This window comes from Halomonas sp. A3H3 (assembly GCF_000982975.1).
Classification (GTDB): domain Bacteria; phylum Pseudomonadota; class Gammaproteobacteria; order Pseudomonadales; family Halomonadaceae; genus Vreelandella; species Vreelandella titanicae.
Map to the genome: position 1 here is coordinate 1,530,006 of NZ_HG423343.1, position 115,343 is coordinate 1,645,348.

At 54.9% G+C, this 115,343-nt stretch carries 104 protein-coding genes, 4 tRNA genes, 1 pseudogene and 1 riboswitch (1 of these 110 only partly in view); of the genes and pseudogenes, 38 read left to right on the forward strand and 71 right to left on the reverse strand.

The annotated features are described in order from the left end of the window. Together HALA3H3_RS06685 and HALA3H3_RS06690 are read left to right on the forward strand one after the other, a co-directional pair. Positions 1–361 (forward strand): hypothetical protein (locus HALA3H3_RS06685; RefSeq protein ID WP_238326070.1); only part of this gene is annotated, 361 nt, incomplete at its 5' end. 184 nt (positions 362–545) lie between these two features. After that, complete coding sequence (locus tag HALA3H3_RS06690) at positions 546–1,136, forward strand: polyamine aminopropyltransferase (RefSeq protein ID WP_022520831.1); 591 nt, start codon at positions 546–548, stop codon at positions 1,134–1,136. On the opposite strand, the pseudogene HALA3H3_RS27835 reads toward HALA3H3_RS06690, so the two are convergent. Further along, positions 1,133–1,225 (reverse strand): annotated as a pseudogene (locus HALA3H3_RS27835) (SipW-dependent-type signal peptide-containing protein); the annotation flags it as partial. The gene HALA3H3_RS06690 and the pseudogene HALA3H3_RS27835 overlap by 4 nt on opposite strands. Positions 1,226–1,472: 247 nt before the next feature. On the opposite strand from HALA3H3_RS27835, the gene HALA3H3_RS06695 reads away from it, so the two are divergent. Then, entirely contained in the window at positions 1,473–3,299 is a 1,827-nt protein-coding gene (locus HALA3H3_RS06695; RefSeq protein WP_022520832.1) for an ATP-dependent nuclease, read from the forward strand. A gap of 89 nt (positions 3,300–3,388) precedes the next feature. Here HALA3H3_RS06695 and HALA3H3_RS06700 read toward each other — a convergent pair whose 3' ends face one another. After that, positions 3,389–3,610: a helix-turn-helix domain-containing protein gene (locus HALA3H3_RS06700; RefSeq protein WP_022520833.1), complete on the reverse strand. Its 222-nt coding sequence runs from the start codon at positions 3,608–3,610 to the stop codon at positions 3,389–3,391. 102 nt (positions 3,611–3,712) lie between these two features. Between HALA3H3_RS06700 and HALA3H3_RS06705 the strand changes: the two genes are divergently transcribed. The 3 genes from HALA3H3_RS06705 (at position 3,713) to HALA3H3_RS06715 (ending at position 6,419) form a co-directional block, all read left to right on the forward strand. Further along, positions 3,713–4,324: a hypothetical protein gene (locus HALA3H3_RS06705; RefSeq protein ID WP_022520834.1), complete on the forward strand. Its 612-nt coding sequence runs from the start codon at positions 3,713–3,715 to the stop codon at positions 4,322–4,324. Further along, entirely contained in the window at positions 4,321–5,703 is a 1,383-nt protein-coding gene (locus HALA3H3_RS06710) for a DEAD/DEAH box helicase (protein WP_022520835.1), read from the forward strand. Before HALA3H3_RS06705 ends, HALA3H3_RS06710 begins: the two co-directional genes overlap by 4 nt. 155 nt (positions 5,704–5,858) lie before the next feature. Next, entirely contained in the window at positions 5,859–6,419 is a 561-nt protein-coding gene (locus HALA3H3_RS06715) for a recombinase family protein (protein WP_022520836.1), read from the forward strand. 511 nt (positions 6,420–6,930) lie between these two features. Here the strand turns inward: HALA3H3_RS06715 and HALA3H3_RS06720 are convergent. From HALA3H3_RS06720 to cas1f, 7 genes are all read right to left on the reverse strand, one after another. After that, on the reverse strand, positions 6,931–7,992 hold the full coding sequence (locus HALA3H3_RS06720; protein ID WP_022520837.1) for a hypothetical protein: 1,062 nt from the start codon (positions 7,990–7,992) through the stop codon (positions 6,931–6,933). Positions 7,993–9,196: 1,204 nt separating this feature from the next. Next, complete coding sequence (cas6f, locus tag HALA3H3_RS06725) at positions 9,197–9,766, reverse strand: type I-F CRISPR-associated endoribonuclease Cas6/Csy4 (RefSeq protein ID WP_022520839.1); 570 nt, start codon at positions 9,764–9,766, stop codon at positions 9,197–9,199. A 3-nt stretch (positions 9,767–9,769) separates the two neighbouring features. After that, on the reverse strand, positions 9,770–10,795 hold the full coding sequence (gene csy3 / locus HALA3H3_RS06730; RefSeq protein ID WP_022520840.1) for a type I-F CRISPR-associated protein Csy3: 1,026 nt from the start codon (positions 10,793–10,795) through the stop codon (positions 9,770–9,772). A gap of 15 nt (positions 10,796–10,810) precedes the next feature. Further along, on the reverse strand, positions 10,811–11,779 hold the full coding sequence (csy2, locus tag HALA3H3_RS06735; RefSeq protein WP_022520841.1) for a type I-F CRISPR-associated protein Csy2: 969 nt from the start codon (positions 11,777–11,779) through the stop codon (positions 10,811–10,813). Continuing rightward, positions 11,772–13,154: a type I-F CRISPR-associated protein Csy1 gene (gene csy1, locus HALA3H3_RS06740; RefSeq protein WP_022520842.1), complete on the reverse strand. Its 1,383-nt coding sequence runs from the start codon at positions 13,152–13,154 to the stop codon at positions 11,772–11,774. Before csy1 ends, csy2 begins: the two co-directional genes overlap by 8 nt. Positions 13,155–13,581: 427 nt before the next feature. Further along, the gene (gene cas3f / locus HALA3H3_RS06745) at positions 13,582–16,926 is read right to left on the reverse strand and encodes a type I-F CRISPR-associated helicase Cas3f (protein ID WP_022520843.1); all 3,345 of its coding nucleotides are present in this window, start codon (positions 16,924–16,926) and stop codon (positions 13,582–13,584) included. Continuing rightward, positions 16,923–17,927 carry a type I-F CRISPR-associated endonuclease Cas1f gene (cas1f, locus tag HALA3H3_RS06750; RefSeq protein ID WP_022520844.1) on the reverse strand — a complete coding sequence of 335 codons (1,005 nt, stop codon included), beginning with the start codon at positions 17,925–17,927 and terminating at the stop codon, positions 16,923–16,925. Before cas1f ends, cas3f begins: the two co-directional genes overlap by 4 nt. Before the next feature lie 128 nt (positions 17,928–18,055). On the opposite strand from cas1f, the gene HALA3H3_RS06755 reads away from it, so the two are divergent. The 5 genes from HALA3H3_RS06755 to HALA3H3_RS06770 all read left to right on the forward strand — a co-directional run bounded on the left by HALA3H3_RS06755 (position 18,056) and on the right by HALA3H3_RS06770 (position 21,716). Further along, positions 18,056–18,727, forward strand: coding sequence for a hypothetical protein (locus HALA3H3_RS06755; protein ID WP_022520845.1), 672 nt, complete (start codon positions 18,056–18,058; stop codon positions 18,725–18,727). A gap of 155 nt (positions 18,728–18,882) precedes the next feature. Beyond that, positions 18,883–19,032 carry a hypothetical protein gene (locus tag HALA3H3_RS27095; RefSeq protein ID WP_022520846.1) on the forward strand — a complete coding sequence of 50 codons (150 nt, stop codon included), beginning with the start codon at positions 18,883–18,885 and terminating at the stop codon, positions 19,030–19,032. Continuing rightward, positions 19,029–19,754 carry a metal ABC transporter ATP-binding protein gene (locus HALA3H3_RS06760; protein ID WP_022520847.1) on the forward strand — a complete coding sequence of 242 codons (726 nt, stop codon included), beginning with the start codon at positions 19,029–19,031 and terminating at the stop codon, positions 19,752–19,754. The genes HALA3H3_RS27095 and HALA3H3_RS06760 overlap by 4 nt, the downstream gene beginning before the upstream one ends. Continuing rightward, positions 19,738–20,628 (forward strand): metal ABC transporter permease, encoded by an 891-nt coding sequence (locus HALA3H3_RS06765; protein WP_022520848.1) that lies wholly within the window; start codon positions 19,738–19,740, stop codon positions 20,626–20,628. The genes HALA3H3_RS06760 and HALA3H3_RS06765 overlap by 17 nt, the downstream gene beginning before the upstream one ends. A gap of 35 nt (positions 20,629–20,663) precedes the next feature. Further along, a complete protein-coding gene (locus HALA3H3_RS06770; protein WP_022520849.1) occupies positions 20,664–21,716 on the forward strand; it encodes a metal ABC transporter solute-binding protein, Zn/Mn family in 1,053 nt (350 codons plus the stop codon). A 23-nt stretch (positions 21,717–21,739) separates the two neighbouring features. Here the strand turns inward: HALA3H3_RS06770 and HALA3H3_RS06775 are convergent, their stop codons facing one another. Beyond that, positions 21,740–22,612 carry a LysR family transcriptional regulator gene (locus tag HALA3H3_RS06775; protein ID WP_269318634.1) on the reverse strand — a complete coding sequence of 291 codons (873 nt, stop codon included), beginning with the start codon at positions 22,610–22,612 and terminating at the stop codon, positions 21,740–21,742. A 152-nt stretch (positions 22,613–22,764) separates the two neighbouring features. Here HALA3H3_RS06775 and ampC point away from each other — a divergent pair, with 152 nt between their 5' ends. Both ampC and HALA3H3_RS06785 read left to right on the forward strand, forming a co-directional pair. Beyond that, positions 22,765–23,937, forward strand: a complete 1,173-nt coding sequence (ampC, locus tag HALA3H3_RS06780) for a class C beta-lactamase (protein ID WP_022520851.1) — start codon at positions 22,765–22,767, stop codon at positions 23,935–23,937. Between the two features lie 191 nt (positions 23,938–24,128). Beyond that, complete coding sequence (locus HALA3H3_RS06785) at positions 24,129–24,794, forward strand: cupin domain-containing protein (RefSeq protein ID WP_022520852.1); 666 nt, start codon at positions 24,129–24,131, stop codon at positions 24,792–24,794. Here the strand turns inward: HALA3H3_RS06785 and HALA3H3_RS06790 are convergent. Both HALA3H3_RS06790 and gloA read right to left on the reverse strand, forming a co-directional pair. Further along, positions 24,791–25,159, reverse strand: coding sequence for a DUF6164 family protein (locus HALA3H3_RS06790; RefSeq protein ID WP_022520853.1), 369 nt, complete (start codon positions 25,157–25,159; stop codon positions 24,791–24,793). The two genes, HALA3H3_RS06785 and HALA3H3_RS06790, sit on opposite strands and share 4 nt — an antisense overlap. Before the next feature lie 9 nt (positions 25,160–25,168). After that, positions 25,169–25,705: a lactoylglutathione lyase gene (gloA, locus tag HALA3H3_RS06795; RefSeq protein ID WP_009288132.1), complete on the reverse strand. Its 537-nt coding sequence runs from the start codon at positions 25,703–25,705 to the stop codon at positions 25,169–25,171. Positions 25,706–25,949: 244 nt separating this feature from the next. Between gloA and HALA3H3_RS06800 the strand changes: the two genes are divergently transcribed. From HALA3H3_RS06800 to HALA3H3_RS06825, 6 genes are all read left to right on the forward strand, one after another. Continuing rightward, positions 25,950–26,294 (forward strand): hypothetical protein, encoded by a 345-nt coding sequence (locus HALA3H3_RS06800; protein ID WP_022520854.1) that lies wholly within the window; start codon positions 25,950–25,952, stop codon positions 26,292–26,294. Between the two features lie 54 nt (positions 26,295–26,348). Further along, a riboswitch (TPP riboswitch) is annotated at positions 26,349–26,447 on the forward strand. A 23-nt stretch (positions 26,448–26,470) separates the two neighbouring features. Beyond that, positions 26,471–27,280: a hydroxyethylthiazole kinase gene (gene thiM / locus HALA3H3_RS06805; protein ID WP_022520855.1), complete on the forward strand. Its 810-nt coding sequence runs from the start codon at positions 26,471–26,473 to the stop codon at positions 27,278–27,280. After that, positions 27,270–27,902, forward strand: coding sequence for a thiamine phosphate synthase (gene thiE, locus HALA3H3_RS06810; RefSeq protein WP_022520856.1), 633 nt, complete (start codon positions 27,270–27,272; stop codon positions 27,900–27,902). Before thiM ends, thiE begins: the two co-directional genes overlap by 11 nt. Then, on the forward strand, positions 27,899–28,819 hold the full coding sequence (locus tag HALA3H3_RS06815) for a LysR family transcriptional regulator (RefSeq protein ID WP_022520857.1): 921 nt from the start codon (positions 27,899–27,901) through the stop codon (positions 28,817–28,819). The genes thiE and HALA3H3_RS06815 overlap by 4 nt, the downstream gene beginning before the upstream one ends. 78 nt (positions 28,820–28,897) lie before the next feature. Next, the gene (locus HALA3H3_RS06820) at positions 28,898–29,335 is read left to right on the forward strand and encodes a DoxX family protein (protein WP_022520858.1); all 438 of its coding nucleotides are present in this window, start codon (positions 28,898–28,900) and stop codon (positions 29,333–29,335) included. Between the two features lie 79 nt (positions 29,336–29,414). Further along, the gene (locus HALA3H3_RS06825) at positions 29,415–30,152 is read left to right on the forward strand and encodes a DODA-type extradiol aromatic ring-opening family dioxygenase (RefSeq protein ID WP_022520859.1); all 738 of its coding nucleotides are present in this window, start codon (positions 29,415–29,417) and stop codon (positions 30,150–30,152) included. Here HALA3H3_RS06825 and trhP read toward each other — a convergent pair. From trhP to HALA3H3_RS07065, 49 genes are all read right to left on the reverse strand, one after another. Further along, positions 30,145–31,536: a prephenate-dependent tRNA uridine(34) hydroxylase TrhP gene (gene trhP, locus HALA3H3_RS06830; RefSeq protein ID WP_022520860.1), complete on the reverse strand. Its 1,392-nt coding sequence runs from the start codon at positions 31,534–31,536 to the stop codon at positions 30,145–30,147. The two genes, HALA3H3_RS06825 and trhP, sit on opposite strands and share 8 nt — an antisense overlap. A 140-nt stretch (positions 31,537–31,676) precedes the next feature. Continuing rightward, positions 31,677–32,552, reverse strand: coding sequence for a DMT family transporter (locus tag HALA3H3_RS06835; protein ID WP_022520861.1), 876 nt, complete (start codon positions 32,550–32,552; stop codon positions 31,677–31,679). 91 nt (positions 32,553–32,643) lie between these two features. Then, complete coding sequence (locus HALA3H3_RS06840) at positions 32,644–33,975, reverse strand: D-alanyl-D-alanine carboxypeptidase family protein (RefSeq protein WP_053856922.1); 1,332 nt, start codon at positions 33,973–33,975, stop codon at positions 32,644–32,646. A 330-nt stretch (positions 33,976–34,305) separates the two neighbouring features. Then, positions 34,306–34,692 (reverse strand): 50S ribosomal protein L17, encoded by a 387-nt coding sequence (rplQ, locus tag HALA3H3_RS06845; protein WP_008959150.1) that lies wholly within the window; start codon positions 34,690–34,692, stop codon positions 34,306–34,308. A gap of 39 nt (positions 34,693–34,731) precedes the next feature. Further along, complete coding sequence (locus tag HALA3H3_RS06850) at positions 34,732–35,727, reverse strand: DNA-directed RNA polymerase subunit alpha (RefSeq protein WP_009288137.1); 996 nt, start codon at positions 35,725–35,727, stop codon at positions 34,732–34,734. A gap of 98 nt (positions 35,728–35,825) precedes the next feature. After that, entirely contained in the window at positions 35,826–36,446 is a 621-nt protein-coding gene (rpsD, locus tag HALA3H3_RS06855; protein WP_008959152.1) for a 30S ribosomal protein S4, read from the reverse strand. Positions 36,447–36,458: 12 nt separating this feature from the next. Further along, a complete protein-coding gene (gene rpsK / locus HALA3H3_RS06860) occupies positions 36,459–36,845 on the reverse strand; it encodes a 30S ribosomal protein S11 (RefSeq protein ID WP_007111985.1) in 387 nt (128 codons plus the stop codon). Positions 36,846–36,884: 39 nt separating this feature from the next. After that, positions 36,885–37,241, reverse strand: a complete 357-nt coding sequence (gene rpsM / locus HALA3H3_RS06865) for a 30S ribosomal protein S13 (protein ID WP_022520863.1) — start codon at positions 37,239–37,241, stop codon at positions 36,885–36,887. A 123-nt stretch (positions 37,242–37,364) separates the two neighbouring features. After that, on the reverse strand, positions 37,365–37,478 hold the full coding sequence (gene rpmJ, locus HALA3H3_RS26040) for a 50S ribosomal protein L36 (protein WP_008959154.1): 114 nt from the start codon (positions 37,476–37,478) through the stop codon (positions 37,365–37,367). 64 nt (positions 37,479–37,542) lie between these two features. Further along, positions 37,543–38,874: a preprotein translocase subunit SecY gene (secY, locus tag HALA3H3_RS06870; protein ID WP_008959155.1), complete on the reverse strand. Its 1,332-nt coding sequence runs from the start codon at positions 38,872–38,874 to the stop codon at positions 37,543–37,545. Beyond that, positions 38,875–39,309, reverse strand: coding sequence for a 50S ribosomal protein L15 (gene rplO, locus HALA3H3_RS06875; RefSeq protein ID WP_009288138.1), 435 nt, complete (start codon positions 39,307–39,309; stop codon positions 38,875–38,877). Positions 39,310–39,312: 3 nt separating this feature from the next. Next, a complete protein-coding gene (rpmD, locus tag HALA3H3_RS06880) occupies positions 39,313–39,495 on the reverse strand; it encodes a 50S ribosomal protein L30 (RefSeq protein WP_022520864.1) in 183 nt (60 codons plus the stop codon). Positions 39,496–39,501: 6 nt separating this feature from the next. After that, entirely contained in the window at positions 39,502–40,002 is a 501-nt protein-coding gene (gene rpsE, locus HALA3H3_RS06885; RefSeq protein WP_007111990.1) for a 30S ribosomal protein S5, read from the reverse strand. 11 nt (positions 40,003–40,013) lie between these two features. Beyond that, positions 40,014–40,364 (reverse strand): 50S ribosomal protein L18, encoded by a 351-nt coding sequence (gene rplR / locus HALA3H3_RS06890; protein ID WP_022520865.1) that lies wholly within the window; start codon positions 40,362–40,364, stop codon positions 40,014–40,016. A 9-nt stretch (positions 40,365–40,373) separates the two neighbouring features. After that, complete coding sequence (gene rplF / locus HALA3H3_RS06895; protein WP_009288139.1) at positions 40,374–40,904, reverse strand: 50S ribosomal protein L6; 531 nt, start codon at positions 40,902–40,904, stop codon at positions 40,374–40,376. A gap of 9 nt (positions 40,905–40,913) precedes the next feature. Then, positions 40,914–41,306 (reverse strand): 30S ribosomal protein S8, encoded by a 393-nt coding sequence (gene rpsH, locus HALA3H3_RS06900; RefSeq protein WP_007111993.1) that lies wholly within the window; start codon positions 41,304–41,306, stop codon positions 40,914–40,916. Positions 41,307–41,338: 32 nt separating this feature from the next. Further along, a complete protein-coding gene (gene rpsN / locus HALA3H3_RS06905) occupies positions 41,339–41,644 on the reverse strand; it encodes a 30S ribosomal protein S14 (RefSeq protein WP_022520866.1) in 306 nt (101 codons plus the stop codon). Positions 41,645–41,654: 10 nt separating this feature from the next. Then, positions 41,655–42,194, reverse strand: a complete 540-nt coding sequence (gene rplE / locus HALA3H3_RS06910; protein ID WP_007111995.1) for a 50S ribosomal protein L5 — start codon at positions 42,192–42,194, stop codon at positions 41,655–41,657. 18 nt (positions 42,195–42,212) lie between these two features. Then, positions 42,213–42,527, reverse strand: a complete 315-nt coding sequence (gene rplX, locus HALA3H3_RS06915) for a 50S ribosomal protein L24 (RefSeq protein WP_007111996.1) — start codon at positions 42,525–42,527, stop codon at positions 42,213–42,215. Positions 42,528–42,541: 14 nt separating this feature from the next. Next, a complete protein-coding gene (rplN, locus tag HALA3H3_RS06920) occupies positions 42,542–42,913 on the reverse strand; it encodes a 50S ribosomal protein L14 (RefSeq protein ID WP_008959163.1) in 372 nt (123 codons plus the stop codon). Positions 42,914–42,961: 48 nt separating this feature from the next. After that, complete coding sequence (rpsQ, locus tag HALA3H3_RS06925; protein ID WP_007111998.1) at positions 42,962–43,222, reverse strand: 30S ribosomal protein S17; 261 nt, start codon at positions 43,220–43,222, stop codon at positions 42,962–42,964. A 1-nt stretch (position 43,223) separates the two neighbouring features. Continuing rightward, entirely contained in the window at positions 43,224–43,415 is a 192-nt protein-coding gene (rpmC, locus tag HALA3H3_RS06930; protein WP_022520867.1) for a 50S ribosomal protein L29, read from the reverse strand. Further along, a complete protein-coding gene (gene rplP / locus HALA3H3_RS06935) occupies positions 43,415–43,828 on the reverse strand; it encodes a 50S ribosomal protein L16 (RefSeq protein ID WP_007112000.1) in 414 nt (137 codons plus the stop codon). The genes rpmC and rplP overlap by 1 nt, the downstream gene beginning before the upstream one ends. A gap of 15 nt (positions 43,829–43,843) precedes the next feature. Beyond that, positions 43,844–44,545 carry a 30S ribosomal protein S3 gene (gene rpsC / locus HALA3H3_RS06940; RefSeq protein WP_009288141.1) on the reverse strand — a complete coding sequence of 234 codons (702 nt, stop codon included), beginning with the start codon at positions 44,543–44,545 and terminating at the stop codon, positions 43,844–43,846. A gap of 10 nt (positions 44,546–44,555) precedes the next feature. After that, on the reverse strand, positions 44,556–44,888 hold the full coding sequence (gene rplV / locus HALA3H3_RS06945; protein ID WP_007112002.1) for a 50S ribosomal protein L22: 333 nt from the start codon (positions 44,886–44,888) through the stop codon (positions 44,556–44,558). An 18-nt stretch (positions 44,889–44,906) separates the two neighbouring features. Then, the gene (gene rpsS, locus HALA3H3_RS06950) at positions 44,907–45,182 is read right to left on the reverse strand and encodes a 30S ribosomal protein S19 (RefSeq protein WP_013330996.1); all 276 of its coding nucleotides are present in this window, start codon (positions 45,180–45,182) and stop codon (positions 44,907–44,909) included. Between the two features lie 33 nt (positions 45,183–45,215). After that, positions 45,216–46,046: a 50S ribosomal protein L2 gene (rplB, locus tag HALA3H3_RS06955; protein WP_008959166.1), complete on the reverse strand. Its 831-nt coding sequence runs from the start codon at positions 46,044–46,046 to the stop codon at positions 45,216–45,218. 17 nt (positions 46,047–46,063) lie between these two features. Further along, positions 46,064–46,360, reverse strand: a complete 297-nt coding sequence (gene rplW, locus HALA3H3_RS06960) for a 50S ribosomal protein L23 (RefSeq protein WP_008959167.1) — start codon at positions 46,358–46,360, stop codon at positions 46,064–46,066. Next, positions 46,357–46,962, reverse strand: a complete 606-nt coding sequence (rplD, locus tag HALA3H3_RS06965) for a 50S ribosomal protein L4 (RefSeq protein WP_007112005.1) — start codon at positions 46,960–46,962, stop codon at positions 46,357–46,359. Before rplD ends, rplW begins: the two co-directional genes overlap by 4 nt. Before the next feature lie 15 nt (positions 46,963–46,977). Next, on the reverse strand, positions 46,978–47,616 hold the full coding sequence (gene rplC / locus HALA3H3_RS06970) for a 50S ribosomal protein L3 (protein ID WP_009288142.1): 639 nt from the start codon (positions 47,614–47,616) through the stop codon (positions 46,978–46,980). Positions 47,617–47,776: 160 nt separating this feature from the next. Continuing rightward, the gene (rpsJ, locus tag HALA3H3_RS06975; RefSeq protein WP_007112007.1) at positions 47,777–48,088 is read right to left on the reverse strand and encodes a 30S ribosomal protein S10; all 312 of its coding nucleotides are present in this window, start codon (positions 48,086–48,088) and stop codon (positions 47,777–47,779) included. 159 nt (positions 48,089–48,247) lie between these two features. Next, positions 48,248–49,441 (reverse strand): elongation factor Tu, encoded by a 1,194-nt coding sequence (tuf, locus tag HALA3H3_RS06980; protein ID WP_009288143.1) that lies wholly within the window; start codon positions 49,439–49,441, stop codon positions 48,248–48,250. Between the two features lie 29 nt (positions 49,442–49,470). Continuing rightward, positions 49,471–51,594 carry an elongation factor G gene (gene fusA, locus HALA3H3_RS06985; RefSeq protein ID WP_022520868.1) on the reverse strand — a complete coding sequence of 708 codons (2,124 nt, stop codon included), beginning with the start codon at positions 51,592–51,594 and terminating at the stop codon, positions 49,471–49,473. 202 nt (positions 51,595–51,796) lie between these two features. Continuing rightward, on the reverse strand, positions 51,797–52,267 hold the full coding sequence (rpsG, locus tag HALA3H3_RS06990; protein WP_009288145.1) for a 30S ribosomal protein S7: 471 nt from the start codon (positions 52,265–52,267) through the stop codon (positions 51,797–51,799). A 182-nt stretch (positions 52,268–52,449) separates the two neighbouring features. Beyond that, entirely contained in the window at positions 52,450–52,824 is a 375-nt protein-coding gene (rpsL, locus tag HALA3H3_RS06995; protein WP_008959173.1) for a 30S ribosomal protein S12, read from the reverse strand. Positions 52,825–53,037: 213 nt separating this feature from the next. After that, on the reverse strand, positions 53,038–57,252 hold the full coding sequence (gene rpoC / locus HALA3H3_RS07000; protein WP_009288147.1) for a DNA-directed RNA polymerase subunit beta': 4,215 nt from the start codon (positions 57,250–57,252) through the stop codon (positions 53,038–53,040). A 10-nt stretch (positions 57,253–57,262) separates the two neighbouring features. Beyond that, on the reverse strand, positions 57,263–61,339 hold the full coding sequence (gene rpoB / locus HALA3H3_RS07005; RefSeq protein ID WP_022520869.1) for a DNA-directed RNA polymerase subunit beta: 4,077 nt from the start codon (positions 61,337–61,339) through the stop codon (positions 57,263–57,265). 345 nt (positions 61,340–61,684) lie between these two features. Beyond that, the gene (rplL, locus tag HALA3H3_RS07010) at positions 61,685–62,053 is read right to left on the reverse strand and encodes a 50S ribosomal protein L7/L12 (protein ID WP_022520870.1); all 369 of its coding nucleotides are present in this window, start codon (positions 62,051–62,053) and stop codon (positions 61,685–61,687) included. 112 nt (positions 62,054–62,165) lie between these two features. Continuing rightward, positions 62,166–62,666: a 50S ribosomal protein L10 gene (gene rplJ / locus HALA3H3_RS07015; RefSeq protein ID WP_022520871.1), complete on the reverse strand. Its 501-nt coding sequence runs from the start codon at positions 62,664–62,666 to the stop codon at positions 62,166–62,168. Between the two features lie 319 nt (positions 62,667–62,985). Continuing rightward, entirely contained in the window at positions 62,986–63,678 is a 693-nt protein-coding gene (gene rplA / locus HALA3H3_RS07020) for a 50S ribosomal protein L1 (protein WP_022520872.1), read from the reverse strand. A gap of 2 nt (positions 63,679–63,680) precedes the next feature. Next, the gene (gene rplK / locus HALA3H3_RS07025) at positions 63,681–64,112 is read right to left on the reverse strand and encodes a 50S ribosomal protein L11 (RefSeq protein WP_007112017.1); all 432 of its coding nucleotides are present in this window, start codon (positions 64,110–64,112) and stop codon (positions 63,681–63,683) included. Between the two features lie 146 nt (positions 64,113–64,258). Beyond that, positions 64,259–64,792: a transcription termination/antitermination protein NusG gene (gene nusG / locus HALA3H3_RS07030; protein WP_022520873.1), complete on the reverse strand. Its 534-nt coding sequence runs from the start codon at positions 64,790–64,792 to the stop codon at positions 64,259–64,261. An 8-nt stretch (positions 64,793–64,800) separates the two neighbouring features. Then, positions 64,801–65,184 (reverse strand): preprotein translocase subunit SecE, encoded by a 384-nt coding sequence (gene secE, locus HALA3H3_RS07035; RefSeq protein WP_022520874.1) that lies wholly within the window; start codon positions 65,182–65,184, stop codon positions 64,801–64,803. A 73-nt stretch (positions 65,185–65,257) separates the two neighbouring features. Beyond that, positions 65,258–65,333: transfer RNA gene (locus HALA3H3_RS07040), tRNA-Trp, on the reverse strand. A 232-nt stretch (positions 65,334–65,565) separates the two neighbouring features. Further along, a tRNA-Thr gene (locus HALA3H3_RS07045) sits at positions 65,566–65,640 on the reverse strand. Between the two features lie 13 nt (positions 65,641–65,653). Next, positions 65,654–65,727 (reverse strand) — tRNA-Gly (locus HALA3H3_RS07050). A 106-nt stretch (positions 65,728–65,833) separates the two neighbouring features. Then, positions 65,834–65,917: transfer RNA gene (locus HALA3H3_RS07055), tRNA-Tyr, on the reverse strand. Between the two features lie 119 nt (positions 65,918–66,036). Beyond that, a complete protein-coding gene (locus HALA3H3_RS07060) occupies positions 66,037–66,876 on the reverse strand; it encodes a type III pantothenate kinase (protein ID WP_022520875.1) in 840 nt (279 codons plus the stop codon). Further along, the gene (locus tag HALA3H3_RS07065) at positions 66,873–67,868 is read right to left on the reverse strand and encodes a biotin--[acetyl-CoA-carboxylase] ligase (RefSeq protein ID WP_009288153.1); all 996 of its coding nucleotides are present in this window, start codon (positions 67,866–67,868) and stop codon (positions 66,873–66,875) included. Before HALA3H3_RS07065 ends, HALA3H3_RS07060 begins: the two co-directional genes overlap by 4 nt. Positions 67,869–68,098: 230 nt before the next feature. Here HALA3H3_RS07065 and typA point away from each other — a divergent pair, with 230 nt between their 5' ends. The 6 genes from typA to HALA3H3_RS07095 all read left to right on the forward strand — a co-directional run bounded on the left by typA (position 68,099) and on the right by HALA3H3_RS07095 (position 75,617). Continuing rightward, the gene (typA, locus tag HALA3H3_RS07070; RefSeq protein ID WP_053856923.1) at positions 68,099–69,949 is read left to right on the forward strand and encodes a translational GTPase TypA; all 1,851 of its coding nucleotides are present in this window, start codon (positions 68,099–68,101) and stop codon (positions 69,947–69,949) included. 260 nt (positions 69,950–70,209) lie between these two features. Next, positions 70,210–71,655 (forward strand): sodium-dependent transporter, encoded by a 1,446-nt coding sequence (locus HALA3H3_RS07075; protein WP_022520877.1) that lies wholly within the window; start codon positions 70,210–70,212, stop codon positions 71,653–71,655. A gap of 50 nt (positions 71,656–71,705) precedes the next feature. Beyond that, entirely contained in the window at positions 71,706–72,476 is a 771-nt protein-coding gene (locus HALA3H3_RS07080; protein WP_022520878.1) for an ABC transporter ATP-binding protein, read from the forward strand. Between the two features lie 75 nt (positions 72,477–72,551). After that, positions 72,552–73,271: an ABC transporter ATP-binding protein gene (locus HALA3H3_RS07085; protein WP_022520879.1), complete on the forward strand. Its 720-nt coding sequence runs from the start codon at positions 72,552–72,554 to the stop codon at positions 73,269–73,271. 16 nt (positions 73,272–73,287) lie between these two features. Then, the gene (locus tag HALA3H3_RS07090) at positions 73,288–74,292 is read left to right on the forward strand and encodes a branched-chain amino acid ABC transporter permease (RefSeq protein WP_022520880.1); all 1,005 of its coding nucleotides are present in this window, start codon (positions 73,288–73,290) and stop codon (positions 74,290–74,292) included. Beyond that, entirely contained in the window at positions 74,292–75,617 is a 1,326-nt protein-coding gene (locus HALA3H3_RS07095) for a branched-chain amino acid ABC transporter permease (RefSeq protein ID WP_022520881.1), read from the forward strand. The genes HALA3H3_RS07090 and HALA3H3_RS07095 overlap by 1 nt, the downstream gene beginning before the upstream one ends. Before the next feature lie 144 nt (positions 75,618–75,761). Here HALA3H3_RS07095 and HALA3H3_RS07100 read toward each other — a convergent pair whose 3' ends face one another. From HALA3H3_RS07100 to HALA3H3_RS07110, 3 genes are all read right to left on the reverse strand, one after another. Further along, positions 75,762–76,742, reverse strand: coding sequence for a Fic family protein (locus HALA3H3_RS07100; RefSeq protein ID WP_022520882.1), 981 nt, complete (start codon positions 76,740–76,742; stop codon positions 75,762–75,764). Between the two features lie 151 nt (positions 76,743–76,893). Next, positions 76,894–78,102 (reverse strand): ABC transporter substrate-binding protein, encoded by a 1,209-nt coding sequence (locus tag HALA3H3_RS07105; protein WP_022520883.1) that lies wholly within the window; start codon positions 78,100–78,102, stop codon positions 76,894–76,896. A 119-nt stretch (positions 78,103–78,221) separates the two neighbouring features. Beyond that, a complete protein-coding gene (locus HALA3H3_RS07110) occupies positions 78,222–78,467 on the reverse strand; it encodes a hypothetical protein (protein ID WP_022520884.1) in 246 nt (81 codons plus the stop codon). Positions 78,468–78,583: 116 nt separating this feature from the next. Here HALA3H3_RS07110 and HALA3H3_RS07115 point away from each other — a divergent pair, with 116 nt between their 5' ends. Both HALA3H3_RS07115 and rapA read left to right on the forward strand, forming a co-directional pair. Continuing rightward, positions 78,584–79,387, forward strand: a complete 804-nt coding sequence (locus HALA3H3_RS07115) for a TlpA disulfide reductase family protein (protein WP_022520885.1) — start codon at positions 78,584–78,586, stop codon at positions 79,385–79,387. 113 nt (positions 79,388–79,500) lie between these two features. Continuing rightward, the gene (rapA, locus tag HALA3H3_RS07120; RefSeq protein WP_022520886.1) at positions 79,501–82,446 is read left to right on the forward strand and encodes an RNA polymerase-associated protein RapA; all 2,946 of its coding nucleotides are present in this window, start codon (positions 79,501–79,503) and stop codon (positions 82,444–82,446) included. Here rapA and HALA3H3_RS07125 read toward each other — a convergent pair. After that, complete coding sequence (locus HALA3H3_RS07125) at positions 82,443–83,345, reverse strand: TIGR01777 family oxidoreductase (RefSeq protein WP_022520887.1); 903 nt, start codon at positions 83,343–83,345, stop codon at positions 82,443–82,445. The two genes, rapA and HALA3H3_RS07125, sit on opposite strands and share 4 nt — an antisense overlap. A 492-nt stretch (positions 83,346–83,837) precedes the next feature. On the opposite strand from HALA3H3_RS07125, the gene HALA3H3_RS07135 reads away from it, so the two are divergent. From HALA3H3_RS07135 to HALA3H3_RS07170, 8 genes are all read left to right on the forward strand, one after another. Then, positions 83,838–84,758 carry a MerR family transcriptional regulator gene (locus tag HALA3H3_RS07135; protein WP_009288159.1) on the forward strand — a complete coding sequence of 307 codons (921 nt, stop codon included), beginning with the start codon at positions 83,838–83,840 and terminating at the stop codon, positions 84,756–84,758. A gap of 86 nt (positions 84,759–84,844) precedes the next feature. Then, positions 84,845–86,257 (forward strand): deoxyribodipyrimidine photo-lyase, encoded by a 1,413-nt coding sequence (gene phrB / locus HALA3H3_RS07140; protein WP_089691162.1) that lies wholly within the window; start codon positions 84,845–84,847, stop codon positions 86,255–86,257. Positions 86,258–86,288: 31 nt separating this feature from the next. After that, positions 86,289–86,720, forward strand: coding sequence for a nuclear transport factor 2 family protein (locus HALA3H3_RS07145; RefSeq protein ID WP_022520889.1), 432 nt, complete (start codon positions 86,289–86,291; stop codon positions 86,718–86,720). 36 nt (positions 86,721–86,756) lie between these two features. After that, positions 86,757–87,542: an SDR family NAD(P)-dependent oxidoreductase gene (locus HALA3H3_RS07150; protein ID WP_022520890.1), complete on the forward strand. Its 786-nt coding sequence runs from the start codon at positions 86,757–86,759 to the stop codon at positions 87,540–87,542. Beyond that, positions 87,539–88,906: an NAD(P)/FAD-dependent oxidoreductase gene (locus tag HALA3H3_RS07155; protein ID WP_022520891.1), complete on the forward strand. Its 1,368-nt coding sequence runs from the start codon at positions 87,539–87,541 to the stop codon at positions 88,904–88,906. The genes HALA3H3_RS07150 and HALA3H3_RS07155 overlap by 4 nt, the downstream gene beginning before the upstream one ends. Next, positions 88,906–89,703, forward strand: a complete 798-nt coding sequence (locus tag HALA3H3_RS07160; protein ID WP_241254316.1) for a DUF1365 domain-containing protein — start codon at positions 88,906–88,908, stop codon at positions 89,701–89,703. The genes HALA3H3_RS07155 and HALA3H3_RS07160 overlap by 1 nt, the downstream gene beginning before the upstream one ends. Continuing rightward, the gene (locus HALA3H3_RS07165; protein WP_022520892.1) at positions 89,700–90,968 is read left to right on the forward strand and encodes an SAM-dependent methyltransferase; all 1,269 of its coding nucleotides are present in this window, start codon (positions 89,700–89,702) and stop codon (positions 90,966–90,968) included. Before HALA3H3_RS07160 ends, HALA3H3_RS07165 begins: the two co-directional genes overlap by 4 nt. Further along, complete coding sequence (locus HALA3H3_RS07170; RefSeq protein ID WP_022520893.1) at positions 90,969–91,478, forward strand: DUF2878 domain-containing protein; 510 nt, start codon at positions 90,969–90,971, stop codon at positions 91,476–91,478. On the opposite strand, the gene HALA3H3_RS07175 is transcribed toward HALA3H3_RS07170, so the two are convergent. Further along, positions 91,456–93,297 carry a putative bifunctional diguanylate cyclase/phosphodiesterase gene (locus HALA3H3_RS07175; protein WP_022520894.1) on the reverse strand — a complete coding sequence of 614 codons (1,842 nt, stop codon included), beginning with the start codon at positions 93,295–93,297 and terminating at the stop codon, positions 91,456–91,458. The genes HALA3H3_RS07170 and HALA3H3_RS07175 overlap by 23 nt on opposite strands. Before the next feature lie 281 nt (positions 93,298–93,578). Between HALA3H3_RS07175 and fabA the strand changes: the two genes are divergently transcribed. Then, positions 93,579–94,094 (forward strand): 3-hydroxyacyl-[acyl-carrier-protein] dehydratase FabA, encoded by a 516-nt coding sequence (fabA, locus tag HALA3H3_RS07180; protein ID WP_022520895.1) that lies wholly within the window; start codon positions 93,579–93,581, stop codon positions 94,092–94,094. 13 nt (positions 94,095–94,107) lie between these two features. Then, on the forward strand, positions 94,108–95,325 hold the full coding sequence (gene fabB, locus HALA3H3_RS07185) for a beta-ketoacyl-ACP synthase I (protein ID WP_022520896.1): 1,218 nt from the start codon (positions 94,108–94,110) through the stop codon (positions 95,323–95,325). Between the two features lie 102 nt (positions 95,326–95,427). Here the strand turns inward: fabB and HALA3H3_RS07190 are convergent, their stop codons facing one another. Then, positions 95,428–96,162: a lysophospholipid acyltransferase family protein gene (locus tag HALA3H3_RS07190; protein ID WP_022520897.1), complete on the reverse strand. Its 735-nt coding sequence runs from the start codon at positions 96,160–96,162 to the stop codon at positions 95,428–95,430. Next, positions 96,159–97,049 carry a sugar nucleotide-binding protein gene (locus HALA3H3_RS07195; protein WP_022520898.1) on the reverse strand — a complete coding sequence of 297 codons (891 nt, stop codon included), beginning with the start codon at positions 97,047–97,049 and terminating at the stop codon, positions 96,159–96,161. Before HALA3H3_RS07195 ends, HALA3H3_RS07190 begins: the two co-directional genes overlap by 4 nt. Positions 97,050–97,745: 696 nt before the next feature. On the opposite strand from HALA3H3_RS07195, the gene HALA3H3_RS07200 reads away from it, so the two are divergent. Next, positions 97,746–110,072 (forward strand): carbohydrate-binding protein, encoded by a 12,327-nt coding sequence (locus tag HALA3H3_RS07200; RefSeq protein WP_022520899.1) that lies wholly within the window; start codon positions 97,746–97,748, stop codon positions 110,070–110,072. Positions 110,073–111,132: 1,060 nt separating this feature from the next. Here the strand turns inward: HALA3H3_RS07200 and HALA3H3_RS07210 are convergent. From HALA3H3_RS07210 to HALA3H3_RS07220, 3 genes are all read right to left on the reverse strand, one after another. Further along, on the reverse strand, positions 111,133–111,366 hold the full coding sequence (locus HALA3H3_RS07210; protein WP_022520900.1) for a recombinase family protein: 234 nt from the start codon (positions 111,364–111,366) through the stop codon (positions 111,133–111,135). 186 nt (positions 111,367–111,552) lie between these two features. Further along, entirely contained in the window at positions 111,553–113,100 is a 1,548-nt protein-coding gene (locus HALA3H3_RS07215) for a hypothetical protein (protein WP_022520901.1), read from the reverse strand. Next, positions 113,093–115,343 carry the final stretch of an AAA domain-containing protein gene (locus HALA3H3_RS07220; protein ID WP_022520902.1) on the reverse strand. The gene runs 2,735 nt beyond the window's last position, so only the last 2,251 of its 4,986 coding nucleotides appear in the window; its start codon lies off the right edge, out of view — the gene reads right to left on this strand; it ends in the stop codon at positions 113,093–113,095. Before HALA3H3_RS07220 ends, HALA3H3_RS07215 begins: the two co-directional genes overlap by 8 nt.

Genomic DNA, 115,343 nt, shown 5'->3' on the forward strand with positions numbered 1-115,343 from the left:
GGGGGGGCCAAGAGGAGAGGCGTGGATCGTGATGGCGGAAGGTAAGCGGGCAGGTACCGCCTACATCAACGTCATCGAGGATTCGATCAGAGGGCCGCACGCTTCATTTCACGTGTTCCTGAATCGACCGAGCCAGGGAAGGCAGATCGGTCGTAGGGCTTACCAGCTCGGTTGCGCTAATAGTCAGCACGAGATCATCTATGCGCACATGCGCAAGTCAAACATCGCATCACTTAACGCGGCCTTTCATGCAGGCTTCATCAACGCAACGGCCCCAGAAGACTCTCAACTCGTCTTGGTATGGTACCGTCAGCCACCAAGCTCCAGGGATGAAGCAGCCCTAGAGAGCAACGATTTATGACGACTAGCGGATACCAAGTTAGATAAGGCGCTCATGATTTGTATCTCATAGGCTGATTGATTGAATCGCAGCATCTGACCTCGGCACCTTTGGGCACGGGATGGTATCTCAATCCGCAGATCTCACAAGATTTCGTTTCTGGATACATAACATGAAACGTCGTACGTAATGAAGGAAAAAGCGTTTGAACACCATCAAACTGCAATTCGACGAAAAAAACTCTGATGTCTTGATTTGGAACGGCCAAGTCGTCATGTCTCGGACAGAGGAAGAGTACTTTGAGGCACTATTCGCCCGCCTTCGCTATCTCAGTCCATCGAAAGTGTTGGAAATCGGCTTTGGATTAGGCATATCTGCTGCTCTGATCCAAAAACACTTAATGCCAGCTCAGCACGACATCTTTGAAATTGAGCAGGGAATTTATATGGATCTACAGAAGTTTGCCAATAGACACGCCAGCGTGCGCCCCTTTTTTAGTGCCTGGCAAACAGTGCAGAATGAGGAAAAGTACGACTTTATATTCTATGACCCTTTTGACTATGTCCCTCACGGTCAATTTCCGTCCTATAGCAAATCCGAGACGGCAACCCGACTAAAGCGGCTTCTCACTCCCTCAGGTTTACTATGCCATCCGCATTTTGGCGATGGAGACGTTCCTGATGTGGAAGGGTTTGACACTGTAATCGTAGAGCGGCTACAGGTTAAGCCAATTAGGATGGCCGACGAGACTACCTGTGAGGATGTGGCGATTGTCTACCACGAGCCTAAAGCTTAGCTGATAGCCGCTTTGTATCGAAACAGGCCGTCAGTAAACCATGCCAGTGTGCCTGCAGTTATAACAATTACATGCACACCGGCAGCACAAGCGCCGCTCTTCTCTCGTTTCGCTTTTGCTGCTGGTGATGTGGGGCGTTACATCAAAATAACCTAAAATACCGTTCTTAGCTGAGTGCAGTACTTCAAGCTATCGCTGATATCATAGCGGCAGTTTACGACCCCAAAATGCCGAATACTTCAAGAAGTTCGAATGGTGATTTTCATAGGTTGCCGACTCGCGCATCAACCTTGTTGAATATATATTTAAGCAAGTATTTGAGATTGGGAAGGATTTATGAGATTAGAACAATTTTGTTTCTCGAATTATCGGAACATCATTGATTCCGGATGGATAAAGGCAACAAACGTCACAGCGATCGTGGGACAGAACGAAGCTGGTAAAAGTAACCTATTTGAGGCTCTGTATTGTCTGCATTCCTTCGTTGAGACTCGGTACAACCCAGACGAGGACTGGCCGGTTGACGACTGGAAGGGGAAGAAGAATGCGGATGGTAAGCCGGTATCCCAAGCCTACTTTGAGTTTGATGACGGTGAAGCCGAAGCCTTGTTTGAGTTTGCGGCGGAAGAAAAAACCGATGAAGATGACAGGGAGTTAGAGGCCAAGATCGCCACGCCACCAATTGGTACTCGTCTATTTGCTCGTCGTTGCTATGGTTACCTTACTAGCTTCTATTTGCACGATAGAGAGGGAAACACGATTGTTGCTGAAGATTTGGGCCTTTCCAAAGACAAAGTATCAGAATGGGCTAGTGAGCACGTTCCACGTTTTGTGCTCATTCAGGACTACGAATTCTCCGGCGCGCAGGTTGAGCTGAACGAGCTTAAGAGCCGTTTAGACAAGGCGGGCGGTAAGCGCCATGAACTCTCAACCGACGACCAGACGATCCTGATTGTACTCGACCTTGCTGAGATCGATCTCGATGACTTCGTCGAGAAAGGTAGCAGCGCTGAGGGTCGGACACTGCGCCAGTTTGATAAGCGTGCGGCGTCTGCCTACCTGACTCAACAGTTTCAGAAATTGTGGAAGCAGAAGAAAGTCAAATTCGATATCGATGTAGATGGCCCAACACTCAACATATTCGCTGAGGATGAGGCGATCGGCTTTCCGGTTCGCCTGTATCGGCGCTCAACAGGGTTCCGATGGTACGTCTCTTTCGCGTGGAAGTTCACCCATGCCTCCGAGGGTGATTTTGAGAATTGCACACTCTTATTGGAAGAGCCAGGCATCCACCTTCACTATAGCGGGCAACGCGACCTATTGGGTGTGTTTGAAGACCTATCAGAAACCAACACGGTGATGTATACCACTCACCTGTCATCAATGGTCGACCAAGCGAATCCAGAGCGGGTGCGCATCATCGAAACCGACAGCGACCACCACCTGCGGGTTACGCATGGCGTAGTGAGCAGTCAGTCGGCTCCAATGGCGGTTATCGAAAGTGCTCTCGGTCTAACCCCCGACCTTTCAGGAATGCTTGGTAACCGTAAGGTGCTGATTGTCGAAGGAGGAACTGATGCATTGATCTTGAGCAAACTTTCGGGTTTGCTGACTAAAAGCGACAAAGTTGGCATGTCAGATCATATATATATATGGCCCGCGCAGACCTCAACTAAAGCGCCAATGTATGCAGCGTTCGCGATAGGTCAACTGTGGGATGCCGGAGTGTTACTCGACACCGATGAAGCTGGCCACCAAGCACACAAAAAGATTAAAGATATGAATCTGAAAGACTACTCTGATGAGACAGGCCACGAGTTTAGAGTGTTAATGCTTGACAAAGCAGCCGGTGTGAAGAAAACCGACGTCGCAATCGAAGACCTGTTTCCGGACGAATGGTTTCTCGGGTGCGTGAACCGCGCTTACGGCCTAGCGCTAAGGCTAGAAGACCTTCCCGAAGATGGCTCAACCCTAATTGCCAAGCGCGTCGAGATCGCCATGAAGCAGCGCCAGGGGAAAGAGCTCAAGAAGAAGAATGTGCTCGTGGAGATGCTGAAGGAATTCGACAGCTGGACGACAATCAGTGACCTACCATCAGGCACCGCTGAAAATGCCGAACGCTTGTTCAAGAATATCAATGCTGCATTTGGGTTGAAGAGCTAGACTGTTTTTCGAGTGGCGATGTAAGCACAAAGCAGCCATTGATTTATGCCTCATGAACGGCGGCTCTTGGACGATTTGTGCCCTTTCCTTCACAGAGTGGTGTGAGCAGGCAGAAGAGATGCTGGCTCGCATTGGAGCACGGAAGCGATCTCATATAATTTCTCCACGGTAATATTAACTTCACCACGTTCGACTCTTCCTATATAGCTGCGGTCAATGCCAGCAGCTAAGGCAAAGGCGTCTTGCGAAAACCCATTTTTCTTTCGTTTCTCCCTAATATTTCTTCCCAGCGCCTTCGCTAGCTCACTCATACCCGCCTCATTTCCTTTTGGGCGGGACTATCCTTCGTTGCGGCCTATCTAGCCACGGACTATAATCCGCATTTCGTTTTTACCTCTCCTACGGTGATGGTCATGTCGGGTACCCCTCCTTCGATTGAGGAGCGCATTTTCGAGCTCCTTTTAGAAACTGATAACGCTCAATTCACTATTCGCAGCCTCCGTGACCAGTACGCACACCAACATTGCATAGCCGCAGAGCATCGCGCTGCTCTGCGCCGTTTTATTTATGAAAGGATTAAAAAGCTAATCACCGCTGGTTTGGTGGAGAAAGACCATGAAAAACGCAAACGCGACCAGCTCTATTTTGTGTTGCCTTCAATAAGAGATTCGAGCTTATGTCTGGACGGGGAAAGCTTTGAAACATGGCACCAGCGGCTCGTGTCGCAAACAAATGAAACAACAAAGACAACCGTTATTCCAAAAGACGAAAGCAGTAGTGAACAAAACCCCAGCGCTAGGAAGACGTCGAGCCAATGTGCCTTGGAGAAAGTGTTGAAGGAAACGCAAAGTGAATTCCTTTCTACACTGGGTGAAGTTGAGGCGTTCCGTGAGCTTATGGATGAATACCCCGATCTCAAGCCGAGTATCGTGGTTGATCATCGTGATGCTTATGACCGGAGCGCACGCTTAATGGGCCGGGTACGTGCGCTAGAAAAGTCACTGCATCGGCTGAGAGCTTCATGAGCACGAGGCTGCGTAAATGGCAATCAGAGTGCTTGGAACTAGCGAAGTCCCACTACTTACTTAGTAGCGACTTGTTCGTGCAAGCAACCCCTGCCAGCGGCAAAACCCGTCTGGCAGCTGAAATTACGCGATGGCTCCTTGAAGAAGGACATATTGATTTTGTTATCTGCTTTGCACCTACCAGAGAAGTGGTAGCTGGCATACAGCGCACCTTTACCGTCGTATTGAATCAGCGATTTGGCGATACGCTTGCGTCAGTTGGGGCTGCCTATACCTACCAATCTATGGAATATCACCCCGAGGATTTTTGGACGTTATTCACAGAATATCGCACCTTGACCATTTTCGATGAGATACATCACTGCGCAGGCCATGATCCGCTTCTCAGCAACACTTGGGGTCAGCAAATAATTCAGCGTATCCAAAATGCGGCTACTTTCACGCTAGCACTGTCAGGAACGCCCTGGCGTTCGGATGACTTGCCTATCGCATTAGCTCGCTACAGCGATCCAGAAGGCAAGCTAATCTGCGATTACCGTTATGACCTTAAAACCGCCATTCAAGATGGAGTATGTCGCTCGCCACGAATTACACTCATCGATAACCCATTGATCAGCTTGACCGAAGAGAACGAGAACACAGCATCGGTAAGAGCGTTTTCATCATTTCAACAGTTGCTTAGTGAATCGCCAGTCAGCTACGAAGACCTGTTGCGACACGACGATATCCTGAATGTGGTGCTAGCCCTTGGCATTGACCGACTTAATAAAGAGCGGAGCAGTGTGCCGAATGCAGGCGGTCTAGTCGTTGCTACTGATATTGAACATGCGCATCAAATCGCTGAGCTTTTGCATCACAAGGGTGAAAGCTATGTAGTGGTGACTAGCCAAACACCTAAGGCGCACCAGTTGATTGACCAATACAGATATAACAGTACGCGCTGGATTGTCGCGGTAAGCATGATATCCGAAGGGACTGATATTCAACGATTATGCGTATGTGCGTACCTAAGTAGGATTCGCACGGAATTGCATTATCGGCAGGTCTTAGGCCGTATTTTACGCAAAATGAGCGACTCAGATGATAAAGCATGGCTCTATGTGATTGCCGAGCCATTACTGCGGAAATACTCACAGCGAATTGCTGACGATCTTCCCGAAGACCAGGCAACGCTTCAAACCCAAAAGCTGAGCCTACGATTGGAGCAAGCGCGTTCCCATCAAATGAACGGCACTCAGAAGGGTGAGTCAGCTGTAGATAATGGCCAACCGTTATCTACAGAAAACATTAATGAGCGTGAGTTGCTGTCTATTGAGCCTCCCCTGCTAACGCTAAGCTTCTCGGAATATTACCGACAACATCTTTTATCTCTAATATAGACTCTGCTTCTGCAAAATTTATGGGTCAAAAAGTGTACCTTTTGACCCGCTTCTATTATCTTTGAATCTTAATGGGTCATAAGTGTCGTTTTGGGTTATGGCCTAGGTTCAAAAGAAAACCCCACCTTATGATCCAAAAATGAGGATACAGCTCAATGGCAATGATCGGCTATCTCCGAGTCAGCTCCAGTGATCAAAGTACTCACTCTCAGCGTAGCGAGATTGCGAATCGCCATAATATAGAACGCTGGTGGAGTGACGAGGCAACTTCTGGGGTGTTACCTGCTCTGCAGCGTGTGGGCTTCTCGGCCTTGGCAGAATATGTACGTGAAGGCGACGTGCTAGTAGTCTATGCGATTGATCGTCTTGGGCGAGATACAGTCGATGTGCTGAATACAGTGCAATTCATGCAAAGCAAAGGAGTGTCGATCATCAGTCTTCGTGAAGGATTTGATCTCAACACACCTATTGGCAAGGCAATGCTTACAATGCTAGCCGCAATGGCAGAGATCGAACGCTCTAACATCCACGAAAGACAAATGGCTGGAATACGCCGTGCAAAAGCAGAAGGCCGACACCTGGGCCGTCCCAAGAAGTCTGACGATGCTGAGATAAAGCGATGGAGGAAGGAGAACGAGGCAAGCATCAGCAAAACTGCAAAACATTTCCAAGTATCGGAATCGACTGTGAAGCGAGCTACAAAATCTAACATTTAGTATTATCGCTGTAACTTGATATACTATATAGAAATATTTTATCTTTCAAAAAAACCACATTGTTAGCAATACAGTGCTTAAGGCCTGAGCTTCTTCAGTGTCTTCTCAAATTTATATTATATTCCCCTGCTGTCTCCCTGTTCTGAAACCCAACATAATGTAGCAATGAATTCAGATTGCCATAACCATCTGATCACTCGAAAAATGAGTGAAAAGAAAATTTTTCTCAGCTTTTACCTTATCTATATGTGCATCAACTCTGTGGTTATAAAACATGTTCAAAAAAATTAGATTAATTCTATTATGGCCCTACGGTGCTACCTGCACTGGAACATTAAGAGGAACTTGCTGACCGATAAATTATTTTTGTGACATATTACAATTAGACTTTTTTAACAAAACATATACTTTTCGATCTAGAAAATTATTATCCTTTATTACGCGGATGATAATAAGCACCTAGCCAGGCTAGCACAACATATTATTCATTTTTTCAACCCTCTAAAACATGTCATTTTCTATAAGCTCTTACGACTCTTACAGAATCAGGAAGAGCCATATTTAACAGTCTTAGAGTTTGAACCTGATGAATGGAAACATTCTCCCCCACCTTAATTTCTACAAAATTAAAGCCATTGTCATTATAAACAAAAAGATCTGGCCACCCTTTCCTCATAATACACGGATTAGAAACATATGTGGTTAGAAGCCTTCTACATCCTTCATAACCAATTAAATTATATATATTGTATGCTTGGATACTAGAGCAGGTTCCCCCAGAATACCAAAGATTATTTTCATTCAGAAGAGAATCAACTCTATGCCTGAAAAAATCATATGTTAGCTCGTTATTTGCATAATCAACAAAGACATTAGAAATGACAGATGCCTTTTTATAACTATGGGCTTCACCATCAATAACCTTGCGATCTATATTTTTTATGTCCTCTTTATTTTCAACAACTCTACGAAAAAATCGCGAAATTTCTTGATAAGAAAAAGTAAGGTATTCTAAAAAAATCCTTGGGAAATCATTTTCTATGAACAAAAAATTACCGCCATCCTTGGTTAAAAAATTTCCAGCTGAAATCTCATTTCCATTAATAAATTTATCATAGTAAATAGTTTCCAAAGTAATTTCTGCAGCGCTGCACCTTTTGAAAATATCTTCTTGATTGGCAGCAAGCACAGTCTTGCCTAAAAAACTGACACTTAAGTCGTCATTTAATAAATCATAGTCGACCAGCTGAGCTATTTTGCGACCTATCTTTCTACCATTACAGTAATGGAAAAAAGCATTTTTGAGCTCTTCAGGTATTAACTGAATCGAAATCCCTACGCTGTTTAATATTGGCAAGGAAGAGAAATCCTCATCAAACTGCATATTAAAAAAATATTGCTTCTTCGTAAGCGGATGATGAATTTTAGGTAGCTCACTCCTCCATCTATTAATTTTTCTCGCACTAAGAACTTCATAATCTTTTATATTTGTATACCTTATTGCAGTTTTTTTATCACCTACTTTATCGGCCAATCTGACAACTTTATATTTAAACCAAATTGATTTGGGCATGCCATTAACATCCTTCAAATTATATTTTCAAGGGTTCATCACTCTAGATTGCGCAGCTACTGGACGCTCATAATTAATTACTAAATACCACATTGGCTCATAACTTCCAACTCACCACAACCTAACGTCAGATATTTATTTTTTCATAGTTAAAAGACTTTTATTAACATAAATATATCATACAATAATTAACAGGTTATAGCAGTATTTTTACCCCCCTCTAATTAGCCAATTAATTTTAAACACCACCTTTTCAATTATCACAAGACATTCTTGCAAGAATGTTTTATAAAAGTATAGTTTATTATAAGCAATTAGCCATACAAATTAAACATAATAGAAAACTGAAACCACTCGCTAAAATTCAGTGACGCAATCCAACAAGACAAATTTTCTTAAGGTATCTAAAACAGCTCTCTACTGCATTATATTTATATAACTTTAGCTTATAAAATGCGACTCCTAAGATACATCTCACTTTGCGAAACATCATATATTAAACCATAACCATCATGTTAATAAAGTGGCTTTTCGTTGTCATATCATTTATCAACTACCAATGTTGATAAGATCAAACGCAGAAGGGTAGATATGATGAAGTATCAAGGCTCAGCCTTCTATCTTAGAAGACAGACTAAATACCTTTGGCCAATTCTGAGAATAAAATACCAAACGGATTTTCTCGTTAATCCTTTGCAATTTTATCCTATCGCATGAATTATCGGATCTCTAATCCCCCTTTTACCAACACTTACGACAGCGCGGGATGGTAGACATCGAATCAATCATTTAGATAGTTCACTCCATTTTCACGTCGCCTGGGTTATAAGAAATAAAGAATGACTCGATCAAATTCTCACTATTTCTGTAAGCACTCATGCGGTATTGAGGCCACCCTGCAGGGGCCTACCCAACGCCTGAATTGGCGAATAGCTCTTTTCAAGCCTAAAACTATGTACCCATGCGCATAAATACATAGTTCTATGCATAGAAAAAAATCATTTAAAACAAATAATTATGATTTAATTGTTGCTACTATGCATTTTAAGGGGGCAAGTACTGAGCGGCAGCGAACTAGAGCATATCAAAATTAACATGCTGATTGTTAAAGAGCTTTAGCCAAAAAAAGCGGTATCACCCTTTTTCGAGCGACACCGCTAAGTGATTGATTATTGGTCGCCTATTTTCATGTTAGAAAAAAGGGTCAAAACCACGGCACTGTGGCGTCAGGGCTTAAGCCATAGTGATTAAACGAACCCGCCACCGGTTTTTCCTGAGGCTTGCCGTGTTCAATAAACAGGCTAAAGCGCTGCTGGGTGGAGCGGCTGTTTATTTGCACGAAGGGTAGCTCAATGCGCCGCGCCGCTAGCTTGGCATAAATCTGCTGCGCTTCATCTTCCGAAATGTCATGCCGCTTGGCATAGCGTTTGGCACGGCTTGGGCTGCCCGTATTGAACTGCTTGCGCGCCACGTTGAAGTGCTGAGAATTGGCGGGCACGGCAAGCACCTCGCTGACTTGGGTGTGATCACGCATGCCGGTTAGCCAGTCAGCGCCCATCAATTGCCCCAGCCGTGCCTGAGTGCCATGCAAACGCAGGTGATCACCTAATGTACGAGCACGGACTCCACGCTTATGGCCTGGAAAGCTAACGCCTAAATCCGTTGCCTGTAGGTCGAATAGCGCCCGGTGCAACTTGTTGTAAAGCGCACCCATCAGCATCGCCGGGGCAAAGTCAGGGTCAGGCCTAAGCCGAATATCAATATAGTGATCCATGGCTTACCCCGCTTCGCCGAAGACACCGCCACGGATCAGTGTTGCCATCACAAAGTGCTGATCTTCCTTCGTAGGCACTTGATCCTTGATCATCCAGTTATCCAGCAGTGAGTAGAAATCGGCCTTCTGCTTGGGCTGGCGGTACGCTTTGCCCTGGGTGGTCACTGAGCCATAAGGCTCGACAGCAATAGGCCCGAGGTCATCATCGTTTTCATTGGGGTACCAAGTGTCGATGGTGCGAATGGCATTACCCAGCTTTTGCGAGTGAATACCGGCAATATCGCTGACGTGATAAAGCGTTTTGCTCTTATCGCCACGACCCCGATCAAGAATCAGCTCTTGGGACGGAAACACCTCTTGGCCGCTACCCATACGCACATAGGCAACCACCTCAAGCAGTAAGTGCTGTTCACCCGCCAGCGCTGCTGCGATAACACTGGCAAGCTCTTTAAGCTCAGCAGTGTCCTCGAAAGCCCGCAACGAGAGCGACAGTGCATCAAAGTTCCACTCTTTAGTGGCTTTGCCCTGTGCCAGTTGGCGAATACTTACCTCTACTTGCTCTGCCCCCATACGGTTGCGCCACAAAAAACGCCCATTGGCGAGATTATTGGCGTACCGCTGGGCCAGCTCGCCGAAGCCTTGCGCTTGCTTATATGCGGCGACGGCTTGTTCCAGCTTGGCTTGGTATTCGGCGTTATTGCAGGCGGAGGGCGTCCCGGCACCGGCTAGCACTCGAAGGGTGAAACGAGCTACTAGGGTGTCAGCATCGTGGGGAAGTGTGGCGACATCCACCGTTTGCAGGTTGGGGTTTTCAATCTGTGCATCCAGCTTGGCGGGATCTTGGTCTTTCGCTTTTAAGCGGTTGGAAATAGTGCCGCGAACCGATTTTTCACGCACCACGACCGGCTGCCATTGCTGTTCATCTTGCCGCTTATCCCAGTTGCTGGCGTATAGCAGCGCATCGGAAGGGTCGAGCTTGCGCTCAAAAGCGAGGACGGAAGCGGTTTTAAGGGTATCGTTTTTAGCCATGATAAAGCTCCTTGTTTACTGTGCTGAGGCGCGAAGGTGGTAATCGTTATTGAGACGGTAAAGCCCCGCTTCTTCGTCGTTATCAACGTACCAAAGCAGGTCTTCAGGTTGCTTCATGCGGTGCGGGCTGACCCATTCACCAATGGAGTAGAGGCTTTCGACAAAGCGAAACTGGGTCATGGTATCGCGGGCGTTAGCCACTTCTCCGGGCTGGAAAAGGTCGGAAATAGCGCCATAACCAACTGGAATCGGCACAAGCCAGCCGCGATAGGGCCGCTGCGCCTGCCAAACGGGCTTCTCGTTGGGTTCACCTTCATTCTCTAACGTGCAAACATGGTTAAGACGAGAGAGGTCTAACCACGCATCCAGCAAACTGGCCTCAGGGTTGTGTTTTTGCAGCGTTGTGAGGTGTTCGGTGAGGTAGTCATCGCGCAGGGTCAGCGCAAAGCCCGGCAGCCAGCGGCGCTTCAGTCGAGCGAACTGCTTGTAGCGTTCATCTTCGTTGTCATCAAGCATGACCCATTGCGGGCGCTGCTTATGGCTCGGCACGTTGCGATTGGGCACCACACTGCCACCGGCAATACGCATGCCCGATACAGTCTCACTGATTTGGTGGGCGATATCCTCATGCTCGCTTTCTGCAGTGCCGGTATCAATCGCGAAGATCAGCGTGATATCCAGATGGATACGCCCTTCTTCTACAATCGCTGCCGTACCACCGGTTTTGTCCACCGGGTTGCGCGTCAGGTGAAAGCCACGAATGTAACCACCTTCAGTGGCCTGGGCTTCAAAGTCGTGGCAAATAACCCCAACGCGACCTAACGAAACGGGAAGACTCGCCTCTGCTAACTTCCGCTCCAGAGCATGCATCAAACCTACAAAAGCACTCATGGCAGGAAAGCCCCAGGTCATTGGGCTGGAAATCGCGTTGGCGTTTTGTACCCGCAAGCGCGGTAGAACCAGGAGGTTTTTCACTTCACTCATCGTCATCACCTCCTGGCAGGTTGTGTAAGTCTTCCATTAGGCTTTCCATCCATCGACGGTCACGATCCTGCAGGCGTTGATGGGTAGCATCTTTCGCCAATGTTTTCTGCCAGTGGCGAAATTCCACATCGCCTAATGGAAGCTTTTCACCCAACGCCGCATTGAGCCAGTTAGCAAAACGGTGGCGAATCTCTTCTGCCCACTCCACGCTGTTTCGAGCTTCACGAAAAGGAACATCCTCTTCAGCGCGGCCAGGATCTAGCCAGAAGGCTTCTTCGGCTACCAATTCACATTTTTCATCGTCGCTCCAACCCGCAGGTAGGCTATGCATCTGCATGGCAAACAGCGCTAGCTCGTCCATCAGCATGGCCGTGTAGTCATCGCGCAGGTCTCGGGTGTGCATATCTGTGGAGGGATCGGTCTCCAGAAAGCGCTTGAAGTCTTTAACAAGGGAGCGCACTTCTGACCGGCTGCCAAATACACCAGGGTGAGAAAACACAGAGGCTACTTTTAGCGGCGGGCGAATATCACTCACATTCCAGCTAGGCGGAAGCGATGCCAATAAATAATTGTTACCACCCCGCTCACTATTAAGTTGCGAGATATTTTGCGGCTTGGTGCCGCCCATTTTTTGTACGGCTAGGTTGGGGTAGCTGTGCACAGGTTGCTCAGCGTATTTACCTTCCCGCTTGGCTTTGCGTGAGTCTTTGGCCTCTTCGCTAAAGCGGTCATGGTTAATGGTTTGAAATACACGATGGGCCAACGAGGTGGCATAGAGCGGGGCTAGCAAACGGAAGTTATCGGCGTCATTTTCTAGCTCTGCGGCATCATCACCCACCAGCCAGTAGAGCTGTTTGCCGCGGGTATGTGAGGCGTGCTCGCCACGCGGTTCGGTAATCGCGGCAAAGGCATTGATCCACGCCTGGGCTTGTTCGGGATTATCGCTTAAAGCTTTGGCAAACTCGCTATCGTTTTCTAGTGCACGCTCAAGCAGCGATTTTCCTTCGAACTGCAGCTTCAAGAACTTATATACATCCAAGGCTGCGGCGTTCCCCACGACATCGCCCGCAAAATCAGCGGGTAGCACATGACTACCCACTAGGTTGTGGGCATGTAGCGATTCGGGTGGGGCGTAAAGATTGGAGCCTTTGGCATCGGGGTGGATAGGTTTTAGCGAGTGGGTGACGACTTGCAGTTGACCAACGCGCCTTGCCGCATCGTTGACCCAGGTATCGAATTGAAATTGCTCAACCAATGCCTGGTATTTTGGATCGTCGGGAGCTAGCTTTTCCGCTTTTGTATCGAAGCGCTCTTTTAAAAAGACTTCGATCAATGCTCGGAGTTGCTGCCAACTTCCGCTAGGAATGGTAGGCATTATTTATCCTTACGAATTTGGGAATCACTGAAATTCGTGCCAAAATAAGCCCCGAGGCAATACGCCTCGGGGCATCTGGCAGGCCAATCTAAAAGTCGGCCTCAAAATATTATGTTTACATGATAGCCAATCATGCTCAGAACCCTCCTATCTGCTCTGACCCTACAGATTTGGGTAACAGCGACGCATAAATATGTTTCAAGCCAGCCAAGGTGGTGTGCTACCACCCCTTGGCTAATTTGATACTAGGTCATCATTTTAAAATCATCAACCAGTTTATTCATTATAGTAATTATAAGATAAAATGACTTTGACTGTCTGTATCGCTACCCTATCTACGTTGCCGCCCAGGCAGCTTAGAAAAGTTTCTTCATTAGAGTAATGTGCGCTGCCGCCCAGGCAGCGGGCCGGTGTCTATCACCGGCCTTCATTTGCTCCGCCAAAATCCCAACACCGGGTGATACCCCCACCGCTGGTTTCTAGCCGAGGCGGTTACCGTGCCGAAGGTACGCGCGGCGCGATCAAGGGAGATATCCAGGTCTTCCGCTAAGTCAGCCAGCGCCGTTAGGTAATCACTTGCACCCCAGGGTTGAATCCGCTCACCCTGCTCTTTTGCTAGGTTTACCCGCACCAGCAGGCTTTCTTCCACCGGAACGTAGAGCTTTTCGCCTCGCCTTGCGCCATCGTCTACGCGATGTAGCGTCCAGGTTTCGCCGCCCTCGTCCGGCAACAGCGCTAGCGTTATCTCGGGTTCGAGCTGCTTGCGAAATGGGTCACGCTGAATCAATACACCGGTTAAATGCAGTTGCGGCATCCCATGCCAGCTATAGGCTCCCAAGGGCGGTGGCTTGGGGGTTTTACCGATTCGTAGCTCTTTTTTGGTTAACGGCTCGGCGGGCTGCTCAATCATCAATTGGTGCAGCCGCTCGTGCTCCAGGTCTACCAGGCTATCTTTGGCGTGGAGCGTTTCTCGCGCCAGCACGCGGGGGCGTGCATCGATCACCTGATACTCATCTGGCGTAAGAAGTGTGTTAAGTGAGTGGCTATTAAGACGCCAGGCCATCTTCGTTTCGAAGCCTGGCTTATGAAAAGCGGGTTCATCCCCGCGCTCCAGGTGCTTTAGGTTGGTCTCAAGGAGCAGAATATTCGCCACCTCGCAGGCCTGCTCACGGTGACGGCGCACCCGGCCCGCTAACTGAATAATCGAACGCATGGAGGACGGTTCAACAATCGCCCAATCATAATCGTGGTCGCGACCCACTTCCGTTACCGGCGAGCCAAGCACAATAAACAGGTGGTCGTTCTCTTCGCTGCTATCCATCAGGCGGCGGATATCCGGCTGCTGGAATACGCGATCTGGCTCAGCCCGTTGCAGTGTTTTATCTAACCGGCGTTCAATTTCTGAGCGCATGACCAAGGGGTGGCGGGAGTGGTAGACGCACAGATGTAGCCGTACACCTTCAGAGGCGCCCTGCTGAAAAAGTGCTCTGGCTACGTCCACCAAGGGGTCGATATTGGCCATACGAATAAGGCCAAAGCTGACGCGTTTGCCTGTACACGGATCAAGCGTGTGGTGCTGCTCATGGAGTGTTTGCGCATGAGTGCGCAGCAGGGTCGCTATCGCGGGCCTGATCTCTTCGGGGCGTTTTCCCAGCGATGGTAACGTTAAAATATCCGCCCGGCGGCGTACTGGACTTTTGGCTAGGCGCTCTAACCGACGCTTGGCAAAGGCGTTGTGAGCCGCCTGAAAAGTTTCACTACTGGCGCAGTTGTGATGCTGCCGGTCGTGCTCGTCGAACCAAGCGCAGCAAATATCGGTCGCTAATCCCGGCTCGCCGCGGTGGCGTTGGAAGGCTTCACGACCGCTACGATAGGCTTCATACAACCCCTCCACCAGCGCAGGAGGCAAGGTGGCCGATGAAAGCAGTACCCGTGAACCTAGCAGCCCAGCCCAATTGACGAGCCGGGTAAGCGCAGGCAGGTCGTTGATATCGAAATCGTCGACCTCATCCAGCACTAGGTCACTGCTCATTAGGCGCAGCATGGGCACGATTTGACGCCCGCCCCGGGTGCTCTCCGTGGCAGGCACAAGATGATCAACGGTACATACCAAAATGGGGGCGGCAATCAGCGCGCGGGTGCCCGGCTCATCGCTCAAACGACGCAGCACGGGGTGGCTATCAAAATTGCCGTCAAACACCACGTGGGCATCTTCTTCTATCAGCGCCTGATTGGATGCCGAGCCGCTAGCTTCGGCTTCCTGCTCGTAGTGCTCAAACAGGGCTTGATTCGCACTGCCACCTACCCGCACGGCGAGTTCATCTTCGCCTAGATGCAGACGGTCACGTAATGCTTGGCCAGTTTGCAGAGTTAGGGTGCGCAGCCCTAGGGCTATGCTAAAGCGCGCGCCCTGCTGGGGGTCGGCCAGCGCGTACATAATGCGGCCATTCGCTAAGGTTTTACCACAGCCGGTGGATGCCATATTGATGCCAAAAAAGCCCTGCCGTTGGCTACGTTCCCTAAGCGATTGGGCCAGATCAAAGGCTTTATCCTGCCAGCGAAACCGTGGGTGACTGCTGCGTTTACGGAAGCCTTTATGGCGCGCTAGACGTGGTAAGTGGCTGTCAACGCTGGGTAGCGCACGGGCGACCGCGGCGGCATGTTTTTCAACTCCCAGGATATGCTCATCCAATAGCTGATTGGGCTTGCCGGTTTTGCGCACGGTATTGGCAATCAGCGGGTAGTTGGGCTCGCCGCGCACGCGATGCTGGAGGTCTTCCAGGCTAGAGTAGTGGTGGTCAGCCAGCATTAAGCTAAGCCGGGCTAAGTGCATAACGTAGCGGCTTTCCAACCAGTGCTCGCCATTTTGCAGTCGCGCCTGTAACCGCGTGGCAAGCTTTTTAGCACGATCACGCCAACGTGGGGTGCTAACGGGCAATCCGGCCTTGAACTGCCAGTAGGGCGCGATGCGTTTAGAGTCTTGCGTTTCAGGAATCTCGTTCCACTCGGCATGAATGGAAGCAAACAATCCGCCCAGTTGTTCTGCCTGAAGTGGTGCGTTTCCTCTGCCCCAGCGCCTTTCATTTTCGCCAACTTTTTCCGGCGGTTTTAAAGGTAGCCGGTGGTGGCTAAGCACCAGCCAACCCAGCGCAGCCGCCAGCGGCGGTAATCGGCTGAACACTGCCGAGGTAGGAGCGTCTATTCCATCGCGCTCCAATCCACCTAACCAGTCCTGCGTTTGATAGTCGCCTTCCGCGAGGCGCGCCAACCAAGTAGCGTCATCGTCACTGCCTATAAACGCTTGGAACAAGCGCAGCGATATCCACTCATGACGGTATAAGTTGCGCCCTTCTACTTTGCCTTTTAGCCGCTGCTGAAAGGCGTCGCAGGCTTTGCCCAGGTCATGCAGTAGCGCAGCCAGCGCGGTGAGCAAAAGGATATCTTCACCATTGTGCCAATCGTTTTCATCACGACTGCGCAGAATATCGCGGGCAGTGATGTTGGTCGGCACTGCGCCCTGGATATTAAACCGCGAGGCATCCCCCACCACCCACACCAATTCGCTGTGGTCATGGCCACGAATCCAGTGGCAGGCAACGGCGGTGTTCTTACGCGCTTTCTTACGCAGCAATTTGCGCAGCGTATCCAACCCGGCCTGGGTGATCGGTGTTTGCCAAGTGCGATCGCCCCGGCGTTCGGCAAACTGGTCGAGTATGCGGCGCGTCTCTTTCAGGGCGTTCTTGTTGCACTGGGAAATCAACAGCACGTTCATGCTTCTCCACTCCCCAGCGCTTGGGCGACGTCTTTGAGGGTATCAATCATAAAATCGAGGGATTCGGTGCGGGTTAAGCGCTCGATGCAGGCTTGGCGAAACTCCTGCTCTTCATCACCACGCATGGCGGAAATAAACGCCTGAGGCAGAATCACCGCGTCTTTCACTAAGTCCGCCACATCAAAGACTAGGCCGCCCCGGCGGGTTTTACCGTGGAGCACCGCAAGCCCATGGGGTATTCCCAACACCCAAGTGGCGGTCGCCGCCAGACCATAGGCAAGATAGTTGCCGTGATCGAGAAAGCGGTTGGCAGGATCGGTGCCGGTACCGCGTTTGGCACGGGTGAAGTCGCCGTAGTCGACCGCATTAACCGCCAGCTTAAACAGCGTTTTGGTTAAACGCGCTTCCAGGGTCAGTAGGTCAACGGTGCTGGGGGCTTTGTTGATTGCTTCACGGTGGTGGTTCAGCGCGCTATGCAGGTGATCGGTGGAAATACTAAAACCAGCGTCTTTCATCACGCGGCTTGTCCACAGCGATTCAATACGCGCCAAACGCGCCTGCTGAAATGCACGGGCGGCATCCAGGCGTTTTACATCATCAAACCAGAAACGCACCCAATATTGCAGGTACTCTGTGGGCCGGTATTCGCTTTGCGGGGTCAGCCAGGCGACATCCACATCAACCTCATTGGCGGCAAATAACGGCGTACCGCCCCCACCACAAAACCCCACCAGCACCCCAGCTTTCGCCAATTCGCGCATAGCCGCTTGGGTAATCGAGGTGCCAGTACCCAACAGTATCGAGGTGGTGTTGGCAATGGGAATATTCCAGTATCGGGATTTACTGCCCTCATCGGTGACATACTCCACTCGGCCACCGTTCACCAACACCCGGCAATGCTGCAGGTAATAGAGGTTGGCACGCTTGGAATGAAGAATGGTTTTTAGGTCACTGGGCGAAAAGTCATCCATGCGGTGCTCCTGATTATCGTCTTCCCCCATCTAACCATCCTTCACCCCGCAGCACCATTGACCTTAATCATACTTCGCCACCCCTGAATCCCCCCACGTCTCATTTGTTTTGCGTGCTACGCTTAGCGCGACTGCTCCCCCTATATAGGCACTTCACCATGCATGCTTTTCGTCTTTTTGCCGCGCTGGTTACCACCTTGGTGATCACTCTGCCTGTCTCTTTACACGTCCAGGCTCAAACCGAGGGACAGTGGAGTGAGTACGATGATGTGTTTGAGGACGGCGCACGCCACGCTAATATTTGGCAGTGGGGTTGGACGGGCATTTACGCCACCAGCCTGGCGGTAAACGCTTACCAATCCAGCGAGGCGAGCGATCCGGATGACCGCTTTGATGCACGGGTGGGTGTGGTGAAATCAGCGCTGGCCTTGGGTGGTATGCTGACCGACCGCCAGCCGCACCCCGAGACACTGGCCGAATATGAGCGTTTGAAAGCCAGTGGCGATTTAAGCGGCGTACAGGCGCTAGGCTTGCAGCTCGCCCAGGCAGAGCGTGAGCGGCGCGGCTGGGGTGCCCGGGTGAGCTCACTCGTGGTGAATGGCGTGGCGGGTGCAGTGATTGCCGCCGATGGCAGAGAAAGTGATGGTGCTATCAACTTTGTTACCGGCATGCTGGTGAATGAGCTACAAATTTGGACACAGCCGAATCAGGCGTCTTCTGCGATTAATCGCTTCCAACCCGCCAATCTCTCGCTGGGGCCGATCACTATCCCCGGTGAATACGCGCTGCATGTAGCGCCGCAGCAGTTGGGTGCTACCTGGCGCTATTGATACACCCTACGGTTATTCCTTTAAAGCGCTGGCGACGGTTTTCCGCTAGCGCTTTATCGTTGCTAGCGCGGCGTGAACGAGTAAAATACTCAGCAATTTTTTGGCTTTGCCAAACGTTATGTTATAACCTATTTGAAATTATACGAGGCCGCTTGATGAGTGAGCATACGCACCGCCATAACAAGGAGGGCCCCTGTCACTTCTCCTTGATGTCGCTATCGGCTGTTAAACGGCTGCTGTTTGTTGCCGTGCCGCTATTGGCGTTGTGGGGCTTGGTGGTTTGGGCTAGCGGGTGGTTAGAATGAGTCAGCGCTCTTTATCACGCTTACAGCTGCACAACCTGCACTTGGCCCAGGCGCGCCGCACGGTGCTGGAACATATCGAGGGCGACTTTAAGCCGGGTGCGATTACCGCGCTGATCGGCGCTAACGGCGCCGGTAAAAGCACGCTGATTCAGGCCATTATGGGTGAACTTCGGCCTATTAGCGGCGAAGTGGTCTGCACCGTCGCGAAAGAGCGCCGGGCGTGGCTGCCACAGCAGTTGGCGCTGGATCTCACCTTCCCGATGAGTGTGGAAGAGTTAGTCATGACCGGCAGCTGGCCCAGCCACGGCGCGTTAACCGGCTATTGTGCAGGGCACTACCGTAAAGGCCGCGAGATTATGGCGCGGCTGGGTATTTCGCACTTGGCCCACCGCCCGCTGGGCGAACTTTCCGGTGGCCAGCGCCAGCGTGCACTGATCGGCCGTACGCTAATGCAGGAAGCCGAGCTACTGCTGCTTGATGAGCCGTTTGCCAACGTGGATAGCGAAACCGTGGATATTTTGATCCGCATCCTGCGTCAAATGGCGGACGACGGCGCGACGATCATTGTCGTGCTGCACGATATGGATCACCTGCGCCGCCTGGCCGATGAAGTGCTGATGCTAAACGGCGGCCATGGCCGTTGGGTGGCGCCCAGTGCGCTGACCCATCAACACGCACCCGCTCCGTTTACCATGGGAGGACGCCATGCTGGATCTGCTTAATGCGTGGTTTGTCAGCCCGTTCGATTACGGCTTTATGCGCCGCGCGGTAGTGGGTGGTTTGGCGCTTTCGTTGGCTGCACCGCCGCTGGGAGTGTTTTTGGTGCTGCGCGGCATGAGCCTGATTGGCGATGCCATGGCCCACGCGATTCTGCCCGGCGTCGCGCTGGGGTTCCTGCTGGCAGGTTTTTCGCTGCCGATTATGAGTATTGGCGGGGTGTTGTTTGGGTTAATGGTGGCGCTGCTGGCGGGGGCGGTCTCGAAAATGGGCGGCCAGCGCGAAGATGCCGCCATGGCGAGCTTTTTTATTATCTCGCTGGCCGCAGGCGTGATGCTGATTTCGCTGGGCGGTAGCAGCGTTGACCTTACCCATGTGCTGTTCGGCTCGATTCTGGCGATCAACTCCACCGCGCTGTTGCTAATCGCGGGCATCAGTACGCTGATTGTGCTGACCCTGGCAGTGGTGTTTCGCGCCCTGGTAGTGGAGTGTTTGGACCCGCTGTTTTTACGTGGCCAAAGCCGCCGCAGCGGTTGGGTACACAGCGTTTTCCTGGGCCTGCTGGTGCTGAACCTAACCGCCGGCTTTCAAACCCTGGGTACGCTAATGGCGGTGGGACTGATGATGCTGCCCGCCACCTCGGCGTGCTTTTGGAGCAAACGCCTGGAGGGCTTGATCGGCATCGCGATTGTGCTGGCCATGGTGGCGAGCACCGGCGGCCTGCTGCTCTCTTTTCATCTGGATATCCCCTCTGGCCCGAGCATTATTCTGCTGGCGGGGTTCGGTTATCTCTTTTCGGCCCTGTTTGGTCGCTACCACAGCTTGGCAGCCAAGCTGCGGCGTAAAACAACGCCGCTTGAAGTGGAGCAAGGGGCTTAATTATCAGTCTTCATGCTTATCGTAAGGAGTGTTGTATGTCGCTTGCCTATTTATCATCTCGGCCTTCGCGCTGGTTAGTCGGTGTTTCCGCGCTGCTGGCGCTGCCTGCTGCCATGGCTAATGAGCGCGTGCAGGTGGTGACCAGTTTCTCTATCCTGGCGGATATGGTGGAAAACGTAGGCGGCGAGCATGTCGAGGTGACCCCGCTGGTGGCTGCCGATGGCGATGCCCACGTTTACTCCCCCAGCCCCGGCGATGCACGCTCCCTGGCCAATGCCGATTTAGTCGTTTTCAACGGCCTGCTGTTTGAGGGCTGGATGGAGCGCCTGATTAGCGCCAGCGACTACAACGGGCCGATGGTCACCGCGACCGATGGTATTGAACCGCTCTCTTTCGCTGCACATGAAGAGCACGGCCATGATGATCATGACGAGCACGACCATGGGCACGACGACCATGACCACGAAGAGCATGCCGATGAGCACGCGGGGCATGACCATGGCAATCAAGATCCTCACGCCTGGCAGGATATGCACCAAGCCGAGGTGTATATCGCCAATATCCGCGATGGCTTAATCGCCGCCGACGCCGATAACGCCGATGCCTACCGCGCCAATGCGGAGCAGTATTTACAGGAAATGGCCGAGGTAGACGACGAGATTCGTGCGCTGATTGACGAGATCCCGGCCTCCACCAGCGTGATTACCGGCCACGACTCCTTTGGCTACTTCTCAAGCGCCTACGGGGTGACCTTCCTCTCTCCGGTAGGGCTTTCCACGGAAGCCGACCCCAGTGGCGCCAGCATGGCGGCGCTAGTGGATGTGATTGAGCAGGAGAACGTGAAGGCGCTGTTCCACGAGAACATGACCAACCAATCGATCATCACCCAGCTCGCCGAAGAGACCGGCCTGCCCATTGCGGGCACGCTCTACGCCGATGCGCTGGCAGCAGAGGGTGAAGCTAGCACTTATCTGGGTATGATGCGCCACAATGCCCATGTGCTGCACGACGCGTTGGCCCAGCCGGGTCATAACGACCACGACCACGACCACGACCACGACCACGATGATCATGGTCACAGCCACTAAGCAGTTAACGTCAATAGTGCTGCTCAGGCATTAATGGCCGTGAGCAGCCATTCCCGGAAGGACGCCATAGCGTGGGTTTCGGGGCGTGTCTGCAGGCGAGTCAGCCAGTAACCGCCTAGGCTAACAGCGGTGTCGAAAGGCTGTATCAGTGCGCCGCTGTTTAGTTGGCGGGGAAACATCAGCGGTGGCGCCAGCGCCACGCCTGCCCCTTGTAGGGCTGCTTCCACCATGGCGATGGAAGAATCAAACACAATGCTGTTGGTCATCGGAAAGCTGCGTGGTAGCCCTGCCGCCAATAGCCACTCTGTCCACTCATCAGCGCGATAAGAGCGCAGCCAGGTTTCCCCCAGCACATCGGCTGGGGTGTTAAGCCGCGCTGCGATATCAGGTATGCACATTACCGAGAGTGACGCCGGTAGTAGCGGCTGCGCCGCGGTGCCATGCCAGGCCCCTGTGCCAAAGCGGATCGCAAAATCCAGCCCCTCGCCGGCAATATCCGCGCGGTTGTTATGGGTGGAGAGCCGTAAATCGACGTAAGGGTACTGGCGCTGAAAGTCTCCCAGTCTCGGCAGCAACCAGCCGACGGCAAAAGTCCCCACCACGCCGACGTTTAATACCTCCCGATAGCTGCTCTCGCCCACCCGCTCCAGCGTGTGGGCTATCTGGTCGAATGAACTCTTCAATACCGGCAGCAGCAGCTCGCCCTCCTGGGTAAGCATTAGCCCCCTGGGCAAACGCTTGAACAGCGGCACCTTCAACAGCGTTTCGAGCAGCTTTACCTGGTGGCTTACCGCCGCCTGGGTCACATGAAGCTCTTCTGCCGCGCGAGTAAAGCTTAAATGCCTGGCCGACGCCTCAAACGCGCGCAGCGCCTTCAACGGCAAGTAGGGACGCACCAACTTGACCCCCAAATTTTTCTAATGGCTTATGCAAAATATCGCTGTTTGTGAATTGCCGCAGCGCGCCGTAAGTTAACCCCTGTCACAGGCTTTGCATCTGGAAATAACTCTCCGCCCTCTCTTGGTATTAATCACAACAGGATTTTGGTATGCGTAAGATGTTAGCAGCAAACTGCGGCCTTATCATGACAGGTTCGCTTCTACTCAACGGCTCTGCATGGGCTTCCGGCACGCCTGAAAGCGCCGATATTGAGGCCCTGGTGAACGATACTATCGCGCCTTTGATGGCCGAGCACCGTATTCCAGGCATGGCGATTGCGCTGAGCATTAACGGCCAGCAGCACTACTTTAATTATGGCCTCGCTAATCAAGAAGCGGGGATTCCGGTCACCGATGAGACGCTGTTCGAACTCGGCTCTGTCAGCAAGATTTTCACGGCTTCACTCGCTGGCTATGCCCAGGCTAGCGGCGCCCTCTCGCTTTCCGACCCGGCCAGCCGCTACCTGCCTGAACTGGAAGGCAGCGCCTTCGATGAGGTCACACTGCTGGAACTGGGCACTTACACCGCGGGCGAGCTGCCGCTGCAGTTCCCTGAGTCGGTTCAAAGCGAAGAGGCAATGATCGACTACTATCGCCAGTGGCAACCTGAATCCGCCCCTGGCAGCCATCGGCTCTACTCCAACCCGAGCCTGGGCCTGTTCGGTTATCTCGCCGCACAAAGCCTTGGTCAGCCCTTCGAGATGGCGATGGAGGAGGCGCTGTTTGCCCCGTTAGGGCTTGAGCATAGCTACTTTCAGGTGCCTGAAGCGCAGCAGGCGAACTATGCCTACGGTTACTCTAAAGAGGATGAACCCATTCGGGTGAACCCAGGCATGCTGGATGCCCAGGCCTACGGATTGAAATCGACTGCCGCAGACGTACTAACGCTGGTGGAAGCCAATATGAGTGGTGCTGAGCTTAATGAGCCACTAAGCCAAGCCTTGGCCGCTACGCGCACGGGGTACTTTGAGGTCGGCAATATGACCCAAGGACTGGGGTGGGAAAGCTATGCCTACCCGGTGGCACTCGATCAGTTACTGGCAGGCAACTCGCTTGAGATGATTTTGCAGCCCAACCCTGCCAACCGCTTAACCCCACCGCTAGCCCCCAGGCAGGAAGCGCTCTATAACAAAACCGGCGCTACCAACGGCTTTGGCGGCTATGTGGCTTTTGTACCCAGCGAGCAAATCGGCATTGTGCTGCTGGCTAACCGCAACTACCCCAATCAGGCGCGCATCGAAGCTGCACACCATATTCTTACCAAGCTGACTGAAGCGCCCTAAGCAAGCAGCCAGACAACCTGATGCCGCCTTCATGAACTGCACCCCAATCGTTGGATATTCATCCAATGGTTGGGGTGTTTTTTATGGCGATATAACGAAGATCAAACAACCGAAAGTTGCATTTTTTGCTGTCGATAAGGAGACTAGCACCCTCCCCCGTCACTTACCTTCACTGCGAAGAGCCCTTTCCCATGCGTCTAAACGCCGATTTTAGCCACTTTGCCTGTGTTACCCCGGAAGAGTATCAGTGGGTCGATTCCCCCAGCGCGGGGGTAGAGCGCATGATGTTTGACCGGATTGGTGATGAAGTTGCTCGCGCTACCAGCCTTGTGCGCTACGCCCCCAATACAAAGTTTGAGCGGCATACCCACGGCGGCGGCGAAGAGATTCTGGTATTGGAAGGCGTGTTCGCCGATGAGCATGGGCGCTACGCGGCGGGCAGCTACTTAAGAAACCCCATTGGCACCGGCCATACCCCGCAAATTGGCGAGGAAGGCGCGCTGATATTTGTCAAACTGCACCAGTTTGACCCCAACGACACGCTACAGTTGGCAGTGCCAGCGCATCGGCTGCCCTGGCAGCCTGATCGACGCCCGCGCATTGCCTATAAAATGCTGCACACCTACAAGCAGGAGCGCACCAGCCTGGAGCGCTGGTCGGCGGGCACCTCCATTACCTACCCCACGCTGCTGGGCGGGCTGGAGTTTTTGATTCTGGAAGGCACACTGAGCGATAGCGAGCAGAGTTACACGGCAGGCACCTGGTGCCGCTACCCCAGCGGTTCTGCTCCGGCACTTACCGCCGGTGATGATGGCGTCATGATGTACCTCAAACGCGGCCATCTGCCAGCCGCTTAGCTTCGCGACATACCCAGGAACGGCAGCAGCGTAAGGGCGGCAATAAGCCCCACTGCTAGCAGTACTAACACGACCTGCACCGGGTGAGCGGCCAAACGACGCCACAGCGTCTCCGCGTCACCCCGCTCAACCGCCGCCTGGTGCTCGCGTTGGGCGCGCTCAAGGCGCTCCGCCTGGTAGGCCTCTAACGCCGCGATGGCAGCGTCGTGCTGATGTGGATTGCGCAGCCAAATCGCGTCAACGCCCAGGCGGAAAAAGCCCGCCTGGGTTTCATAGGTATCAAAGCCATGGGCAGCGAGCAGGTCACGCACCTCCATGGCCTCTTCGTCGGTCACATGGCGCAGCCGGAACAGTAGTTCAGCCATTGGCGTGCCTCAAGAGTCGCTCTTCCCCACCATCAGGTCTGCCTGAATCACTTCGATCCAGTAGCCGTCCGGGTCTTTAACGAAGATAACATCTTTCATCTTGCCCTGATCGGAGCGTTTGACGAAGGTGACGTCATGCTCGTCGAACCACGCCTGGGCCGCTGCCAAATCCGGTACGTTGAAGCAGATATGCCCAAAGCCCTGGGGTTCGGCATTGCCATCGTGATAGGCGAAATCTTCCTGGTCTTCAGTCCCCCAGTTGTGGGTCAGCTCCAGCAGCCCTTTCTGGCTAAACGTCCAGGCGGTACGCGCTTGTGCATCGTCCGGAACGCTGTCGCTGGGTTCCAGGTTGGCCAGGAAGTAGAGCGAGAACTGCATCTCTTCGAAATCCAGCCGCCGCATCACCTGCATACCAAACACTTTTGAGTAGAACGCCAATGCCTGCTCAGGGTCTTTCACCCGCAGCATGGTGTGGTTTAAACGAAACCCTTGAGTTTGGGGCGGCGTAGCCACGACGCCGGGATGCTGCTCGCCTTGAAAACTCATTTTGCTCTCCTATCGCTGATGTTGATCATTGAATCCATTGAGCTTCACGTACCGCTTACCATGGGGGCTTTATGGCCATAATAACAGCCCTTACAAGCACGTAGGCAGTGTCGTATCGAGGTACCGATAAGCGCACTGGCAATACTAAACAAAAACCCTACACTTATTCTTCATAAGCTTTACAAAAAGCAGTTCCCGCAACATGAGTGATGCCCCACCTTTGAGGCGTCCACAGGAGTTTTCCATGAGTGCGATCGATATGACGCTGGGTGACCACCTGACGCTAAAACAGCTTTCCAATGCGCTTCACAACGGTTTTTCGCCGATTGTTGAAGTCGAGTCGATGGATGGAATCTACAAAGTGCGTTTTCACCATGCTAACGGCGTGTCTGAGCTGAGCGATAACAAGGGCCACGTCAGTACTTTTCTGGGCACGGGCGAAATCCGCGATACCCTGGGCCAACTGGGCTTGACCCACGGCGTGCTAACCTTCGCCGACCAGTGTGGTGACGAGATGATTGGGGTCGAGGGTAAAGCGATGACACCTGATGAAATGCTTACCTACGGTACGCGTATTTCGTTTCGTTAGATTGCTATCGTCCGCATCCGGGGCTTTACAGGGCTACTTCAGGCAAGGATAGTAATCCCTCGACAGGGGCGCCCTCCGTTACGGTTGGGCTGAGAAGCACCCTTTGAACCTGAACCGGATAACACCGGCGTAGGGAGTCGTGGTAACGCTTACCACCTCCCTGCCGGGAGGATGCTATGACCCTACGCCCGCTTGGCGATTACCTTGAGATGCTACGCTCAGTGACACCGCTGGTTCACTGTATGACCAACTATGTGGCCATGAACAGCACTGCCAACCTGCTGTTAGCCACCGGCGCGTCGCCCGCCATGCTGCATGCGCCTGAAGAAGTGGCTGAATTCACGGCTATCTCCGCGGGGCTGTCGATTAATATCGGTACGATCTCTGCCCACTGGGCTGACGCTATGCTCACCGCCACAGCGACTGCCGATCAGCATGCCATTCCCTGGGTATTAGATCCCGTCGCCGTTGGCGCCACGCGCTATCGCCAAACGCTGTGCGCGAAGCTGCTGGCCGCTAAACCCAGCGTGATTCGTGGCAATGCGTCTGAAATTCTTGCCCTTAACGGTTTAGCTAGCCAAGGCCGCGGCGTGGACGCCACAGCCGCCACCGACCAAGCCGTGGACGCTGCAATAGCATTAGCGCAAAAACACGGCTGTATTGTCGCGATGACCGGTGAAAGCGACTGGGTGACGGACGGCACACAGCACTACCGCATTAACGGTGGCCATCCTTTGATGCCCCGCGTAACAACGCTTGGCTGTGGGCTGAGCGCGCTAGTGGCGGGATTTGTGGCTGCCAACCGCGACGCCCCACTGGGTGCAACGGCAGCCGCGCTGGCCTGCTTTGCGGTCACAGGAGAGCGTGCGGGCAGCCACGCCAACGGGCCTGGTAGCTTTCAAGTGGCACTGCTGGATGCGCTGTATCAACTCACCCCTGACGACCTCACTACTTATGCCCAACTGGAGGCAATCCATGCCGCTTGATCTATCGCTCTACTTGGTCACCGATGCCACGCTCTGCCGAGAGCATGGTTTGGAACAAACGGTTGAGGCAGCGGTAAAAGGCGGAGTCACCACCGTGCAGTTGCGTGACAAGCATGCCAGCGATGAACAGATGATTGCCCAAGCCAAACGGTTAAAAGCGCTTCTGGCAGGCACCGGAGTCCCGCTGATCATTAACGATCGTTTGCAGGTGGCACTAGAAAGCCAGGCAGATGGCCTGCATGTCGGTCAGAGCGACGCTGCCGTTCAGCAAGCGCGCCGGGTACTAGGTGAGCAAGCGATTATCGGCCTGTCGATCAATACTATCGCCCAGCTGCAAGTCTCTCCGTTTGAGCTACTCGATTATGTCGGGATTGGCCCCGTGTTTGCCACCGAGAGCAAACAAGATCACGCCCAGCCCATCGGCTTTGGCGGTTTAGCGGCGCTGGTCAAGGCGTGCCCACTGCCCAGCGTGGCCATTGGTGGGCTGAAAGCGAATCATGCGATTAGCGTACAGCGCGCGGGAGCGAACGGTTTAGCGGTGATATCGGCCATTTGTGGCCAGCCCGACCCTTACCAGGCAGCGCGCGCTTTTCAGATTTTCCAAGCCGATTCGGCGTCATGAATCAGTTAGAGCATATCGTCGCTTTTGTGCGGGTAGCCGAGTTGGGTAGCTATACCCGCGCTGCTGAAGCGCTGGATATTTCCCGCACTCGCGTATCCCGCCAAGTCATGGCACTGGAAGAGACATTGGGCGCGCGACTGATACAACGCACCACGCGACGACTACATCTCACTGAGGCCGGAGAACGCTATCTAGTCCGCGCCCAAGGGATACTGCAAGCGCTCGATGAGGCCGCCGCCGAGGTGGGCCAAGGTACCAGCGATGTGCGTGGGCGGCTGCGCGTTAATGGGCCGATGAGTTTTGGCACCCGCTACCTGGCGCCACTCGTCGCCCAGTTTATGCATACCCACCCGGCGCTGGAAGTGCGCCTGGATTTGAACGACCGCCGTGTCGACCTGCTTGAAGAGGGTTACGACGTAGCGATCCGTATCGGCAGCCTGCCCGACTCCAGCCTGGTGGCGCGCCGCCTGACCCGTTGCCGCCTACTGTTTTGCGCATCGCCTGAATATCTTGCCAACCACGGTGAACCCGACAGCGTTCAAGCCCTTGCCAAGCACCACTGCCTACGCTACCGCAGCGGCCAACAGAGCGCTGACTGGAAGATTGCCACGCAGTCATTGACGGTCAATGGCCCACTGGAAAGCAATAACGGCGATGTACTCACCCACGCCGCGGAAGCTGGCCTGGGCATCGCTCAGCAGCCCAGCTTTCTGGTCACAGAGAGTATCGCCAGCGGGCGTTTAGTGCCCATCTTGACCAATGAGCCAGCGGTACGGCTCGATGTTCATGCCCTCTACCCCGCCCGGCGCTACCTGCCCGCCAAGGTGGAGCGCTTCATCGACCTGCTCACCGAGGCGTGGGGCGATCCGCCAGTTTGGGAACAGAGCATTGGATTGTCGCCCATTACGCAACAGTGATGTGCAAAATACGCTGATTATCTCGATCTTATCCGGCTGTAAAGTAGCGTCATCAACCACTCGATGGAAGCTACTACGATGACAACGCATACTCACTCTGCCCCCTCTCTACAGCCCTCTGTACAGCACTCTTTACAACCCCAGGCCATCTCGCTACTGCGCGTCGCACTGGGTGTGATGGCCCTTGCTCACGGTTTGCTCAAGGTGTTTGTATTTACCCTACCGGGCACCGTCGGCTATTTTGAATCACTGGGTTTACCAGGGTTTCTGGCCTACCTGACCATTGCCGCGGAAGTGGGCGGTGGAGCCGCCCTGATTCTGGGTGTTTACACCCGCTGGGTGAGCCTGGCACTGGTGCCGGTACTGCTCGGCGCTGCTTGGGTGCATCTTGGCAACGGCTGGATGTTCTCAAATACCGGCGGCGGTTGGGAATTCCCGGTGTTCTGGACGCTGGCGTTAATCGTGCAAGCGGGCCTGGGCAGCGGCCGCTGGGTGTTAAGCAACCGATTCGCCTAACACCTAAAACTATCGCCTAACCCTATTGCCAGCGCTTGCTTACCGCCAGCGTTGGCCATGCTGCTGAGGAGACTCACTCATGTTACCTAGCCTGTTTATTTCCCATGGTTCGCCCATGCTGGCCCTCAATAAAACCCCGGCTCATGCCTTTCTACGCGAACTGGGTAGGCAGCTTGCGCCCAAGGCGGTGGTAGTGGTCTCAGCGCACTGGGAGAGCCTGGCGCTCAAGGTCAGCATCAGCGCCAAGCCAGAAACCATTCACGACTTTGGCGGCTTCCCACAGGCGCTTTTCGAGTGCCAGTATCCTGCCCCGGGTGAGCCGGAACTGGCTGAACGGCTGGCCGTGTTACTGGGCGCCGAGCGGGTAGAGCGCGGCCTGGATCACGGCGCCTGGGTGCCCCTTTCACTGATGTTTCCTGACGCCAATGTGCCGGTTGTCTCGCTGTCGCTTCCGGTGCGCTGGAGCAATGCGGAGCTGGCCACGCTGGGCGAGCGCCTGTCGGCTCTGCGGGAAGAGGGGATTTTGGTGATCGGCTCGGGCAGCCTGACCCATAACCTGTATGAAATCATGCCCCAGGAGAGCCCTGTGCCCGCCTGGGTAGATGAATTTGCCACTTGGGTAAGCGAGCGCCTTATCGCCAATGATCGTGAAGCGCTGCTTAGCTGGGAGCGCGCACCCTATGCGCAGGAGAACCACCCGACCCCTGAACACTTTCAGCCATTGCTGGTGGCCATGGGGGCAGGAGGCGACGCAAAACAGCTGCACCACAGCGTAGAGCACGGTGTGCTTGCGATGGACGTTTATGCGTTTAGCTGATCGCTACCCCTAACGATTCAGGTTGTGCTGCTCTGGAAGGCTTGAGATCACGCATTAACAGCGCAAACTCAAGCTGTTCAGGGGTAATGCTGACCTTGGGAACGGGGATTCGCACGCGATGCCCAGAACCAGGTGCTGCGCTCTGCGCTTCACCTCGCAAGTTCTCGATATGCTCAAGCACGAAGCGGTGATTACCACCTGGCAGCATCAGCTCCATGCCATCCCCCACTTCAAAGCGATTTTTAACCTCGACTTCCAACCTGCCACGAGCCGGATCGAAACCCAACACTTCACCGACGAACTGTTGGTGAACGCCGATCGAGTTCCCCTGCTCATAGCTTTGGAACTCACCGTGCACATGGCGTTGATAGAAACCTTCGGTGTACCCTCTATTCGCCAGGTTCTCAAGTTCATCCATTAGCCGTTTGTTAAAGGGGCGCCCAGCGACGGCGTCATCAATGGCTTGGCGATAAACTTGCGCTGTACGCGCGACGTAGTAATGGGACTTGGTGCGTCCTTCAATCTTTAGTGACGCCACACCCATTTGCGTCAGTCGAGCCACGTGCTGCACCGCGCGCAGATCCTTGGAGTTCATGATGTAGGTGCCGTGTTCATCTTCATGCACAGGCATCAGCTTGCCAGGGCGGGAAACGTCTTCAATCAGCGCCGAAAGCTCGTCTGGGCTGCCGGCCGCAGCGCTACCACTTCCTTGGGCGGCTATTAAGTCGCCCGTGTCATCGTGGGTTGCCGCTATGGTGTTGTATTTCCAGCGACACGCGTTGGTGCAGGTGCCTTGATTAGGGTCGCGATGATTGAAATAACCCGACAGCAGGCAACGCCCTGAATAGGCGATACACAGTGCGCCGTGAACAAAGGTTTCGATCTCTAAGCCTGGGCACTGTTCGCGTATTTCGCCGATCTCTTCCAGTGATAGCTCCCTAGACAAAATGATGCGGCTGATACCCTGCCGCTGCCAGAATTGGGCGGCAGCCCAGTTGACGACGTTCGATTGCACTGAGAGGTGGATAGGTTGATCCGGCCAGCGGTCACGAACCATCATAATCAAACCGGGATCCGACATAATCAGCGCATCGGGCCCTGCCTCGATCACCGGCGCCATATCCTGAAGGTAGGTTTTCAGTTTGCTGTTGTGAGGGGCAATGTTGGAGGCAACGTAAAACTGCTTGCCTCGGGCATGGGTATACTCGATACCACGATGTAAGTTATCAATTTTAAAATCGTTGTTGCGCACCCTGAGAGAATAGCGTGGCTGCCCTGCGTAGACCGCATCGGCCCCATAGGCAAAGGCGTAACGCATGTTCTTGAAGGTGCCCGCAGGGGAAAGGAGCTCGGGAGCTTGCTTCAGTCGTTCGGGGGCTTGCATAGACAGTCACCGTGATCAGGACGATGGCTCGCAGCGGACTGCGATGAAAGGCCAGGATTATAACCAGCCCAAATCCGCCGTTTTGGCAAGCTCACCGCTTCCGTGACCTAGATCAAAAAGTGGCGGTAGAGTGACGTCAGTTAAGCGGTAGGACGACGTTTAAGGGTTGTCCTACGGTCGTGATACGCCACCGCTAACCCGCTGCCCATTATCAAGGCGCTGCCTACCCAGACCCAGAGATCCGGCATTTCACCCCAGAACCACCAGCCCAGCAGTACCGCCCAGAGCATAGCGGTGTAATCAAACGGCGCGGCGATGGCCGCAGGAGCAAACCGAAAGGCCAAGGTGATGAAAGCGGTGGCCGCAACGCCCAATATTCCGGAGGCGAAAAAGCCTACCCAGTGCCACGGCTGGGGTGTCTGCCACACCCATGGCAGCGTTAGCGCGGTCACCACCAGCGGCACACAGGTCATGTAAAACAGCATTGCCCAGAGGTGTTCGCGGGCGCCGTAGCGCCGGGCGGTAATCATCATCAGCGCATAGAATAGCGCCGCCCCCACCAATACCAGCGCGCCCATCTGAAACGCATCGCCGTTGGGCCGCACCACGATCAGCACCCCCGCAAACCCCACCAAGGATGCGATCAGCACCGGTGGATCAATGCGCTCACCCAACAATGGCACCGAAAGCAGGGTCACAAACAGCGGCGCCACAAAGGCAATCGCCGTGGCCTCCGCCAGGGGGAGCAGCGTTAGCCCCCATACGAAACAGACCATGGTGGCGGTATAAATCAATCCGCGCAGCAAATGGACGCCCGGCCGTTTCGTACGCAGCTTGCGTAACCCACCGGCAAAATGGGCAAGCAGCGCAATCAGCGGTAGCGATATCAAGGCACGGAAGAAAATAATCTGCAGTGGCGAGTGCACTTCACCTAACCACTTGGAAACAGCGTCGCCTAGGGCGAGGAAAAGAACGCCCAAACACATGCAGAGTATGCCTTTCAGCGAGGTTGTCACCGCGATCTCCCTGTTCACTGGTCAATACAAAGTGCCAAAAAAGAAAAACCCCGCCAATTAACCATTGGCGGGGTGATGACGGCCCACCCCCTTACAAGCTGGCGTTAACGACCATACAGTCCATACCTTGGGAGTGCAGCTCACGGCACGCTTGGCGAGCGCGCTGCTCGTCCAATGCCATTAGCCGGGCGCGATAAACCGGGTTTTGGCCCTCTACCGTGTCTACAGCAATGCGTCCGCCTAAAGTCTGTGCAATCCGCTGAGCCGCCTGCTGCGCCAATTGCCGTGCCTGGGCTTCACGACTGAAAGCACCCACTTGCACCCCCCAGCCGCCGCCCGTTTCATTGACAGAGGCCATCTTGCGTTCACGCTCAATGAACGCTTGAAGTGGGTCGGGCTGTGGATCTTCGCTTGCCGGCGTTGGGCGCTGAATGGTGACGATATCGGCTAGCTGTTCTTCAAGATCGACAACCGGCGTTGAGGGGGTAGAGTTACTCGATGGTGACAATGTTGACGTTTCGACCACCGCCAGCAGGGGTTGGCGTGGCGCTGGCTGCTGTGGTGCCACCGGCTGAGCAGGGGGTGCAAAGGCCATAAATTCCCGCGAGAAGCTGGTGTCACCCATCCAGCTTTGCTGGTCGCGTAGCGACGCACGCAAGAAGCTACGATCCAGCAGATTGGCCATATGGGTATCCCGGGACTGGGATGAAAAACCACCCATGACGACGCCCACCAGCCGCCGATCACCGCGCACTGCGGTAGTGGCCACGTTAAAGCCAGAGGCGCGAATGAACCCCGTTTTTAGGCCATCGGCACCTGGGTAGTCACGCACCAATCGATTGTGGCTGGTGTGCCGGGTGCCGCGGTAGGTAAACTCTTGCAGGCCGAAGTAGTGGTAGTACTGGGGGAAGTCCTGCATCACGCGTACCGAAAGCGTGAGCATATCCCGCGCGGTGGTGATTTGGCCGTCATCCGGCAAGCCAGAGGCATTGCGAAAGGTGGTGGCATGCATGCCCAGCTCGCGTGCCTTGGTGGTCATCATTTGGGCAAAGTGGGCTTCGCTGCCGCCCAGGGCTTCGGCAACCACTGCGGCAACATCATTGGCAGAGCGAACCGCGAGTGCGCGAATAGCGGTATCCACCGGAATTGAGCTGCCCGCCGCCAGCCACAGTTTGACAGCAGGCTTGGCGGCAGCGTAATGGGAAACCGGCAAGGGTTGGTCCAAGCGCAGCGTACCCTCTTCTAACGCTTCAAAGGTTAGATAGAGCGTCATCATTTTGGTAAGCGACGCAGGATAGCGCTGATCGTCAATATTCTCGGCGTAAAGCACTTCGCCATTGTCCAGATCAACGACAATACCCGCATAGCGCGGGTTGTCGGCATGCGCAGTAGTGACCATCGCAAGTATGAGCAGCATTAGCATACTCAAAAACCCTATCGCCGACGCTCCCCCGGCAGCGCTTTTTATCCTCGCATACATACCTGCCCCTTGCTTGTTATCAATGCGCTAGTTCGAATCGCTGTTTAACCAACCTGCCGCTGCTTAACTACCATGCCACACTCAAGCTACAACACAAGGCTTGCCCAAGCGGCACGCGACGCTTACTCAATTTAATAATAGGCCGAGTATAGGGTATTAGTACGAAGAATAGACGCCGTTAAGTGTAGAAAACAGAAGATAAATGCGCCCATAAAAAAACCGACCACTGAGGGTCGGTTTTCATTCGCTACCAAAGAGGCCTGGCGCAGAGGATTACTCTTCTGCAGCGGCTTCTTCAACAACCGGACGGTCAACTAGTTCAACGAACGCCATAGGCGCGTTGTCGCCGGTGCGGAAACCGCACTTGAGAATACGGACGTAACCGCCCGGACGCTCGGCATAACGCGGACCCAATTCGTTGAACAGTTTGCCGACGGCTTCTTTAGAGCGCGTGCGGGCAAACGCCAAACGACGGTTTGCAACGCTATCCTGCTTAGACAAGGTGATCAGCGGCTCGATTACGCGACGCAGCTCCTTGGCTTTCGGCAGGGTTGTCTTAATGACTTCATGTTCGACCAGCGAGACAGACATGTTCTTGAACATGGCCTGACGATGCGAGCTGGTGCGATTCAGATGACGACCACTCTTACGATGACGCATGGTTGTAATTCCTTACCAAACTGGGACTCAAGTCGACGCTCACGCGGAGGCTTTGTCGTCCTTCAGGCTTGCCGGTGGCCAATTTTCCAACCGCATGCCAAGGGACAAGCCGCGAGCCGCCAATACATCTTTGATTTCATTCAAAGACTTTTTACCGAGGTTCGGTGTCTTCAACAGCTCAACTTCTGTGCGCTGGATAAGATCACCGATGTAGTAAATATTCTCGGCTTTTAGGCAGTTCGCGCTACGAACGGTCAACTCAAGATCGTCTACGGGGCGCAATAGAATTGGATCGACATGATCCTCTTCCTCTTCGACTTCCTGTTCTTTATCAGCTTCCAGGTCGACGAAGGCGGCCAGCTGCTCTTGCAGGATGGTCGCACTGCGACGGATAGCCTCTTCCGGATCCAGGGTACCGTCGGTTTCCAGATCGATAATTAGCTTATCGAGGTCGGTGCGCTGCTCGACACGAGCGGCCTCAACCGAGTAGGAAACACGGCGGACAGGGCTGAAGGTGGCATCCAGCTGCAGGCGGCCAATGGCACGTGACTCTTCATCAGAGCCGCGCGCGTCAGCCGGTTCGTAGCCACGACCCAGCGCTACCTTAAGCTGAATTTTCAGCTCGGCACCTTCATTGACATGAGCAATGACGTGGTCCGGGTTGACGATTTCGACGCTATGATCAAGCGCAATGTCGCCAGCGGTGACGACGGCTGGGCCCTGCTTGTTCAGCGTGAGCACCGCCTCATCGCGGCTGTGCATCTTGATCGCAACATCTTTCAAGTTCAGGAGGATTTCAATGACATCTTCCTGCACCCCTTCAAGCGCACTGTATTCATGCTCGACGCCGGCGATTTCAGCCTCTACCACGGCACAGCCGGGCATGGACGAAAGCAGAATGCGACGTAGTGCATTCCCCAGGGTGTGACCAAAACCACGCTCGAACGGTTCGAGCACGATTTTGGCGTGATGTGCGCTGATTTCTTCGACCTTGATGTCGCGAGGACGGAGAAACTCTGTCACTGAACGCTGCATATGAACACCTTTCAGGCTGCCAAACGGATACTTGGTACTCGGTAAGATCTGGCGCGGGCGTTAAACCGGCACCAGATTGACAAGAAACAGAAAACTGCTTACTTGGAGTACAGCTCGACGATCAGGTTTTCGTTGATGTCGGCAGACAGGTCACCGCGTTCAGGCAGAGCCTTGAAAGTGCCTTCCATCTTCTTGGCGTCGATTTCGATCCAAGCGATATCGCCACGGTTGGCCGCAATGGACAACGCGCTTTGAATACGTGCTTGGTTTTTCGCCTTTTCGCGAATGGAAACAACGTCACCCGGCTTCACTTGATAGGAAGCAACGTTAACGGTGCGGCCGTTCACGGAAATCGCTTTGTGGCTGACCAGCTGACGCGCTTCAGAGCGAGTCGAGCCGAAGCCCATGCGGTAGACGACATTATCCAGTCGGGATTCGAGCAACTGCAACAATACTTCACCGGTCGCACCTTTCAGGCGAGCGGCTTCTTTGTAGTAGTTACGGAACTGTTTTTCGAGTACGCCATACATGCGACGTACTTTTTGCTTCTCGCGAAGCTGCAAGCCGTAGTCTGAAAGACGCTGACGACGCTGGCCGTGTACACCCGGGATCTGCTCGGATTTACACTTTTTCTCGAAGGGAGTAACACCACTCTTCAAAAAGAGGTCGGTGCCTTCACGACGAGACAGTTTGCACTTCGGTCCAATATAACGAGCCATGAATCTGTCTCCTTAAACGCGGCGTTTCTTAGGCGGACGGCAGCCATTATGGGGAATGGGCGTCGCGTCTACGATGCTTTGCACGCGGAAGCCGGCGGCATTCAGTGCGCGCACGGCGGATTCACGACCGGGACCTGGGCCTTTAACCAGTACATCTACGTTTTTCACACCATACTCGGCTGCAGCAGTTGCTGCACGTTCGCTTGCCACTTGAGCAGCGAACGGGGTGCTCTTGCGAGAACCACGAAAACCCGAACCACCGGCAGTCGCCCAAGAAAGAGCGTTGCCCTGGCGGTCTGTGATCGTCACGATCGTGTTGTTAAAAGAGGCATGGATATGCGCAATCGCATCCACTACCTGCTTTTTAACCTTTTTACGGTTACTACGCGGGTTAGCCATGTTGATGTCTATTCCTGTCTTTACGCCAGAACGTGCGTGTTATTTGCGGATCGGCTTACGCGGGCCCTTACGGGTGCGCGCGTTAGTCTTAGTCCGCTGACCACGCAGCGGAAGACTACGACGATGACGCAGACCACGGTAGCAACCTAAGTCCATGAGACGCTTAATGTTAAGCGTGACATCACGACGAAGGTCGCCTTCTACGGTGTACTTACCAACTTCAGAACGCAGGGTGTCGACTTCTTCAGAAGACAGATCCTGGATCTTGGCAGTAGGCGCGATACCGGCTGCAGCACAGATGTGCTCAGCACGGGTACGGCCAATCCCGAAGATATAGGTCAGCGAGATCGCCGCATGCTTGTTGTCCGGGATATTGACGCCTGCAATACGGGCCATCAGCTTACTCCGAAATTTGAGCGGCTTGCTCGTTTATTCATCTACAAAAGGCGCAACAGCATACCCCATCATTTGCCCTAAGGCAAGGGGTATGCTGGCACCCGCTTAATACAACCCAGGCTATTAACCCTGGCGTTGTTTGTGCCGTGGCTCGCTGCAGATGACGCGGACAGCGCCATTGCGACGAATGATCTTGCAGTTACGGCACATTTTCTTTACGGAAGCTCGAACTTTCATCGATCTTTCTCCAAAAACCGGCTCGCGGCGCGCCCTCTCTAACTAAATAGGGGTGGACGGCGCCTCAGCGCATGATACCGCCGCTACCGTAGCCTTTCAGGTTGGACTTCTTCATCACTGAGTCATACTGATGCGACATGAGATGCGACTGCACCTGGGCCATGAAGTCCATGATGACCACGACTACGATTAACAACGAGGTACCGCCGAAGAAAAACGGCACGTTCCACGCCACAATCAAGAACTGGGGCATCAAGGAAACCGCAGTGATATACAAGGCACCGAACAGGGTCAAACGTGTCATGACCTTGTCGATATAGCGAGCGGTCTGCTCGCCGGGGCGAATGCCCGGCAGGAAAGCGCCTGACTTTTTAAGATTGTCAGCCACATCCTTGGGGTTGAAGACCAGCGCTGTGTAAAAGAAGCAGAAGAATACCACTGCCGCCGCGAAAAGCAAGATGTAAAGCGGTTGACCTGGGCCTAATGCCTGAGATGCACGCTGCAACCACTCCATACCTTCACCGGCACCTACCCACTGACCAATAGAGGCCGGGAAAAGCAGGATACTGGAGGCAAAAATCGCCGGAATAACACCGGCCATGTTGACCTTCAAAGGCAGGTAGCTACTTTGCCCTGCATACATCTTATTGCCCACTTGTCGCCGAGGGTAATTAACTTTAAGACGGCGTTGGCCGCGCTCAATGAAAACCACAAAGGCGACAGTCGCAATACCTAACACTGACAGCGCTAACAGCGGCAGAACATTCCAGGCCCCTTCATTACGGGCAAGCTCGAAGGCTTGGCCCACGGCACTGGGCAGTCCAGCGACAATACCGGCGAAGATCAGCAGCGAAATACCGTTGCCGATGCCCTTCTCGGTAATCTGCTCACCTAGCCACATCATAAACACCGCCCCCGATACAAACGTAATCACGGCGGTGAAATAGAAGCTGAAGTCAGCACTGTACGCGATGCCTTGGCTAGCCAGACCGACGGACATGCCGGTAGCCTGGACAAACGCCAGTATCACCGTGCCGTAGCGGGTGTACTGGCTAATCTTGCGGCGGCCAGCCTCACCCTCTTTCTTGAGCTGCTCAAGATGAGGGGAGACCGCAGTCATGAGCTGCATGATAATCGACGCCGATATATAGGGCATGATACCCAGGGCGAGAACACTCATGCGCTCCAGGGCGCCACCCGAGAACATGTTAAACATGCCCAGAATGGTGCCCTGTTGCTCCCTAAACAAGGCAGCAAGCTGGTCAGGATTGATACCGGGAACGGGAATGTGGGCACCAATACGGTACACCACGATGGCGAGGAGCACGAAGCGCAAACGCGCCCACAGTTCACTCAGACCGCTGCCCATCGCCGGCATTTTTCCTGACTTGGCCATTTAGTCCTCTACCTTGCCGCCAGCGGCTTCGATCGCTTCACGGGCACCTTTGGTGACCTTGATTCCGCGAACGGTAACCGCCGTTTTCAGTTCGCCAGAAAGGATGATCTTCGCGTGTAGCGTAGAGTCCTTTAGCACGTTGGCTTCTTTCAAAGATGCCAGGGTGACTTCGCCACCGGCAACTTTAGCAAGCTCAGCCAGGCGTACTTCTTCAGAGACCAGAGATTTTGCAGACGTAAAGCCGAATTTCGGCAAACGACGCTGCAAAGGCATCTGACCGCCTTCGAAACCGGGCTTAACACTGCCGCCACTACGTGACTTCTGACCTTTGTGACCACGGCCACCGGTCTTACCAAGACCGGAACCGATGCCACGACCAACGCGCTTTGCAGCGTGTTTGGAGCCCGGAGCCGGGCTTAGGTTATTGAGTTTCATGGATTACTCTCCCTCAACGCGCACAAGGTAGTTCACCTTGTGGATCATGCCGCGTACGGCAGGGGTGTCTTCCAGTTCAACCGTATGACCGATGCGACGCAGGCCCAAGCCTTTCATAGTAGCCTTGTGCTTGGGCATAATGCCGATGGTGCTGCGGATCTGGGTAACCTTGATCGTTGCTGCCATGGTGCCTTACCCCGTGATCGCTTCGACAGACAGACCGCGCTTGGCGGCCACGTCTTCCGGTGCTTGCATGGAGGAGAGACCTTTAACAGTCGCTCGTACCACGTTAACCGGGTTGGTGGAACCGTAGCACTTGGCCAGTACGTCGTGGACACCGGCGAGCTCTAATACAGAGCGCATGGCGCCACCGGCGATGATACCGGTACCTTCGGAAGCCGGCTGCATGTACACCTTGGAAGCACCGTGACGGGCTTTGACCGGGTACTGCAGCGTATGGCCAGCAAGGTTCACCTTGACCATGTTGCGACGAGCTTGATCCATCGCTTTCTGGATTGCGACAGGCACTTCACGCGCCTTGCCACGACCGAAACCGACACGACCTTTACCATCACCAACGACGGTCAGTGCGGTGAAGCCGAAAATACGACCACCCTTGACCACCTTGGCGACGCGGTTGACCTGCACTAACTTCTCTTGCAGATCACCGCTTTGCTGTTCGTTCTTCGCCATCGTAAAACCCTTTAGAATTCCAGGCCGCCTTCACGTGCGGCGTCGGCCAGCGCCTTGACGCGGCCGTGATACTTAAAGCCAGCACGGTCGAAGGCCACCTGGGTGATGCCTGCTTCTTTAGCGCGTTCAGCAATCAGAGCACCCACTTTAGAGGCCGCATCTGAGTTGCCGGTCGCACCCTCGCGCAGTACTTTGTCCAGCGTAGAAGCACTGGCTAGCACTTTGCCACCATCCGGCGAGATAATCTGCGCATAGATGTGACGCGGGGTACGGTTGACGCACAGGCGATACACGCCCAGCTCGCGGATCTTTGCGCGAGCGCGGCGGGCACGACGGAGACGAGATTCTTTCTTCGCGTTCATAACCCTGCCTTACTTCTTCTTGGCTTCTTTGCGACGCACCTGCTCGTCGGCGTACCGAACACCCTTGCCTTTGTACGGCTCAGGGGGACGGAAGGCGCGGATTTCCGCGGCGCACTGGCCGAGCATCTGCTTATCCGCGCTTTTCAGCACGATAACGGTGTTCTTCGGCGTTTCCGCTGAGACACCTTTAGGCAGTTCATAGTCGACCGGGTGCGAGAAGCCCAGTGAAAGATTGAGCGTCTGGCCCTTAGCTTGGGCACGATAACCGACGCCAACAATTTCGAGAGTTCTTGTGAAACCCTCGGATACGCCCGTTACCAGGTTCTGAACTAAGGCGCGGGTAGTACCGGCCATGGCCCAGCTCTTGGCAGACTCACTCGGGGCGAAGGTCAGCTGGCCATCTTCTTGACCGACCACTACATCAGAGTGGATGGTCATAGATAGCGTGCCCTGGCCGCCTTTGGCGGTCAGCTGGTCAGCATTGATTTTAATCTCAACGCCGGCAGGCACTTTAACCGGATATTTCGCTATGCGGGACATTCCAGCCTCCTAGAATACGGTGCAGATGACTTCGCCACCGACACCCGCTTGGCGCGCGGCACGATCGGTCATGACACCATTGGATGTGGTGACAATCGCGATACCCAGGCCATCGGCAACCTTAGGCAAGTTATCCTTGCCCATGTAGCGGCGCAGGGACGGCTTGGAAACCCGCTGAATGTGCTCAATGACCGGCTTACCCTCAAAGTACTTGAGAGTTACGGTTAGCTCGGGCTTAGCGCCCTCCGCTACCGCAAAGTCGGCAATGTAGCCTTCTTCCTTTAGCACTCGGGCCACTTGCACTTTCAACTTGGAGGACGGCATGGTAGCCGTCTCCTTGGTGGCCATCTGCGCATTGCGGATACGTGTAAACATATCCGCCAGAGTGTCTTGCATGCTCATTTAATGTGCGCTCCTGATAATTCTACGTGGCGTTACCAACTGGATTTTTTCAACCCAGGAACGTCGCCACGCATGGCGGCTTCACGCAGCTTGTTACGGCCAAGGCCGAACTTGTTGTAAAAACCGTGCGGACGACCGGTGATACGGCAGCGGTTACGCTGACGCACCGGGCTTGAGTCGCGCGGCAGTTGCTGCAGCTTCAGCGTCGCCTCGAAGCGGTCTTCCTCAGACGTGTTCACGTCTGAGATGATCTTCTTGAGTTCAGCGCGCTTGGTCGCATACTTCGCGACCAGCTGAGTACGCTTAAGCTCACGCTCTACCATACTTTTCTTAGCCATGATCTCGCCCCTATTTCTTGAACGGGAAGTTCAGCGCGGTTAGTAGCGCACGACCTTCCTCGTCGGTTTTGGCGGTCGTAGTGATAGTGACGTCCAACCCCCGGATGCGATCGATTTTATCATACTCGATCTCCGGAAAGATGATCTGCTCACGCACACCCATGGAGTAGTTACCACGACCGTCGAAAGACTTCGGGTTGAGACCACGGAAGTCACGCACGCGGGGAATCGCGATGTAAACCAAACGGTCCAAGAAGTCCCACATACGCTCAGCGCGCAGAGTTACCTTGATGCCGATTGGCCAACCTTCGCGCACCTTGAAGCCCGCGATGGACTTACGTGCCTTGGTCACCAACGGTTTTTGACCAGAGAGTTTCTCTAGATCGCCGATGGCATTGTCAATCAACTTTTTATCGTTGACTGCTTCGCCGATACCCATGTTCAGAGTCACTTTCGTGATCCGGGGTACCTGCATAACGTTGGCATAGCTGAACTCTTCTTTGAGTTGAGCTGCTACCTCGTTTTGATAACGTTCTTTCAAGTTCGCCATTGTGCTACCCGACTCGCGTTAGGCGTCGATCTGCGTCTGCGTCGACTTGTAGATACGTACCTTGGTACCGTCTTCCTTCACTTGGAAGCCGACGCGATCCGCCTTACCGGTCTCCGAATTGAAGATGGCTACGTTGGACGCGTGAATCGGAGCCTCACGCTCGACGATACCGCCCTGATTACCCGCCATGGGATTTGGCTTGGTGTGACGTTTAATCATGTTCACACCGGACACCAAAAAGCGGTTTTCTAATACCCGCTTAACGGTGCCACGCTTGCCTTTATCCTTCCCGGCGATGACGATGACTTCATCGTCACGTTTGATCTTTTGCATATCCGCCTCGCTCCTTACAGCACTTCAGGCGCTAAGGAAATGATCTTCATGAACTTTTCATTACGAAGTTCACGAGTCACCGGCCCAAAAATACGGGTACCGATGGGCTGTTCGTTGGTATTATTCAACAAAACTGCCGCATTTCCATCGAAACGGATGAGCGAACCGTCGGGACGACGGACGCCACTACGGGTCCGGACCACGACCGCTTTTAGCACCTGGCCTTTTTTGACCTTGCCACGCGGAATCGCTTCCTTAACCGTGACCTTGATGATATCACCAACGCGAGCGTAACGACGATGTGAACCGCCTAACACCTTGATGCACTGCACCCGGCGCGCTCCGCTGTTGTCGGCGACATCCAGCATTGTCTGAGTCTGAATCATCGGTTTTCTCCAAACCTAATCTGACTGCACTGATTGACAAGCCAGGGGTTAACCCTTGGCGTGTTCAACCACCTCGACCAGCGTCCAAGCTTTTTTCTTGGAAAGCGGACGGCACTCCTGAATGGAAACCGTATCGCCTGCCTTAGCCTGGTTCGCCTCATCATGGGCGTGCAGCTTGGTGGAGCGCTTAACGTATTTTCCGTAGATCGGGTGACGCTCGCGCCGCTCGATCATGACGACGATGGACTTGTCCATCTTATCGCTCACCACTTTACCGGTGAGCGTACGCTTTGTGTTTTCTTCGGCCATCTCAATCACCTGCCTTCTCGTTGAGCAAAGTCTTAACGCGGGCGATATCCCGGCGGACCTGCTTGAGCAGATGAGTCTGGCTCAGTTGGCCAGTGGCCTTCTGCATGCGCAGGTTAAACTGCTCGCGGAGGAGTTCGAGGAGTTGCTCCTGGAGCTCTCCTACGGACTTTTCACGAATTTCCTGGGCTTTCATCACATCACCGTCCGTTTCGCAAAGGTGGTGGATAAGGGCATTTTCTGTGCGGCAAGCTCAAACGCTTCACGAGCGAGCTCTTCCGACACGCCTTCAATTTCATACAGGACCCGACCCGGTTGGATCTGGGCAACCCAGTACTCAACAGAACCTTTACCTTTACCCATACGAACTTCGAGCGGCTTCTTGGAGATCGGCTTATCAGGGAAGACGCGGATCCAGATTTTACCGCCACGCTTTACGTGACGTGTGATCGCACGACGGCCTGCTTCGATCTGACGCGCAGTGATGCGGCCGCGACCAGTAGCTTTAAGGCCGTATTCCCCGAAGCTGATCTTGCTTCCGCGATGCGCCAGGCCACGGTTGCGGCCTTTCATCATCTTGCGGAATTTCATACGCTTGGGCTGTAACATCGACTCGCTCTCCCCTTACCTGGAACCTTTCTTCTTGGGCGCGTTGCCGGCAGGCTGTTGTTTAGCCTTGGCACGTACTTCCTCGATACCGCCGAGGATTTCACCCTTGAAGATCCACACTTTGACGCCGATAACGCCATAGGTGGTGTGAGCTTCGTAAGTGGCGTAGTCGATATCCGCACGCAACGTGTGCAGCGGAACGCGACCTTCGCGGTACCATTCGGTACGTGCGATTTCAGCGCCACCAAGACGACCTGACAGCTGAATCTTGATGCCACCAGCGCCAAGACGCATTGCGTTCTGTACCGCGCGCTTCATAGCACGGCGGAACATGACGCGACGCTCAAGCTGACCCGCTACGTTAGCAGCGACTAGCTTGGCATCCAGCTCCGGCTTGCGAACTTCTTCGATGTTCACATGCACGGGAACGCCCATCATCTGGGTGAGATCGCGACGCAGACGGTCGACATCTTCACCTTTCTTACCAATCACGATACCCGGACGGGCAGTGTGAATGGTGATGCGGGCATTGTTCGCCGGACGCTCGATGTGGATGCGGCTAACAGAGGCGCTTTTAAGACGCTCTTCCAGGAAGCTACGCACTTCGAGATCGTTATTGAGCTTATCGGCGTAAGCGCCGCGCTCAGCATACCAGACAGAAGCATGGTCTTTGACGATGCCCAGTCGAATGCCTGTTGGATTGACTTTCTGACCCATCGGTCGACTCCTACTTCTCGGCTACCTTGACGGTGATGTGGCACGTGCGCTTCAAGATACGATCCGCACGCCCCTTGGCACGCGGCTTGATACGCTTGAGCGTCATGCCCTCATCGACGCAGATGGTCGAGACACGCAGCTCGTCAATATCCATGCCGTTATTTTCTTCCGCGTTTGCAATCGCGGATTGCAGCACCTTCTTAACCAGCTTGGCAGCCTTCTTCGGTGAGAAGGTCAGCAGGTCGAGTGCCTCGGCGACAGGTTTACCGCGCACCTGGTCAGCCACCAAACGGGCCTTCTGGGCGGATAAACGAGCGCCAAGCAGCTTAGCTGTGACTTCCATCTCTCAATCCTCTCTGGCTTACCGTTTGGCTTTTTTATCCGCCGCATGCCCGCGATAAGTGCGAGTAGCAGCGAATTCGCCCAATTTGTGGCCAACCATTTCCTCGGAGACGTGCACCGGGACGTGTTGGCGACCGTTATGGACCGCGATAGTGAGGCCTACCATATTGGGCAGGATCATAGAACGACGCGACCAAGTCTTGATCGGTTTGCGATCGTTCTTCTCCACTGCAACCTCTACCTTCTTCAAAAGATGAAGGTCAATGAAGGGACCTTTCTTTAGTGAACGTGGCACAGCCGTTACCTCTTAATGTCTTGGCAATGTAGATCAACGCGTCTTATTACGACGACGAATGATCAGCTTGTCGGTGCGCTTGTTCTTACGCGTCTTGTGACCCTTAGTCGGCACACCCCATGGGGATACCGGGTGACGACCACCACTGGTGCGGCCTTCGCCACCACCGTGCGGGTGATCGACTGGGTTCATCGCGACACCGCGAACAGTCGGACGCACACCTCTCCAGCGCTTCGCACCGGCCTTGCCAAGTTGACGCAGGCTGTGCTCTGAGTTGCTCACTTCACCCAAGGTCGCGCGGCACTCGGCCAACACTTTACGCATTTCGCCAGAGCGAAGACGCAGGGTGGCATAGTTACCTTCACGAGCAACCAGCTGGGCGCTTGTACCGGCACTGCGAGCAATCTGCGCGCCTTTACCCGGCTTGAGTTCGATGCAGTGCACCGTAGAACCCAACGGGACGTTGCGCAGCGGCAAGGCATTGCCTTTCTTGATTGACGCGTTAACACCAGATTCCAGCACGTCACCCGCGCTGACACCTTTCGGTGCAATGATGTAACGACGCTCACCATCGGCATACTTCAGCAGCGCAATGTGCGCACTGCGGTTGGGATCGTGCTCAAGACGCTCAACGGTGGCAGGAATGCCATCCTTGGTGCGTTTGAAATCGATCAACCGATAGTGGTGACGATGACCACCGCCCACGTGGCGGGTGGTGATACGACCGTAGTTGTTACGGCCGCCGGACTTGGACTGTTTTTCTAAAAGCGGTGCATAGGCACGGCCTTTAAACAGTTCCTCGCCAACGATCTTGACGACGTGGCGACGACCGGCGGAAGTGGGTTTGGTCTTGACGATTGCCATTATCCGTACTCCTGCCCTTATTCGGCGCCAGAGAAGTCTTCGAGCGTTTCACCCGCAGCCAGGGTCACATACGCTTTGCGATAACCCTTACGCAGGCCAACGCCGTTCGCAGTACGTTTTGTTTTACCCTTCATGTTCAGTACCTGAACACTACCGACCTTTTTGCCGAAAAGTGCTTCAACGGCCTTTTTGATCTCGGGCTTGGTAGCATCAGATGCCACCTTGAAAACGTACTGGTTGCGCTCGGCTGCCATTGCGGCCTTTTCGGTCACGTGCGGCCCAAGCAGAACCTTAAATACGCGTTCCTGGTTCATGCCAGCTTCTCCTCGAATTTACGCAGGGCGGAGACGGTAATCAGCACCTTATCAAAGGCTACCAGGCTTACCGGGTCAGCTGCCGCGACATCCACCACGTCAACGTGGGGAAGGTTGCGTGCGGCCAAATAGAGCTTTTCGTCAACTTCTTCAGTGACGATCAACACTTTTTCAAGGTTGAGCTCTTTTAGCTTGGCAGCTACCTGCTTGGTCTTAGGCGCATCGACGACGAACTCTTCAATCGCGACTAAACGCTCTTGACGTACCAGCTCTGACAAGATGGAGCGCATCGCTGCACGGTACATCTTGCGGTTAACCTTCTGGGTGTAGTCTTGCGGACGCGCCGCGAAGGTTACGCCACCACTACGCCATAGCGGAGAGCGGATGGTACCGGCACGTGCACGACCGGTGCCTTTCTGACGCCACGGCTTTTTACCACCGCCACGAACGTCGGAACGACTCTTTTGTGCGCGGGTTCCCTGACGACCAGCCGCCAAATAGGCAGTGACAACCTGGTGAACGAGCGCTTCGTTGAATTCTTTGCCAAAAGTGGCGTCGGCTACTTCAACGGTACCCGCGCCTGCAGCAAGATTCAGATTCATTGGTAATTATCCCCTTCAGCCTGCTTTCACGGCGCTGCGAACGATAACGTCACTACCGGGAGCACCCGGTACGGCGCCTTTAATCAGCAGCAGGTTACGCTCGGCGTCGACACGGACGATCTCAAGGCTCTGCACGGTGCAACGGGCGTTACCCATTTGACCGGCCATCTTTTTGCCTTTGAAAACGCGACCCGGAGTCTGACACATGCCGATAGAACCCGGCGCGCGATGCGACAGAGAGTTACCGTGAGTCATATCTTGGGTACGGAAATTCCAGCGCTTAACAGCACCCTGGAAGCCTTTACCCTTAGAGGTGCCAGTCACGTCAACCATTTGACCAGCTTCGAAGAGGGATACGGTGAGTTCGCCGCCTACTTCAGGAATCTCTTCGCCTTCTGCAAGACGAAATTCCATCAGTGCACGACCAGCTTCAACACCCGCCTTGGCAAACTGACCCGCTTGCGCTTTGGTGAGGTGCTTAGCTTTACGAGAGCCAGATGTGACCTGAATCGCTGCGTAACCGTCAGACTCGACAGATTTAACGCGTGTAACACGATTAGGATCAACTTCAATAACGGTTACGGGCACAGACGCGCCGTCTTCGGTAAAGACACGGGTCATCCCGGCCTTTTTACCGACTAAACCGATAGTCATACTCAGTCTCCTATAGTGTACGGGGCTATCACCCGCTATGGCTGCCCTTTCCAGAGCATTCCACTAGCACATTGTATGGCGCCTCACGGCGCGGCGGCTGCTGCTCATGCTAGCTCTTTACAAAGAACGATGAGCGCTGGGCCGCAAGTGACTAGTGTAATTAGTTGAGTTTGATTTGCACGTCAACGCCTGCGGCGAGATCAAGCTTCATCAAAGCATCAACAGTTTTTTCAGTCGGCTCAACAATGTCGAGCACACGCTTGTGCGTACGAATCTCATACTGGTCACGCGCATCTTTGTTGACGTGCGGTGAGATCAGAATGGTGTAACGCTCGCGGTTGGTCGGCAGCGGAATCGGACCACGAACCTGAGCACCAGTACGTTTAGCGGTTTCAACAATCTCCGCTGTAGACTGGTCGATCAGGCGATGGTCGAAAGCTTTCAACCGAATGCGAATCTTTTGGTTCTGCATTTGCCCTAAACTCCAATGGATGTCGACGGCGCGAGCCGTCTACCCACGCATTCAAAGGATGCGCATTATAGGCACGCCAAAAGCCCATGTCAAACATTTGCTGTTGGTGCGCAGAAAAGGGGGCTCATCAGAGCCCCCTTCATCATTCAAGCATGCTGCTTACTTGACGATTTTGGCCACAACGCCAGCACCGACAGTACGGCCGCCTTCACGAATAGCGAAGCGCAAGCCTTCGTCCATTGCGATCGGGGCGATCAAGGTAACAACCATCTGAACGTTGTCACCCGGCATGACCATTTCAACGCCTTCCGGCAGTTCACAGGTACCCGTTACGTCGGTGGTACGGAAGTAGAACTGCGGACGGTAGCCCTTGAAGAAAGGCGTGTGACGACCACCCTCTTCTTTGGACAGTACGTAAACTTCTGCTTCGAAGGTAGTGTGCGGGTTGATGGTGCCCGGCTTGGCCAGTACTTGGCCACGCTCGACGTCATCACGCTTAGTACCACGCAGCAGGGCGCCAACGTTCTCACCAGCACGACCTTCGTCGAGCAGTTTACGGAACATTTCAACACCGGTAACGATCGTTTTGGTGGTATCGCGGATACCCACGATTTCCACTTCTTCGCCCGCTTTGACGATACCGCGCTCTACACGACCGGTGACAACAGTACCGCGGCCAGAGATAGAGAACACGTCTTCGATCGGCATCAGGAACGGCTGGTCGATGGCACGCTCCGGCTCAGGGATGTAAGCATCCAGAGCTTTGATCAAATTAGCGACGGCAGTCGTACCCATGCCCTTGTCATCTTCACCGTTCAGCGCCATCAGCGCAGAGCCAGTGATGATCGGCGTGTCGTCACCCGGGAAGTCGTACTGGTCTAGAAGTTCGCGAACTTCCATTTCTACCAGCTCGAGCAGCTCTTCATCATCGACCATGTCCGCTTTGTTCAGGAACACAACGATGAACGGTACGCCAACCTGACGAGACAGCAGGATGTGCTCGCGAGTTTGCGGCATCGGGCCGTCTGCGGCAGAACATACCAGGATAGCGCCGTCCATCTGCGCAGCACCGGTGATCATGTTCTTGACGTAGTCAGCGTGTCCCGGGCAGTCAACGTGCGCGTAGTGGCGATCTTCAGACTGGTATTCCACGTGGGAAGTAGCGATTGTGATACCGCGCTCACGCTCTTCAGGAGCGTTATCGATGGTATCAAACTCACGCCAGTCGCCGCCGAAAACCTCAGCAGACACGCGGGTCAGGGCCGCCGTCAGAGTCGTTTTACCGTGGTCGACGTGACCAATGGTGCCGACGTTGACGTGCGGTTTGGAACGTTCAAATTTTTCCTTAGCCACTGCTATAACCTCTTTACGTTAGCTAACGGTTAACCGTTTTGATTGATGACGGCTTCAACGACGCTGGAGGGCGCCTCGTCGTACTTCGAGAACTCCATAGAGTAGCTCGCACGGCCCTGGGTTTGTGAGCGCAGATCGGTTGCATAACCGAACATCTCGCCCAGTGGCACCGTCGCACGAATGACTTTACCAGAAGAGGAGTCATCCATACCCTGCACCAGGCCGCGACGACGGCTCAGGTCACCCATGACGTCACCCATAAATTCTTCGGGGGTCACGATTTCGACCTTCATCACCGGCTCCAGCAGCACGGCCTTGGCCTTCCTGGCACCTTCTTTTACTGCCATAGAAGAAGCAATCTTAAACGCAGTCTCGTTGGAGTCTACGTCGTGGAAGGAGCCATCAAACAGCGTTACTTTAACGTCGATCATCGGGTAACCCGCGATGACGCCGTTTTTGAGCTGCTCAAAAGCACCCTTCTCAACCGCGGGAACGTATTCCTTGGGAACCGCACCACCCACGATCTCAGAGTTGAACTTGAAGAACAGTTCGTCTTCGCCTTCACCCTTCTCTTCTGCTGTCAGCGGCTCAATACGCAGCCATACGTGACCATACTGACCACGACCACCGGACTGACGTACGAACTTGCCTTCTTGCTCAATGCTGCCGCGAATCGTTTCGCGATAGGCAACCTGAGGCTTACCGATATTGGCTTCAACCTTAAACTCGCGACGCATACGGTCAACGAGGATATCCAGGTGAAGCTCACCCATGCCAGAAATAATCGTCTGGCCGGTTTCTTCGTCGGTTTTGACCTGGAAGGAAGGGTCTTCTTGAGCAAGCTTGCCCAACGCAACACCCATCTTCTCTTGGTCTGCCTTAGATTTAGGCTCTACAGCAACCGAGATAACCGGATCCGGGAACTCCATGCGCTCGAGAACGATCTTGTTATCGATGTCGCACAGGGTATCACCCGTGGTGACGTCTTTCAGACCGATACAAGCAGCGATGTCGCCCGCCAGAACTTCTTTGATCTCTTCACGGGAATTGGCGTGCATCTGAACGATACGGCCAACGCGCTCTTTCTTCTGCTTAACGGAGTTATAGACACCGTCACCAGATTTAAGAACACCCGAGTAGACGCGAATAAAGGTCAGCGTACCAACGAAGGGGTCAGTGGCGATCTTAAACGCCAGGGCTGCAAACGGCGCACTGTCATCAGCTTCACGGGTATCAACGGTGCCGTCTTTATCGTCGAGCTCACCTTCGATCGCCTTAACTTCCGTCGGCGAAGGCATGTATTCGATAACGCCATCCAGCACTGCTTGAACGCCTTTGTTCTTAAAGGCAGAACCACAGGTAACCAGAACGATATCGTTAGCCAGGGTGCGCGCACGCAGACCGGCCTTGATCTCTTCAACCGATAGCTCACCGCCTTCAAGGTACTTTTCCATCAGCTCGTCAGAGCCTTCGGCAGCAGCTTCGACCATCTCTTCGCGGTACTTTCCTGCTGTTTCTTGTAGCTCAGCAGGAATGTCCGCGAGGTCATAATTCATACCCAGGCTCTCCTCGTCCCACAGGATAGCCTTCATCTGAATCAGATCAATAACGCCTTTAAAGTCCTCTTCCGTGCCCCAGTTAATCTGGATTGGCACAGCTTTGGCACCCAAACGCTCTTTCAACTGCTCGACAACCATGAAGAAGTCAGCGCCGGTACGGTCCATCTTATTGACGAAAACCATGCGCGGAACTTCGTACTTGTTGGCTTGGCGCCATACTGTTTCGGTCTGCGGCTGAACGCCGGAAGAACCACACAGCACAACAACCGCACCATCGAGTACGCGCAGAGAACGTTCAACTTCAATAGTGAAGTCAACGTGCCCCGGGGTGTCGATAATATTGATACGGTGCTCAGGGAACTGCTTGTTCATGCCCTGCCAGAAACAGGTAGTTGCAGCTGAGGTGATAGTGATACCACGCTCCTGCTCCTGCTCCATCCAGTCCATGGTCGCAGCACCGTCGTGTACTTCGCCCACTTTGTGGGAGAGGCCGGTGTAGAACAGTACACGCTCAGTCGTCGTGGTTTTACCCGCGTCGACGTGAGCGACGATACCGATATTACGGTAGCGATTTAGTGGAGTCTTGCGTGCCACGGTGAAACTCCCGTTTGTTGGCGATGCTCGTTAATTTAGCGGCGTATGCAAGCGAGGTTTATGCGGCCGCCGCTACCACTGCGTCATGGTAGCGGCTGAGTGTTGCAACTTTTGAATTGCAACAACGCGACTCAGCAAACATTCCACCATGCTGAACAACGTGCATATATAAACCAGAAAGCCATACTTAAAAACGCCGACCTTAAAAACGGTAGTGCGAGAAGGCCTTGTTGGCTTCTGCCATGCGATGCACGTCTTCGCGCTTCTTAACGGCAGAACCTTTACCTTCAGCGGCATCCAGCATTTCACCCGCCAGACGCTGAACCATGGTTTTCTCACCGCGACGACGCGCCGCGTCTACCAGCCAGCGCATTGCCAGCGCTTGACGGCGAGACGGACGTACTTCAACCGGCACCTGATAGGTCGCACCACCAACGCGGCGCGACTTCACTTCGACCATCGGCTGGATGGCTTCCAGCGCTTTGTCGAAGATCTCCAGCGGATCTTCTTTACTACGCTCGGCAACCTTGTCCAACGCACCGTAGACGATACGCTCAGCTATGGACTTCTTGCCGCTGACCATCAGGTGGTTCATGAACTTCGCCAGACGCTCACTTCCGAACTTAGGATCCGGCAGAATCTCGCGTTTAGCTACTACTCTTCTTCTAGGCATGATAAGCCCTCAATTAAGGATCTTTCAGGTAAACCCGGAACTCATGCAACCTGTGTACGCTATTCAAGTACCACAAGTGCAGCCCGACCTTACTCTTATCAGACCGTCAAATTCGTGAAAATCGTTACTCAGCATGCCCTTTTGACGGGGCGACGCTGCACAGCTGACCTAGGACTTAAAACTTAGGACTTAGGACGCTTAGTACCGTATTTAGAACGACCCTGACGACGATTTTGAACGCCAGAGGTGTCAAGGGCGCCACGAACGGTGTGATAACGCACACCTGGCAAATCCTTTACACGACCGCCGCGAATCAAAACGACAGAGTGTTCTTGAAGGTTGTGACCTTCACCACCGATATAGGAAGACACTTCAAAGCCGTTGGTAAGGCGCACACGGCAAACCTTACGCAGAGCCGAGTTAGGCTTCTTCGGGGTGGTGGTGTAAACGCGCGTACAAACGCCACGTTTTTGCGGACAGGCCTGCAGCGCTGGCACGTCACTTTTTGTGACGGGGCGCTTGCGCGGCTTGCGCACTAGCTGATTAATCGTTGCCATGGTGTTTAGCTGACTCCAATGGTTGCCTTGCCTTTTAACAAATGCGGGCAGCGGATGCGGGCGCACCCACCCCACTGTTAAAGGCTGCGCATTCTAAAGGCTGACCCTAGGTCGCGTCAAGCCTTGCCGGCGGTTTTACCGGCAAGGTGACACTTTTTCAGGTCAGCTATTCGTTTTACTTACTCATGTTACCTACTGCTTTAGGCGCCAAATCTACAGCTCGTCGTCAGAATCGAGAGCGGTCAACTGTGCACCCAGCTCCTGTTCGACTTCGGTAGCCGAAGGATTGAACAGTTGCTCAACGTCTTCGCGCTTGCGACGACGTTCTGCGTGGTGAGTCAAGCCTGTACCAGCCGGTATCAGGCGACCAACCACCACGTTTTCTTTCAGGCCACGCAGGTAATCACGCTTGCCAGTCACCGCTGCTTCGGTCAGTACGCGGGTTGTCTCCTGGAAGGAGGCCGCGGAAATGAACGACTCGGTGGCCAAGCTGGCCTTGGTGATACCCAGCAGCATACGCTGATACTTGGCCGGGAATTTCTTCTCTTTTTCAAGGCGTTCGTTCTGTTCCAGCACGCGAACCAGTTCAGCCTGGTCGCCCGTGATGAAGTCAGAATCGCCCGAATCAGTAATCTCTACCTTACGCAGCATCTGACGCACAATGACTTCGATGTGCTTGTCGTTGATGCCTACGCCCTGCAGACGATAAACGTCCTGTACTTCGGCAGTGATGTACTTGGCGAGCTCCTCAACACCCAGCAAGCGCAGGATATCGTGCGGATTGCTCGGCCCATCGGAAATCACCTCGCCCTTCTCGACGGTTTCGCCTTCAAAGACGGCAATTTGACGCCATTTCGGAATCAGCGCTTCAAACGGATCGCCAGATTCCGGGGTAATGGTCAGACGACGCTTACCTTTGGTCTCTTTACCGAAGCTGATCACACCGCTGATCTCGGCCAGGATCGAGGACTCTTTCGGCTTACGCGCTTCGAACAAGTCAGCAACCCGCGGCAGACCACCGGTGATGTCTTTGTTCGCCGAGGCTTCTACCGGGATACGGGCAACCACTTCACCCACCCCGATCGTCACACCATCGTCGACCGAAATAATCGAGTTGCCCGGAAGCAGGTACTGAACCGGGGTGTTGGAGCCCGATACAGAGACGTACTCGCCCGAGCTGTCTTGCAGCATGACCATCGGGCGCTTGTCACGACCGGCCATGGGACGTGCTGCAGACTCGATCACCTCGATAGAGGAGAGGCCGGTCATCTCATCGACGCTGCGGTGCATGGTGACACCCTCGTCGAGATCAATGAACTGCGCCTTACCTTCTACTTCGGCAACGATCGGGTGGGTGTGCGGATCCCATTTGGCCACTGTCGCACCAGCGTCGACCACGTCGCCGTCGCGTACAGAAAGCTCAGCACCGTAAGGGAGCTTATAGTACTCACGCTCACGGCCATGGTCGTCAGCAACGGCCAGGGCGCTAGAACGAGATACCACCACCAGCTTACCGTCGGCACGCTCTACATGCTTGATGTTGTGCAGACGAACCTTACCGCCGTGCTTCACTTGTACGCTATCCACAGCAGACGAACGCGATGCCGCACCACCGATGTGGAAGGTACGCATGGTCAGCTGGGTACCCGGCTCACCGATGGACTGTGCGGCAATAACGCCGACGGCTTCACCGATGTTGACCTGATGGCCACGGGCCAAGTCACGGCCGTAACAGGAGGCACACACGCCGTGTGCGGTCTCACAGGTAATCGTAGAGCGAACGATGATCTCGTCTACACCCATGGTGTCGAGCTCGGCACACCATTTCTCGTCGAGCAAGGTACCTTTCGCGATCAAGACTTCACCGCTGCCTGGGTGAACCACATCCTGGGCGACTACACGACCAAGCACGCGCTGGGAAAGCGGTACGATAATGTCGCCGCCTTCGATGATCGGGTGCAGGGTCAAGCCATTTTCGGTACCACAGTCGACTTCGGTGATGACCAGGTCTTGCGCTACGTCTACCAAGCGACGCGTCAGGTAACCGGAGTTGGCGGTTTTCAACGCCGTATCCGCAAGACCTTTACGTGCACCGTGGGTCGAGATGAAGTACTGCAGTACGTTCAGACCTTCACGGAAGTTGGCGACGATCGGCGTTTCGATGATCGAGCCATCCGGCTTGGCCATCAGACCACGCATACCCGCCAACTGACGGATCTGGGCAGCACTACCACGGGCACCGGAGTCGGCCATGATGAAGACGCTGTTGAACGAGTCCTGCTCAACTTCGTTGCCATCACGATCGATGACGGTCTCTTTAGAGATACCCACCATCATCGCCTTGGCGACTTTATCGTTGGCCTTGGACCAGATATCGATAACCTTGTTGTACTTCTCGCCCGCTGTTACCAGGCCAGAAGAGAACTGGTCTTCGATCTCTTTAACTTCGGCTTCCGCTGCATCAACGATTTCAGTTTTTGCTTCGGGAATAACGAAGTCGTTAACACCGATTGAGGCGCCGGACCAGGTCGCGAGACGGAAACCGGTATACATCAGCTGGTCAGCGAAAATGACGGTCGGCTTGAGGCCGGCACGACGATAAACTTCGTTGATCAGGCTGGAGATCGCCTTCTTCTTCATCGGCTGGTCGATCAGCTCGAAGGGCACACCTTCGGGCAGAATGCGGAACAGCAGTGCACGGCCTACCGTCGTATCGTAAATACGGCGGTGGAAGCTACGCTCGCCGCTCTCTTCTTCGATATCGATTTCGTCCAGACGCACTTTGACCCGGGCGTGCAGCGATACTGACTGGGTACCGAAAGCGCGCTCTACCTCGTTGAGGTCAGAGAACACCATACCCTCGCCTTTGGCGTTGATCTTTTCGCGGGTCATGTAGTAAAGACCCAGTACAACGTCCTGGGACGGCACGATGATCGGCTCGCCGTTAGCGGGCGAAAGCACGTTGTTGGTGGCCATCATCAGCGCACGCGCTTCGAGCTGGGCTTCCAGGGTCAGCGGCACGTGTACCGCCATCTGGTCACCGTCAAAGTCGGCGTTGTAGGCGGCACATACCAGCGGGTGCAGCTGAATCGCTTTACCTTCGATCAGCAGCGGCTCAAACGCCTGGATACCCAGACGGTGAAGCGTGGGGGCGCGGTTAAGCAGTACCGGGTGCTCGCGGATAACATCGGCAAGGATGTCCCACACTTCCGGCAGCTCGCGCTCGACCATCTTCTTGGCGGCTTTGATCGTGGAGGCATAGCCCAGCGACTGCAGCTTGGAGTAGATAAACGGCTTGAACAGCTCAAGCGCCATTTTCTTGGGCAGACCACACTGGTGCAGACGCAGGGTCGGACCAACGGTAATTACCGAGCGGCCCGAGTAGTCGACGCGCTTACCCAGCAGGTTCTGACGGAAACGACCCTGCTTACCTTTGATCATGTCGGCGAGCGATTTCAGCGGGCGCTTGTTAGAGCCCGTGATCGCGCGGCCACGACGACCATTGTCGAGCAGTGCATCGACGGCTTCCTGGAGCATACGCTTCTCGTTGCGCACAATAATGTCCGGCGCATTGAGATCGAGCAGACGCTTCAGGCGGTTGTTACGGTTGATTACACGACGGTAAAGGTCGTTGAGATCGGAGGTCGCGAAACGGCCACCGTCCAGCGGTACCAGCGGACGCAGATCCGGTGGCAGCACGGGCAGCACTTCCATGACCATCCACGCCGGCGCGTTACCGGAGTGGTAGAAGGCTTCAAGCAGCTTGAGGCGCTTGGAGAGCTTCTTGATCTTGGTTTCGGAGTTAGTCTGCGGAATCTCTTCGCGCAGGTGGTTAATCTCTTCTTCCAGATCGATATCTTTGAGCAGCTCCTGAACGGCTTCGGCACCCATGCGGGCATCGAAGTCATCACCGAACTCTTCCAGTGCTTCAAAGTACTGCTCGTCGTTCATCAGCTGACCACGCTCCAGCGTGGTCATACCTGGATCGATAACGACAAAGCTTTCGAAATACAGCACGCGCTCGATATCACGCAGGGTCATATCGAGGAACATGCCGATACGCGACGGCAGTGACTTCAAAAACCAAATGTGTGCCACCGGCGAAGCGAGCTCGATGTGCCCCATGCGCTCACGGCGCACGGCGGCTTTGGTCACTTCTACGCCACACTTTTCGCAGATGATACCGCGGTGCTTCATGCGCTTATACTTGCCGCACAGGCACTCGTAATCCTTAACCGGGCCAAAAATCTTGGCGCAGAACAGGCCATCCCGCTCCGGTTTAAAGGTACGGTAGTTGATGGTCTCAGGCTTCTTCACCTCGCCAAACGACCAGGAGCGAATCATGTCCGGCGACGCCAGGGTAATCTTGATCGCGTCAAACTCTTCGGACTGAGACTGCGATTTGAGTACTTTCACCAAATCTTTCATGGGACGGCTCCTAGCTCTCTAACTCGATATCGATGCCCAGCGAGCGGATTTCCTTCACGAGTACGTTGAAGGATTCCGGCATGCCTGCCTGCATGGTGTGGTCGCCATCCACGATGTTTTTGTACATCTTGGTGCGGCCTTCGACGTCGTCCGACTTGACGGTGAGCATCTCTTGTAGCGTGTATGCAGCGCCGTAAGCTTCCAGCGCCCACACTTCCATCTCACCGAAGCGCTGACCACCGAATTGCGCCTTACCACCCAAGGGCTGCTGGGTAACCAGCGAGTAAGAACCAGTAGAACGCGCATGCATCTTGTCGTCTACCAAGTGGTTAAGCTTCAGCATGTACATGTAGCCAACGGTGACCGGACGGTCAAAAGCATCACCGGTACGGCCATCGAACAGGGCCATCTGACCCGACTCGGGGATGTCCGCCAGCTTCAGCAGGTGCTTGATTTCGTGCTCTTTGGCACCGTCAAACACCGGCGTGGCCATAGGCACACCACCTTTGAGGTTCTTCGCCAGGGCGATGATCTCGTCATCCGTCAGGGAGTCGAGATCTTCAACGCGCGTACCTTGCGTATTGTAGATCTGACCCAGGAAATCACGGATCTCGGCCACTTGCTGTCCACGTGCGTCGCGCAGCATGGCTTCGATCTTGACGCCCAAGCCACGTGCCGCCATACCCAGGTGGGTTTCCAAAATCTGACCGACGTTCATACGCGACGGTACGCCCAGCGGGTTCAGCACCACGTCGACCGGCTCGCCCTTTTCATCAAACGGCATGTCTTCGATGGGCATAATCGCCGAGATAACACCTTTGTTACCGTGGCGACCGGCCATCTTGTCACCCGGCTGGATGCGACGCTTAACCGCCATATAGACTTTGACGATTTTTAGCACGCCCGGTGCGAGATCGTCGCCCTGGGTCAGCTTGCGCTTCTTATCTTCAAAGCGCTCGTCCATCTCTTTACGACGGGTTTCCAGCTGTTCGTCGGCCTGTGCCAGCAGCTCGTTGTAGGACTCATCCTGCATGCGCAGTTTGAACCACTGCTGACGCGGCAATTCATCCAGGTATGCCTCGTCGAGCACGTCACCTTTCTTGAGGTTCGGGCCGCCGTTAACAGCCTGACCGTCAAGGGTACGCTTTAGACGCTCAAAAGTGGCGTCTTCGGCGATACGGTAAGTCTCTTGGAGATCCTTACGAACTTCGTCAAGCTGAGTGCGCTCGATCGACAGGGCGCGTGAATCTTTCTCAACGCCGTCACGAGTAAACACCTGAACGTCGATGACCGTACCTTTCATGCCGGTGGGGGCACGCAGGGAAGTGTCTTTAACGTCAGACGCTTTCTCGCCGAAGATGGCACGTAGCAGCTTCTCTTCAGGCGTCAGCTGGGTTTCACCCTTCGGCGTTACTTTACCGACCAGAATATCGCCCGGGCCGACTTCGGCACCGATGTAGACAACGCCCGCCTCATCCAGCTTGGAGAGCGCAGACTCGCCCACGTTAGGGATATCGGAGGTAATTTCTTCCGAGCCCAACTTGGTGTCGCGGGACACACAGGTCAGCTCCTGAATGTGGATCGTGGTGAAACGGTCTTCTTGAACGACCCGCTCGGAAAGCAGGATGGAGTCCTCGAAGTTGTAACCGTTCCAGGGCATAAACGCGATGCGCATGTTCTGGCCCAGCGCCAGGTCGCCCATATCCACCGACGGGCCGTCAGCGAGAATATCGCCACGTGCCACGCTGTCGCCAGGCCGCACGATGGGGCGCTGGTTCATACAGGTGTTCTGGTTCGAGCGGGTGTACTTGGTCAGGTTGTAGATATCAACGCCGGCTTCACCGCCGATGATTTCATCTTCATTAACCCGTACCACGACACGACGCGCATCGACGGAATCAATCACGCCGCCGCGATTGGCCACCGCACAGACGCCGGAGTCACGGGCAACAAAGCGCTCCATGCCCGTACCTACCAGCGGCTTATCGGCACGCAGGGTCGGTACCGCCTGACGCTGCATGTTAGAACCCATCAAGGCGCGGTTGGCGTCATCGTGCTCCAGGAACGGAATCAATGCCGCTGCGACTGATACAACCTGACGTGGCGACACGTCCATTAGCGTCACTTGTTCAGGACGCATAAAGGTCGTTTCACCGCGGTGACGAACCTGAACCAGGTCATCACTTAACTTGTTGGACTCATCTACCGCTGCTGATGCCTGGGCGATAACGAAATCGCCCTCTTCGATCGCCGAGAGGTGAACGATGTCGTCGGTCAACTGACGATCAACCACTTTACGGTACGGCGTTTCGAGGAAACCGTAGCTGTTAGTGTGGCTGTAAGTGGCCAGCGAGTTAATCAGACCGATGTTCGGGCCTTCTGGCGTTTCGATCGGGCATAGACGCCCGTAGTGCGTGGCGTGAACGTCACGTACTTCGAAGCCAGCACGCTCACGGGTCAAACCACCGGGGCCGAGTGCCGACACACGACGCTTGTGGGTAACCTCAGAAAGCGGGTTGTTCTGATCCATAAACTGCGAAAGCTGGCTGGAACCGAAGAACTCCTTCACCGCCGCCGCGACCGGCTTGGCGTTGATCAAGTCTTGGGGCATCAGGCCTTCGCTTTCCGCCATGGAAAGACGCTCTTTCACGGCGCGCTCTACACGCACCAGGCCTACGCGGAACTGGTTCTCTGCCATCTCGCCCACACAGCGAATACGGCGGTTACCCAGGTGATCGATATCGTCAACGTCACCGAAGCCGTTACGGATACTGATCAGCTCGCGCAGCACATCAAGAATGTCTTTGCGATCCAGTACGCCGGAGCCCGTGTCAGTATCACGACGCAGGCGACGGTTGAACTTCATGCGGCCAACGCCAGACAGGTCGTAGCGGTCCTCAGAGAAGAACAGGTTGTTAAACAGGGTCTCGGCAGACTCTTTGGTGGGCGGTTCGCCGGGACGCATCATGCGGTAAATTTCGACTAACGCTTCAAGCGCGGAATTAGTAGCATCCAGCTTCAAGGTGTCGGAAATGAATGAACCGCAGTCGAGATCATTGGTGTAGAGCGTTTCCACCAAGGTAATGCCACCCTGGGCCATGCGCTCAAGCACCTCGGGAGTGATCTCGGTATTACACGGGCAGATCAGCTCGCCTGTTTTGGAGTCGATTTGATCTTTAGCCAGCGTTTTGCCGAACAGGTACTCCATCGGCACGTCCAGACGCTCAAGGCCGGCTTTTTCAAGCTGACGAATATGCTTCTGGGTAATCCGACGCCCCTCTTCAACGATCACATTGCCTTCGCCATCCTTGATGTCGAAAGTAGCTGTCTCGCCGCGCAGGCGCGACGGAACCAGCTCAACATAGAAACCGGATTTCTCAATGTGGAAGACGCTGGTTTCAAAGAACTCGGCCAGAATTTCTTCGGTGTTCATCCCCAGCGCACGCATCAGTACCGAGGCCGGCAGCTTGCGGCGACGGTCAATACGTACGAAAACGTTATCCTTGGGGTCAAACTCGAAGTCTAACCAGGAGCCACGATAAGGAATCACGCGAGCTGAATAGAGCAACTTGCCGGAAGAGTGGCTCTTACCTTTGTCGTGATCGAAGAACACACCGGGCGAGCGGTGGAGCTGGGAGACGATAACCCGCTCAGTACCGTTGATAACAAAGGTACCGTTCTCAGTCATCAGGGGGATTTCCCCCATGTAGACTTCTTGCTCTTTAATATCTTTAATTGCTTTGTTCGAGGAGTCGCGATCATAGATGATCAAGCGAACCTTGACGCGCAGCGGGGCGGAGTAAGTCACGCCGCGCAGTTGGCACTCCTTAACATCGAACGCCGGCGTGCCAAAGCGGTAGCTGACATACTCAAGCGCTGCATTGCCGGAGAAGCTCTCAATCGGAAACACGGACTTGAATGCCGCGTGCAGACCGACCTCGTGACGCTCGTCGGGCGAACGATCTTGCTGGAGGAAGTCGTAATAGGAATCAAGCTGGATCGCCAGCAAGTAAGGCACATCCATCACTTGGGGCAGTTTGCCGAAATCCTTGCGGATGCGTTTTTTCTCAGTATATGAGTAAGCCATCTGTATTCCCCAGCTTGTTCACCATGGGTGACCGATGCGTGGTCATCTGCCCTTCGAGCTTCGTCAGACACAGACAGCAAGCTCCTCAATCGGTAGCTCGCCGTCGAAAATCTAGTTCGATAACTCAGTCGTCGATAACACTGTAGTCGATAACACTATCTTCAATAACGCCATCTTCAATAACACTTTTACGTTTCTGTCGTGGCTACTCTCAATGAGCAGTACTGCTGTCGTTCAATATCACCGAGTGTTCGACACCAGCTACAACAGAAAAAGGCCGGCAGCGGGAAATCCCGCCGCCAGCCGTGGAAGCTTACGCAGCGCGTAAAGCCGTCCGCACAAGGCTTACTTGAGCTCGACGGTTGCGCCCGCTTCTTCCAGCTTGGCTTTAGCTGCTTCAGCGTCGTCTTTAGACAGACCTTCTTTGATGGTCGCCGGAGCGCCGTCAACAGCACCTTTAGCTTCTTTCAAGCCAAGGCCAGTGATCTCACGTACTGCTTTGATCACGTTAACTTTCTTGTCGCCAGCAGCGGTCAGAACTACGTCAAACTCAGTCTGTTCTTCAGCTACTTCGCCGCCAGCAGCCGGACCAGCCATTACGGCAGCGGCAGCAGAAACGCCGAATTTCTCTTCCATTGCTTCGATCAGCTCGACAACTTCCATTACGGTCATGTCGGCTACAGCATTGATGATATCGTCTTTAGACAGTGCCATTGTTTCATTCCTAACTTTGCGGGAGTCTCGGTCAGCCGAGGACTCAGGATTCATTGCTCGGTTCAGGCAGCGCCCTGGTTAGACCGTTTACGCCACCTGCAAGAAGAACTGCTTATGCAGCTTCTTGCTTCTGGTCGCGCAGAGCGGCCAGAGTACGAACCAGCTTGCCAGCGGAGGCTTCTTTCATTACCGACATCAACTTGGCAATTGCTTCGTCGTGAGTCGGTAGGGTTGCCAGACGGTCGATGTCAGCAGCCGGAATCAGCTCACCTTCGTAGGCCAACGCTTTTACTTCGAAGTTCTTGTCCGCTTTAGCAAACTCTTTGAACAGACGAGCGGCAGCGCCCGGATGATCAGTAGAGAAGGCCAACAACGTAGGACCAACGAAGCTATCGTTCAAGCACTCCCACTGAGTGCCCTCGAGAGCGCGGCGAGCCAGCGTATTACGTACAACACGCAGCTCTACACCATTCTCACGCGCCTGCTTGCGCAGATCGGTCATTTTACCAACCGTAACGCCGCGAGAATCAGCAACTACGACGGAGAGTGCGCCCTTGGCCGCTTCACTGACCTCGGCAACAATCGCTTTCTTGCCTTCAAGTGCTAGTGGCACAGTGATCACTCCTTCGTGCCGGAACCCAGGAAGGTTCCGGTGGTTACCATCTCTCCCCACTCTGCTGTGCTAAAAGCGCTGCAAAGCGGGAAGCCTTGGGGATGGTGCTCACCAGAAAGCCGTCTTAAGCTTAACCAACTGGCGGCCACACCATCTGCGCAGGCGCTTATAGGGCAATTAAGCCGCCCTTGTAAGTACTTGCGTACTTATCAAGCGCGGCACCTGCGGTCTTTGACGATGCCCCGGCCAGTGATAGCCACCAAACGGGGGACCGCAAAGTTCTTGCTCGGTTCCTACAAAAAAACCAACGATGACTCGCTTACGCGAAAGCAGAGTGATCGATTGTCAAACCCGGGCCCATGGTAGTAGACAGGGTCATTTTTTTGAAGTAAATGCCTTTAGACGAGCTCGGCTTGAGGCGCTTCAGGTCAGCAACCAGTGCCTCCAGGTTGCCGTTAATCGCTGAGGCGTCAAAATCCACTTTACCCAGGGTAGTGTGGATGATGCCGTTCTTGTCAGTACGGAAACGCACCTGACCCGCTTTGGCATTTTTAACCGCCGTCGCCACGTCGGGCGTTACGGTGCCAACTTTCGGGTTAGGCATTAGGCCACGCGGGCCTAGAATTTGACCTAGTTGACCTACAACGCGCATAGCATCGGGCGAAGCGATAACGACGTCAAAATCCATCACGCCTTTTTTCACTTGCTCAGCCAAGTCGTCCATACCCACGATGTCGGCGCCAGCTTCTTTAGCGGCATCGGCATTAGCACCCTGAGTGAAGACAGCAACGCGTACATCTTTACCGGTACCGTTAGGCATAACAGTAGCGCCACGTACCACTTGGTCAGATTTACGCGGGTCAACGCCCAGGTTGATGGCGACATCAACAGACTCTTTGAATTTAACAGTAGACAGCTCAGAGAGCAGCGCAACCGCTTCTTCAATAGAGTAGGCTTTAGTAGTGTCTACTTTTTCGCGAATGATTTTCGCACGCTTAGACAGTTTAGCCATGATCAGAGACCCTCCACGTTTAGGCCCATGCTGCGAGCGCTGCCAGCAATGGTGCGTACAGCGGCATCGAGATTCGCAGCCGTCAAATCAGGCTCTTTAGTCTTGGCGATCTCTTCAAGCTGTTCACGCGTTACGGTGCCGACCTTCTTCTTGTTCGGCTCACCAGAACCGGACTTGATGCCAGCGGCTTTTTTCAGCAGCACGGCAGCAGGCGGCGTCTTGGTGACGAACGTGAAGCTACGGTCAGAGTAGACGGTGATCACGACTGGCGTCGGCAGGCCCGGCTCAATTTCTTGAGTCGCGGCGTTGAACGCCTTACAGAATTCCATGATGTTCACGCCGTGCTGACCCAGCGCAGGGCCTACCGGCGGACTTGGATTGGCTTTACCTGCAGCAACCTGCAGCTTGATATAAGCCTGTACTTTCTTGGCCATCTTTAACACTCCAGTTGGGTAATAGCGCCCGAAGGCTCCCCGGTACCAGTGAAACAGCTGACTAGCCATTTCACACGAATTAACACTTACCGCTTACTTACCATTCACTAGCTACTACTCACTAGCTACTACTAACTATTCACTAGTTACTCTTTCTCGACCTGAGAGAACTCTAACTCAACAGGTGTAGAGCGCCCGAAGATCAGCACGCTGACATGCAGACGACTCTTTTCATAATTAACTTCTTCGACAACACCGTTGAAATCGGCAAACGGCCCATCGATAACGCGCACTGACTGGCCCGGTTCAAACATCGTTTTAGGCCGCGGCTTGTCAGTACCGTCTTTAACGCGCATCAGAATTGCATCTGCTTCGCGTGACGTAATCGGTGCTGGCTTCTCTTTTGTACCACCGATGAAGCCCATAACACGCGGCGTCTCATTGACGAGGTGCCATGTTTCGTCGGCCATTTCCATCTCGACTAGTACGTAGCCGGGATAAAATTTGCGCTCGCTCTTGCGACGCTTGCCGTCACGCATTTCGACAACTTCTTCGGTCGGCACCAGAATTTCGCCAAAGCGATCTTCCATACCGTACATCTTCACACGCTCGATCAGTGAGCGCATGACATGCTTTTCAAAGCCAGAATAAGCGTGAACGACGTACCAACGTTTGGACATGAAAGCTCCTAACCAATGACGCCGGACATCGCCCAGCCAAGAAGAGTGTCGATCAACCACAGCATTAGCCCCACCACCAAGACGGCCACTAGCACAATGGCCGTGGTCTGAATGGTTTCGGGACGGGTCGGCCATACAACGCGCTGAATCTCTTTCTTGGCGCTTCTGGCAAGCTCTACTAAATCACGACCCTTGGTAGTGGTTAGCGCGATCAAACCCGCAATCACACACAACACCACCACACCAAGCACGCGGTAGAGCAGGCCAATATCGGCGAAATAGGTATTACCAACAACAGCAACGACAAGCAGCGCTACGACCGCCGCCCACTTGAGCCCGTCATGGCGCGTCTGTTGCACCTCGGCGCCATGTTTTACAGAACCAGGCTTCATAAAAACGAGACTCCTCAGGGTGCGGCGAACGATAAAAGAATTTTGGAAAAAGACATACCAACCTGGGGAAGGTTGGCAGGCCAGGAGGGAATCGAACCCCCAACCTGCGGTTTTGGAGACCGCTGCTCTGCCAATTGAGCTACTGGCCTGTATCGTCGTACTGACTTTTTATCTTCGTACTTTCTAGACTTTCTAACGTCTATCTACTTTTTGCTTCTTACTTCTGTTAACAAGCGTCTTTTCGACCGCCTATACAACAGCGGGCGCCATGGTAGCGGAGAATCCCACACCTGACAACCCCTTCTTTACGCTCAAGCGTCACAAAAACCCACCCAAACGCAGAGACAAAAAAAGCGAGCTTCGCTCGCTTGATCTGCAATATGGAGCTCATGGACGGAATTGAACCGTCGACCTCACCCTTACCAAGGGTGTGCTCTACCCCTGAGCTACATGAGCTAAACACATCAACTGGAGCGGGCGGCGGGAATCGAACCCGCACCATCAGCTTGGAAGGCTGAGGTTCTACCATTGAACTACGCCCGCCGAACTTGCCTATAGAATGACAATCCGCTGCACGAGAAACAGTAGCTAACGCCCGCTTACCGGCTTTTCATTCCCAAACACTGAACAGTTCAGCGCCTGATAAACTTGGTGGAGAGGGAAGGATTCGAACCTTCGAAGCTTTCGCGGCAGATTTACAGTCTGCTCCCTTTGGCCACTCGGGAACCTCTCCAACTGTGGCGGCACATTATGCCAGCCTCCAAAACAGTGTCAAGCTAGATATTTACTTAATTTATCGCAGCTTGCGATGCCAGCGCATCTTCTGCCTGCCTTGGAACGCGCTGCATTCTGTCAAAGCAGCATGGAGAATGCAAGTGCCGCGCGAATCTTTTCTAGCGCTACCGGCTCAGGCACCCGCGGCGCACCCGACATTTTGCCCGCACGCTCGGCGAAAGTCATCGGAAAGCACGCCTCTAAGCCGCCATAAACCATATCCGGCCACACCGCATGAGGCACCTGCACTCCCCGTGAGACAACACGCGCATCGCCACCCGTCAACAGCATCGGCAGCGCCACACCCTCTTGATCGCACACTTCGCTATAAATGCGGTTAATGGCACTGACGGCGGCCATATAAATACCGTGATTAACCGCATCAACGGTGCGTCGTCCTGGCTCCAGCAACTCATCGGCCTCACTTTCAGGGTCGATGGCCACATTGCGAGTACCAAGCTTCAGGCTCTCTTTCATCAGGCGAAGACCGGGGATAATAAAGCCGCCCAGGTGCTGGCCCCCTGGCAGCACAAAGTCGATAGTAATCGCGCTGCCACAATCCACCGCACAGCAACCACCTGCTAGCTGATAGCCCGCCAGCGCCCCCATCCAACGATCGACGCCTAAACGCCCCGGCTCTTCGTAGCCATTAATCACGCCCAACGCCTCATGGGTTGAGTGCGCCACGTGCACATGACGCACCCGGCGGCGCAACAAGGCGACGGTTTCTTCCAGCACGGCCGCCCTGGCGACGCTTGATATACGTACCGCCTCGACCACGTCGAGATCGGGAATATCGGCCCCCGGGCGCCACTCTTCCCGGGTCCATACAGCCCCGCGGGAACGTATCTCGCTACTCTCGGCATCCTTGAGCCGCCATTTAGACAGCGTGTTGCCGATATCCAGATCCAGAATCATAAACGCCTGCGCACGCTGATCTCACCGCCGGCTAGGCGTCGCGAGTGACCATTTTCGGCAACCCAGAGGTTACCACTCTCATCCACTTCTCCGGCGATCGCATCGCTGGTCTGCTGCCCTTGAATCACTCTAATCGGCAGCCCCGCATAGGCGTGACGCTGATTCCACGCATCCCGCCAGGCGGCAAAGCCATGTTGTTCAAAGTTAGCCAGCATCGCCAGCAGGCCCGACACTACGTCTGAGGCCAACTGATTACGCGAGATATCCGGCAGTCGCTCGAAAAGCGCCGCAACAGGTTGGTCGATCGCTGCCCGCTGGGCAGCGGGCAGCCAAAGATTCATGCCCATACCAATGACGACTTCGCAGGGGCCTGCGGCATCCCCGGTCACTTCGATAAGAATACCGGCCAGCTTGCCTAACTCGTCGCCTGGGCCATCACCCTGCTCGGAGAGCAGGATATCGTTAGGCCACTTAAGCTTCGGCGCCACACCATGCTGCTCAAGCACTTGGGCAACGACAACGCCTACCGCCAAGCTCAAGCCCTCCAGCACCGCAATACCCGACTCAAAGCGCCAGCCCAGCGATAGCATTAAGCTCTGACCCCAGGGCGTCGACCAGACACGACCACGGCGCCCACGTCCCGCCGTTTGCAGCTCAACCAGGCACACTTCGCCATGCCCGGCGCCCTGCTCAAAGCGTTGGCGCAGATACTCATTGCTGGAGGGTAACTGGTCCTCAACAAACAGGCGCGCAAGGTGGTGGCGCGCCTGTGCGGGCAGCCGCTCCACGATTTTAGCGCCCTCCAAGGGCTCCAGGCGCTGCGAGAGCTGGTAGCCACGGCCTTTCACCGCCACTACCTCCACCCCTAGTGCTTCCAGTTTTTTTAACTGTTTCCACACCGCCGCACGAGAAATACCCAGCGCTTCACCCAGCTGCTCGCCAGAGTGAACCTCGCCATCGCTTAACAAACGCATCAGGTTGCCGATGGTCATGCTCCTGCCCCAGTGGGAAAAGCGCTAGTCTAGCGGATGGAGGTTCATGGCGAAAACATTCCTAGACCAAGGTTGATATGAGAGGCAGTAATATCAGCGAAGCCTTCGACATGGTAGAATGGCTATTGGACGCAAGCCCTGAGCCAAGATGGTCGGCAAATTGCCAGCCCTTGCGACCCGCATTTTCCGACCCGTGGACGAACGGGTGTTCACAAGAGTTCTCTCTCAGCATGCAAAACCAGCAAAACTCCAGCGCGGTTAATAACCTGCGCAACGTCGCGATCATAGCCCACGTTGACCATGGTAAAACCACACTGGTCGACAAGCTCCTGAGCCAGTCCGGCACCCTTGACCGTAAAGCAGAAGGTCAAGAGCGCATCATGGACTCAAACGATCAGGAAAAAGAGCGTGGCATTACCATTCTGGCCAAAAATACGGCCATTCAATGGCAAGACAGCCAAGGTAACGGCTACCACATCAACATCGTGGATACGCCTGGGCACGCCGATTTCGGCGGCGAGGTTGAGCGCGTCATGTCAATGGTCGATTCGGTGCTACTGCTAGTAGACGCCGTTGATGGCCCGATGCCGCAAACCCGCTTTGTGACCCAGAAAGCATTCGCCCAAGGCCTGAAGCCGATCGTGGTGGTCAACAAAATTGACCGTCCCGGCGCACGCCCTGACTGGGTTATCGACCAGATTTTTGACCTGTTCGACAACCTCGGTGCGTCTGACGAACAGCTCGATTTCCCAATCATCTACTGCTCTGCCCTAAACGGCATTGCCGGTATGGATCCTGAAGAGCTGGCGGACAACATGGATCCCATGTTCCAGGCCATCGTCGATATCGTCGAGCCGCCGAAGGTTGAGCTTGACGGCCCCTTCCAGATGCAGATCTCTGCGCTGGATTACAACAGCTATGTAGGCGTTATCGGCCTGGGTCGCATCAAGCGTGGCGCGGTGAAACCGAACCAGCAGGTGTCGATCATCGGCGTTGACGGCAATGTGCGTAAGGGCAAAATCGGTCAGGTCATGACCCATATGGGCCTTGAGCGCGTGCAGACCAACGAAGCCACCGCGGGCGACATCGTCTGTGTTACCGGCATCGACGATCTGTCGATTTCGGATACGCTATGCGATCCGGCCAAGGTCGAAGCGCTGCCGCCACTGTCCGTCGACGAACCGACCGTTTCAATGACCTTCCAGGTCAACGATTCACCGTTCGCCGGTAAAGACGGTAAGTTTGTGACCAGCCGCAACATCAAGGATCGCCTTGATCAAGAGCTGATTCACAACGTGGCCCTGCGCGTTGAGCAGGGCGAAACCCCTGAGAAGTTCAAGGTTTCTGGCCGTGGCGAGCTGCACCTCTCGGTGCTGATCGAAACCATGCGCCGTGAAGGCTTTGAGCTGGCCGTAGGCCGCCCTGAAGTCATCATCAAAGAGATCGACGGTGAGAAGCAGGAGCCCTACGAAGAGGTCATCATCGACTGTGAAGAGCAGCACCAAGGCTCGATCATGGAAGAGCTGGGCTACCGTAAAGGTGAGATGACCAACATGCTGCCGGACGGTAAAGGACGGGTTCGCCTGGACTTCATCATTCCTGCCCGCGGCTTGATCGGTTTCCGTGGCCAGTTTCTGACCCTGACTTCGGGCACCGGCATCCTGACCAGCCGCTTTGATCACTACGGCCCGCTGAAGCCTGAAGCCTCTATCGAGCGTCGCAACGGCGTGTTGGTTTCGATGGTCGACGGTAAAGCCCTTGCCTATGCGCTGTATGCGCTGCAAGAGCGCGGCAAGCTGATTATCGATCACGCCACGGAAGTTTACGAAGGCATGCTGATCGGTATCAACAACCGCGCTAACGACATGGTGGTTAACCCCACCAAAGGCAAGAAGCTCGACAACATGCGCTCCACCGGTAACGATGAAAACATCGTCTTAACCCCGCCGGTTAAGTTCTCCCTGGAGCAGGCCATCGAGTTCCTCGACTCTGACGAGCTCGTCGAAGTCACGCCGGCGCACATCCGCCTGCGCAAAAAGCTGCTGAAAGAAACCGAGCGTAAGCGTTACAGCAAGAAGTAATCCGTTCCAAGCAGTCAGTACCCAAAAACCCGCGAAAGCGGGTTTTTTTATGCCTCGTTGCCACACTTCATGACCGCTCAATAGCTGCCAAGATACTTCCCTAAACGCAGCCTAAACGCTAATACGCTGGAAAGGTGCCGCGTTCTATCGCACAGTGACGCTAAGTTCAGCGCGTCCAAGGCACGCTGACATCGCTACATTCATACAGGTGTTTGGATACTTACCCCCATCCTGACGCCCAAACACGGACACTCTTACCCATGAGCGGTCATAACGTCTGGACGCATAAAGGCACTTTTCTTCTCGCCGCCGTTGGTTCCGCCGTCGGTTTGGGCAATCTATGGCGCTTCCCCTACCTCACCGGTGAAAACGGTGGCGGTGCCTTTATATTGGTTTACGCACTGACGATCTTCGCCGTTGGCATACCGATTCTGATTGCCGAGATCATGCTGGGTCGCACCAGCCGCCAGAGCCCGATTATGGGTATGCGGCACCTGACCAAAACCCATGGCACCTCTCGGGCCTGGGAAACGATCGGCTGGCTGGGCGCTGCCTCGGCGTTTTTGATTTTAAGCTTCTATTCGGTGATTGCCGGCTGGGCGATTCACTACACTTGGCTGATGCTGACCGGCTCACTGGTCGGTGCCGACGCTCAGACCATTAGCACTGGCTTTGGCGCACTACTGGCCGCCCCTGGCCTAATGACGCTCTATCACACCCTTTTCATTGCCGCGTCCGCGCTGATTGTCGGCATGGGGATTCATAAAGGCATCGAATCAGGCCTGCGCATTATGATGCCCGCGCTGTTTGTGATTCTGTTGGTAGTGCTGGCCTACGGCGTAGTGAATGGCGATATAGGTGCCGCTGCCAGCTTCCTGTTTACCTTTAATATCGCCGACCTCAGCCTTGAAGGCTGGCTGCAGGCCATGGGCCAATCATTCTTCACCCTTAGCCTGGGGATGGGGGCAATTATGGCTTACGGCGCCTACATGCCCAGCGAGGTCTCACTAACCCGCACCGCCTTTGCTGTTGCCATCGTCGATACCGCCGTGGCGATGGTGGCGGGCCTGGCCATTTTTGCTCTGGTGTTTGGCGCCGGTCTGGAAACCGGGCAAGGCCCTGGGCTAATGTTTGTTACCCTTCCGCTGGCGTTTGCCGAAATGCCGTTTGGCGCTTTGGTGGGCGGGGTGTTCTTTATTCTGGTTCTCGGCGCAGCTATCAGTTCCTCTATTTCGTTGATCGAGCCCGTCGCGGCGTTCCTGGTGGAGCGTTTCGACATGACCCGCCCACAGGCCGTTACCATTATGGTGATTGCCGCCTGGGCAATGGGTCTGTTGACGGTGGTTAGCTTCAATATGTGGGCCGAGGGGACGATTTTCCATAGCCTGTTTGGGCGCAGTGCGTTTGAGTTTATCGAGCTACTCACCAATATATTTATGCCGGTGGGCGGCCTGCTGATAGCCCTATTCGCCGGTTGGTCGCTAACCCAGAGCGAAGTGATGAAGGAACTGGGCAGCAGCGTCACTTGGTTTAAATTCTGGCGGTTTCTGGTGCGCTTTGTGGCCCCCGCCGCCGTAGCCTTTGTGTTTTTACGCACCATTCCTCAGGTGGATGGCTATCTTATCCCCACCCTCGGCGCGCTGCTCATTATTGGTGCCTTTGCAGCCAGCCAGCGGTGGCTGAAAAAACCACGACAAATAACTTAATAACAGTGTGCAGGCGGCTTAATTAGCCGCCTGTATCGCGTGGAGACACCATGACCCCTCTTATTGAAGTACAGCGAGTCAACAAAGCGTTCGGCGGCCTACAGGTGATTAATGACTGCTCCATTCAAGTGGAGAAGGGCTCCATTACCGGGATGATTGGCCCCAACGGCGCAGGTAAATCAACCCTGTTTAATCTCATTGCTGGCGCCCTGACCCCTGACAGCGGCCATGTGCTGCTTGATGGAGAAGACATTACCTCGCTCAGCGCCGACCAGCGCTTTCATCGCGGCTTATTGCGCACCTTTCAGATCGCCCACGAGTTCAGCCAGATGAGCGCGCTGGAAAACCTCATGATGGTACCGCCCAAGCAAGCCGGTGAAGACCTTTTCAGTGCCTGGCTAAAGCCCGGCAAAGTGCAGCGAGAAGAGGCGGAGGTGCGCCGCCGCGCCCTGGAAGTCATCGACTTTGTTGGCCTGCACCATGTGCGCAACGAGCTGGCGGGTAATTTGTCCGGAGGGCAAAAGAAGCTGCTGGAGCTTGGCCGCACCATGATGACCAACGCCAAGGTAGTGCTACTTGATGAGATCGCCGCCGGGGTAAACCGCACCCTGCTGGGTGATTTGATCGGCAATATTGAGCGGCTCAACCGCGAAATGGGTTACACCTTTCTGGTCATTGAGCACGATATGGAGATGATTGCCCGCCTTTGCGACCCGGTTATCGTGCTGGCTCAGGGCAGTGTGATGGTGGAGGGGCATATCAACGACATCCAGAATAATCCTGAGGTCATCGAGGCCTACTTCGGTACAGATGCCGCTTAAACGTGACGTTTTCTCCCATTAGCCAATTAATATAATGATGTCGCTGCCAAGCGACCTTGCTGGAATACTTTGCTTATGTCATCAACAACCAGGCCATTAATCGACGCACGGGATGTGCACGGCGGCTATGGCGGCATGAATATCCTTAACGGGGTAAACATGACGCTGGAAGCCGATGAGGTCGGTGTGATCGTCGGCCCTAACGGGGCAGGTAAATCCACCATGCTGAAAGCGGTCTTTGGCCTGCTGCATGTTAATCAGGGCGAGATACTGCTTAACGGCCAGCCCATCCAAAACCTGCCGCCTAACCAGCTGGTGCAGCGCGGCATGGGCTTCGTGCCCCAGGAGAAGAACGTTTTCCCTAGCCTTTCGGTGCAGGAAAACCTGGAGATGGGCGCCTTTTTAAAGCCGCAAAACGTCAAGCGCATGCTCGCTCAGATCTATGAGTTTTTCCCACCGCTGTACGAAAAGCGCCGCCAGCCTGCCGGTGAGCTTTCCGGTGGACAGCGCCAAATGGTCGCCATGGGCCGCGCTCTGATGGCCGAGCCGAGCCTACTGTTGCTGGACGAACCCACCGCAGGGCTGTCGCCGCTGTATATGAATGAGATTTTCGACCGCGTCAAACAGATCAACGCCGCTGGCGTGGGTATTTTGATGGTGGAACAGAACGCCAAACAGGCACTCGCGATAGCCGATAAGGGCTTTGTGCTGGCTGCTGGCCAAAACCGCTTTACCGACACTGGGGCGGCACTGCTCGCCGACCCCGATGTCGCCAAAAGCTTTTTGGGCGGCTAGCCCCAGGGAGATAGACGTGAACGAACTGGTTTTTTTCATCAATAATGTGGTGATTTCGGGCAGCGTCAGCGGCTCTATTTATGCCATTGGGGCCATTGGGGTAACGCTGATTTTCAGCATTATGCGCTTTGCCCACTTCGCCCACGCCGACATGATGACCTTCGGCGCCTTTATGGTGCTTCTGCTTACCACGCTGTTCCCAGCAGCGGGCGCCAGCCTAGGTGTACCCACCGCCGTGCTAATGCTGCCTCTGGCGATGCTGCTCACCGCCGCTTTGGCCGTGGGGATCGATAAAACCTTCTATAAACCGCTACGTGCCCATGGGGTCAAACCGATTGTGCTGGTGATTGGCTCGCTGGGGGTCACGTTGATTCTACAGGGCTTGATCCGCCTCTTTTCCGGCACCGGCGGGCAGAGTTTATATGTCGACGACCGTAAAGAGATCTTCCGCCTTGCGCTGCCCTTCGAGGGTGCCCGTGCACCGATTGTGGTTACCGAACCGCAGATTTATCTGTTCGTGATCACTATCGTTGCGGTCGTCGCACTACACCTTTTCCTTAACCGTTCGCGGTTAGGCAAGGCAATGCGCGCCATGTCGGATAACCCTGAACTCGCCCAAGCATCGGGTATTAATACCAATACCATCGTGGCGGTGACCTGGATGATTGCCGGAGCGCTGGCGGCTATTGCCGGAACGTTGCTCTCCTTAGACGTTACCTTCAAACCCGATTTGAGCTTCTTTCTGCTGCTGCCTATTTTCGCCGCCGCTATTGTGGGGGGCGTTGGTCACCCTTACGGCGCCATTGCCGGTGGCTTTGTGGTCGGCTTTGCCGAAACCCTGGCGGTGTTTAACTGGAATGTGCTGCTACGCCCCTTCCGCGACAGCCTGCCCGCCTGGCTCGAGCTACCGTCGAATCTGGCCTTTGTGGGTACCGAGTACAAAATTGTGGTGCCGTTTTTCATTCTGGTAGCCATTTTGGTGTGGCGTCCCACCGGACTCTTTAAGGGCAAGGTGATCTAATGAGCAACTCAGAAAAAACGCGCAACCCTGCCTACACTCCCCAAGACGCCACGTCTGCCCGTCGCTTCCCGCTGCGCGAGCTGATTCTGTTTGGTGTGCTGCTCGTAGCGGTTTTGGCGGTCTACGCCATCATGGGCGCCGCCTACAGCACGCGCATGCTGGTAGAAGCTGCCTGCTACGCCATCCTCGCGCTAGGATTAACCATCCAGTGGGGCTATGCCGGCCAGTTCAACGCCGGGGTAATGGGCTTTGTCGCCCTGGGCGGCTTCTGTGCGATGTTTTTCAGCGTGCCGGTCAACGATGCCTTCTGGGGCACGGCGCTACCCGGCGAATTTGGCCGCGTGCTGCTTTATGGCGCAGCCGCTATTGTATTAATTGTTGGCGCCAGCAAGCTGGATCGACTGGGCGTACCCAAGCCCCTGCGTACATTTATCGCGGTGGTGCTGGGTGTCGTGCTTTACCTCGTGGTGATTAGCCAGCTGCGTGAAGTCACTGATGCGATTGAAAGCCAGGCAGGCTTCGTCGGTGGGCTGGGCTTACCGCCCTGGATCGGCTGGATTGTCGGTGGCGCGCTGGCGGGTGGCGTCGGCTACTTTATTGGCCATATCTGTTTGGGCTTACGCAGCGACTATCTGGCGATAGCCACCCTCGGCATTGCCGAGATCATCAAGGCGTTTCTAAAGAACTCCGACTGGCTGACCCGCGGCACCGCTACGGTTTCCCCACTTCCCTGGCCCACACCGGGGCCTGCCGAACTGGGGTTTACGCTCTCACGAGCGATCTACCTTTCGTTTACGGCGGTGATCATCGCGGTAATCTTCTTTCTGCTCAATCGCGCCTACAACGCCCCTTGGGGCCGTATGATCCGGGCGATTCGCGACAATGAAGTCTCCGCTGCGGCGATGGGTAAGGATATCAACAAACGGCGTCTGGAAATCTTCGTGCTGGGCTGCATTCTGATGGGCTTGGGCGGCGGCATACTGGGCACCTTCAACAGCCTCTTCGATCCTCAAGGCTACCTGCCGCTCAACCATACCTTCCTGGTGTTGGTGATGGTGATCCTGGGCGGACCGGGCAATAACCTGGGCACCATTTTTGGCGCCGTGGCGGTGTACATTATCTGGATTATGTCCGAGCCCCTGGCGCTGTTCTTAATGCAGTTAGCGGTGGCCTTTGGCGAAGACGCTTTCGGCTGGGATGCACCAGGCAATATGGATAGCCGCGCCCTGCAGGCACGGGTGCTGGTGATTGGCTTATTGATCACCATGGTGCTGCGCTTCGCGCCCAAAGGGCTACTACCCGAGAAAATCAAAAGTCACAGTTGATGGGACAATTGATATGACCGATGAGCTAAGCCCGGCGCGCCAGATCTGGCGCGCTTTCGGGCAGCAACAGGTCACCAAGCGCCTTCAGTACGACAAGTTTTGGTAACAATCAATACTCGTATAACGAAAAGCGTGGGGTGGGGCTCACTCACTGATAATCTCCCAATGGCCCGACTTATCTGACCCTACTCTTTTCAACCTGCCCGCTTGCTGTAACTTGGCCATCGCACGGCCAATAGTACGTATGTCTTTCCCTGTGGTGTCGGCTATTTGCTGGCGAGTAATCGCCGGGTTGTGCTGAATTAACGCCATGATCGCTTCAGGTGTTTTTAGCCCAGAGACATTTACAGGGGCGTTTACAGGGACATTTACAGGGGCGTTTTGTACTAGTGTCTGAGCGATGACCGATAACATAAAATGAATAAAGGGCGTGCTCTCGGCTTGCTGATCTGCTTGTTCGAGCGCTTGGTAATAGCGCTGCTGGTTGTCTTTGATAACGCTTTCCAGCGGCAACGATAAAAACAGCGGATGCCATTGCGACAAAATCAGCGTTTGCCACAAGCGTCCCATGCGACCATTGCCATCGTTAAAAGGATGGATAAATTCAAACTCGTAATGAAATACACTGCTGGTAATTAAAGGATGGTCTTTAGCCTGTTTTAGCCAATGGGTTAAATCCGCCATTAGCCCCGATACCTGATGAGCAGGTGGCGCAACATGATGTACTACATTCCCTTTGTGGATGCCCACCCCTTTATGCCGAAACTCGCCAGCATTTACCAGAATATCCGACATCATCAAGCCATGGGCGGTGAGTAAGTCATTGATGCTATCAGGTTGCAGCTTGGGTAAGGCATCGTAAGCCTGAATCGCCCCTTTGACCTCAGCCAACTCGCGCACACTCCCCATCACGCGCTGGCCGTCTACAATCGCGGTGACCTGCTCTTCAGTCAGGGTATTGCCTTCAATCGCCAACGTTCCGGTAATGGTTTTAATGCGGTTTTGCTTGCGCAACTGAGGCGAAGCATCCAGTGCATTAGCGTTCAGTCTGCCCACTTGCTCGCTGATCTCTGCGACCAGATTGAGAATATCGGCGGTGATGGTAAACGGGGGTTTATAACTCATGGGTTTAATCATCCCCCCACACATTCAGAATTTAATTCTGATCCTATCACACGTGGAATTGCAGGGAAGATTAAGGACAACAAGGTGGGCCATGCCAAATAAAAAATGCCCGACTTAATAAGCCCGGCATTTTTAACACTAATGCTGAGAATTAAAGATCAACCTGACCTTTGCTGGTAAAGGTGCCGTCTTCCACAGCCATCTCGACCACCACGCCAGGCACGTCGCCGTTGTCATCGAACTCATGCGAGCCAGAGGCGCCTTCGTAGTTGATATCGGTACCTGCGGCAATCAACTCAACCGCTTTTTCCCACTCGCCGGGCAGAATGACCTCGCCGGGGGCGCTGGAAACACTACGCAGCGCTTCGGAAAGGCCTTCACGCTCCGCGCTGCCGTTCTGCTCAATCGCCAACGCGATCAGGAAAGCGGCATCGTAGGCCTGGGCGGCAAATACTGCGCTTGGATCGAAGTCAGCAGCTTCGGCGGCTTCGATAAAGATATCGGTACCGGGCAGGTCAGGGCTGCCGGGGCGCGTGGCGATCATGCCATCCAGCACGTCTGCACCGATGGCTTCAATAAGGCTATCGCCGACCATGCCGTCAGCACCTACGTACTGGGTAAACATACCGCTTTCATAGGCTTGGCGCAGCACGGTCTGACCCGAGGTGTCGGCGTAGGCCAGCACGACGAGAGTATCCACGCCACTGACTGACAGTGAGCCTAGCTCAGAGCGATAATCCGCGCGGTTATCTTCGTGGGCAAGGTTCTCAGTAATCTCACCTCCGCCGGCTTCAAAAGCAGCGCTAAAGGCGTCAGAAAGCCCCTGACCATAATCATTGTTGACATAAGTGACCGCCACTGCGTCGATACCTTTTTCAAGCAACAGCTTGGCAAGAATCTCGCCCTGGAAAGCATCCGACGGCACGGTACGGAAGACGAGATCATTATCGTCCAGCTCAGATACCGCAGGGGCAGTAGAAGCGGGCGACACCATCAACACACCACCGGGAATGGCGGCGTTATTAGCCGCAGCAATGGTCGCACCAGTACACAGCGCACCGACAATCGCGGTGACATTTTCAGAGTTCACCATGCGGTCGGCGGCGTTAGAGGCAGCCGATGCATCGGAACAGGTGGTATCACCAGACGGCATCACCAACGTTTGGCCATCTAGAATGCCGCCCTGCTCATTGATCTGCTCTACAGCTAGCTGAGCACCTTCAAAAATGGGTGGCGTTAAACTTTCGATTCCCCCGGTAAAGCCGCCCAAGAAGCCAACTTTGACCTCTGCCTGTGCGAACCCGGTCATTGCCAGGGTTGAGGCCGCCACAGCGGTGGCTAATGCGCGCTTATTGATCATATTATTTGTCGCTCCCAGTGTCGTAAAAAGTTGTGCAATTTTTTAGTGTGCCTCAGCGGACAATCGTTAAGGCTGCTATTAATCTGGAACTGGAACGGCAAAAACACAAGCAACGCTTTCTAACGCTCCTCGCCTTCCTCAAGATATCGCCTGCGTTCAGCGAGCTGCTTTTGAAGGCGTTTGCGTCGGTAAAGCCGCACCAGCGCAATCGTTAACGCAGTGATCAGCATGGCGGCCAACACCACACCCTGCCAGGGGCGAGCCGCATTGCCCATCACCGTTTCCAGAGTCATTATCAGGATCAAGCCAATCGCCTGGGATCCGATCGCTAGCGCGCGCAGCTTATCGAAAGCGGGTGAGGGCATAACGTCTCCGTAATTTTCAGCTCAAATGATATGGTCTCCTAGTGTACCTGCTTCGCAGCATGCTTAACTGGGAACCCAAATTAAAAACCTACGTTGAAAACCTGAACGGGAAATCCATGAACGCCATTGCTCTCGGCCCGCTACTGATTTCGCTACCACGCCTGTACGCCGTTGGCTGCGCGCTGCTGCTACTGCTCTGCGCGCGCTTCTTGCTAGGGCTGCCTCGCCCGGCTCAGCAGCGCTGGTTTACCGGGCTTATTATTGTTTGGTTAGTGGGCGCTCGGGTGGGCCATATCCTGCTCAACCTGGATAGCTATAGCGCCGCCCCGCTTGAAGCGCTCAAAGTGTGGCAACCCGGCTACCATGGCCTATGGGGGATGACGGCTGGCTTGGTATGGACGGCCTGGACGCTGCGGGCGCGGTTATTGGCTATGGGCGGTGCAATGGCCATGCTGATCGCCGCTTCTAGCCTATGGCTGGTGCTGGTCACCCTGGCGCCCCTGGGCAATGACTTTGCGGTTGACGCCCTACCGGAGATCACCCTTGAGGATGTGGAAGGCAATGACGTGCATCTGCCCTCACTGACCGACAACGCTGACCTGATTATCGTCAACCTGTGGGCGACCTGGTGCCCTCCCTGCCTGCGTGAAATGCCGCTGCTCGAGGAGGCCGCAAAACGCGATGGTGTCAGCGTGGTGGTTGCTAACCAAGGCGAAGACCTACTGCCCATGGTGCGCTACCTGGATGAGCAGCAGCTTGAATTTCGCTACGCCCTGCGTGACCCCAGCCAGCAGCTGATGGCGCTTTTTCAAGCACCGGGATTGCCCACCACAGCGCTGTTCGACGGCCAGGGGAACACCCTGGATATCCACGTTGGCGAGCTTACTCGCGCCCAGCTGGATCGCTGGTTACAAGATTGATGCCGATACACCTTAATCCCCCCGCTGCTTTGCGTTAGAATCCCCCGCCCTGTTGCTGCCGGCGCTCACTACCGGCGGCAGTCGACCCGTTTTGCAGACTCTCCCGAGGCATCATGAGCGATTTTTCTCCCGGCCAACGCTGGATTAGCGACGGCGAAGCCGAGCTTGGGCTCGGTACCGTGCTTAACTGCGACGCCCGTAGCGTTACCATTTTGTTCAGTGCCAGTCAGGAAACCCGTACCTATAACACCCGCCAAGCCCCGCTGACCCGCGTTATGTTCGGCAGCGGCGACCGCGTACTCTCTGCTGACGGCTGGCAGATCGTTGTCGATGACAGCAAAGAGTCCAACGGCCTGATCACCTATATCGGTGAAGACAAGGAAGGCAATCTGCGCGAGCTGCCCGAGGCCAAACTCGCCGATACCATGCAGTTCGACCAGGCTCGCGACCGCCTGCTGACCGGCCAGGTCGATCGCAACGACTGGTTTGATTTGCGCTTTCGTACCCTGCACCACTATCAACGTATCGAGCAGCACAGCGCGCTAGGCTTTTCCGGGCCGCGCATCGATCTGATACCCCATCAGCTCTACATTGCCAATGAAGTGGCCAACCGCCATGCACCCCGGGTACTGCTGGCGGATGAAGTGGGCCTGGGTAAAACCATTGAAGCTGGCCTGATTCTGCACCGCCTGCTGCTCAATGGCCGTGTTGAGCGGGCGCTGATTCTGGTACCCGACAGCCTCACTCACCAGTGGCTGGTCGAGCTGCTGCGACGCTTTTCGCTCAACGTCTCGCTACTGGATGAAACCCTGAGCCAGGCCCACGGCAGCGCCAACCCCTTTGAGAGCGCCCAGCTGGTGCTAGCGAGCCAGGGCTGGCTATTTGCCAACCCTCAGCGTCAAGAGCAGGCACTGGCCAGCCAGTTCGACCTGCTGATTGTTGACGAAGCGCACCACCTCGACTGGAGTGAAGAAGGCAGCGGCCCCGGCTATCGGTGCGTCGAACAGCTTTCGGCGGTGATTCCCGGCCTGCTGCTGCTCACCGCGACCCCCGAACAGATGGGTATCAAGAGCCACTTTGCCCGCCTGCGGTTGCTGGATAGCGAGCGCTACCACGATCTTGAGCGCTTCAAAGCCGAAGAGAGCCACTACACCGAAGTGGCCCGCGCCATCGACGCCTTGGAGGCACTGCCTGACGACCCTAGCGCCCGTACCGACGTCTCTGCGGTAGCCGATGACCGCGACAGCCAGGCGCTGCTGGCCATCCTGTGCAACCCGGAGGCCAGCAAAGCGCAGCAGGACACCGCTCGCGACCAACTGAGCGAAGCGCTGCTGGATCGCCACGGTACCGGTCGAGTGATGTTCCGCAACAGCCGCCGTCACGTAGGAGGCTTCCCGGAGCGGCGCTTAAACCTGGCACCGTTAGCGCTGCCTTCGGCCTACCGTCGCGTGGTGCGCCGCTTAGAGCGCGACGACGACTACCTCGACGAGCTGTTGATCGAGACCGGCATGGATCACCCCGACGTGCTGATCTACCCCGACGCGGCCTACCGCGAGCTCAGCAATGATCCCCTCAATGGCGAAGACTGGTGGCACATCGACCCGCGGGTTAACTGGCTACTGGAGAAGCTTAGCGACGACAGTGAGAGCGGCTTCGCCAACGAAAAAGTCCTGGTCATTGCCCACCACCGGGAAACCGCTGAAGGCCTTGCTGAAGGGCTACGGGTGCTGGGCGGCTACCACGCTCCGGTGTTCCACGAAGACCTCTCCCTGATCGAGCGTGACCGCGCGGCGGCGGCGTTTGCCGATGAGGATGAGGGCGTACAGGTGCTGGTCTGCTCGGAAATTGGCTCAGAGGGGCGCAACTTCCAGTTCTGCCGCCACCTGGTGATGTTCGATATGCCTCAGCACCCAGATCAGCTGGAGCAGCGCATCGGCCGCTTGGATCGCATCGGTCAGCGCCACGCTATTGAGCTGCATATTCCTACTTTTGAGGGCAGCCCCGGCGAGCGCCTGCTGCGCTGGTACCACGAAGGTATGGATGCGTTCAGTGCCCCCCATGGGGTCGGCAACGAGCTGTTTGATGCCTTTGGTGACGCCCTGGCTGATGCCTTGCTGGATGATGAGGCACTTGACGAGATCATCGCCGAAACCCGCACGATGTTTAGCGCCAAGCTGGCGGAGCACGATGCGGGCCGCAACCGACTGCTGGAGCTCAACGCCTGCCGCCCCGCCCGCGCTCAGCAGGTGATCGACGCGGTGCGCGAGCTTGACGATGACGCCGCCCTGCCGCGCTATCTTGAGCGAGCGTTGGATATTTTCGGCGTGGATAGCCAGGAGATCGGCAAGGGCTTAATGCACCTGCAGCCCAGCCAACATATGCTGGATGGCCTGCCGGGCCTGGTTAAAGGTGAAGAGGGCTTTACCGCCACCTACAGCCGCTCCCAGGCGCTGGCCCGTGACGATGTGCAGCGGCTCTCCTGGGAACACCCACTGCTGCGTGAAATGATGGGTCGGGTGCTGGATGGCACCATGGGCAACTCGGCGCTGGCTCTGCTGCGCCACGACGCCATTCCCAGCGGCCGCTTGATGGCCGAGCTGGTGTTTCGCACTCACTGCCCGGCACCCAAGAAGCTGCACCTTAACCGCTTCCTGCCACCCACCGCGGTGCGTTTGCTGCTGGATGAATCGGGCGCCAACCTGACCAGCAAGATCTCCTTCACCGGCTTGGGCAAAAACCTGCAGAAGGTCAACAAGTCGCTGGCGCGGGATTTGATCAAGAGCCGTCACGACCAGCTGCGTGAACTGCTAACCCAGGGTGAGGGCGAAGCCGAGCGCCAGTTGCCCAGCATCGTCGAGAACGCCGAAGCGCGTATGCGCACTCAGTTGGACGCCGAGATTGCCCGCTTAACGGCACTTGCCGAGCACAACCCGGCGGTGCGCAGTGCGGAAATCGACGCGCTAAAAGATGAGCGCAAGGCACTTAGCGAAGCCATTGAAAACACTCGCCTGCGGCTGGACTCAGTACGGGTGATTATCACCGTTGATGCCGACCGCTAAAGGATCGCCTCAAGCGCCTTGTCCAGGGTGGGGTATTGGAAGCTAAACCCTGCCTCTTCCAGGCGCACGGGGCGCATATCTGCTCCGGTCAGCAGTAACCGCGACATTTCTCCAAAGCCCGCTTTTAATACAAAAGCGGGTACTGGGAAAATGGCCGGGCGATTGAGGTGACTGGCCAGGGTTTTAGTGAAGGTGGCATTAGTCACTGGATGCGGGGCGCAGCCATTGAAGACACCGCTCAAGCACTCTTGATTGATGAGAAACAGGATCGCCGCGACTAAATCGTCGCGGTGGATCCACGGCATAAACTGCTCGCCGCTGCCAAAGCGGCCACCCACCCCCCACTTAAACGGCGGCAGCATCTTCTCCAGGCTGCCTCCACCCGCCTCTAGCACTAGGCCAATGCGCACAATCGCCAGCCGCACGCCCATGGCCTCAATAGGCTTAGCGGCTGCCTCCCACTGTTTGCACAGCCGATGGGCAAACTCATCGTTAGGCATGGTCTTCTCAGTCACCACGCGCTTGCCCTGATCGCCGTAGTAGCCCATCGCTGAACCCGATACCATCACCTTGGGCAGCGGCTGGCCGTTAGCTTTGAGCTGCTCGCAAAGCGCCACCAACTGCTTGGTCGCCGCCACCCGGGAGTTAATCAGCTTGGCTTTCTGCTCATCGCTCCAGCGCTTGGCGGCAATCGGCTCACCGGCCAGGTTAACCAAGGCGTCCGGCGGCGATTCAATAAACGCCTGGGCGCTATCGCGAATGTCACAATTGTTCGGCAAACGATCCCGCACTTGGTGAGGCGAGCGGGAGACCACCTGCACCTCGTGACCCTGTTCAACTAACTGCCGGCATAGTCGCTGGCCGACAAAGCCACTGCCTCCGGTGATTAATACACGCATGGGGTTTTGCTCCTGTTGGTGGCATCGTTGAAATCCTGCATAGCCGCCTGGCCGACACTTACCTATCAGGCTAGTTCACGCGGCCGGCAGGCGCACAATGATGATCAAAAGCGCTGCTTATCGCTGGCGCTATGCGCAGCCATCAACTACTTGCGCACATGATTTCTTATACAATGCAAGTGGCCTGGCTCTGTGCGGCGACAGCTTCCGCGACGGCCGCGTTGAGGATGCCTGGCTATCCGGCCACCGTTTAGGAAAGGCGCTAATAGGCCGGTCGGTTCAATAAAGAGCGAGCTTAAATGATTAAGAAGGATTCTTATAAAGGTTGTACCGGGTAGCGACAAGTTGTACAAATGGGCATACAGTATCGTGCTAATGTTTAGTTTTTAAATCAGGCAACCTTTAAATGGAACATGAATCACCTTCGCCGCGGCGAACAATAACAAGCCCCTGCAGCGCCGCACTGCAGTCAACGAAGAGGTACTGGCGCCCATGAGTCTTAAGGCGACCCACCCCCCCGATACGCCACTCTATCCGATACGCGAGGTTTCTCGCTTAACTGGGGTGAATTCGGTCACGCTTCGCGCCTGGGAACGACGTTACGGGCTAATTCGCCCCCAGCGCACTCCGAAAGGTCATCGTCTTTACGCTCAGGACGACATCACCCGCATCGAACGCATCCTGCAGTGGCTCAATCGTGGTGTGCCGGTCAGTCAAGTCGCCGACTTGCTTGACCAGCCAGAAACAATTGAAGCCCCGTCACCTGATGCCGGAGACTGGGCGAGCCAGCGCCAGCAGTTGCAAGCTATTATCGAAGCGTTGGATCTCGCCAAGCTGGAGGCGTTTTATCATCAGAGTTTGGCGCTCTACCCACTGAGCGTGGCCATTAATGAACTCTGGCAGCCAGTTATTTTGACCTTAGAAGCCAAGTGGGCCATTCAGGCAGACCAGCTTGTTCGCCGCACGTTGGAAGCCTTTCTGCGCAGCCAGGTGGGCATCCGCTTGCACTATGCCAATCAGGCTACCCGTGGCCCGCTGATTCTACTCAACGCCATGCCCGACGACCCCGGCCCGCTGTGGGTACTGATGTCGGCGCTAATGGCCAGCGAGCAGGGCTACCGGGTGCAGATGCTTGACCACTCGCTGCCGCTTGAGGATCTTCCCCAGGCAGTGGCGCGGCTGCACTCGTCCATGGTGCTGCTCTCTAGCGGTCAGCGGGAGAGCGATAGCTATATCAACCAGGCGCTGCCTAAAGCGGCTGAGACGCTTAACGTACCCATCGGCGTATGCGGCGAAGTGGCTCGTCTGCGCGAAAACGATTTGCGCGATGGGCCAGTACACATGCTGGGCGATGACCTGCCTCAGGCGATTGCCCGGTTGCGCCCACTGTTACGCGAGTCTGGCGTACTCTAACCAGCGCGCCTTCATTCTGGCTGTTCGCCTTCGTGGCGACCGGCCATTTTTTTGTGTCGCAGGAGGCTCCTATGACCGGAAAGCCTATAAAGCATCAGTTGATATGGCTGCGCAGCGACCTGCGTATTGACGACAACAGTGCCCTCGCCGCCGCCGCGGTTAAGGGCCCTGTGATAGCGGTGTTTTTGCGCAGCATTCCTCAGTGGCAAGCGCATGGCCACGGCGCTAATAAGCTGGATTTTTGGGCGCGCGGCGTCGCTAGCGTCAAAACGGCGCTTAACGGTTTGAATATTCCGCTGCTGCATCGCGATATTGAACGTTATGACCAGGCACCCGAGGTGCTGCTTGAGATCGCTCGCGAATATGATGTTGAGCAGTTGCACTTCAATCACGAGTACGCGCTCAATGAGCGCCACCGCGACCAGGCTGTGCAAGACGCCTTCAAACAGGCCGGGATTACCGCACATGGCTACCACGATGCCATAGCGTTTGCCCCCGGCAGCCTGCTAACCGGGAAGGGCGACTACTACGGGGTATTGACACCGTTCTCCAAGGCGTGGCACAAGCAGGTCAGCGCTGATCAGTTGGCGCTGCGCGCGACGCCACAGGTACAAGCGGCGCTGGATATTCAAAGCGACCTGCTGCCTGAACTTCCCAAGCTTGATAGCTCCCCTATCGATGGGCAGCTGTGGCCAGCCGGTGAAAATGCCGCGGCGGATAACTTAGCGCGCTTCCTACGCTTTCGTGGTCGTCACTATAACGCCCAGCGCGACCTACCGAAGGTGCGCGGCACCAGTGAACTGTCGCCCTATCTAGCGCTAGGCATGATCTCCCATCGCCAATGTTTACAAGCGGTGATGAGCGAAAACGGCGGTCACTTAGCCGATGGCGATATCGGCCTTACTACCTGGGTCAACGAGCTGGTCTGGCGAGAATTTTATCAGCACGTAGCGGTGGGTTTTCCACAGGTGTGCCGCTACCAGCCCTTTCAGGAGCATACCAAGCAACTAGCTTGGCGTGACGATGACGAAGGCTTTCAGGCTTGGTGCGAGGGGCGTACGGGATATCCCATTGTTGATGCCGCCATGCGCCAATTAGTGAACACCGGCTGGATGCATAACCGACTGCGCATGATCACGGCGATGTTTTTAAGCAAACATCTACTGATTGATTGGCGACGCGGTGAAGCCTTTTTTATGCGCCACTTGATTGACGGTGAATTCTGCGCCAATAACGGCGGCTGGCAATGGGCGGCCTCTACGGGTACTGATGCTGCGCCCTACTTCCGTATTTTCAATCCCACCACCCAATCCACCCGTTTTGATGCGGACGGTGAGTTTATTGCCCACTGGCTGCCTGAGCTTGCCAAACTACCCGCCAAAGCGCGCCACGCGCCACCTCAGGATCTGCTTAGCGACGTCGATTATCCAGCGCCTATTGTCGATCACAAGGCAGCACGTCAGCGCGCCTTAGAGGCATTTAAATCGCTCTCTAAATAAATCTGTTGTAGCAACTACTAGGGAGACCGTGATGGCTGAGCCTGCGGTATTAGAGGCGTTCTGCGCCTTTTTCAATAAACTAGACAATACCTGTACAGAAAAGCTATACGAGGTATATACTGAAAATATAATTTTTAGTGACCCGCTGCACCATATTGAAGGTCGCGACGCGTTAGCGCTTTATTTTTCAACCATGTATGAAAATGTCGAGCAGTGCCACTTCACTTACCACACTCGACAGTTACAGGGTCAGCAAGCATTTGTCACCTGGAGCATGACGTTTATTCATCCCCGATTGGCAGGTGGCCAGCCGGTCAATGTGGAAGGCTGTAGCGCACTTACCTTTGCCGCCGATGGGCGCGTTGAGCGTCATCGCGATTATTTTGATGCGGGCGCCATGCTTTACGAACATTTACCGCTGATGGGAAGCGCCATTCGCTGGTTAAAAAAACGCCTTGCCTAAGCGATAACATCACCGCAGGGAACCCGAGGAGGCTTAATGAGCACATGGAAAACGCCCCAACGCATTTGGTTAACCGGTGCCACCTCCGGCATTGGTGAAGCGCTTGCGCGTAAGCTCATCGCCCAAGGCCACCAGGTAGTGCTTAGCGCGCGCAGTGACGAAGCACTCGAAGCTCTGTGCCGGGGCCACCCCAATGCCCACCCTCTCCCGCTGGATATCAGCGACCGTCAAGCAGTGCTCAAGGCGGGTAACGACATCCGCGAGCAGCTCGGGGCGTTAAATTTGGCGCTCTTTAATGCCGGCACCTGCGAATATCTGAATGCTCAGCAGTTCGATATGGACTTAGTCGAGCGGGTTTTGAAGCCCAATCTATTCGGCACTTTGTACGGCGTCGAAGCCGCACTGCCGCTGTTGCGCGCGGCGCGCAAAGAGGGCCTCCTGGCTCGGTTAGCCGCCACCTCCAGCGCTTCAGCCTATTTACCGCTACCTCGTGCGGAAGCCTATGGGGCGTCTAAAGCCGCGGTAAGTTACTTTTTAGAGTCGCTGCGCTTAGACCTTGATCAGGAGGGCATTGAGGTCAGCCTGATCCACCCTGGCTTTGTTAAAACGCCGCTCACCGAACGTAATGACTTCCCTATGCCGATGCAGGTAACGGCAGAGCAAGCAGCTGATGCCATTATCGCGGGGCTGGTGAAGGGGCGGCTGGATATCCACTTTCCACGCCGGTTTACCTATCTGGTCAAATTGCTGGGCATTTTGCCCCCCACTGTGCGCCGTCAGATTGGCCTGCGCATGACCCGCAGCCAAAAGGAGTCGTCATGAGCGCCATGGCATCGCAAAGTTCTGGGGCATCACAACGTATTGCCATTGTTGGCAGCGGTATTAGCGGCATGGCAGCGGGCTGGTACCTCTCCGCCCAACATGACGTCACGCTGTTTGAAGCAGATTCACGCCTGGGAGGGCACACCGCCACCATGGACGTGAACGTTGCGGAACACTCCTACGCTATTGATACCGGCTTTATTGTCTTTAACGACTGGACCTATCCGCACTTTCAGCGCCTTATGGCCACCCTGGGCGTCGCCTCACAAGCCACCGAAATGAGTTTCTCGGTACATGAAACAGCGCGGGATTTTGAGTACAACGGTCATACCTTGGGCTCGCTGTTTGCCCAAAGACGCAATTTGTTTAATCCCTCTTTTTATCGCCTGCTGGGCGACATTCTGCGCTTTAACAAGCAGGCCACCAACGCGCTGGAGAGCCAACAGCTTCCCGAATATATAACCCTGGGTGAATACCTGGATCGCAACCACTACAACCGCGATTTTCAGCAGCGCTACTTACTGCCCATGGGGGCTGCCATCTGGTCGGCCAGCATCAGTGATTTACGCGCTTTCCCGCTGGCGTTTTTTGTGCGTTTTTTTCGCAATCACGGCCTGCTATCGGTCAACCATCGCCCCCAGTGGTACACCCTGGTGGGCGGTTCGAAAAGCTATATCCCCGGTCTGACGGCGCCCTATGCATCGCGTATTCACCTCAATACACCGGTCACCCGAATTACCCGCAACAGTACCGGCGTTAGTATCACCACGCCCTCCGGAACCCAGCGCTTTGACCAAGTAGTGCTCGCCTGCCATGCCGACCAGGCCCTGGCCATGCTGGGCGACGCCAGCAGCGACGAGAAAGCGATCCTCGGCGCCATGCCGTACCAGGATAACGAAGTGGTGCTACATACCGATACCGCCCTGCTGCCGCGGCGCAAGCGCGCCTGGGCGAGCTGGAATTACCGCCTGGATCAGCGCGATAGCGAAGCACGGGTATCGGTCACTTACGCTATGAATATCCTTCAACGGATAGAGAGCGACACCACTTTTTGCGTGACCCTGAACGACAGCGCCAGCATTGATCCAAACAAGGTGCTGGGCCGCTACACTTACGCACACCCCCAGTTCACCCTGGCTGGCCAGGCGGCTCAGGCACGACACGCCGACATTTCGTCTACGGCCCATCGCACCCACTTTTGCGGTGCTTACTGGCGTAACGGCTTCCACGAAGACGGCGTGTGGAGCGCACTGCGGGTGGCGCAAGCGTTAGGCTGTGATGAAGCCGCCCCGCCGCCTGCGCCACCTTCCGCGCTACCTGCCCATGAGCTGCTAACGCCGCAAGGTGTCGAGGGGCTGAGTTGATGGCTAGCATGCTGACTGAAATGACAGCTGGGATAACCACCCAGCCACGCTCGCGTATTTATCGTGGCACCCTACGCCACCGGCGCTTTACGCCCAAATCCCACGCCTTTAGTTACCAGCTATGGATGGCCTGGCTGGATTTGGACGAGCTGCCCGAGCTGTTCGACAAAGTGCCCGGCTTTAGTGCCCGTCGCCCTGCGCTGGCGCGTTTTCGTCGCGAAGACTATCTGGGGCCGGTTGATCGCCCGCTGAAAACCGCCGTTCGCGAAGAGCTAATTCGGCAGTTGGGAAGCGCGCCTAATGGCCGTATCTGCGTGCTTACCCAGCTACGCACGCTGGGCTGCATGTTTAACCCTATTTCCGTCTACTACGCTTACGACCACCTGGGGCGACTGACAGCCGTATTAAGTGAGGTCACCAATATGCCCTGGCGTGAGCGCACCTGCTACGCCAGCGCGGTGGATCCCTCACGCCATAGTCACCAAGCACATTTCGATAAAGACCTCCACGTCTCGCCGTTTAACCCCATGGAGATGACTTACCGTTGGAAGTTTAATGCACCCGGCGAAAAGCTCTTTCTGCATATGGAAAATTGGCAGGATCAGCAGTGCCATTTTGATGCCACGTTGACCCTTGACGCCTCACCCGCCACCCGCGGCACGTTGCTAAAAGCCTTGGCTCGCCAGCCATGGATGAGCCTGAAAACCATTGCGGGTATTCATTTTGAAGCACTTCGCCTGTGGCTGAAGCGCGTCCCCGTTTATAACCACCCCAAGCGCAAGGAGACTTCAAAGTGACGACCCTGCGTTCCACGCCCCCTAACCTTCAACCGGTTGCCGAAAGCCGCTTAACCAAGTGGCTAAAGCCACGCCTAATGGCCCAACTGGACGCCTTTCGCGGCGGTCGTATCACCCTGATTGAAGGCGATCAGTGTCATCACTTGGGTCAGCAAGGCCCGCTGCAGGTGACCGTGGTGATATGCCACTCCCGCGCCTGGAAGCGCCTTGCCTTTGGCGGTACAGTGGGGGCTGCAGAATCGTATATGGACGGCGATTGGGACGCCGACGATCTGGTCGCCCTGGTACGGCTGTTCGCTGCCAACCTTGAGCATGTGAATGGGAAAATGGAGAACGGCAGCGCTCGCATTGCCCGCTGGCTGCTGGGTGCCGCCTACCGCTTTCAGCGCAACAGCCTAACTGGCTCGAAACGCAATATTGCCGCCCACTACGATATTGGCAACGATCTGTTTTCCACGTTTTTAGATCGTCATCACTGGATGTATTCAAGCGCCGTTTTCCCCTATCCAGAAGCCAGCTTGGAAGAGGCTTCTACCTATAAGCTCGATTTGATGCTTGAAAAGCTCGATGTACAGCCCGAGCATCACCTGCTAGAGATTGGTACCGGCTGGGGAGGACTGGCGATTCACGCCGCCAAAACCCGTGGCTGCCGTGTCACCACAACCACCATTTCGGACGAGCAGCACGCCCATACAGCAAAACGCATTATGGAAGAGGGGCTGGGGGACAGAATCACCCTGCTTAAGCAGGATTACCGGGAATTGACCGGCCGCTATGACCGGCTCATTTCGGTAGAGATGATTGAAGCGGTGGGGCATCAGTACCTCGATACCTACCTCAACAAGCTGGATAGCCTGCTGACCGACGATGGGCAGGCCATGCTGCAAGCCATCACCATCCGCGATCAGCGCTTTGAAGAAGCTAAACGCGATATGGACTTTATCAAGCGCTACATTTTTCCTGGCGGCTTTCTTCCCTCGCACCACGCCATGTTAACCAGCGTTATGCGTAAAACGTCGCTGAACATCGTCGCGCTGGATGAAATTGGCCCGCATTACGCGCGCACATTACGCGAGTGGCGCCACCGCTTCGAAGCCAGCCTGGAGCAGGTGAGAACACTGGGCTACGACGAGCGCTTTATTCGCATGTGGCGTTACTACCTGTGCTACTGCGAGGGTGGTTTTATCGAGCGCTCCATCGGCACCTGCCACCTACTGCTGGCGAAACCCGCGGCGAAACCCCTTCCGCTCACAGGCGCGCTCTAAATGGTATCGTGCAAGTGGCAGACGCTGGTGTTGAATGCCCTGCGCTTTGAGGCTGGCTGGCTACTATGCGTACTCGGTGGTTCATGGGTAGCAGCCTTTGCAGGGGGCAGCCTGTTGGCCTGGCATCTATGGCGCTGCGCGTGGCCCGGAGAGTGGCGCTTTATCGCCGGATTTGCGCTGCTGGGACTAGTGATTGATGGAGGCTTGCAATTACTAGGTGGTTTCGATTTTAACGATCAAACGCTGGTGCTAGGGCTTCTGCCGCTATGGCTATGGATGCTCTGGCCGCTGTTTGCCACCCTGGTCTATCACTCACTGGCCTGGCTGTGGCGCTACCCGCTGCTAGCCGCGCTATGTGGTGCCATTAGCGGCCCACTCTCTTATTATGGCGGCGCACTACTGGCAGAGGTGACCCTGTCGGCTTGGTTACTGCCCGCTCAGGCGCTCGTTTGGGCGTTGCTTTGTGTGGGTATTAGCTATTTTAAGCCTATGAGGCAGAGGGGACGGTGACTGGTGCAGGCACCAGACGTTTTTCCAACTCAGCGGCGGCAAGCGGTCGAGCAAAGTAGAACCCCTGTACGGACGTGCACCCGGCATTAACCAAGAACTGACACTGCTCTTTGGTTTCAACACCTTCGGCAATCACTCCTAGCCCCATGCCTTCCGCCATCGCTAGCACCGCCTTAACAATCGAGGCGTCCGCCTGATCGTGCGGCAGCTCTTTAATGAAGGCCCGATCGAGTTTAATTTTGTCCACCGGCAAGCGCTTCAAATAGCCAAGCGACGAATAGCCCGTACCAAAGTCGTCGATGGCAATCGCAAAGCCTTGATCCCGTAGCGCCTGCAAGCGTGGCCCCATATCCCCCGCACGCTCGTCGAGTAGCACCGACTCCGTCAGCTCTAAGCCAATTTGCGAAGACTTCAGTTGGTAACGCTTTAGGCAGGTCGTCAGTTGGCTCTCCAGGTCACCTTGAAACAGCTGCAGTGCCGAAATATTGACCCAAATTGTTAGCTTGGGCATAGCACTATTACGCCAATGGGCTTGCTGGGCACAGGCTTTTTCGATCACCCAGGCGCCCAGTTGACTCATTAAACCATGCCTCTCGGCCAACGGAATAAAGTCGCCTGGGGAAATCATGCCATCTTTGGGATGGCGCCAACGCAGTAACGCCTCCATGCCCACCAGCTCGCCGCTGGCAGGGTCATGCTGGGTTTGATAATGCAGTTCCAACTGGTCACCGGAAATAAGCGCGGCGCGCAGGTCACTGACCAGCGCCAGTTGAGGATTATCCTGCTTATCCAGCGCCGGGCGAAAGCGCTGACTTAAGTTACGTCCTAGCCGTTTGGCGCTATAAAGCGCCGACTCTAAGCGCTGGAAGAGTACGCCGGAGTCGTTACCATCTTCAGGCACGCGACAGCTGCCAATCGTGAGCCCTAAGCGCAGCGAGTGGTCGTTAATTTCAAAGGGCCGACTCATATGCTCACGCAGGGTGGCTACCCACTGGTCGTGATCGTCAAAAGTGGTGGTACGGATTACCATAAACTCATCGCCGCCCAGGCGCCCTACCACGCTCCCTGCTACATAGCCTGTTAGCCGCTGGGCAAAACGTGCTAACAGCCGATCACCCTGCTCAACCCCCAGGCTATCGTTGACTGATTTCAAACCATCTATATCCACCAGCGCCATATCCAGGCTCTCACCTGCGCGTAAATGGCGCAGCCGAGAGGCAAGCAGATCGTGGAGACGGCGACGGTTAGGCAGCCCAGTGAGAGGGTCCTCATAGCCGATACGGCGTAAATCGCGCTCACGAGCTTTTTGTGCCGAAATATCGGCAAACAAATTAATAAAATGGGTAATGTTGCCGCGTTTGTCGGTCACGGCACGGACTTTTAGCCACTCGGGGTACTCGTCGCCGTGTTTACGGCGGCTCCACATTTCACCTTCCCAGCGGCCGGTGCTTTTTAGCGTACTCCAAAACGTTTGATAAAAGGCTTTGTCATGGCGCGGGGCTGCCAGTGTCTCCAGCTTCAGCCCTTGAATCTCTTGGCTGGCATAGCCGGTAATTTCGGTAAATGCTGGGTTAACCACCATCACGCGATTTTGCGCATCGCTAATCACCATGGCATCGCTGGCAAGTCTTAACGTATCTTGCGACAGTCGCAGACGTAGCTGCTGTTGACGCACTTGTTTCCAGGCGTCCCACAGCCCAAGCGCGACCAGCGATGCTGCCACCAGACGTAGCATCGCATCAGGTATCCAAACACAGGCGGGAAGCGCCGTCAGTGCGACCCAAACTAACGGACGATTGAGTGAAACAGGAAGCCACATGGCGATTCGCTATACCCTATACAAATTAACTCAGATAAAAATTAGCGTTAGGTGCCATGCTGATCATGCCGCCTAATAAGTCACTTGGATACTCTATATTACGGCAATGGAACACTTATTGTGCATAATCGGCTATTAATGAGCCAAGCCGCTCACTTTTAGTGCTATCGGCCAACCCGCTAAAATCTCTAGTGATGGACGATAAATAGCCTGTTACGTGCATTCAGCGGTTTCGGGAAGTAGACTAGCCACACAACCAATTTGATATTCGGAACGATTCAGTGACCAAGCAACATTCCTTTGATCGCGAAGAACTGCTGGCCTGCTCCCGCGGCGAGCTATTCGGCCCCGGAAATGCACAGCTCCCGGCTCCTAACATGCTGATGCTTGATCGCATCAAGCACATTCACGAAGAGGGCGGTGAGCATGGCAAGGGCGAGCTGATCGCCGAGCTGGATATCACGCCTGACTTGTGGTTCTTTGACTGCCACTTCCCTGGGGATCCCGTTATGCCTGGCTGTTTAGGGTTAGACGCCATGTGGCAACTAGTTGGGTTTTACCTGGGCTGGCTAGGCCACCCTGGTCGCGGACGTGCGCTTGGCTGCGGCGAAGTTAAATTCAGCGGACAGATCCTGCCGGATGCACAAAAAGTGACCTATAGCATTAATATTAAGCGTATTATTACCCGACGTCTTATCTTGGGTATCGCCGACGGCACCGTAACCGTCGACGGACGCGACATTTATCAGGCTAATGATCTGCGCGTTGGCCTATTTACCTCCACTGCGAATTTCTGAACAGGAGGCTCCCATGCGACGAGTGGTAGTCACCGGCCTTGGCATCGTATCGTGCCTTGGCAACGACCAACGACAGGTCCTGGACGCGCTCAAAACTGGGCGTAGCGGTATTCGTTTTAAGGAAGAGTATGCCGAGCGTGGCTTCCGTAGCCATGTGGCAGGCAGCGTCGATATCGATCTTGAAGCACTCATTGACCGCAAACTGCTCCGCTTTATGGGCGACGCGGCGGCCTATGCTTACGTTTCTATGGCCCAAGCTATCGAAGACGCTGGGCTAAGCGAAGCGCAGGTCTCCAACGAGCGTACGGGGCTTATTGCGGGCTCTGGCGGTGCTTCAAGCGCTAATCAGGTTGAAGCAGCCGACATACTGCGCGAAAAAGGTCTGCGCCGCGTTGGTCCTTATCGCGTCACTCGGACAATGGGTAGCACTGTGTCAGCGTGCTTGGCAACGCCGTTTAAAATCAAAGGCGTCAATTACTCCATCTCTTCTGCCTGCGCGACCTCCGCACACTGTATTGGCAGCGCGATGGAACAAATTCAGCTTAACAAGCAGGATGTGGTATTTGCCGGTGGCGGAGAAGAGGAGCACTGGACCCTCTCCTGTTTGTTTGATGCCATGGGTGCGCTCTCTACCCACTACAACGATACCCCTGAAAAGGCCTCACGCCCTTACGATAAAGCTCGTGACGGCTTTGTTATCGCCGGCGGCGGTGGCATGCTGGTGTTGGAAGAACTCGAGCACGCTAAAGCCCGCGGCGCCAAGATCTATGGCGAACTGGTGGGTTACGGCGCGACTTCTGACGGCCATGATATGGTCGCCCCTTCGGGAGAAGGTGCTACGCGTTGCATGCGTCAGGCGATGGCAACGGTCGATGGTGATATTGACTACATCAATACCCATGGCACTTCGACACCCGTCGGCGATGTTGCCGAACTGAAGGCGATACGCGAAGTGTTTGGGAATACAACACCTGCCATGAGCTCGACCAAATCGCTCACCGGCCACTCCCTGGGGGCTACCGGTGTACAGGAAGCGATCTACTCACTGCTGATGATGCAACACAACTTTGTTGCCGCCTCAGCGAATATCACCGATTTGGATGAGCAGGCCGACGGCTTTGATATTGTCACCGAACGCCGCGATGACGTGACGATAGAACGTGCCTTGTCTAATAGCTTCGGCTTTGGCGGTACCAATGCGTGTTTAGTCTTCCAGCGTTTCAACGACTAACGCTACGGCTACTCGCATGATAAGCATAAAAACGGCGCCCATTGGGCGCCGTTTTTATGCTCAGGCTTTTATGTACAGGCGTAACGTATACGCAAAAGACGGTTACCGAGAGGTAGGCCGTGGCACGTCTGAAATTTCCTGTAACTGCGCTTCAATCCACGCCTCGACGTCTGCGAGCACTTCATCGGGCATACGCCCGGCTGTTTCAATCGGCTTACCAATGCGCACACGCAGTACGCCTGGCCGCTTAACCCAGTGGCGGCCTGGCCAGCGTTCACCCGCATTATGAGCCACCGGCAATACCGGCACCCCTGCCCGACACGCCACCACGCTACCACTTTTGTTATAGCGTTTGCGGATGCCTGGATCTACCCGTGTCCCTTCAGGAAAAATCAGTACTGAAAGCCCCGTTCCCAAACGCTCGACGCCTTGAGTAAGCACTTGCTTCATCGCCCGTGCTGGTTTCGAGCGGTCCAGACTAATCGGGCGAAGCAGACGCAACCCCCAGCCAAAGATTGGCAGGCGCAGTAATTCGCGCTTTAACACGGTACATACCGGTGGCTTCATCACCTGTAGAAACACGGTTTCCCACTCACACTGGTGGTTGGCTTGAATCACACACGGGCCACTGGGCAGGTTTTCCCGCCCTTGGATGTCGTAGCGCACCCCACAGGCAATACGAAACCACACCATCAAAAAGTAGTTATACAAGTTAAGCAATCGGTAGCGGCCAGACAGTGGAAGAAACGGCGCAATGGGCAGAAACAGGATGCCGATCATCAGCATGGCCAAAAAGTAGCCAGCATAAAAGACCAAGCTGCGAACCACATTTATCAAGCCGACGCTCCTGTATTGCTGACACGGTTACTTTCACGGGTTAAACACCACGTATCCAACATACGCCCAGCCTCTAACCGCCACGGTTTTTGATGAACGCCAAACACATCCAGCACACGCCGGCAGTTCAAAACGCGCCGTAGCTTTGCATCATGATGATGTTTAAGCGGCTGAACCTCGCCGAGGGTAATCTGCTCACCGCGCCCCTCAAGGTGCGTTAACAGCTGAGTACGCACCATGGAGGTAAAGGTAAAGGCGCTGACCGGCTCGGTGCCAGCAAGATGGTAAGCCCCCCAAGCCTCAGCACCGCTGACCTGCTGCTGTAGCATGCCAATCAGTGCCATGGCAACGGCATCCGCGGAGGTCGGGCAAAAAATCACATCCTCCGCAGCGCGCACTGCCTTCCCGAGTACCAAATCACCAATGATGTCATTTAGCCACGCATGGCTTCCTTCCAGCGCAAACAGCGGGCCTAAGCGCACAATCAAATGACGCCGAAACTCCGCACGGATGCGATCACCGGTCTGCACCAGACGGCGCAAGCTATCATCCCGTGGCGCGGGCACCACATGCTCATCAATGGGGACATCCAAACCATCTTCATAGAGCTGATCGGAGACACACCATATCAACGCTACGTCTTGCGCCTGGCAGGCATCCAGACAAATATCTACCGCATCGGCATGCGCCGTCACATCCGCTGGCGCCATATTCAGTGGATGGGCCAACGGTGGAATAATCACGGCGTCGGGGGCTATCGCCTCAAGACGAGAGGCGGTAATGATTGTACCCTGTTCAATGACTAACTCCGTATCGGCGCGACGGCTTGCTTCCCGAGCCAGTGCCAAGTTTAAGCAGTGGCCGGCATCCAATATCAAAAGTTTCACAACCATCCTCTGCACAATTTACAAACATTAGTGCCAACCACCCAAGATCTAGGCACTGTCGTACAAGATAAGGCTCATGGCTGCCGCTCGGCGACAGGAGCGGTACACTTTACTGGTTCTCGCCCCCCGTAGGAAGCCTCCTCACCGCCGTGACCGACGAATTTGGCCGCTATTACGGTCAGAATAAACCGCGTGAAAAACCAATCTTAAATAGCTGCATAATGGATATTATCAGAGTAAAGCGCCTTAAACACTGGTGACGAGATGGAATCAACCACAGTCTATTGCTTAAAAAACTAATAACTCTCTAATGACATTATTGACTATATAGGCAGTAAAAAGAGTTCAAATAGTAATCAATCATCAACTCCAAAAAACTAAATCCTCATTATAAGATAATTATTTTTTTAGCCATATTTCTAAACAACTTACCAAACACTCATATTACATGAGCTATAACCCTCTACTTTCTAAAAATAATATTTAATAAACCAACCAAACAACACAACAACATTAGAAATTTAACCCTTGTGAGATATGAGAGGTTAACTAAGGTAGAAAATTGTAACGAGCATGGAGCCGAGGTGGCCACTACACGGCTCATGGGGATCTGATGCTCAGCACCTTCTCAATATCAACAACACTAATATGCCAGGTGTTGCCTGCAATTAGCTAATTACATCACAGGGGTGTCTTATGTTCTCTATTTCTTGGGTCGATGCAGCGAGTGGTGAAGTCCAGCGTGGCTTAAACAGCGCACAGACAGTGGCAGTAGATGAAATAGAAAATAGTGCAATCCGTATCATTCCTATCATTAATACCCCCCTTGATTCGTTATCTCTTACGGAATCAATCGAATTAACCATCATTAATAGCGAGGGTGAGTCACTAACGCTCACGAAAACATCTCCACCTTTTATCTTCGATAACCTCCCTAACCTTACCAATGGTGACGTTCAACTACTGATTAGCGCACTCGACAGTGGAGGCAACTTAATTGAAGCTGGCAGTGAGGCGGTCACCTTTGAAGTCACCGAAAGCCTTCCCGTGCCCCCTGTTTTCATCCCCATCCGTATTCAGGCAGAAGATACCGACAATACAGATGGCGACAGCAACTATGCTGTTATGACAGGCGGCGTGACCACGTCCGCCGTCGGTGAACCCAATGCCGTTAATGCTGATGGCAATGCCTATGCCGATTTTGTCGGCCCGAGTGGTGAAACTCTTACCTTCAATATCGATGTCCCGGAGGCGGGTGAATATGAACTGGCGGTAAGCTACGCCTTGAGTCGAAACAACGATGCTGTCGCCAGCGAACGTAACCGCCCTCTGCGTCTAGAAGTGAATGATCAGTTGGTTGATCGCATGTTTGACCTACGCAGTACCAGCCCCGAAGGCAATAATAATGCAAGTGACTTCACTACCTTCGCTGAACGCACCATTATTGTGCAGCTTCAAGAGGGGCAAAACAGCGTCAGCTTTACGTCCAATGGCCTCAGCGGCCCCAATGTGGATTATCTCGAGATCCGCAAACCCGCGCTAGGCAGTCAGGTGATCCAAGGCGAAGAGCTTTTTTTGTCACCAGAACCCGACCTAACCCCAGATGGCATCGATACCAATCGCCCGGTGACTACCGCCAATATCGTAAGCCTCAACGACACCTTTCGAGTAGGTGCCGAAGAGGCTAGCTACCTGGATTGGGCATTTGGCAATGTAGATGCTTATGGGGAATTTGTTTATCAAGCCCCCGTCGCGGGCACCTATTCCATGACCGTAACCTATGCCAGTTCCAGCGGCAGGCCGCTTGATTTGTCGCTGGTCGAAGGCAGCGGCTTAACGAGTATTGGCACCTTTGCATTTGCAGAAACAACGCCCGCCCTTTATATGCCCGATGATCTCGGTGATCTGCCCAGCGGCGTAACTACCAGTACGCCCGCTGCCACGCAATGGGAAGGTTGGACGACAGAAACACTCGAATTCACGCTAGCCGCTGGCGAAAACTTACTGCGGCTGGGCGGCCGCGCCAACGGCCCCAATATCGATAAAATTGAGATGGCGTTGGTGGCGGCAGAGCCTTCCGCACCCACCGCCCTGCTGCTAGATAACAACAGCGTGCTGGAAAACCAGGAAGGCGCCGTTATTGGTCAGCTCATTGTGGAAGACCAGGATGACGACACCCATAGTTTTACTGTCAGCGACGAGCGCTTCGAGGTAGATGTCAGCGGCGTATTGCGCTTGAAAAGCGGCACAAGCCTTGATTTTGAAACGACAACCTCGGTCAGCGTCGAGATAACCGCCACTGACCCGGCGGGTGCGAGTGTTAGCGAAACATTCGTCATTGCCGTTGGTGATGTTGAAGATAGCGTTACACCTCCTCCCGAGCCCGCCGATCCCATCCGTTTACAGGCGGAGGCGTTCGATACTGCCACAATCTTCACCATCGAGAACATCGCCGCCGCCGATGGCGGCCAAGCTATTCGCTTACCCGGCAGCAACGAAGGCACGGCCAGCTATGCACTTGATGGCAAGGTGGCTGCCGGTACCTATACCATCATCGTCGGCTATATCGACGAGAGCGATGGCGAAAGCACTGCTCAACTGAGCATCAGCAACGCCGAAGGCGAAAGCTTCAGCGGCGATTGGACGTTTGACGACGATGCCAACAGCGGCAACGGTGTTCAGCCGCAAAACTTTCGCACTGCCACCTTTACCGACGTGACCGTAGGTGATGACGCTACCCTGTCACTCAGCGCCAGCTCGACGGCGCTGGAGTACGCACGCATCGACTATATCGAGTTTGTGCCCACCGGCAGCGTGGAGCCGGAGCCCACTATCCTGCTGGGCATTGCCGATGCCGACCCGGTGGTAGAGAGTAGCGATGAGGGCGTCACCACGCTGAGCTTTGCGTTGAGCGCCTCAAACGCTTTTAGCGGTGACGTGGAGCTTACCCTGGAAATTAATGGCGTTGCCGACACCCGCACGGTCACCTTCACTGACGGAGTCGCCACCCTAGCGGTTGATGTCGCCAACGACGACGAAGATAACGGTAGCGAAACCGTCACGGTCGCCCTTATCGGCGCCACCGATGACAGCTTCGCCATCGACAGTACCGCCGCGACGGCCAGCGGTAGCGTCAGTGAAGATGACGAAGCGGTAGTGCCTGCCGATCCCATCCGCCTCCAGGCGGAAGCGTTCGACACTGCCACGACCTTTACCATCGAGAACATCGCCGCCGCCGATGGCGGCCAGGCCATTCGCCTGCCCGGAAACAGCGAAGGCACCGCCAGCTACGCCCTGGAGGGCAAGGTGGCCGCCGGTACCTATACCGTCATCGTCGGCTATGTCGACGAGAGCGACGGTGAAAGTAGTGCCCAGCTGAGTATCGGTAACGCCACCGGCGAGAGCTTCAGCGGCAATTGGATCTTCGATGACGACGCTGACAGCGGCAACGGTGTTCAGCCGCAAAACTTTCGCACTACCACCTTTGCCGACGTGACCGTGGGCGATGACGCTACCCTATCGCTCAGCGCCAGCTCGACGGCGTTGGAGTACGCGCGCATCGACTATATCGAGTTTGTGCCCACGGACAGCGGCGAGCCGGAGCCGACTATCCTGCTGGGCATCGCCGATGCCGATCCGGTGGTAGAGAGTGGCGATGAGGGCGTCACTACGCTGAGCTTTGCATTGAGCGCCTCAAACGCTTTTAGCGGTGACGTGGAGCTTGCCCTGGAAATTGATGGCGTTGCCGATACCCGCACGGTCACCTTTATCGACGGTGCCGCCACCCTAGCGGTTGATGTCGCCAACGACGACGAAGATAACGGTAGCGAAACCGTCACGGTCGCCCTTATCGGCGCCACCGGTGACAGCTTCGCCATCGACAGCGCCGCCGCAACAGCCAGCGGTAGCGTAAGCGAGGATGATGCCGTTCCAGACACTGTCGCGCCCATCGTTATCCAGGCAGAGGATGCTGCTCTGGTCACCGTCAATGATAGTGGCCTACCCTCCAATGCCGATTTCACGCGAGTGGTAGATCCTAATAATCCCGATGCCTTCACTAATTACCGCGAAGGAGCCGTCGGTGGTGCCTATATGGACTTTGGCACAAACCCCGGCGACGAAGTTATCTTCAACGTTGAAACCGAGGTAGCTGGCACCTACACCGCGGTAATTCGTTACGCCAACGGTAGCGCAGGGCCCCGCCCCCTTGACCTAATGATCAATGGAACGCCTGTTCCCCAAGCGGCTTTCCCGCCGGCAGTCAATGATGGCGTCAACGACCCATGGGATAGCTGGCTAGAGCTTGAAGTGGAGATGGAGCTTCAAGCTGGCCCCAACAGCGTCTCATTTGCCATACCGGCAGTGGCCGATGGCGGTGTCAATAACGGCCCCAATATCGATCAGATTATCTTCAACTACCAGCAGGACGACGGCGGTGAAGCACCCACCGAGCCCTTCCTGTTTGAGATTCAGGGTGAAGCGCTCACCATCGACGATGATGAGCCTACCCCTGATACAGTGGTTCGCGACGCTAGCAATCCCGAAACCAATGCAGCCGCTGGCCCGGACGGCCTATGGGATGGTTTTACCGGCAGCGGCTACCTCGATATGGGCAACGAAGCCGGTGATGCGGCCTTCTTTGAGGTAGCCGTCGAAGAAGCGGGCACTTATACCCTGAATGTGCGCTATGCCAACGGTGATGGCGCCGGGGCTAGCCGACCGATGACTCTCCTGGTAGGTGGCGCCCCCCAGGGCCAACTGGCCTTCCCCACCACTGGCGCAGGCAACGACGGCTGGGTGAATTGGCAAGACGCCACCATTGAGCTGGAACTGATGGCGGGCAACAACACCATCCGGCTGGAGAACGTCGGTAATGCCGGCCCCAATATTGATAGCCTGAGCGTCAGCCGAGAGGGTACTCAAGAGCCACCGGTTGTCGAGCCAGGTGAGCGCTTTGCCGTCAAGATTAATTTCGAGCCCGATGGCTTTGCCACTCCGGAAGGCTATATCGCCGATACCGGCTTAGCGTTTGGCGATCAATCCGTCGAGATCGATGGCCAAGTTTACCAGTACGGCTGGGTTACCGAGGCCTCCATCGCCGATGGCACCGAAAATGGCACTATACCGATGGCGATCAATACCCTCTCCAGTGTCGCCGTCAACGACCGTACCGATGAGATTGCCGGGCTTGATCCTCGCCAGGGCACCTACGCTCACTTCGACCAGCCTGCGGAAGGCTATGTACGCGCCGGATGGGAAATGGAACTGGACGACGGCTATTATGAGGTCACGATTTCTATCGGCGATACCTCAGGGCCTTACGACAGCGTCAATCTGATCAACGCCGAAGGTGAGCAATTCAGCACCCCCTTTACGCCGTTCCGGCCCGATGATTTTCCAGCCGACAATAGCCCCAGCAACGACACCGAAGGCTTCCGCTCCGAGTTGGTCACCCGCGTGGTACAGGTTACCGATGGCCGCTTGACCCTGGATTCGATTGGCCTTGGTGATAATACCGAGGTCCAGTATATCGAGATCCAGTCGATTCCCGACCTGACACCGGAGGATGACCGTGAGGCACCGGAAGATTACGCCTTCTTCACCGACCCGCGTGCTATCGCCGGAGTGGGCGAGAACGAGATTCGGGTCGAGTTAGACGCCGAAGACGGCACGCCCCCCACCGGCGTCGATCCCGATTCGGATATTTTCGTGGGCATCTCGGTCGTCGATGGCCGTGGTGGTGCTCTGCTGGAAAGCTTAGGTGACGGCTCCGTACGGCTCTTCGAAACTGTCAGCGGCGAAGAGGTAGCTCTCAACGTCAACACTACCGGCGGCTTCGATTCGTTGACGATTTCTCCCAACAGCATGCTCAAAGAGTTCACCAGCTACACCCTGGTCATCGAAGGCTTTCAGGATCGTGGCGCCAATGACGACCCAGACGCACCGACCCGGGAATTTCAGAAATTCACCAACACTTTTGTCACCGGTGAAGCCTCTGAAATTGTGCCAAGAGAAGTAGCGTTCAACGATGTCATTGAGCTCAACGGCGCTGCTGACAACGCTTACCAATTCACCTCGCTGGAGCTATCACCTGATGGTAGCAAGATGTACATCTCGAATATGCTGGGCGAGATCAAGCGTTACGACGTTAACCCGCAAACCGGCGCGCTCTCCAATGAGCAAGTGTTGGCACTCGACTATTTTGCAGGGGATTCGGCAGGATCGCGGGGCATTATCGGCCTAACCTTCGACCCTACCGATCCCAATGTCCTGTGGGTAAGCGATAACTATCCGATTCCACTTGAAGGGCGTGATAATGGCGTCCCCGATTTCAGTGGACGCATTTCCAAGATTACCCTGGAAGAAGGTGACGCTTTCAACGCCACTGCTGAAGCCTATATCACCGGACTGCCGCGCTCCAACGGCGACCACGTTACCAATAGCCTCGAATTCCGCGCCAACCCCGAATTCGACGCCAACACCAACCCAGACGTACCGAGCCACTTGCTGTATCTACTTCAGGGATCGAACTCGGCGATGGGGGCACCCGATAGTGCTTGGGGTAACCGTCCGGAGCGCCTGCTCAGTGCCGCTGTCATGGAAATAGATCCGACCCGTGAAGCGCCAGCAGGTGGCTTTGATGTAACCACCGAGCCCTTGCCTGAGGATGGCTTCAACCGCCGTTTCACCGACGATGACGGCGTTGATTTCAAGGCAGACCCGATTGCCATGGGTGATGACCGTTTTCTGGTCTTCGCGGCCAACGGTACCGCAACAGTAGAGGATTCCGATGGTAACTTGATCGAGAGTTATTATGATCCTTTCGCCGATGACGCTGTGGTCAAGATTTTTGCCACCGGCGTACGCAATGCCTATGACCTGGTGTGGCACTCCAATGGCAATCTCTACATCCCGACCAACGGCTCGGCGGCCGGCGGCAACGTACCGGATGACCCCTCGACGCCGCAAAATGAGTACGTAAGTAACGTCGAAAAACAGGACGACTACCTGTTTACGGTTAAGGAAGGAAGCTATTACGGACATCCCAACCCCCTGCGCGATGAGTTTATCCTCAATGGCGGTAACCCAACCGCAGGCAACGATGCCAACCAGGTAGGTAACTACCCTGCCGGCCAAGACCCTGACCCCAACTACGACATCGAGGGAATCTATTCGTTAGGCGAGAACCGTTCTCCCAACGGCGTCACCGAGTACACCAGCGGCGTGTTTGGCGGCAACCTGCAAGGCAGCGTGCTGTTCACCGAATATTCTGGTGGTGACGATATACGCTCCATTACTTTCGACGCCGCAGGCAACATCACTGGGGACGAAGTGCTCCGCAATGTGAATGGTAACGTTATCACCTACATAGACCCGCTGGATATTATCGAAAACCCGGCCACCGGCCAGCTCTACCTGCTGACGCTGAACCGCAACAACGGTCAGAGCCAGATCATTCGCCTCGACCCAGCGCCAGGTGGCGTCATTGTCGATCCTGAAGAGCCTGATGATGAGCTGGTGTCGCTACTCACTATTCAGGCAGAAGACAATACGCCCAACGATGGTACCAGCGTATCAATTGCTCAAGGTGGTGGTGCTGAGATTCAGATCCGCACGGTGAATAACCCCGAAGCCAACCAGCCAACCGGTGTGCGCCCTGGCGCCTTCGGTTTGGACGGTAACAATGATGATACCGATGGCGTATTAGGCGGCTATGCCGATTTTGGCAGTACGAATAGCGACTTTATCACCTTCAGTTTCGAGCTATCAGGGGCCGATGCGGGTGATTCAGTGCTGCGAGTTCGCTACGGTAACGGCGACACCGTAAACCGCCCGCTGGAAGTGTTCGTCAATAATGTCAGCGTGGGCACCTTCAACTTCAGCCCGCCAACGGGTGTGACCGGCGACGACGCCTGGAACGAGTGGCTAACGCTGGATATCCCAGCGTCGCTGGTATCAGGGCTTAATACGGTACGCTTCCAGGCCGTCAATAATACGGGCCCCAATATCGACCAGTTGGAGATCCTACAGGCCCCCGAAGACACATCGCCCGGCTACACCGACTACGAAGCTGAAAACGCTCAGCTCGATGGGCCGGTGATTATCACCAACAGTGAGGATGACCGCAACGCCTCGGGTGAAGGGTTCGTCGATTTCAATGGCACCAGCGACCAGAGTATTACCTGGACAGTAGAGGTCGATGAGGCTGGCACCTACGACGTTGGCTTCCGCTATGCCCTGGCAGCCTCCAAGGCTGACCGTCCAATGGTAGTCACCGTCAACGGTATCGATATTGGCACGCTCAATTTCCCAGGTCAGAGTAACGAAGCTGAGGATAACTGGTTCTTCCAGTCAACCGAGTTAACCCTGGGCACAGGCAGCAATACTATTACCGTCACAGCCCCGGGGGCCAATGGCCCCAATGTCGACCTGCTGCGCATCGCGGATACCCCATTGGATACCTTCGAGCCCGTTTACGCAGACATTGATGGCAGTGGCCGTATCGAGCTTGAAAGCGGCGATAGTGCCCGGGCTGTCAATGACCGTACCGCCGACTTCTACTTCACGGTGAATGAGGACGGCGCCTACAAACTTGACCTGGCCGCCAATGCGGGCGCACCGGATGGTGGTGCGTTGACGCTGCTGCTCAACGGGCAGCCGGTGGATGAGATGAGTTTCCCAGGCGTTGGCGAGGCCGGCGAGCAGTCCGCCTATATCGAGCTTCAGGCGGGACTCACCTACAACCTGCGGGTTGTTTCCACGGCGGATGGCGTCGATGAAATCGACTACCTCGATATCTCGCCCGCCCCCGGCAACCCCGATGCGGATATCGGTATCCAGAGCAACGATGCGGCCTACTACTCCGACCGCTTGCACTTCAGCTACCTGGAGAACGACAGCGCCTCCAACCCTAACCGTGACTATAAAGAGGATGCCACGGTCACCATCAGCAATACCGGCACCAATGAGCTGGTCTTTATTGACACCGATCTTGATGGCCCCTTCACTCTCGTCGATCCCGATATCTTCGCTGGCCTGACACTGGCTGCAGGAGAATCGATTGACGTGCAAGTGCTGTTTGACCGCGCGGCCTATACGCCACCCACTAACGATGCCGGCGACGGCGTCTTCGAGGGAACGCTGCGCCTGGTCACCAACGATGCGGACACCCCCGTCGCCGAAGTGCACCTGGCAGGCTTCTGGCAGGCGCGTGACGAAGGCGGCTGGGAGCCCAACGTCAACGAGGTCTGGGAAGTGTTCGGTTTTGGCAACGTCATCCAGGGGCTAACCACCGTAGGTGGTGGCGAGAACTCGGTTCTCAACGACTTCGACCTTTACCGGCCGGTCAATGATGACGAGGTGATGTCACGTTACTGGAAGATAGCCGATGGCTTCGAGTCGGCCACGATTACCCAGTTGGCGGCCTACCACGGCAACGGTGGAGCAACACTGGGGATTCATAATCCCGGCAATAAAAACCAGGATATTATCCTTTCCGATCATGCAGGCGACAATAACCAGTCGCTACTGCCTATCAAGGCCAATGGACAATTCGCGACGGCAACGTTCACTCGCGACCAAATCCCCGACGGCTGGATCGGTAACGATATCTTTGGTATCGAGGTTGCCAATCTCTCAACCGACCCGTCGCTCAATCCCACTGGAGGCGGCACGGTACCGCCAGGGGCGGAAGACATCGAACGTGGCTATACCGTGCGGGTATTCCAGGCACTGGATGCCAATGGCAACGTAATCCCTAACACCTACCTGGGCGTGATGGATTACACCGGCATCAACTATGACTACAACGACAACATGTTTGTCATTGAAGGGATCTCACCGGTTTCCGGCGGCGAGATCTCCATCACCAACCTGGATGGGGTACCCTCGGATGATCGCCTGGTGATGAGCCGAATAGAAAACCCGGCCAACGCCAGCCAGGTGTTCCACGACGAATCGACCTTTACCATCACCAACGATGGCTTCGCCGACCTGGAGATCAGCAGCCTGGCAATTTCCGATCCGAGCCTATTTGAGATCGTGGGAGCCACCGAAAACCTGATCATTCCCGCCGGCGGCACACTGGATGTCACCGTTCGCTTTATCGCCGAGGATTTCGATGACGGTACGCTGTATGAGTCCACGCTGACCATTAACTCAAACGACGGTGATGAGGGAACCAAAACGATCCAGCTGGCGGGGATTGCCCAGGGCCAGTCGGAGAATGGCCAGGAGCCGCTGGTACAGGAGATCATCGACGCCTTCGGCTTCTCGACCAATGTAGCCGAGGGGCAGATGAATCAGGGCGGGCTGGTGGAAGCGAACGGGGATGAGATTCTCTCGCCCTACTTCCAGCGTGCCGACGGTCAATCGCCGATCAAGATCACCCAGTTGGCGGCATATCATACCCAAGGCGATGTGGCGCGACTGTTTATCCACGATGTGGATAGCCGGGATCGTGACGAGATACTGGCCCACGACGAGCAGGATGGGCAAACGCTGCTGCCGCGGGCACTCAATAGTGGCGACTTGCTGACCACCACCACTCTGGATCGGGACGCGCCCTTTGGCTTCTTTGCGGACATTACCGGTCGCCAAGGCTACATCTCCTGGTCTGACCCCGATGCCAACCTCTACGAAGACACCATCGATGCTATCGGCAGCCCCGGCACCAACCTGAACTGGGACGAAAACGACGGCCACCTGATTCGCGTCTACGTAGCGAAAGACGCAGCAGGCAACGTCATTCCCAATACCTATATCGTGATTCAGGACTATGCGGGGGTGAACTACGACTACAACGACAATATCTTCCTGGTCGAGAATGTTCAGACCTATGACCCCACCGGGGTGGAGGATGCCGATGGCAACGGCCGCATCGATCTCTATGACGACAGTGACGGCGATGGCATTCCGAACTTCCTGGATGACCAGGCACCTGTAGAGCAAACTGCTTACAATACAGGCGAAACGCCGTGGACACTCGGGGCGGATGGATTGACGCTGGAAGCCAAGCTGTTCGATAACGGTGGCCAGGGCGTGGCCTACAACGACACCACCACCGCCCATCAGGGTGCAGCGTTCCGCTCCGACGAAGCGGTGGATATCTCCAACGGCACCGAAGCCTTGGGTTATATCGCCGATGGCGAGTGGGTCGAGTACACGCTCAATGTTGAAACGGCAGGCACCTATGCACTGAGCTTCCTCACCTCGGCAACATCAAATGGAAAATCCATCACCGCCGCTTTTGAGCAGGATGGCAACTTCCAGAGCAGTGCCTCGATCAACCTGCCCAATACCGGCAGCTTCACCAGCTTCCAGACGGTTGGCCCACTGGAGTTCGATCTTGATGCTGGCGAGCAAGTGTTGCGACTGACGTTCAACGGCGGCCAGCTTGACCTGCAGTCGTTCAGCTTCGAGGCGATCGACCTGGGAGAGGAGGAGCAACAGCCCTTCAACACCAACCAAACGCCATGGCTGGTAGAGGATGAAGGCCTCGTGCTGGATGCCGTCAACTACGATAGCGGCGGCCAGGATGTCGCCTACAACGACAGCAGCGAGAATCAGGAGGGTAGCAACTTCCGGGGCGATGGCGTGGACATCGTCGGTGACGGTTCGGCCATCGGCTGGATCGAAAACAATGAGTGGGTCGAGTACACGCTCAATGTGGCTCAGGCAGGCACTTACGAGCTCTCCTTCCTCTCGGCGCTGGGGTCGACCGGTGGTGCCGCACGCTCCATTACTGCGTCCTTCGCCCAAGGGGATAGCCCTTACACCACCGCCTCGCCGGTCAGCGTGAACTACAGCGGCAGTTGGACGACCTTTGTACCCACCGACAGCGTACAGGTAGAACTGGAAGCCGGTGAACAGGTGCTGCGCTTAACCTTTAACGGCGGCTCCCAAGACCTGGCCTCGTTCTCACTCGCCCCGATCACTACTACCGGCAGCCAAATACCCTTCAATGACAGTGGAACCCCCTGGGAGGTGGGCGACAGCTTCACGCTGGATGCCGCACTATTTGATGTCGGCGGTGAAGGCATCTCTTACAGCGATAGCGATCCTCAGCAAGAAGGTAGCAATTTCCGTGAAGGCGGCGTTGATATCGTCGGTAATGGCACAGCGATCGGCTGGGTTGATGTTGGAGAATGGGTTGAGTACACCATCGACGTGGCCCAATCCGGCACTTACAGCCTATCGTTCCTCGCTTCGACTCCCTCAAGCGATGTCACCATCACTGCCGCCGTCGAAAAAAATGGGGCGTTCTATCTGGAAGCCAGCTCACCGCCGCTGCCCAACACTGGCTCCTGGAGCAACCCTGTTGCCAGTGACGGTATGTTGCTCGATTTACAGGCCGGGGAGCAGACCCTGCGGTTAACCTTCAACGGGTCAGCGGGCAGCGACTTGATGGACTTCCAATCATTCACCCTTGAACGTGAGAACGTACAGCAAGCCTTTAACGAGGAGGGCACCCCCTGGTTGATTGACGACGACGGCCTGTTTCTCGACGCTATCAACTACGACCAGGGTGGCGCGGGCATAGCCTACAACGATAGCAGCGAAACCCAACTGGGTAACGCCAGCATTCGCGGCGAAGGTGTGGATATTGTTGGCGACGGTGAGGCCATAGGTTGGATCGCCAATAATGAATGGGTAGAGTACACCGTCGATGTCGTTGAAGCTGGCGAACACACCTTCTCGTTTATTACCGCGACACCTTGGTCTGGCCGCAGCATAACGGTCGCCGCTGAGAAAGATGGCGTGTTCTACGCACAAGCCTCCCCGCTTAGCGTTCCCAATAGCGGCGACTGGGGAAACTATGTCCAAGGGCCGGAGGTGACGCTCAACTTGCAGGAAGGCGAGCAAGTGGTACGGCTAACCTTTAATGGTGGCTCAATGGATCTTCAATCACTCATCATTGAGCAAAGCGAGAACCAGCCCTCAGCACTAAGCCTTAATAGCGGCGAAGATGCCTTGGGAGTGACGGGAGTTCAAGAGCCATCAACGAGTGAGCTGTTGTTCTAACCGCGGTTACCAAGCCTGGTACGCAATATAGCCCGCTTTTTAGCGGGCTATATTGTGATCTCGTTAATCGTTTTAGGCGTTTTACGTCTTTAAAAAGGTAGTGTATAGCAGTCAAGCAAAGAAACGATCAAATAAACCATGTAACCTCCTGACTTTTATACACTTTCCAAAATAAAGCGACATTTTTAAACTACCTATTCCAGGCAAAACGTTGATAAAAGCGTCACTATGTACGGTTTAGGCCTGATAATTTACACTTTTTAGGTCCTGTCAGCACGCATAGATTAGTCACCTCACTGTCAACGTAACCCGCTTTTTCATGCTCACTTTGACGCCATGATTGCCGCATGTATAAGCAGCTCATCTACGATTCGCTCGTTGTACCGTAAAGATAAGCCGCTCTATCTTAGACCCCCTTGCTTAATCAAAGGAGGTAAGCAGCAGACCGAGGTATTAGGCAGAAGGTAAGCTGATGCAGCTTGATAGCCGACACATCGCAACCTAGTCGTATCACATGAAGCTAGGACGGAGTGAATGGCAATAGGATGGCAAGGATATTTTAAGTGGCCCAGACCACTCACCAGCCGAAAGCTGATACGTTTAAAGGTTAACCAATAGAAATCTTTTTTTCCACCCCCAACTAGTGAATAAGCTACTACCACGTTCTTTATAGCAGATGCTGTGTAATTGATTGAATAAAGGAACAAAAGCCCTGCAACAGCGTGGCTTTCGCCTTACTGGAAGAACTTACAAAGTGTGTAAGAGCTAGGTTCTGTACGAAAAGTCGGTTTATCTTGAGCAACAAGGTGAAAGCAGCCCCGAAAAGGCATCCAGCCCCCCCAAAATCGAGCATTTACTGATCATTTTTTAGGCCTTTCAAATCCGGCTCAGGACTTTTCGTACAGAGCCTAGGACTTATAGCCTGCCGCCAGCACGCAGGTACTCATAGAGGCCGGTTGATGACGAACTCACGCGCCAGAGCGGCCTTCTACTCACGAGCTTCGGCGCGAAGACGCAGCTCAGCGACCTGGTTGCTGTTCAAGGCTGGCTTGCGACCAAGCTAGACGCCGCGCTGCTTGGCCATCGGTGAATCCTCGCCGGTGAACGTCAGTCCCTCCTTCACGAACTCGATGCGCACCAAGCGACCGGAGAGCTGCGGCACCAAGCCGCGCAGGTCGTTCAGGTTGCGGGCGAGACTATTCATGCTGTAGACCACCAAGGTGTCACCGTCACACCCTCGAGCTGACAACCCAGGGTCTGAGCGAAAGTACTGACCCGGATGTAGCAGATCCACTGCCCGTGCATGCCGCCTCCAGGCTGAATGTGTAGGGTTTAACCCTATGAACCTACCATACACCTGTCAAACAACGCGGAAAATGAACCTATCTAGACGCCAGGTAGACGGCACTCTGCAAGTTTGGACAGGTATACTGACACTTATAGCATACGCCCTGCTCATAGGTTCCAGACCTATAGACGGTTATTCACCATCTTGATCGACCTTCCTCGGCGCTGAGGTGGCCTTATTGAGCCTCAGGATTGGCCTACGATTTGTCTGAGAGTAATGGGTACGGCAATCCCCCATGATCTCGTTGATATCAGCATCGTTTTCACTCCACGCGAGCGCGGGTTGGCCTCGGCCTTTGACCAGACGGTCGAGGTAAGTCTCGATCTTCTCCAGGCGGGGCTTGTCCACGGTCACATAGCCGATCGGTACCGTCACGGCGCTCGCGTTGTCGGGTTGAACATGATATTGGACCACGGCTAGCTGGCCAGGGATCAGGAATAACTCAACCTGAGTTTGCAGATCGCCACCCATGTACGCGATGCCATTAGGGATTCGCGTATGCAGGCTTGACTTCAAATGTCCAAGGTCCCTATTTTCCTCATAAGGCATGATAGCTGTTACTGGTCCACAGCTCTCACGATCTTCAGTGAGGCGCCGGGATATTTCATTGCAGAAGTCACTCATGAGATAACCGCTGGCTCCCCACAGCGGTGCAGAACTCGATAGCCAGAAGGCTCGTTGTATCTCGTTGGGTTTCCAATCCTTAGACACTTCTTCGAGCATCCGGTCGATTGTTTTCTTGTTGTTACGATCAAAGATTGGGCCAATCATCGAGCGCGTGGCAGGTGTGCCATAGCCAGTCTTGCGGTTGGCGTGATCGATGAGCCAGCGATTCAGATCCAAGCCTCTGTCGTCAATGTAGCGATCCAGCACCTGGTCATCGAAGACGTTGCAGTAGCGGTGGATGCTCATCCCTTTGGTAGGCATCTTGAGGCTATTGAGATAATCGGAGATTTTAGTCTCAACCTCCATGGACAACGGCCGGTGTCGTTCGCTGCTAACTTTCTCGGCTACTTTCTTGATGATCTCCAGGTCTCCCTCCCTGGTTGGGCGCACCCAAATTTCAAGGTCGATCGGGATCTGAATAAACCTACCCGGACTGCATCCATCCACCTTGTATAGTCGGGTCTTCTTCGTATCGACTTCTGGACGACGCGAGTAGTCCAGAAATGCCCGATACTGCCCCCCAAACTTTTCAGCGATCATTTCTGGCGCAGGACTGTGGTTATCCTCCGGTATCGGGAGTTGTGGCAAACCAAATCGACTTCGGTTGTAGGCCTTAGAAGGCATGACCGAAACCGTTAGCGCTTCAAAGACTACAGTTTCAGTGCGCACCTCATACTTTGTCAGGCTGGGTACTGCTTCAGGATTGCCTTTTGTCCTGTCCATAAGCATGTTCGTGGGAATAAGCATGCCCTCGTTGGAGTAGGTGACTAGCTTATTCTTATGCAGAGTTTCGATGAGCACGTCACACTCGCGCTTGCTTAAACCGAAGTACTGCTGAACCTCGCTAGAAGTCACCTCACGTAGGGCAATGAGCAGCCTGCAGGTGAACTCCTCAATCGCCGGCAGCGGGATCTCCTGAGTCCAGGCACAGTTGATGTGATAGCTATAGGCTGGGATCAGCAGCGATATGGTATTGCACAGACGTACGCCACTAGTTTCGATTTCGTCATGCATGTCGTGTGCCCTCAATAACGGTTGTTCCATCGACAAACTCGTAATTCTCGTTTCCAGCAATGGTTTGCTCGCTAATGAAGCTCAATACATCTGCCAGCGACGATTGTTTGTTTGATGCATCCCACATGTTCTTGGAACCGATCACGACTAAGCGTTCCTGCGCACGGGAAAGGGAAACATTGATACGGGATGCATCTACCAAGAAGCCCTGCTTGCGCTCAGGGTTGTTTCGAACCAAGCTGAGAAAAACGATAGTTCTCTCTTTCCCTTGGTACGCATCCACCACATCGATGTGACAAAGATCTCGAAGCGGTGCCATCCACTCAGCCCTCGATAGCTCTGCCTCCAGCAATTTCTTCTGCGCCCGATACATGACGATAATGCCTATAGGGAAAGGCTGCTTTTCCGATTGATTGGCCCGCAGCTTTTCAAGGGATTCAGAGTTGGCAAGCTGCCTAAGCATATAAGTGACAACCGCAATCTCGTGTCGATTAGTGATCACACCACTGCCGTCGTCATCCTCAAAGAGAGCGCGATCACCGGTACCGCTGTCGATCCAAGTGACCGGTTTGTTGAGCGGATACGGAAGTTCAGAGAACCATTCAGGTGCCTGCTTCCGATGGCTCTTGAGCTTACCATCGTAAAAACAGTGCGAAATAATAGCGCCAATTGGCTCAATCATGCGGTATTGAGTATCGAGAGCGATACCATCGTTGGCGATGAATGCGCGCTCGAAGTCTGTCTTTCTAATCTCTGCCTCATCTACTCCAAGTTTGCGCGAAACATGGCGTATGTGTGAAAGCTCATACTGCGGGGGCAATTGGCGGTGGTCTCCTACCAACAGCGCACGCTTGGCGCATTGCATAGCAATCATCAATTCGGAAGCCTGAGCCCTACCCGCCTCATCAACGATAACCCAGTCGAACTCCTGCTCTTCGATGTTGAGCCATTTAGCGCCCATGCCGACTAGAGTGCCGGTTACCAACTGGCTGGATTTCACGAAGAAACGGTCAAAGCTTGCCGAGCCCGACGCGAGAACATCAATCCAATCCTTGCTGATTTCGATCAAATGATTCAGTTGCTGGATAGCCAACTGATTTGTAACGCCATGGCTCATGGCAATTTGGCGAACCAATTCGCGCCAATAGCCCGGATCAGTGACTTCGGGCAGTTCAAACTCATAGCCTCGGGTCTGGATATTGTTTTCGACGATCTGCTTGCAGTCTTCCAGGCTTCGCTTGAACTCTGCGATGCGTGCCTGGCGATCAGAGCTTGGTTCGCGCCGCTCACTGAGGTCATTAATGTTGCTCATAAGCACCGCGATGCGAGAAAGCAGAGGGCTGATGCTACGGTGTAACTTGGCAATGTCCTCAATGAATTCCTGATCCAGTAGTAGCCGGGGGGCTAGGACATTGATGCGCTTCTCGTACTCGCGCTGAAACTTGTGGCGCATCTTGCGTTGAATGGAGCTGGAGTGGCACTGCAGTAGTTTCGCATCGATCAGATGCTCTTGCCCGAGACGTACTAGACTGATTTGGTTACCCAAATCCTCGCAGAGCTCCTTGGCTTTGATAGCCACGGTATCCACCGATGTGTGTGACTGCCCTACCAGCAAGATATTGCCCGCCAAACCATTTTCGAAGAGATAGTGGATCAGCTTGCTGACGAAGGCCGTCTTACCCGTACCTGGGGGCCCCTGGAGCACCGAAATAGGGGCTTGACTGACGACTTTTTGGAAAGCAGCCACCTGTTTGGGGTTGAGCTGCTCGTTCGAACCGTTTTGGTTATCGTATCGAAGTCGGATATCCTCTTCGGTGGGCACTGAATGGACAACCTTGGATCGAACGGTGCCTTCTTCATCGAAATAGCCAGGCAGATTGTGGATACGGGAGTTGCCCGTCAGCACTCTGTCCATGGCCTTCTGCCGACGGAAACGAGAAGCGTGGTTTCGTTTAGACTCAAAGAACAACTTTGTGCCCTCGGTGACGCGCTTCTTAAAAGCAGAAAGAGATTCGTTCTGGGTTTTAACCGCCAGGATCTCATCACCTGACTCTTCAGGTATCACCCAGCCAAACTGGCGAGTCTCATCAGCCAGATAGATCCCGATTTCTTCGTCATCATCGACGGGAAACTCTAGCTCGTTGCCAGTTTTCAAAATGCACGGGATCAGCCAAGCACCCGACTTGCTCTCTTCTATTTCACTGCTGCCAACCTCCACCTTGAGACGCTGCTCTCCTTCGGTT

What these genes read in the sequence shown, in the direction of transcription:
- HALA3H3_RS06710 (WP_022520835.1), top strand. Translation starts at nt 4,321, where the DNA reads ATGAGCACGAGGCTGCGTAAATGGCAATCAGAGTGCTTGGAACTAGCG.
- HALA3H3_RS07060 (WP_022520875.1), bottom strand. Translation starts at nt 66,876, where the DNA reads ATGATTCTGGATCTGGATATCGGCAACACGCTGTCTAAATGGCGGCTC.
- HALA3H3_RS07095 (WP_022520881.1), top strand. Translation starts at nt 74,292, where the DNA reads ATGAGCAACTCAGAAAAAACGCGCAACCCTGCCTACACTCCCCAAGAC.
- rpoC (WP_009288147.1), bottom strand. Translation starts at nt 57,252, where the DNA reads ATGAAAGATTTGGTGAAAGTACTCAAATCGCAGTCTCAGTCCGAAGAG.
- rpoB (WP_022520869.1), bottom strand. Translation starts at nt 61,339, where the DNA reads ATGGCTTACTCATATACTGAGAAAAAACGCATCCGCAAGGATTTCGGC.
- rplV (WP_007112002.1), bottom strand. Translation starts at nt 44,888, where the DNA reads ATGGAAGTCACAGCTAAGCTGCTTGGCGCTCGTTTATCCGCCCAGAAG.
- rplF (WP_009288139.1), bottom strand. Translation starts at nt 40,904, where the DNA reads ATGTCCCGCATAGCGAAATATCCGGTTAAAGTGCCTGCCGGCGTTGAG.
- rpmJ (WP_008959154.1), bottom strand. Translation starts at nt 37,478, where the DNA reads ATGAAAGTTCGAGCTTCCGTAAAGAAAATGTGCCGTAACTGCAAGATC.
- HALA3H3_RS06765 (WP_022520848.1), top strand. Translation starts at nt 19,738, where the DNA reads ATGCTGGATCTGCTTAATGCGTGGTTTGTCAGCCCGTTCGATTACGGC.
- rpsH (WP_007111993.1), bottom strand. Translation starts at nt 41,306, where the DNA reads ATGAGCATGCAAGACACTCTGGCGGATATGTTTACACGTATCCGCAAT.
- HALA3H3_RS07110 (WP_022520884.1), bottom strand. Translation starts at nt 78,467, where the DNA reads ATGCCCTCACCCGCTTTCGATAAGCTGCGCGCGCTAGCGATCGGATCC.
- HALA3H3_RS07155 (WP_022520891.1), top strand. Translation starts at nt 87,539, where the DNA reads ATGAGCGCCATGGCATCGCAAAGTTCTGGGGCATCACAACGTATTGCC.
- rpsN (WP_022520866.1), bottom strand. Translation starts at nt 41,644, where the DNA reads ATGGCTAAGAAAAGTATGGTAGAGCGTGAGCTTAAGCGTACTCAGCTG.
- HALA3H3_RS06770 (WP_022520849.1), top strand. Translation starts at nt 20,664, where the DNA reads ATGTCGCTTGCCTATTTATCATCTCGGCCTTCGCGCTGGTTAGTCGGT.
- ampC (WP_022520851.1), top strand. Translation starts at nt 22,765, where the DNA reads ATGCGTAAGATGTTAGCAGCAAACTGCGGCCTTATCATGACAGGTTCG.
- HALA3H3_RS07135 (WP_009288159.1), top strand. Translation starts at nt 83,838, where the DNA reads ATGAGTCTTAAGGCGACCCACCCCCCCGATACGCCACTCTATCCGATA.
- secE (WP_022520874.1), bottom strand. Translation starts at nt 65,184, where the DNA reads ATGAAGCCTGGTTCTGTAAAACATGGCGCCGAGGTGCAACAGACGCGC.
- HALA3H3_RS06695 (WP_022520832.1), top strand. Translation starts at nt 1,473, where the DNA reads ATGAGATTAGAACAATTTTGTTTCTCGAATTATCGGAACATCATTGAT.
- rplD (WP_007112005.1), bottom strand. Translation starts at nt 46,962, where the DNA reads ATGAATCTGAATCTTGCTGCAGGCGCGGGTACCGTTGAAGTAGCCGAC.
- cas1f (WP_022520844.1), bottom strand. Translation starts at nt 17,927, where the DNA reads ATGGGGGAAGACGATAATCAGGAGCACCGCATGGATGACTTTTCGCCC.
- rplP (WP_007112000.1), bottom strand. Translation starts at nt 43,828, where the DNA reads ATGTTACAGCCCAAGCGTATGAAATTCCGCAAGATGATGAAAGGCCGC.
- csy2 (WP_022520841.1), bottom strand. Translation starts at nt 11,779, where the DNA reads ATGAGTGAAGTGAAAAACCTCCTGGTTCTACCGCGCTTGCGGGTACAA.
- rpsG (WP_009288145.1), bottom strand. Translation starts at nt 52,267, where the DNA reads ATGCCTAGAAGAAGAGTAGTAGCTAAACGCGAGATTCTGCCGGATCCT.
- secY (WP_008959155.1), bottom strand. Translation starts at nt 38,874, where the DNA reads ATGGCCAAGTCAGGAAAAATGCCGGCGATGGGCAGCGGTCTGAGTGAA.
- HALA3H3_RS07150 (WP_022520890.1), top strand. Translation starts at nt 86,757, where the DNA reads ATGAGCACATGGAAAACGCCCCAACGCATTTGGTTAACCGGTGCCACC.
- rplK (WP_007112017.1), bottom strand. Translation starts at nt 64,112, where the DNA reads ATGGCCAAGAAAGTACAGGCTTATATCAAGCTGCAGGTTGCTGCAGGT.
- rplN (WP_008959163.1), bottom strand. Translation starts at nt 42,913, where the DNA reads ATGATTCAGACTCAGACAATGCTGGATGTCGCCGACAACAGCGGAGCG.
- HALA3H3_RS27095 (WP_022520846.1), top strand. Translation starts at nt 18,883, where the DNA reads ATGAGTGAGCATACGCACCGCCATAACAAGGAGGGCCCCTGTCACTTC.
- HALA3H3_RS06850 (WP_009288137.1), bottom strand. Translation starts at nt 35,727, where the DNA reads ATGCAGCGTTCAGTGACAGAGTTTCTCCGTCCTCGCGACATCAAGGTC.
- HALA3H3_RS07125 (WP_022520887.1), bottom strand. Translation starts at nt 83,345, where the DNA reads ATGCGTGTATTAATCACCGGAGGCAGTGGCTTTGTCGGCCAGCGACTA.
- HALA3H3_RS07100 (WP_022520882.1), bottom strand. Translation starts at nt 76,742, where the DNA reads ATGAGTTATAAACCCCCGTTTACCATCACCGCCGATATTCTCAATCTG.
- HALA3H3_RS06755 (WP_022520845.1), top strand. Translation starts at nt 18,056, where the DNA reads ATGCATGCTTTTCGTCTTTTTGCCGCGCTGGTTACCACCTTGGTGATC.
- nusG (WP_022520873.1), bottom strand. Translation starts at nt 64,792, where the DNA reads ATGTCCAAACGTTGGTACGTCGTTCACGCTTATTCTGGCTTTGAAAAG.
- rplE (WP_007111995.1), bottom strand. Translation starts at nt 42,194, where the DNA reads ATGGCGAACTTGAAAGAACGTTATCAAAACGAGGTAGCAGCTCAACTC.
- HALA3H3_RS06800 (WP_022520854.1), top strand. Translation starts at nt 25,950, where the DNA reads ATGAGTGCGATCGATATGACGCTGGGTGACCACCTGACGCTAAAACAG.
- rplQ (WP_008959150.1), bottom strand. Translation starts at nt 34,692, where the DNA reads ATGCGTCATCGTAAGAGTGGTCGTCATCTGAATCGCACCAGCTCGCAT.
- cas3f (WP_022520843.1), bottom strand. Translation starts at nt 16,926, where the DNA reads ATGAACGTGCTGTTGATTTCCCAGTGCAACAAGAACGCCCTGAAAGAG.
- rplA (WP_022520872.1), bottom strand. Translation starts at nt 63,678, where the DNA reads ATGGCTAAACTGTCTAAGCGTGCGAAAATCATTCGCGAAAAAGTAGAC.
- HALA3H3_RS07085 (WP_022520879.1), top strand. Translation starts at nt 72,552, where the DNA reads ATGTCATCAACAACCAGGCCATTAATCGACGCACGGGATGTGCACGGC.
- csy1 (WP_022520842.1), bottom strand. Translation starts at nt 13,154, where the DNA reads ATGCCTACCATTCCTAGCGGAAGTTGGCAGCAACTCCGAGCATTGATC.
- rpsC (WP_009288141.1), bottom strand. Translation starts at nt 44,545, where the DNA reads ATGGGTCAGAAAGTCAATCCAACAGGCATTCGACTGGGCATCGTCAAA.
- thiM (WP_022520855.1), top strand. Translation starts at nt 26,471, where the DNA reads ATGACCCTACGCCCGCTTGGCGATTACCTTGAGATGCTACGCTCAGTG.
- HALA3H3_RS07200 (WP_022520899.1), top strand. Translation starts at nt 97,746, where the DNA reads ATGTTCTCTATTTCTTGGGTCGATGCAGCGAGTGGTGAAGTCCAGCGT.
- HALA3H3_RS06700 (WP_022520833.1), bottom strand. Translation starts at nt 3,610, where the DNA reads ATGAGTGAGCTAGCGAAGGCGCTGGGAAGAAATATTAGGGAGAAACGA.
- HALA3H3_RS07160 (WP_241254316.1), top strand. Translation starts at nt 88,906, where the DNA reads ATGGCTAGCATGCTGACTGAAATGACAGCTGGGATAACCACCCAGCCA.
- rapA (WP_022520886.1), top strand. Translation starts at nt 79,501, where the DNA reads ATGAGCGATTTTTCTCCCGGCCAACGCTGGATTAGCGACGGCGAAGCC.
- HALA3H3_RS06820 (WP_022520858.1), top strand. Translation starts at nt 28,898, where the DNA reads ATGACAACGCATACTCACTCTGCCCCCTCTCTACAGCCCTCTGTACAG.
- gloA (WP_009288132.1), bottom strand. Translation starts at nt 25,705, where the DNA reads ATGAGTTTTCAAGGCGAGCAGCATCCCGGCGTCGTGGCTACGCCGCCC.
- HALA3H3_RS06785 (WP_022520852.1), top strand. Translation starts at nt 24,129, where the DNA reads ATGCGTCTAAACGCCGATTTTAGCCACTTTGCCTGTGTTACCCCGGAA.
- HALA3H3_RS06715 (WP_022520836.1), top strand. Translation starts at nt 5,859, where the DNA reads ATGGCAATGATCGGCTATCTCCGAGTCAGCTCCAGTGATCAAAGTACT.
- rpsL (WP_008959173.1), bottom strand. Translation starts at nt 52,824, where the DNA reads ATGGCAACGATTAATCAGCTAGTGCGCAAGCCGCGCAAGCGCCCCGTC.
- HALA3H3_RS06840 (WP_053856922.1), bottom strand. Translation starts at nt 33,975, where the DNA reads ATGCTAATGCTGCTCATACTTGCGATGGTCACTACTGCGCATGCCGAC.
- HALA3H3_RS07075 (WP_022520877.1), top strand. Translation starts at nt 70,210, where the DNA reads ATGAGCGGTCATAACGTCTGGACGCATAAAGGCACTTTTCTTCTCGCC.
- HALA3H3_RS07080 (WP_022520878.1), top strand. Translation starts at nt 71,706, where the DNA reads ATGACCCCTCTTATTGAAGTACAGCGAGTCAACAAAGCGTTCGGCGGC.
- rplO (WP_009288138.1), bottom strand. Translation starts at nt 39,309, where the DNA reads ATGAAACTCAATAACCTAAGCCCGGCTCCGGGCTCCAAACACGCTGCA.
- fabB (WP_022520896.1), top strand. Translation starts at nt 94,108, where the DNA reads ATGCGACGAGTGGTAGTCACCGGCCTTGGCATCGTATCGTGCCTTGGC.
- rplR (WP_022520865.1), bottom strand. Translation starts at nt 40,364, where the DNA reads ATGAACGCGAAGAAAGAATCTCGTCTCCGTCGTGCCCGCCGCGCTCGC.
- HALA3H3_RS07215 (WP_022520901.1), bottom strand. Translation starts at nt 113,100, where the DNA reads ATGCATGACGAAATCGAAACTAGTGGCGTACGTCTGTGCAATACCATA.
- rpsQ (WP_007111998.1), bottom strand. Translation starts at nt 43,222, where the DNA reads ATGGCCGAAGAAAACACAAAGCGTACGCTCACCGGTAAAGTGGTGAGC.
- cas6f (WP_022520839.1), bottom strand. Translation starts at nt 9,766, where the DNA reads ATGGATCACTATATTGATATTCGGCTTAGGCCTGACCCTGACTTTGCC.
- HALA3H3_RS06815 (WP_022520857.1), top strand. Translation starts at nt 27,899, where the DNA reads ATGAATCAGTTAGAGCATATCGTCGCTTTTGTGCGGGTAGCCGAGTTG.
- rpsM (WP_022520863.1), bottom strand. Translation starts at nt 37,241, where the DNA reads ATGGCCCGTATTGCAGGCGTCAATATCCCGGACAACAAGCATGCGGCG.
- HALA3H3_RS06790 (WP_022520853.1), bottom strand. Translation starts at nt 25,159, where the DNA reads ATGGCTGAACTACTGTTCCGGCTGCGCCATGTGACCGACGAAGAGGCC.
- rplC (WP_009288142.1), bottom strand. Translation starts at nt 47,616, where the DNA reads ATGACTATCGGTTTAGTCGGTAAAAAGGCCGGGATGACCCGTGTCTTT.
- rpsJ (WP_007112007.1), bottom strand. Translation starts at nt 48,088, where the DNA reads ATGCAGAACCAAAAGATTCGCATTCGGTTGAAAGCTTTCGACCATCGC.
- rplW (WP_008959167.1), bottom strand. Translation starts at nt 46,360, where the DNA reads ATGAACCAGGAACGCGTATTTAAGGTTCTGCTTGGGCCGCACGTGACC.
- rplL (WP_022520870.1), bottom strand. Translation starts at nt 62,053, where the DNA reads ATGGCACTGTCTAAAGACGATATCATCAATGCTGTAGCCGACATGACC.
- HALA3H3_RS07065 (WP_009288153.1), bottom strand. Translation starts at nt 67,868, where the DNA reads ATGACCATCGGCAACCTGATGCGTTTGTTAAGCGATGGCGAGGTTCAC.
- HALA3H3_RS06705 (WP_022520834.1), top strand. Translation starts at nt 3,713, where the DNA reads ATGTCGGGTACCCCTCCTTCGATTGAGGAGCGCATTTTCGAGCTCCTT.
- rpsK (WP_007111985.1), bottom strand. Translation starts at nt 36,845, where the DNA reads ATGGCTAACCCGCGTAGTAACCGTAAAAAGGTTAAAAAGCAGGTAGTG.
- rplX (WP_007111996.1), bottom strand. Translation starts at nt 42,527, where the DNA reads ATGCAAAAGATCAAACGTGACGATGAAGTCATCGTCATCGCCGGGAAG.
- trhP (WP_022520860.1), bottom strand. Translation starts at nt 31,536, where the DNA reads ATGCAAGCCCCCGAACGACTGAAGCAAGCTCCCGAGCTCCTTTCCCCT.
- rpsD (WP_008959152.1), bottom strand. Translation starts at nt 36,446, where the DNA reads ATGGCTCGTTATATTGGACCGAAGTGCAAACTGTCTCGTCGTGAAGGC.
- HALA3H3_RS06825 (WP_022520859.1), top strand. Translation starts at nt 29,415, where the DNA reads ATGTTACCTAGCCTGTTTATTTCCCATGGTTCGCCCATGCTGGCCCTC.
- typA (WP_053856923.1), top strand. Translation starts at nt 68,099, where the DNA reads ATGCAAAACCAGCAAAACTCCAGCGCGGTTAATAACCTGCGCAACGTC.
- HALA3H3_RS07105 (WP_022520883.1), bottom strand. Translation starts at nt 78,102, where the DNA reads ATGATCAATAAGCGCGCATTAGCCACCGCTGTGGCGGCCTCAACCCTG.
- thiE (WP_022520856.1), top strand. Translation starts at nt 27,270, where the DNA reads ATGCCGCTTGATCTATCGCTCTACTTGGTCACCGATGCCACGCTCTGC.
- rpmD (WP_022520864.1), bottom strand. Translation starts at nt 39,495, where the DNA reads ATGGCAGCAACGATCAAGGTTACCCAGATCCGCAGCACCATCGGCATT.
- HALA3H3_RS07175 (WP_022520894.1), bottom strand. Translation starts at nt 93,297, where the DNA reads ATGTGGCTTCCTGTTTCACTCAATCGTCCGTTAGTTTGGGTCGCACTG.
- rplB (WP_008959166.1), bottom strand. Translation starts at nt 46,046, where the DNA reads ATGGCAATCGTCAAGACCAAACCCACTTCCGCCGGTCGTCGCCACGTC.
- HALA3H3_RS06720 (WP_022520837.1), bottom strand. Translation starts at nt 7,992, where the DNA reads ATGCCCAAATCAATTTGGTTTAAATATAAAGTTGTCAGATTGGCCGAT.
- HALA3H3_RS07145 (WP_022520889.1), top strand. Translation starts at nt 86,289, where the DNA reads ATGGCTGAGCCTGCGGTATTAGAGGCGTTCTGCGCCTTTTTCAATAAA.
- rpsE (WP_007111990.1), bottom strand. Translation starts at nt 40,002, where the DNA reads ATGGCGAAGAACGAACAGCAAAGCGGTGATCTGCAAGAGAAGTTAGTG.
- csy3 (WP_022520840.1), bottom strand. Translation starts at nt 10,795, where the DNA reads ATGGCTAAAAACGATACCCTTAAAACCGCTTCCGTCCTCGCTTTTGAG.
- HALA3H3_RS07170 (WP_022520893.1), top strand. Translation starts at nt 90,969, where the DNA reads ATGGTATCGTGCAAGTGGCAGACGCTGGTGTTGAATGCCCTGCGCTTT.
- HALA3H3_RS06760 (WP_022520847.1), top strand. Translation starts at nt 19,029, where the DNA reads ATGAGTCAGCGCTCTTTATCACGCTTACAGCTGCACAACCTGCACTTG.
- rpmC (WP_022520867.1), bottom strand. Translation starts at nt 43,415, where the DNA reads ATGAAAGCCCAGGAAATTCGTGAAAAGTCCGTAGGAGAGCTCCAGGAG.
- HALA3H3_RS07115 (WP_022520885.1), top strand. Translation starts at nt 78,584, where the DNA reads ATGAACGCCATTGCTCTCGGCCCGCTACTGATTTCGCTACCACGCCTG.